The sequence below is a fragment of the Arsenicicoccus sp. UBA6765 genome, assembly GCF_002453335.1.
Lineage (GTDB): Bacteria > Actinomycetota > Actinomycetes > Actinomycetales > Dermatophilaceae > Arsenicicoccus > Arsenicicoccus bolidensis.
Genome location: NZ_DKGR01000057.1, coordinates 55,525 through 169,598, shown reverse-complemented (window position 1 = coordinate 169,598; position 114,074 = coordinate 55,525). Strand labels below are relative to the sequence as shown.

The following is a 114,074-nucleotide window of genomic DNA, read 5'->3' as shown; positions in this document are numbered from 1 at the left end:
CTCCTGGCAGCTCTACACCCTGATCATCGCCGGCGGGCTGGCCCTGGTGCTCAACCAGATGGCCTTCCAGGCCGGGCCGTTGTCGTCGAGCCTGCCGGTCATCGCGAGCCTGGACCCGCTGTTCAGCCTGATCATCGGCGGCGCGGTCTACGGCGAGCGCCTTCACTCCGCCCCCAAGGACCTGCTGCTGGAGGGCATCGGGCTCGCGGTCCTGCTCGCCTCGGTCTTCGCCCTCAGCCGGCTGTCCGCCCGGCACCAGCAGGACGATGCCGTGGCAGACGGGCCGGCCGAGGGGCCGGCCGACGAGCGACCCGTCCTGACCTGAGTGCGCGGCCTGAGTGCGCCGGCCTGAGTGCGCGGCCTGAGCACCTTGGCCTGAGCGGCCCGACCCGCGCGGCTCACCCCACCCGCAACCGCGCCCACACCGCCCGGTGGTCCGTGTCCGGGATCGCGACGACCCCACTGTCGACCACCCCGACGTTGCGCACCAGCACGTGGTCGATCTGCGCGAAGGGTGGGTACCACCGGCCCTGGGGCCACGTGGGCTCCCAGCCCTTTCCCGCCGACCGCGCGGCGTCGGTCAGCGGCGCCACGGCCTGGCGGAAGGGCGGGTGGCTGTAGGTCGCGTTGAGGTCCCCCGCGACGACGACCGGCTGCTCCGGGTCGAGCCGGGCCACCCGAGAGATCCAGGACTCGAGGTCCGCGAGGTCGCTGCGCCAGCGGTCGGGGCTGGTCGGGGCGGCCGGGTGCACCCCCCTGATCATGACCTCTCCCCTGCTCGTGCGGAGCAGGCCGTATGGCGTCCCGGTGCGCGGGTCGTAGGACGGGGACACGACGCGCAGGGGGTCACGGGTGCGCACCACGAGGCCGCTCGCCCGCGGCCCGGGCTGACCCATCGAGTGCGCGTAGCGCCCGGACAGCCCCGCCGCGTCCAGCCGCTCGAGGGCGCCCGGCGTGACCTCGACCAGCACGACCACGTCGGCGTCGAGGCGGTCGATGGCGGCGATAAGCCGACGCGGGTCGGCCCGGCCGTACTGCAGGTTGGTCGAGAGCACCACCAGGTCGTCCGGGCGGGGCGGGACCGTGTCGGGCAAGACCGTGGGGGCGGCCAGAACGGCATACGCCAGGGCCGGGACGAGGGCCACCGCCAGCGGGCCCCAGGCCCGCGCCAGCAGCAGGGCCGCGACCCCGAGCCCCACGAGGACCCCGCCCAGCGGCGACACGGCCTGCAGGGCGAGGAAGCCGGTGCGCTCGGGGACCACGGCCCAGCGCAGCGCGAGCAGCCCGGTGCCCGCCAGCGTCAGCACGGCCCCCGCGACGAGGAGCACCCGCGAGGAGGGTGACCAGATCGTCGTCGAGGGCCTCGTGCGGGTCGACCCCGCCGTCATGCGTCGATGACGACCGGGATGATCATCGGGCGGCGCCGGAGCTTGGTGCCAACCCAGGAGCCGAGCGTGCGTCGCACGACCTGCTGCAGGGCGTAGGTGTCCGTGGTGCCCTTGGCCATGGCCTCGACCACGGCCTTCTCGACCTGCGGGCGCACCCGGTCGAAGACCTCCTGGTCCTCGGCCACGCCGCGCGAGGTGATCTCGGGCTCGCTGACCACCTCGCCGGTCGAGGTGTCCACGACCACGATGGCGGTCACGAAGCCCTCGTCGCGCAGGATCCGCCGGTCGCGCAGGAGCTCGTCGCTGGTCTCTCCCCCGAGGGCGGAGCCGTCGACGTAGACGTAGCCGCACGGAACCTCGCCCACGATGCTCGCGACCCCGTCGACGAGGTCGACGACGGTGCCGTCCTGGCAGAGCAGGACCCGCTCGGCCGGCACGCCGGTCGCCTCGGCCAGGCGTCCGTTGGCCACCAGGTGGCGCCACTCGCCGTGCACGGGCATGACGTTGCGGGGCTTGACGATGTTGTAGCAGTAGAGCAGCTCGCCGGCGCTCGCGTGCCCGCTGACGTGGACCTTGGCGTTGCCCTTGTGGACGACGTCGGCGCCGAGCCGCATCAGGCCGTTGATCACGCGGTAGACGGCGTTCTCGTTGCCGGGGATCAGCGACGAGGCCAGCAGCACCGTGTCGCCGGGACCGACCTCGATGCGGTGGTCGCGGTTCGCCATACGGCTCAGGGCAGCCATCGGCTCGCCCTGCGAGCCGGTGCACACGAGGACCAGCTGGTCGTCGCGCAGGGACCCGACCTTCTTGATGTCGATGAGCACGCCGGGCGGGACGTGGAGGTAGCCCAGCTCGGCGGCGATGGTCATGTTGCGGACCATCGACCGGCCCACCATGGCCACCCGTCGCCCGGCCTTGTGCGCCGCGTCGAGCACCTGCTGGACCCGGTGCACGTGCGAGGAGAAGCAGGCCACGATGATGCGACCGGTGGTGTGGCGGAAGACCTTGTCGATGGCCGGGGCGATCTCGCGCTCGGGCGTGGTGAAGCCGGGGACCTCAGCATTGGTGGAGTCGGTCAGGAAGAGGTCGACCCCCTCCTCGCCCAGACGCGCGAAGGCCCGCAGGTCGGTGAGGCGGCGGTCCAGCGGCAGCTGGTCCATCTTGAAGTCACCGGTGTGCAGCAGCGTGCCCGCGGCGGTGCGCACGCACACCGCGAGGGCGTCGGGGATGGAGTGGTTGACCGCGACGAACTCCAGGTCGAAGACGCCGGCCTGCTCGCGCTGCCCCTCGCGCACGCCCAGCGTGTAGGGCGTGATCCGGTGCTCCTTGAGCTTGGCCTCGACCAGCGCCAGGGTCAGCTGGGAGCCGATGAGCGGGATGTCCGGTTTGCGCTTGAGCAGGTAGGGCAGAGCCCCGATGTGGTCCTCGTGCCCGTGCGTGAGGACCACGGCGTCGACGTCGTCCAGGCGGTCCTCGACGTAGTCGAAGTCCGGGAGGATCAGGTCGATGCCCGGGTGGTGCTCCTCGGGGAAGAGGACCCCGCAGTCGATGATCAGCAGCCGGCCGCGGTGCTCGAGCACCGTCATGTTGCGGCCGACCTCCCCGAGACCGCCGAGGGCGACGACCCGCAGGCCGCCCTTGGGCAGCGCGGGCGGGGTGGTGGGGACCTCGGTCACGAGGTCGGGTGCAGCGGAAGCAGAAGTCACATCAGTCCTGAGCTACGGAGGCCGGATCGGACGATCTCGGCCTGGTCGTCGGTGGCCGGGACCAGCGGCAGGCGCACGTCGGCGTGGGCGATGACGCCCAGCTCGACGAGTGCCGCCTTGGTCATGATGGCCCCCTGGGTCACGTTCATGACGGCGTCGACGACGGGCACGAGGCGGCGATGGATCTCGCGCCCCCGCTCGACGTCGCCGCCCTGGATGGCCCCCACCATCTCGGCATACGCGTCGCCGGCCACGTGGGCCACGACGCTGACGATGCCGACGGCGCCGAGCGCCAGGTGGGAGAAGTTGGCGACGTCGTCGCCGGAGTACCACTGCAGGTCCGTGGCGCGCTGGACCTTGGTCGCGGCCCACAGGTCGCCCTTGGCGTCCTTGACCGCCACGATGCGCGGGTGGTCCGCGAGCCGGACCAGCAGGTCGGTGGGGATCGGGACGCCCGCCCGACCGGGGATGTCGTAGAGCATGACGGGCAGCTCGGTGGCGTCGGCCACGGCGCGGAAGTGCGCCTCCAGCCCGGCCACCGAGGGCTTGTTGTAGTAGGGCGTCACGACGAGCAGCCCGTCGGCGCCCGCGTCGGCGGCCTGGCCGGCCAGCTCGATCGTGTGCCTGGTGTCGTTGGTGCCGACGCCCGCGACGACGTGCACGCCATCGCCGACGGTCTCACGCACCAGGCGGACCAGCTCGGCCTTCTCGTCGTCCGTGGTGGTCGGCGACTCGCCCGTGGTGCCGTTGACGACGATGCCGTCGTGGCCGTGGTCGACGAGGTGGCGCGCGACCTGACGCACGCCGTCACGGTCGATCGAGCCGTCGGGGAGCATCGGGGTCACCATGGCCGACAGGACTCGGCCGAACGCGGGTGAGGTCGTCATGAGGTCAATGTATCCCGGGGTGCGCGCGAGGGGCGGTGACCGCCACGGGCATGGGTCGGCGCCGGACATGTGAATCGCGTAGCCACCCGCTCGGGGGTCCGGGTGGCTACGCGATTCACGGACTACATCGGCAAGGGGGGCGATCTCGTTACAGCCGGGTCGCGGGAACTCGTGTGACCTGGCTCACATCGGCTGGCCGCTCCCTCGCGCCCCGTCGATGACCGTATGACGGACCTGCCCGGCTACCGTGGTCGCCATGCAGCAGTACCTCGACCTCCTCGACCACGTCCTCACGACCGGGGTGGACAAGGCGGACCGCACGGGCACCGGCACGCGCAGCGTCTTCGGGCACCAGATGCGCTTCGACCTCGCCCAGGGCTTCCCGGTCCTCACGACCAAGAAGCTCCACCTGCGGTCGATCATCGGCGAGCTGCTGTGGTTCCTGCGGGGCGACACCAACGTGCGCTGGCTGCAGGAGCGCGGGATCTCCATCTGGGACGAGTGGGCGGATGCGGACGGCGAGCTCGGACCCGTCTACGGCCACCAGTGGCGGTCCTGGCCCACCCCGGACGGCCGCCAGGTCGACCAGATCGGTCAGGTGATCGCGTCGCTGCGCAGCAACCCCGACTCGCGGCGCCACATCGTCTCCGCCTGGAACGTCGCGGACGTCGACCGCATGGCCCTGCCGCCCTGCCACACGATGTTCCAGTTCTACGTCGCCGAGGGGCGGCTGTCCTGCCAGCTCTACCAGCGCAGCGCCGACATCTTCCTCGGTGTGCCGTTCAACATCGCGTCCTACGCCCTGCTCACGATGATGGTCGCGCAGCAGACGGACCTCGAGCCGGGCGACCTCGTCCACACGCTCGGCGACGCGCACCTCTACTCCAACCACCTCGACCAGGCGCGCCTGCAGCTCACGCGCACGCCGCACCCGCTCCCCACGATGCACGTCGCGCGGCGCCCGTCGATCGACGCCTACGAGCTCGAGGACTTCACCCTCGAGGGCTACGTCGCCGACCCGAGCATCAAGGCACCGATCGCCGTATGACGTCGCGGACGCTCACCCTCGTCGCGGCCGTCGGTCGCAACGGCGCCCTCGGGCGGGACGGGCACCTGCTGTGGCAGCTGCCGGGCGATCTCCCCCGCTTCAAGGCCCTGACGCAGGGGCGTCCGCTCGTCATGGGGCGCAAGACCTACGAGTCGATCGGTCGCGCCCTGCCGGGCCGACGGACGATCGTGGTGACCCGGGACGCCAGGTGGGTCGTCCCGGATGCGGAGACCGCGTCCTCCCTCGAGGAGGCGTTGGCGCTGGCCGGCGACGACGAGGTGCGCTGCGGCGGAGGCGGCGAGATCTATGCCCTCGCCCTGCCCCTGGCGGACCGGCTCGAGCTGACCGAGGTGGACGACGCCCCGGACGCCGACACGTGGTTCCCCGAGATCGATCGCGCGCAGTGGCGCGAGGTCCGGCGCGAAGAGGTCGCGGCGACCCAGGCCCACCCGGGCTTCGCGTTCGTGACCTACGACCGGGTGCGGGGCTGACGCTCGTGCGCAACCGCGCCGTCCTGCTGCTGATGCTCCCGGCGATCGTCGCCGCCGTCGGGGTCGCGGTCGCCTGGACGCGGTCCCGAGAGCTGGCCGCCCGGGCTGCGGGTCGGGGTCGGGGTCGCGCGCTCGTCTGGCCGCTCACCCTCGGCGGTGCGCTGACCGGGCTGCTCCTGGGGGTGGCCGTGGGCGTCCTGACCGGGCTCGCCGGCGGACGCGCGGACCTGGGCCGGGACGCCATGGACGGGACCTTCCTGCTCGTCCCGGGGATGCTGGCGGGCCTCGGCGCCGGCCTCGCCCGCTGGGCGACGATCAGGGCCGTGTGGCGCCGCCAGAACCGCTTGCGGCGACCACGTCGACCGCGCCGGGGCTGAACGAGGCGCCCAGCGCGGGTCACCAGCGGCCGACGCTCACCACAGGCCGAGCAGCTGCCCGCCGATGCGGACGACGAACGCCCCCACCACCACGATGAACACGATGCGGACGAAGCCCGTGCCTCGCGACACCGCCGTCCGCGCCCCGATGTAGCCGCCCGCGATGTTGGCCAGCCCCATGACGACCCCGATCGGCCACATGACGGCCCCGTGCGGGATGAAGACCACGAGGGCCGCGAGGTTGGTCGCGAAGTTGGCGATCTTGGCCTTGGCGCTGGCCTCGAGGAAGGCGTAGCCGGTCAGCCCGACCAGGGCGAAGACGAAGAACGACCCGGTGCCGGGTCCCAGCGCCCCGTCGTAGAAGCCGATGACCACCCCGATGACCAGTGCCGCCGCGAGGTGGTGCCGGCCGGAGAACCGCAGCTGGGTCGAGGCGCCGAGGCTGGGCTTGACCACGGTGTAGGCGCCCACGACGACCAGCGCCACCAGGATGATCGGGTTGAACGCCTCCTTGGGGATCCTGGTCGCCACGACCGCACCCAGCGACGATCCGGCGAACGCCGCCACCGCGAGCGGGATCGCGGTGCGCAGGTCGGGACGCACCCGGCGGTAGTAGGTCACGGCGCTCGTGGAGGTGCCGCAGATCGAGGCCAGCTTGTTGGTGGCGAGGATCTGCGCGGGCGAGGCGCCGGGCAGACCGACGAGCAGCGCGGGCAGCTGGATCAGCCCTCCCCCGCCGACGACGGCGTCGACCCAGCCCGCGCAGAACGCGGACGCCACCAGGAAGAGCACGACCTGGAGGGACAGCTCACCCACGCCCGCACCATCGGTCGACGATCGTGAGGACGTCGAGCAGCTCGTGGGCCACGGCGTCGGGCTCCGCCTCGTGCGAGACCTGCTGCGCGACGGGGATCCGCGAGTGGGGCACCCACACCGCTCGCATGCCCACCTGCTGGGGGCCGTGGACGTCCTCGAAGGACCGGTCCCCGACGTAGACGCACCGCTCCGGCTCGACGCCGACGGCGCGTGCAGCAGCGAGGAAGGCCTCGGGATGCGGCTTGGCCCAAGGGATCTCGCTGGAGTAGACGTCGGCGTCGATGAGGTGGGCGACCCCGTCCCGCTCGAAGACGCCACGGTGGTAGTCGCGGGTCCAGATCGTGTTGGACAGCACGCCGACGCGGATCCCCCGCTCGCGCAGGCCGGTCCACAACGGCTCGACCTGCGGGTCGGTGAGCGTGTGCGGCTCCCAGAAGGTCTCGTAGGCCGCCAGCCCGGCCAGCGTCGCCTCGTGCTCGGGGTCGAGTCCCACCTGCGTCAGCAGGTCCGCGAGGCGCCCAGACTCGTGGCTGGTGTGGGCGCGCTGCCAGAGCTCGTCCTCGGCGAGCAGGATGCGCGCCGTGAGCTCGTGGAGCGAGCAGGCCATCGTGCCGTAGCCGCGGGAGAACTCGACCCACTGCTGGCGCAGGTCGACGTCGTGCCAGGGGGTCAGGGTGCCGCCCCAGTCGAAGACGACGGCACCCACCGGCGAGGTCGCCGGGTCCGGAGCGCGTGCGGGGCCGGTCAGGACCGCACCTCCCGGGCGATCTCGGCGACGACGTCGGCCACGGCGACCTCGCGGCGGTCGCCCGTGCGCCGGTCCTTGATCTCGACGGTGCCGTCGGCCAGGCCCTTGCCCACGACCACGATGGCCGGGACCCCGATGAGCTCGGCGTCCTTGAACTTCACACCGGGGCTGACCTTGGCGCGGTCGTCCACGATCGACGTGATCCCCTGCGCGGCGAGCTCGGTCACGATCCGGTCGGCCTCGACGAAGACCGCCTCGTCCTTGCCGGTCGCGACGACGTGCACGTCGGCGGGGGCGACGTTGCGCGGCCACACCAGGCCGATCTCGTCGTGGTTGGCCTCGGCGATGGCGGCGACCGCGCGCGAGACGCCGATGCCGTAGGAGCCCATCGTGACGGTGACGAGCCGGCCGTTCTCGTCCAGCACCTTGAGACCCAGGGCCTCGGCATACTTGCGGCCGAGCTGGAAGATGTGGCCCATCTCGATGCCCCGGGCGGTGCGCAGGGTGCCGGCGCCGTCGGGCGCGACGTCGCCGTCGCGGACCTCGGCGGCCTGGACGGTCCCGTCGGCGGTGAAGTCGCGGCCGTAGACGAGGTTGACGACGTGCACGCCGGGCTTGTTGGCCCCGGTGGCCCAGGACGAGCCGTCGGCGATGCGCGGGTCGAGCAGGTAGCGGATCCCGGTGCGGGACACCACCTCTCCCTGCTCGTCGCGCTCGACGGTCTCCCCCAGCGCGCCCGGCCCGATGTAGCCGCGGACGAGCTGCGGGTAGGCCGTGAAGTCCGCCTCGGTGAACTCCTCCACCTCGGCAGGCGCGACCTGGGCCTCGAGGCGCTTGAGGTCGACCTGACGGTCTCCGGGAAGGCCCACGACGAGGGGCTCGCGGGTGCCGTCGGGCTGCACGAGCATGACGACGACGTTCTTGAGCGTGTCGGCGGCCGTCCACGCGCGGCCGTCGTGGCGCGGGTGCTCCGCGTTGAGCATGTCGACGAGGGTCTCGATGGTCGGCGTGTCGGGGGTGTCCACCTCCTGCGCCGCCGGCACGCCCGAAGCGTCGACGGGCTCGGCCTGCGGCACGACGACGGCCTCCACGTTGGCGGCATACCCGCTGTCGTCCCGCACGAAGGTGTCCTCGCCGACCTCGCTGATCGCGAGGAACTCCTCGCTCGCCGACCCGCCCATCGCGCCCGAGGTCGCCTGGACGATGACGTAGTCGAAGCCGAGCCGGTCGAAGATCTTGACGTAGGCGTCGCGGTGGGCGTCGTAGGACTTCTGCAGCCCCTCGTCGGAGACGTCGAAGGAGTAGGAGTCCTTCATGATGAACTCGCGGCCGCGCAGCAGACCGGCGCGGGGGCGCGCCTCGTCGCGGTACTTCGTCTGGATCTGGTAGAGCGACAGGGGCAGGTCCTTGTAGGAGCTGTAGAGGTCCTTGACCGCGAGGGTGAACATCTCCTCGTGCGTCGGACCGAGCAGCATGTCGGCGCCCTTGCGGTCGGTGAGGCGGAAGAGGTTGTCGCCGTACTCCGTCCACCGGTTCGTCGACTCGTAGGGCTCGCGCGGCAGCAGCGCGGGGAAGCTCAGCTCCTGCGAGATCTGGTCCATCTCCTCGCGGACGATGCCCTCGACCCGGCGAAGCACCTTGAGCCCCAGGGGGAGCCAGCTGTAGACACCGGGCGCCGCGCGACGGACGTAGCCGGCGCGCACCAGCAGCCGGTGACCGGGCAGCTCCGCGTCGGCCGGGTCCTCGCGCAGGGTCCGCAGGAACAGGGACGACATGCGCATGATCTCACCGGACACGGTGGTGCTCCTCGGATGGGCGAAGGTGGGACCACGGCAGGATATCGGCCCTGGCTCCTGGCCTCGACCACGTTCGGGCGTAGCCTCGGAGACGGAGGTGAGTGGTCGTGGAGGAGGGCGTCGAGACGCCGGGCGAGGGCGTGCGACCTGGAGGGGACGCCGGCACCGGACCCCTCACGCTGGAGGCGGGGCTGCTGGCCGCGGCGCAGTCCCTGGAGCAGGCCGTGGCGGCGGCGACGAGCGCCCACCTGCACCTCACCGAGGCGCTGGCGGCCGAGCGGACGTGGGCCCGGCCCGGCGACGCCGTCCTCGACGAGATCCTGACGCGGCGCACCGACGTCGGGCTGTATGCCGCAGGCCTGCTCGTCGACCAGCTCCGCACCGAGGCCCGGACCGCCGCCTCGCGCTACCCCCGCCTCGGGCTGGCTGGCGAGGACGTGCTGCCGATCCCCCGCGACGAGGCGCCCGACGTGGTCGCCGCCTGGTGGCGTGACCTGGACGCCGGCGACCGTGAGGAGGTCCTGCGGCGCCACGCCCCCTGGGTGGGGCGGGCGGACGGGCTCCCCACCGCCGTGCGGCACACGGCCAACCTGCAGGTGCTCGAGGCCGAGATCGCCCGCCGCAGCCGCGAGCTCGACGTCGACACCGGCGCACCCGCCGACGAGGCCACCGTCGAGGAGGAGCGGGACCTGCGCGGCCTGCTCAAGCTCCGGGCGCTGTTCTCCGACCCCGAGCTGCTGGCCGAGGTCCCCGAGGGGCTCGCCCAGGTCTCGACCCCGCCCTCGCGTCGTTTCCTCTATCTCCTGGACGCCCGCAGCTATCCCCTGCGGACGGCCATCGCGCTCGGCGACCCCGACACCGCGACCCACCTGGTGGTGCACGTGCCCGGCACGACCACCACCGTGGACCTGCGCCTCTATCGCGAAGCCACCTGGATGTCCTGGCTGCGCGACGAGACGGTCCGCCTGCTCGGCCCCGACGCACGCGTGGCGGTGATCGACTGGATCGGCTACCAGGCGCCATACGACATCGCCACGCGAAAGGCCCTGGGAGACACGGGGATGCGCGTCCTCGTGCCCGGTGAGGCGTCCGACCCTCGATATGCGCGGGAGGCAGCCGACCACCTGGCGCGCACCCTGGAGGGGGTGCGGGAGATCGCTCCGGCGGGGGCACGCATCGTGGCGAGCGGCCACTCCTACGGCGCGTCCGCCATGGGGCTCGCCCTCGCCCAGCTCGCCGCCCGGCACCACCACGTGGTGGACGCCGCGATGACGGCCGGCGCACCGGGCATCTTCGCCTCCCGCCTCTCCGACCTCGGGCTGGCGCCCGGCACGTTGTATGCCTGCGTCGCTCCCGGCGACCTCATCGGCATCCTGGGCATCTTCGGCGGCGAGGTGCTGCGGATCCCCGGCGTGCACCAGCTGTCCCCGCTGGCCCGACGCGTTGTCTACCCCGACGGCACCTGGACGGTGCTGCGGCCGCCGGTCGGGCACGAGCAGTACTACCACCGCGGCACCGCGAGCCTGCTCCACCTGGCGGCCGTGGTCGCGGACGACCAGCCCCGCATCAAGCTGACGAGCCGCCCGTGGGCGATGCTCACGGGCGGCTCGTCGAGCGCCTCGGACCCCGGCGACGCGGGCGAGGCGGTGCAGTAGCGGTTCGATCAATCGAGCTGGACTTGACTGACCTCCTCGGCCCTCCGGTCCGCGCTCGTCCCTCGCTGCGATCCTCAGGCCGTCGTCGATCAGTCGAGCTGAACTTGACTGACCTCCTCGGCCCTCCGGTCCGCGCTCGTCCCTCGCTGCGATCCTCAGGCCGTCGTCGATCAGTCGAGCTTCTTGCCGCGCGTCTCCGGCATCGTCAGGATGATCAGCGTCGCCACCGCGGCGACTGCCGAGACGACCCAGAAGAAGCGGTCGCCCATCTGGTTCTGGTTGAGCCAGGTGATCAGGTAGGGCGCTCCCCCGCCGAAGACCGCCACCGTGATGTTGTACCAGGCGCCGATGCCGGTGGACCGGACCTCGGTCGGGAACAGCTCGGCCATGATCGCCGGCAGGATGCACGACGCGAAGGCGAACGCGGACATGCCGAGGACGTAGAGGATGGTCAGGCTCAGCAGGTCCGGCTTGATCAGCGAGGATAAGGGCACCATCGCCACGGCATAGAACACCGTGAAGATCAGCATCATCGGCTTGCGCCCGATCTTGTCGGACAGTGCTCCCAACGGGTACTGCAGGGCGATGAAGATGACGATCGAGATCGTGAGCGCCATGAACACGTTCTGACCCACGTCCGGGTTGGTCTTGGCGAACTTCTTGACGACGCTGGAGTTGATGGAGCCGATCAGCGTGTAGTAGGCGACGGCGAACAGCATGGTGGTGCCGACGACGTGCAGCACGGACTTGGGGTAGAGCCGCAGGGTGGTCATCAGGGGGTTCTTGACCTTGTCGACCGCCTTGGCCTTGTGCTCCTCGAAGTGCGCCGACTCCTTGAGGTCCTTGCGCATGAACAGACCGACGAGGGCGAAGATGCCGCCGAGGATGAACGGGATGCGCCAGCCGAACTCCGCCATCTTGGCGGGTCCCAGCGTGCGGGTGAGCCAGAAGCCGAGCGTCGTCGCCAGCAGCAGGGCGACGCCCGTGCCGATGTACATGAACGAGACGTAGCGGCCACGCCGACCTGCGGGGGCGACCTCGGACAGGTAGGCCGAGGTGTTGGACAGCTCGCCGCCGGCCGCGATCCCCTGGGCGATGCGCGCGAGGACGAGGACGAGCGGCGACCAGATCCCGATCTGGTCGTAGGTCGGCAGTGCGCCGATGACGAACGAGCCTCCGGCCATGAGCGCGACGCACACGAGCATCGCGCCGCGACGCCCCGTCAGGTCCGCGACCCGGCCCATCATCCAGCCACCCAGGGGGCGGAAGAAGAACGCGGCGCCGAAGGTCGCGAAGGTCAGCAGGAGTGCGAGGTCCTCGTTCTCCTTCGGAAAGATCTGGGTCGCGAAGTAGGTCGCGAACAGGCCGTAGATGGTCCAGTCGAACCACTCGACCGCGTGGCCCACGGTCGCCGCGGCGATGGGCTTGACCGGGAAGGCCCCGGGTGTCGGCGTCGCCGGCGGGGGGAGGGTGGACTCGGGGGTGGGTGCAACGGTGCTCATGCAGGCTCCTCGGGCGGGTGAGCCGTGCTCCGTCGGACGGCTCCTGGACGGAGGGTGTTGCTTGACGCCACGTCAACGGAATGCGTCTCGCCGGTGCCCTGCGACGAACGGTCGCCCCTTCCTGACGGGCGGTCGGTGACCGCATGTCCACCCACCGACGAACGGCGCGCTCACAGCAGGACGGTGGCGAACTCCCCGACCTCCCGCATACCGATGCGGGCGTAGGTGGCCCGCGCGGGGACGTTGAAGTCATTCACGTACAGCGAGGCGCGAGCGGCGTGCTCCGCCAGCACTGCCTCGACGACGGCTGCCATGGCCGGCCCCGCACGCCGTCGGCCGCGCAGGTGCGGCGCCAGCCAGACCCCCTGGATCTGGGCGGTCCCGAGAGCGACCGAACCCACGTCGGCCTTGAACACCACGTCGGGCCCCTCGGTGACGACATAGGTCCGCCGCTGCTCGATCAGCGAGGCCACGGATCGGCGGTATGACGCCACCGAGCCGACGTACGGCGGGTAGCCGATCTCCTCGGTGAACATGGCCGCCGCAGCCGGCACGACGGCGTCCAGCTCGTCGGGCCCGGCCAGCCGCACGCAAGGGTCCAGAGCGAGGCCGAGCTCGCTGGGCGGGACGGTCGTCGCCATGAGCGGCTGCGACCCGCGGACGGCCCGTGGCATCCCCCACGACGGCGAGAGCAACGCCCAGAGCCCGAGCACCTCGTCGGACGGGCCGAACAGCGAGGAGGCCCAGCGGCTGCGCCGGCGTAGTCGCTGGGCGAAGGCCGGGGCCGTGTCCGGTCCGACCTCGACCGGAACGACGTTGGCTCCGGTCCACACCAGAGATCGCCAGCCGAGGGGGTCGCCCCGGTCGGCGTAGCCGAGCACGCAGCCGGGGGTGGTCCGCAGCGCACCCTCACGGATGCGCGCCGCCACGAAGACGTGGGCGTCAGGCCGACGTGCACAGACAGCGATCGCCGCGTCCTCGTCGGCCGGCGTCAGGGCCTGGATCGGCGATCGGGAGCGGAGCACCCCCCAAGGGTGGACTGCGGTGGGTCGCTTGTCACGCCACCACGCGACGCGCCGGGACGAGTTCGCGCAGCAGAAAAAGGCCCCGCCACGGCAGCTGCCGGACGAGGCCCTTTCTGGCTGCGGGGCTGCTCAGGCCCCGCGGTTGCGAACGGCGCCGGGGGCGGCGCCCATCTCGCCGTGCTCCCCCGAGGTGGCCCCCATCCGGCCGCGCCTCGCAACACCCTCACCATATCAAAGACTTCGATGTCGAAGTGACCTTCGGGGCGCCACGGCCTTGAATCGTCATACAACACATAGAGTGATTTTTTTTCCCCGAATAGGCCTACCCTCGAGTGCTTTGAACTATCACACTGGCTGATGGACAGCCATTCGTGCAGAAACGGTTGCACAGAGTGGTTGTCGCGGCCGTAGCGCCATCATCCGGCCCGGCTGCAGTTCTCCCCTCACCCTCTCGAGGTCTCATGCACACCCCCCTGTCCGCACGCCGGCGACGCCGGCTGACGGGAGGCGTCATCGGCGCCGCCCTGCTCACGTCAACCGCCCTGGGGTCAGCCCAGCTCGCCGCCGCCTCCGCGGCGCCCGTGACGGCGGCGCCCGCTGCGGCGACCGCAGATCGCGACCGGCTGCCCGAGCGCATCTTCGCCCCCGACGCGTTCTGGTATCGCAGGCTGCCGGCGAACACCCCGAAAGACCCGCGCTCGGCGGACATCTCCAAGCACATCTACGACCAGGGCGTCTCGTACTACGGCCGCCCCGGTGCCCCGTCCATCGCGGTCAACACGGTGCGCTACTCCGCGCCGATGTACATGGCCAAGGCTGGCGACCCCACCACGTCGTTCAGGTTCGAGAACTGCCAGGGCAAGTCGTACGGCGACACCGGCCTGATCGCCAACCACCTCAGCAACCTGAGGATCCCGGCCTACGCCCGTCCGGCAGAGGGGACGGACCTCGAGATGCTGGTGTACGACGCGAGCTCCCGCCGCCTCACGGAGACCTGGGTCACCCGCAAGAACAACGGTACCTGGTCGGCGTGCTGGGGCGGCAGCATCCCGGACGCCTCCAAGAGCAACGGCGTCTTCCCGCACCCCTTCGGCACCACTGCCAGCGGGCTCTCCCTCGCCGGGGGCACCATCCGCCCCGAGGAGCTGCGCCGCGGTCGTATCGACCACGTCATCGGCATCGCGCTGCCCCACAACGCCCCCTGGCCCAACGTCTCCCGTCCGGCCAACCGCACCGACGGCTGGAACCCGTCGAGACGACCGGCCGCCGCCGAGGGGCAGATGCTGCGCATCCCGGCCTCCGTCAACCTCGACGCCCTGCGCCTGTCGCCGACGGCGCGGACCATCGCCAAGGCCGCCCAGGAGTACGGCGTGGTCGTCTGGGACACGGCGGGATCGATCAGCTTCCGCGCGGAGAACCCGATCGGCATGACCAGCGACCCCTATCCCGAGCTGTTCCGCGGGCGGGCCGACTGGCAGGAGATGCTGGGCGACCCCGGACGCGGCGAGCGTGGCTTCCCGCTCGAGCTCCTCGAGGTCCTGCCGATGAACTACGAGGCGCCCGTCTCGTCGGCGCCCGCACCCACCCCGACGCCCACTCCCACTCCGACGCCCACTCCCACCAAGTCGACCCCGGCCCCGACCCCGACCCCCACGCCCACCCCGACGCCGACCATTCCGGTGCCGGGACCGGGCGTCGCCACCGTTCGGCAGACCGCGGCCTGGCTCGACCAGACCGATGCCCAGGGCCGGCGATGGGCCGGGCGCGGTGACGCGTTCGACTCGTACAAGACGGGTACGGCCATGGTGGGCCGTGACGTGGCCGGCACCGGTGACGACCAGCTGTACCGCTCCACGGTCTACGGGATGACCTCCTACCGGACCAAGGTCGCCAACGGGACCTACCGGGTCAAGCTCTACACCGCCGAGGACTACTTCACGGCTCCCGGGCGCCGGGTCTACTCCGTCCGGGCGGAGGGCTCAACGGTCCTCAAGGACGTGGACGTCTTCGCCCGCACCGGCGGCGCCTTCCGGGCCTACGAGCCGACCTTCACCGTGACGGTCACCGACGGGCGGCTCGACCTGGGCTTCCACGCCGTCAAGGACACCCCGAGCCTGGCCGCCGTCGAGGTCACCAAGCTCTGACAGCGTCCGCCGACGGGCTCGACGAGAGCGGGCCACCCCTCGTGTGGGGTGGCCCGCTCTCGTCGGTCGTCATCGCGCGTCACGTCATACGGACGCCGCGGACTCAGCCGACGGTGATGGTGGGGCTGCCGGCGGACTCCTCGTCCGCAGGCTCGCCCATCTCCTCGGCGAGGCGCATGGCCTCCTCGATGAGGGTCTCCACGATCGCGGCCTCGGGGACGGTCTTGATGACCTCGCCCTTGACGAAGATCTGTCCCTTGCCGTTGCCGGACGCGACCCCCAGGTCGGCCTCGCGAGCCTCGCCCGGGCCGTTGACGACGCAGCCCATGACGGCGACGCGCAGCGGCACGGTCATGCCCTCGAGCCCGGCGGTCACGGCGTCCGCCAGCTTGTAGACGTCCACCTGGGCGCGCCCGCAGGACGGGCAGGAGACGATCTCGAGCTTGCGGGGCCGCAGGTTGAGGCTCTGCAGGATCTGGATGCCGACCTTGACCTCCTCGACGGGAGGGGCGGACAGGGAGACCCGGATGGTGTCACCGATGCCCTTGGACAGCAGCGCACCGAAGGCGGTGGCGGACTTGATGGTGCCCTGGAAGGCGGGGCCCGCCTCGGTGACGCCGAGGTGCAGCGGCCAGTCGCCGCGCTCGGACAGCAGCTCGTAGGCCCGCACCATCACGACGGGGTCGTTGTGCTTGACCGAGATCTTGAAGTCGTGGAAGCCGTGCTCCTCGAACAGGCTGGCCTCCCACACCGCCGACTCGACGAGGGCCTCGGGGGTGGCCTTGCCGTACTTCTCGAGGAGGCGCTTGTCGAGGGATCCGGCGTTGACGCCGATGCGGATCGAGGTGCCGTGGTCGCGGGCGGCCGCGGCGATCTCCTTGACCTGGTCGTCGAACTTGCGGATGTTGCCCGGATTGACGCGGACCGCGGCGCAGCCGGCCTCGATGGCGGCGAAGACGTACTTGGGCTGGAAGTGGATGTCCGCGATGACGGGGAGCTGGCTGTGCTGGGCGATCTGCGCCAGGGCGTCGGCGTCGTCCTGGCTGGGGCAGGCCACGCGCACGATGTCGCAGCCAGCCGCCGTGAGCTGGGCGATCTGCTGCAGGGTGGTGTTGACGTCCGAGGTCAGGGTCGTCGTCATGGACTGCACCGAGACGGGCGCGTCACCACCGACATCGACCTTGCCGACCTTGATCTTGCGGGTCTTGCGACGCGGTGCGAGCACCGGCGCCGGAGCAGCAGGCATCCCTAGCGAAACGGTCATGGTGTCAGTATCCCTCACTCATCCGAGCTTGACGGGCCGCACGATGTCGGCATAGATCAGCAGGCCACCCATGACGACCAGGACGACCGACATGGCATAGGCGATGGGCAACCCCTTGGCGACATCTATGTAGCCCGGGTCGGGGCGCCGGGCCACGCGGGCGAACCCGCGACGGATGGCCTCCCACACGGCACCGACGACGTGACCACCGTCCAGCGGCAGCAGCGGGATGAGGTTGAAGACGAAGAGCGCCACGTTGAGCGACGCGATGAGCATGATCAGCGTGATGAGCTTGGAGGTGGTGCCCTCGAGCCCCTGGACCTGGCCGGCGGCGACCTCGCCGCCGATGCGCCCGACGCCCACGACCGAGATCGGGCCGTTGGGGTCGCGCTCCCCCGAGCCGAAGGCCGCCTTGGCGATCCCCACCATCTTCTCGGGGATCTTGACGATGACGCCCGCGGTCTGCGCGACGGCGTTGCCCACCGCCCCCGGCACCGCGGTGATCGGCTGCTTCTCGATCGCACCGACGGGCGCCGACTGCATCCCGATGTAGCCCGTCTGCACGGTCAGCGGCTTGCCGTCCGCCCCGGTCACGGGCACGCCCTCGGCGTCGAGCCGAGGGAGCGCGTTGGTGATGGGGGTGATGGTGAGGGTCTGCTGCTGCCCCGCGCGCTCGACCACGACGGGCAGGGCCTTGCCGGCACTGGGACGCACGACCCGTCCCACGGCGGCGGTGCCGTCGACCGTCGTGCCACCGATGGAGACGATGCGGTCGCCGGGCAGGAGCCCGGCCACCGCGGCCGGGGTGCGCTGGTCGTTCTCGGTGCAGGCGTTCGTGGCGTCGGCGCCGGCCGGGCGCACGCACTCGACGACGGAGGCGACCTTGGCCCCGTGCTCGACGAAGACCCCGTGCCCCATGAGGACGCCACCGATGAGGACCGTCGCGATGACGAGGTTCATGGTGGGGCCGCCGAGCATGACGACGACCTTCTGCCAGCTCTTGCGCTTGTAGAACACGCGGTCCTCGTCGCCGGGCTGGATCTCCTCCATCGACTGGGTGCGGGCGTCGTCGACCATGGCGGCCCAGCGGCCGGTGCTCGAGGCCCGGAGGTGGTGCTCGTCCTCACCCCTGCCCTTGGGCGGGAACATCCCGATCATGCGGACGTAGCCGCCGAGCGGGATCGCCTTGAGGCCGTACTCCGTCTCGCCGAACCGGCGCGACCAGAGCGTGGGGCCGAAGCCGATCATGTACTGCGGCGCCTTGACCCCGAACAGCTTGGCCGGGACCAGGTGGCCGATCTCGTGCAGCGCGATGGAGACACCCACGCCGACGACGACGAACAGGATGCCGAGGATCGTCAGGACCACGGTCATGCGGACTCCTCGGTCATGCGGGCTCCTCGGTCGGGGTGGAGGCGGGACTCAGGCCGAGCACCTCGCGGGCCCGGGCACGCGCCCAGGACTCGGCACGCAGCACAGCGGCAACGTCCAGGTCCGAGGCGTTGTTCCCGACGTTGGCGGCCTGCTCGCCGCCGGCGTGGTGCTCGTCGACGACCCGCTCGACGGTGTCGACGATGTCGAGGAAGCCGATCCGGCCGGCGTGGAAGGCCTCGACGCACTCCTCGTTGGCGGCGTTGTAGACGGCGGGGTAGGTCCCGCCCGCCTCGCCGACCCGGTAGGCCAGCGGGACGGAGCGGAAGGCCTCACGGTCCAGCGGGAGGAACTCCCACGTCGACGCGCGGGTCCAGTCGACCGGCGTCTCCACGTCGCGCAGGCGATCGGGCCAGGCGAGCCCGAGCGCGATGGGCACCAGCATGGTGGGCAGCCCGATCTGGGCGACCACCGCGCCGTCGCACCACTCGACCATGGAGTGGATGTACTGCTGCGGGTGCACCACGACCTCGATGTCGGCGAAGGGCACGTCGAACAGGTGGTGCGCCTCGATCACCTCGAGCCCCTTGTTGACCAGGGTCGCGGAGTTGGTGGTGATGACCTTGCCCATGGCGAAGTTGGGGTGAGCCAGCGCCTGCTCCGGCGTCACCTCGCGCAGCTCGTCGCGGGCGCGACCGCGGAAGGGCCCGCCGCTGGCGGTGATCACCAGCCGCCGCACCTCGTCCCGGCGACCCGCCAGCAGGCTCTGGGCGATGGCGCTGTGCTCGGAGTCGACCGGCACGATCTGGCCCGGCCGGGCCGCACGTGTGACGATCGGGCCGCCGACGATCAGGCTCTCCTTGTTGGCGAGCGCGAGCGTGCTGCCCGCTCGGAGCGCCGCCAGGGTCGGCCGCAGGCCGATCGACCCGGTGATGCCGTTGAGCACGACGTCCGCTCCGTGCGCCGCCACCTCCTCGGAGGCACCCTCCCCCACGACCACCCGCGGGGCGTATGACGCCAGCCCGGCCTCACGGGCGGCCGCCGTGATCGCGCCCCGCACCGCCGCCTCGTCGCCGTCCGCGACGCCGACGAGCTCGACCTGGAGCCGGACGGCCTGCTCCGCGAGGAGGGCGAGGTTGCGGCCGCCGGCGCTGAGCGCGGTCGCCGTGAACCGGTCGGGGTTGCGGGTGATCACGTCGATCGCCTGGGTTCCGATGGAGCCGGTGGAGCCGAGGAGCGCGACCGTGCGGTGGCCGGCGCGATAGGTGTGCGCGGGGGGCGGCGGGCTGTCGGCATACGGGCTCTGGCTCACCCGACCATCCTCGCACCGATCGACCCGTGTCTCGGCCGTCCCCGGGGCGTGCCCGTTCAGTCGGTGGGCCCGCCGCCGGACTGCAGCACCCGCCAGGTGTCGGGACCGACGATGCCGTCGACCGTCATGCCCAGCCGGTCTGCAGCGTGCGGACGGCGCGCTCGGTGTCGGCGCCGAAGCGTCCGTCCGCGGTGACCGGGATGTCCTGTGCCGCGAGCGATCGCTGCACCCGCGAGACCGCCTCGCCGGTGCTGCCCCGGCGCAGCCTGGGCGTGGGGCCCTGCGAGAGGAGCAGGGTCCACACGTGCGCCTCGACGTGGGGGACCCAGGCCTGCCAGCCGAGCCGGCGGGCGACCTGGTCGTAGGCCTGCCTGGTCACCGGGCCGTAGACGCCGTCGACCGTCAGGCTCGCTCCCTGCTGGCGGAGCAGGCACTGGAAGGCCTCGACCGCCGGACCGCGCGCCCCGGGATCGAGGTCGGGATAGCGCCGCAGGGTCGGGGAGCACGCCCGGGCGGCGGGGGCTGCGCCTGCGACGACCACGCTGGTCGGGCTCACGGTAGCGCCCGTCCTCACGGCCTGCGTCGAAGCCGGTCCGGCGGCCGGCGGCCCAGCGGGTTCGGTCGCCGGCGCCGAGACCGGCTCGCCCGCCGCCGATCCCGTAGCCGTCGCGGTCACGGTCCGGGTCACCTGCACGACCTCGGTCCCCTCGACCCCCGAGGCGCAGCCCGCGAGCGCCGCGCACAGGGCCATCGCCGTAGCAGTAGCAGTAGCACTCTTCCGGTTGTTCATCGGTGCCTCCTGGTGCCGCGTGGTTCGCTGTCGCTGCCGATGGTCCCTCGCCCCCGCCTCCAACGGGAGGGGGTGGATCTGAGGATCAGTCCCCGTCGGAGTCATCCTCCCCCTCGACGAAGCCCCCGGCGCGGCGACCGCGACCCGGTCACCCGGACGGCGTCTCCACGCACCCTCCACGGCGAGGGGGAGGTCACAGCACGAGGGCGGTCGCGGGGTCACCTCCGGGACTAGGGTGGTCGAGGGCGGCGACCGCCACCGACATCCACGGGGAGGACCATCATGGCCAAGGACCGCACCGGGCTCAGCCTCGGCTACCGCATCATGTGGCGGATCCGCTACGTCGGGGTGAGCGTGTTCGGGCCGGCCCAGCTGGACCCCGACAACGACCCCAAGGACAACCTGCTGCGCGAGCGGCGGCGCAAGGTCGCCGCCGCCCACGCCGCGGCCGGGACGACTCCCCCGGCCTGAGCCCCTCCGGGGCGAGCGGGCCGTATGCCGGGCCCGTCGGCTCAGTGCACCAGGACCGCCACCACGGCGATCACGGGCAGCGACACGAGGGTCGTCAGCAGCACGGCGTCCCGGGCCAGCAGCACGCTGCGGTCGTAGCGCACGGCGTGGGTGAAGACGTTCTGCGCGCACGGCAGCGCGGCGGTCACCACCGCCGCGAGCCGGTGGACGCCGGTCAGGCCGAGCGCGCTCGCCAGGGCCAGGGCGGCCAGCGGCTGCACCCCCAGCTTGCACACGACGATGGTGACGATCTGCCCCGTGGACCCGGAGGCGCCCGGGCGAGGACCCAGCCGCAGCGACACCCCGAAGGCCAGGAGCATCGCGGGCACGGCCATGCCACCGACGATCTCGACCGGCCGCATCACCAGGTCGGGCGGCCGCCAGCCGACCAGGGACATCACGACGCCCGCGAGCGCGCACACCGTCATCGGGTTGCGCCCGACCGCGAGCAGCGTCTCGAGCGGGCGCGGGCGACGGCCGAGGGCATCGACGTCCATCAACGCCATGGCGAGCGGGGTGAGGCAGACGAGCTGCAGCAGCAGGGTGGGTGCCATCAGGGCGACGTCGCCGAGGACGTAGGCCGCGATGGGGATCCCGAGGTTGCCGGCGTTGACGTAGGCCGCGGCCAGCGAGCCGATCACCGCCTCGCCCAGGTCCGGGTGCCAGCGCGGCACCACGACGGCGAGGTAGACCGCCACGGTGATCACGACGGACGAGGCGGACACGAGCAGGTTGTGCCCCACCACCTGGGCGAAGGGGGTGCGGGACAGCACGTCGACCAGCAGCGCGGGCGAGGCCACGAAGAAGGCCAGGCGGGACAGCACGCGTTGCGCGCTCGCGTCGAGGACCCCGAGGTGCGCGAGCAGGAAGCCCAGCCCCGCGAGGGCGCCGATGATCCAGAACCCCGCGGCGACACCGGACATGGCGTGCTCCTCTCAGCGCTCGGTGGACGGGAGGCGTCCACCGAGCAGACGGGCCGCCACCGCGCAGGCGACGGCGGCCAGCAGCATGAGCACGCCGATGACGTTGGCCTCCGCCGGGATCCCCCGCAGGTAGGCCGTGTAGACATAGGTCGGGAAGGTGGCGACCTCGCCCGACACGAAGGTCGTGATGATGACGTCGTCGATGCTGAGGGCGAAGGACAGCAGGGCTGCGGCGACCACGCCGGGCAGCACCCCCGGCACCGTGACCCGCCAGAAGGTCGCGGCGGGCCCGGCATACAGGTCGGCGGCCGCCTCCTCCAGGCCGGGATCGAGCGACTCGAGCCGCGCCCGCACGGTCACGACGACGAAGGACAGGCAGAACATCACGTGCGAGAGGACCACGGTCCACCACCCCAGCTCGAGCCCCACGCGGGTGAAGCCCTGCACGAAGATCGTCAGCAGGGACGCGCCGAGGACGACCTCGGGGGTGGCCATGGGCAGCAGCACCAGTGCCTCGACCGCCCGTCGGCCGCGGAACCGGCCCCGCGCCAGCGCGAGCGCCATCATGGTCCCCAGCGTGGTGACCAGCACCGTCGAGGCGAGCCCCACCTCCAGCGAGGTGCCGAGCGCCTCGCAGACCCCCGGGGCGCCGCACGGGTCGCGCCAGTGGTCCAGGGTGGGGCGGCCGCTCCAGGCGATGTTGGACCTCGTGTAGCCGTTGAACGAGAACACCACGACGTAGGCCACCGGCAGGAGCAGGTAGGCCAGCACCAGCACGGACACCAGGACGACGACGTGGTCGGCGACCCACCGCCGGGCCGACGACGAGCGCGACGAGCCCCCGCTCACACCAGCTCCCGGGTGCCGTAGCGCCGGAGGTACAGCAGGACGAGCACGAGGATGGCCAGCATCAGCGTGAACGACAGCGCCGCGGCCACCGGGTAGCCACCGATCACGCGGAAGAACTGGGCGTCGATGGCGTTGCCGACCATCGACGTGCCGCGGTCCGAGCCGAGCAGGTCGGCGTTGACGTAGTCTCCGGCTGCGGGGATGAAGGTCAGCAGCGTCCCGGCGACGATGCCCGGCATCGCCAGCGGCACGGTGACCAGCCGGAAGGTCTGCCACGGGCCGGCGTAGAGGTCTGCGCCGGCGGCCAGCACCGACCGGTCCACCCGCTCCAGGGAGGCGAGGACGGGCAGGAGCATGAAGGGCAGGAAGGTGTAGGTCAGGCCCATGACCACGGCGAACGGCGTCTCGGTCAGGTGCCCGCCGGGCAGCAGGTGCAGCGCCCGCAGGGTGGACGCGACCGGCGCGTCGTCGGCGAGGATCTGGCGCCACGCGACCGTGCGCAGGATGAACGGCGTGAAGAACGGCGCGACGACCAGCACCATGAGCACGCCACGCCACCGCCCCGCGCGGAAGGCCATGGTCCAGGCCAGCGGGAACGCCAGCACCAGGCACAGCAGCGTCGCGAGGCCAGCATACAGGAAGGACCGACCCAGCTGCCCGCCGAAGCCGGTCAGGGCCACGAGGTAGTTGCCGACGTTGACGTCGCGGTAGTAGTAGCCGGGGAAGCCCGGGTAGCCCGACTGCAGGCTCACGCTCGCGAGCTGCACCAGCGGCGCGACGAACAGAACGCCGAGCCAGAGCAGCCCGGGGAGGAGCAGCAGGTATGCCGCGCGCCTGCTCACGGAGAGGTCACCCGCACGGGCGCGGACCCCGCTGCCGAGGCGTCGGCGCCGAGATCGGCGTCGCTGCCCTCGCCGACCTCGCCGACCGTGTCGACCTCGTCGCCCTCGTCGCTGGGGAGCGTGAACGTGTGCCGCAGGTCCCAGGCGACGGTGACGAGGTCCCCCGGGCGAGCCGTGGCGTCGACGTCGAGGTTCTGCTCGTAGGCCGTCCAGGTGCCGACGCCGGGGACGTCCAGGACGTACTGCGTCGCCACGCCCGTGAACGCGACGTCGAGCACCCGCGCCCCCGCGAGGACGTTCGCGACGGACCGCCGGCGGACCTCGGCCCCGTCAGCGACGATCCGGACCTTCTCCGGTCGCACCCCGACCAGCGAGCGCCTGGCGTCCGGCGCGGCGGCCCGTGACCGCAGCACCCGCACCCGCTGGCCGCCGAGCTCCACGACGAGCAGGTCGCCCTCCGCCCCGACCACCGTGACCGGAGCGAGGTTGGACTGCCCGAGGAAGGTGGCGACGAACCGGGTCCGGGGCAGGTCGTAGAGCTCGGCCGGGGGCCCGAGCTGCTCGATCCGGCCCTGGCGCATCACCGCGACGGTGTCGGCCATGCTCATGGCCTCCTCCTGGTCGTGCGTGACGTGCACGAAGGTCAGGCCCGTCTCGGCCTGGACCCGCTTGAGCTGCAGCTGCATCTGCCGACGCAGCCGCAGGTCGAGGGCGCCCAGCGGCTCGTCCAGCAGGAGCACCTCGGGCCGGTTGACCAGGGCCCGCGCCAGCGCCACGCGCTGCTGCTGGCCACCGCTGAGCCGGGAGGGGCGGCGGCTCGCCATACCGTCGAGCTCGACGAGGGCGAGCGCCTCGCGGGCCTGCTCGGCGGCCGCCGCGCGCGGGACCCCACGACGGCGCGGCCCGAAGGCCACGTTGTCGCCGACGCTGAGGTGCGGAAAGAGCGCGTAGGACTGGAACACCGTGTTGACCGGGCGCTCGTGGGCCCGCAGGTCGGTGACGTCCCGCTCCCCCAGCAGCACCCGCCCCGCGTCGGGGCGCTCGAGCCCCGCCACCATCCGCAGGGTCGTCGTCTTGCCGCACCCCGAGGGCCCCACGAGCGCGAAGAAGCTGCCCGCCGCCACGTGCAGGGACAGGTCGTCCACGACCACGTCCCGCCCGAAGCTCTTGGTGAGGCCGTCGAGCCTCAGGTCACCGGCAGTCACTGGCCCACCACCTGCGTCCACATCGCGGCGTACTCCTGCTCCTCGCGCGGGTCCAGGGCCCGGAACACGCTCGTCCGGCGCGCCAGGAATTCCGCCGTGGGAAAGATCAGCGGGTCCTCGACGCGCTCGGGGTCGACCTTTTCCATGGCCTTCTGAGCGCCGGCCACCGGGCAGATGTAGCCCACCCACGCAGCGACCTGCGCGGCGATCTCGGGCTGGTAGTACCAGTCGAGCAGCCGCTGGGCGTTGCGCCGGCGCGGCGAGGTGACCGGAACGACGGCGTTGTCGCTCCACAGCATCCCGCCGGACTCGGGGACGACGAAGGTCCACCGCTCGTTGCCGGTCTCGGCGCGCAGCGTCGCGATGTCGCCGCTCCACACCAGGCCGGCCAGCGCGTTGCCGCTCTGCAGGTCCTGGACGTAGGAGTTGCCGCGGATCCGCCGGATCTGGCCGTCGCGCAGCCGGCGGTCGACGACCTCGACGGCCGCGGCCAGCTCGTCGCGGGTGAAGGGCCTCGCCGGGTCGACGCCCTGGCTGCGCAGGATCACGCCGAGCGTGTCGCGCCATTCGCTCAGCCCGACGACCCGGCCCTTGAGGTCGGGACGCCACAGGTCCTCGACGGAACGGATCTCCTTGACCTTGCTCGCGTCGTAGCCGATCCCCGTCAGGCCGGACTGCCACGGCAACGAGTGCTGGCGCCCCGGGTCGAACGACGCGTCCATCAGCTCCGGCAGCACGTTGCCGGCGTGCGGCATCCGGATCAGCTCGAGCGGCTGGACCAGCTCCTGGTCGATGACGCGGTTGACCATCCAGTCCGACAGCACGACCAGGTCACGCCCGATGTCCTGACCGGCGCGCAGCTGCGGGGCGATCTTGTTGACGTAGAGGTCGTTGTCGTCGATCTCCTCGGCGTAGCTCGCCTGGATCCCGGTGGCCCGGACGAAGGCGTCGAGGGTCGGGAACCGCTTGGTGGACTCGTCCTGGTCGAGGTACTGCGTCCAGCTCGCGAACGCGACCCGGCGGTCGGTGGCCGAACGGTCCACCGGCAGCGCCCTGGTCGTCCGCGCGGCCGCGGGGGGCTCCGGCGGGGCGCAGGCCGCGAGCAGGCCGGCAGCCGCAGCCGAGCCGAGCAGGCTGCGGCGCGACAGCGCGCGGTCGGGCATCAGGCACGGACCTCCGGGGGCGGCCCAGGTGGGCGGAGACAAACCTGGGCAACGCTACCAGCGGTATGCCGGGGCCCGGCGCGCGGACGACGGACGTGAGAGGGCCGGTCGCCCTGCGGCGACCGGCCCTCACGACATACGGCGGGCGTGGTGCAGGCTCAGCCCTGGGGCCGGAGCACGGCCGTCAGGCTGTCGAGCACGCTGCGGTCCTCGATCGTCGACGGCACCTGCGCCTCCTGCCCGTCCGCGATCTGGCGCATGGTCTTGCGCAGGATCTTGCCGGAGCGCGTTTTGGGCAGACCGTCGACGATGTCGACCTGGTTGAGGGCGGCGACGGCGCCGACCTCCTCGCGGACGCGCTGGACCAGCTCCTTGCGGAGCGTCTCCTGGGCCTGCGGGGTCGACGCGTCGATGCCGGACTTGAGCATGACCAGCGCGCGGGGCACCTGGCCCTTGAACGAGTCGGCCACCCCGATGACCGCGCACTCCGCCACGGCGGGGTGACCGGCGAGCGCGGCCTCGATCGACCCGGTCGACAGGCGGTGGCCGGCGACGTTGAGCACGTCGTCGGTGCGGCCCATGACATAGAGGTAGCCGTCCTCGTCGATGTAGCCACCGTCGCCGGTCAGGTAGTAGCCGTGGTAGGCCGACAGGTAGCTCGAGACATAGCGGTCGTCGTCCTGCCACAGCGTCGGCAGGGTGCCGGGGGGCATGGGCAGCTTGATGACGATGGCGCCCTCGGTGCTGGCGGGGACCTCGTTGCCCTGGTCGTCGAGGACGCGCACGTCATACCCGCAGACCGCGGTCGACGGCGAGCCGGGCTTGATCGGCAGCTCCTCGATCCCCCGCGGGTTGGACGCGATCGGCCAGCCGGTCTCGGTCTGCCACCAGTTGTCGACGACGGGCTTGCCGGTGCGCTCGGTCGCCCAGTGGTAGGTGTCGGGGTCGAGCCGCTCGCCCGCGAGATAGATCGTGCGCAGGCTGGACGTGTCGTAGTCGGCGAAGAGCTTCGCCTCCGGGTCCTCCTTCTTGATCGCCCGGAAGGCCGTGGGCGCCGTGAACAGCGAGGCGACGCCGTAGTCCTGCACGACCCGCCAGAAGGCGCCGGCGTCGGGGGTGCCGATCGGCTTGCCCTCGTAGACGATCGTGGTCGCGCCCACCAGGAGCGGGGCGTAGACGATGTAGGAGTGCCCGACCACCCAGCCGACGTCGGAGGCGGTGAACATCGTGTCGCCCGCCTCGATGCCGTAGAGGTTGGGCATCGACCAGCGCAGGGCCACGGCGTAGCCGCCGCTGTCGCGCACGATCCCCTTGGGCTTCCCCGTCGTGCCGGAGGTGTAGAGGATGTAGAGCGGGTGGGACGACTCGACCGGCACGCACTCGGCGGGCTGCACGACCCCGGGGCGCATGACCTCGGCCCAGTCCAGGTCACGCTCCCCCATCTCGGCGGGCTGCTGCTCGCGCTGCAGGATGACGCAGCGGTCGGGCTTGTGCTCCGCGCGGCGGATCGCCTCGTCGAGGTAGGGCTTGTAGGCCACGACCCGCTTGGGCTCGATGCCGCAGCTCGCGCTGACGACGACCTTGGGGGCTGCGTCGTCGATGCGGGCGGCCAGCTCCTGGGGGGCGAAGCCACCGAACACGACCGAGTGGATGGCGCCGATGCGGGCGCACGCCAGCATCGCGACGACGGCCTCGGGGACCATCGGCATGTAGATGACGACCCGGTCGCCCTTGGTCACGCCGAGGTCGCGCAGCACGCCGGCGAAGCGGGACACCAGCTCGAGCAGCTCGGCGTAGGTGTAGCTCGCGCGGGCACCGGTGACCGGGCTGTCGTAGTGCAGGGCGGCCTGGTCGGCGCGGCCGTGGACCACGTGGCGGTCCAGCGCGTTGTAGCAGACGTTGAGCCAGCCGTCGGGGAACCACGTGTAGAACGGGGCCCGGCTCTCGTCGAGGACCTGCCTCGGCTTCGTGATCCAGTCGATGTCCTTGGCCGCCTCGGCCCAGAAGGCCTCGGGGTCCTGCCTGCTCGTCTCGTACGCCCTGGCGTAAGCACCCTTGCTCATGCCTCCATCCAACCCGCCGGGCCGGGCGACGGCCAGCGGGACACGGTGTGGCCTGGACGACAGGTAGGTCGAGCGCGGCGAGTGGTCGGTCCCGGTCGCGAGGCGAGGGACCGACCACTCGGGCCGTATGACGGGGCGGCCGGGCTAGGCCGGGCTGGCCGGGCTAGGCCGGACGAGCGGGACTCGGCCGGCGGGTCAGCAGCCGCCGAGGCGCAGGCCGCGCAGGACCTTGACCGGGGCGACGCCGCACCCGACCTGCGCGGTGCCGAGGTCAGCGACGCGCCAGCGGCCGGCCACCTTGCGCAGCAGCACGGTGGCGTCGTCGGTCTGGCCGCGCGTGGGGTGGACCGTCGCCCGCGCCCAGGTCGGGGCGCCGGGGGCGAGGCTGATGCGCTGGACGCGCCAGTCGGCGCGCTTCCAGCCCCGCAGCTGCTTGTCGTTGGCGATGGCGACGTAGATCTGGTGCACGGTGGCCCGCGTGACGACCGCCGAGCGGGCCCGGGTCGCCGAGACCTGGTGCGTCGCCGCGACCGGCTTGGCCGCCGGGGCAGAGGTGGGCGCAGCCAGGGCGGGTGCCGACAGGCTGAGCGTCAGGGTGAGGGCGGCGGTGGCGGTGGTGGCGATGAGGGAACGGCGGGACATGGCTGCGGGGGTCCTTCTGACGAGAGTGCTCTGGCGCGGTGCGCCAACGACATCATGCAGACGCCGCAGGAGGCTGGATGGTTGGCCCGTGTCCCCGAGAGTTCATCGCAGACGCGTCACGCATGATGACGGCATGGAGATCGAGGACCTGCCCACCCTCACGGCCCTGCTCGACGACGGCCACAGCCTGCACGGCGTGCGCGTCCAGGGCGTCGACCTCGACGCGTGCGCCGAGCGGCTCCTGGCCCGCTCGGACCTGCACGGGCTCGTCGTCCTCGGCGGCGCGATGGCACCGCCGCTCGTGCGTCACCTGGTCGGTGCCGGCGCGGTCGTGTTCCCCACCGTCCACGACTCCCCCGTCGACGTCTACCGCTCGCGTCTCTACTCCCCGGAGGAGCTGTATGCCGGGATCGCCCGGGGCTACGACGACACCCCGGACGCGCTGGCCTACGCCTGGTCGCAGGACGCGAGCCTCGTCGGTGACCCTTATGTCGCCGTGCTGCGCTCCCTGCACGACGACTCGATGGAGGACGCCCTCGACGACCTGCTGGCGGACCGGCGCGTCGTCGGGATCATGGGCGGGCACGGCGTCGACCGCGGGACCGCGCGCTATGCCGAGGCCGCGCACCTGGGGCGGGCGCTGGCGGCATACGGCCTGGTCGTCGCCACCGGCGGCGGGCCCGGCGCGATGGAGGCCGCCAACCTCGGCGCCGCGTGCCCGGACGACGCGACGCTGGAGGCTGCGCTGCGGCGGCTGGCCACGGTGCCGTCCTTCCGGCCGGAGGTGAGCCCCTGGGCCCGGGTGGCCCTGGAGGTACGCGACGGGTTCGGCGCCCCCGATGCGGTGACGAGCATCGGCATCCCGACGTGGTTCTACGGCCACGAGCCGCCCAACGCGTTCGCGCAGGCCATCGCCAAGTTCTTCTCCAACGCCCTGCGCGAGGACCTGCTGCTCGCCCGCTGCACGGCGGGGGTCGTCGTCCTCCCCGGCGCCGCGGGCACGGTGCAGGAGGTGTTCCAGCTGACGACGCGGCTCTACTACGCCGCCGAGGGCGAGACCGTGCCGCTGGTGCTGGTCGGGCGCGAGCACTGGACCCAGACCCTGCCGGTGTGGCCGTTGCTCCAGGCCCTCGGCCACGGCCGCGAGATGGGCGACCGGATCCACCTGGTCGACGACATCGCCGACGTCCCCGAGCTGCTCCGCGAGTCCAGCACCACGCCCCTGCGCTGAGGACCCCGCCCGTCGACAGAGTGGTCACATCCTCGACGTCTGCGCGTCGCTGGTGCGGGATCTGTGACCACTCTGCGCGGCGACCCATCGCCCGCTCGGGAGGGCTGGGACGGAACTCCTCGGGGTACGAACGACGTTGGACGACCTGGACCTGACCGCCGCCCCCTGCAAAGGACACCGCCCTGACCCCCCTCGCGCTCCTCGCCCAGCTCCCCTCGGCGGCCCCCGACAGTAGCGGGATCACCGGGTGGGCCGTCAGCCTCATGGAGACCCTCGGCGGACCCGGCGCCATGGTGGCGACGATCCTCGACAGCGTCTTCCCGCCGATCCCCAGCGAGCTCATCCTGCCGCTGGCGGGCTTCACCGCCTACCGCGGCGGCATGACGCTGGCGGGCGCGATCATCTGGAGCACCGTCGGATCCCTGATCGGCGCGCTCATCCTCTACTGGGCCGGCGCCGTCCTCGGCCGCGAGCGCGTCAACTCCATCGCCCGCAAGGTCCCCCTGGTCGACGTGCACGACATCGACAAGGGCTTCGAGTGGTTCGAGCGGCACGGGCGCACCGTCACGTTCTTCGGCCGGATGGTGCCGATGGTGCGCTCGATGGTGTCGATCCCGGCGGGCGTCGAGCGGATGCCGCTCGCGATCTTCTGCCTGCTCACGACGCTCGGCTCGCTCTGCTGGAACGCCGCGCTCATCCTCGGCGGCTACGCCCTGGGGTCGCAGTGGGCGCGCATCGAGGAGTGGGCCGGCTGGTTCCAGTACGCCGTGATCGCGTTCTTCGTCATCCTGATCGCGCGGTGGGTGCGGCAGAAGCTCAAGGGGCGCCGGACCCCCTGACCGTCAGGCCGTGGCCGCCGCCAGCTGGCCGCACGCCCCGTCGATGTCCTGCCCCCGCGTGTCACGCACGGTCGTGGAGATGCCGCGCCCGCGCAGCCGCTCCACGAACTGCTGCTCGACGCCCTTGCGGCTGGCCGTCCACCGGCTGCCCGGCGTGGGGTTGAGCGGGATGGGGTTGACGTGCACCCACCCGTTCCCTCGCGCGTTGAGCTTGTCGGCGAGCAGCTCGGCGCGCCAGGCCTGGTCGTTGATGTCCTTGATCAGGGCGTACTCGATCGACACGCGTCGCCCGGTGGTGTCGAAGTAGCGGCGCGCGGCGTCCAGCGCCTCGTCGACCTTCCACCGGGTGTTGATGGGGACCAGCTCGTCCCGCAGCTCGTCGTCGGGGGCGTGCAGCGACAATGCCAGGGTGACCGGGATGCCCTCGCCCGCGAGCTTGTCGATGCCGGGCACCAGCCCGACGGTGCTCATCGTGATCCCGCGCGCGCTCATCCCGAGACCTGCCGGGGCGGGCTCCACGAGACGCCGGATCGCGCCGATCGAGGCCTTGTAGTTGGCCAGTGCCTCGCCCATCCCCATGAACACCACGTTGGACACGCGCAGCGGCCCCTGGTCGCCCTCGGGCATCGGGCCGAGCTCGCCGGCCCGCAGCGCACGGGCAGCGCTCACGACCTGCTCCACGATCTCGGCGGTGCTCATGTTGCGCTGCAGCCCACCCTGGCCGGTGGCGCAGAACGGGCAGTTCATGCCGCAGCCGGCCTGGCTCGAGATGCAGATCGTCGCCCGGCCGGGATAGCGCATGACGACGGACTCGACGAGGGCCCCGTCGTGCAGCCGCCACACCTTCTTGTGCGTCGCTCCCCCGTCGGCGACCCGCGTCGTGATGGGGGTGAGCAGCTGCGGCAGCGCCTGCGCGACCAGCTCGGCGCGCTGGGCCTTGGGCAGGTCCGGCATGTCCTCGGGGTCCGTCACCAGCCGGTCGAAGTAGTGCACGCTCAGCTGCTTGGCCCGGAAGCCCTGCTGCCCAAGCTCGGTCACGAACGCCTTGCGCTCGTCGAGCGCGAAGTCGGCCAGGTGGGCCGGCGGCTTGCCGCGGCGCGGCGCGGAGAAGGTCAGCTGGCCCGGCACCGGACGGGTCGTCGGCGTGGGCAGGTCCTGCGGCTGGGAGTCACTCATCGCTCACCATTGTCTCAGGTATGACGCCCCGCCCGCCCCCACGCGTGGTGACGCCCTTCGCGCGGCCGTGCCGGCAGCTCAGACCGCCGCGGGCACGAGATAGGTGATGACCAGCCAGGCCATCGGCGCGGTGAGCAGCAACGAGTCCAGCCGGTCCATGATGCCGCCGTGCCCCGGGAGGATGTGGCCCATGTCCTTGATGCCGAGGTCACGCTTGATGACCGACTCGCACAGGTCCCCGACCGTCGCGGTGACGCAGGCCGCCGCGCCCAGCAGCACACCGGTCCACCAGGGGGCGTGGAGCAGCCAGGACGTGCAGATGGCCCCCACCAGCATGCAGGTGACCATCGAGCCGGCGAACCCCTCCCAGGACTTCTTGGGCGAGATGGACGGCGCCATGGGGTGCTTGCCCTTGAGCACGCCGACCGCGTAGCCGCCGATGTCGGAGAACACCGTGACCGCGATGAAGGTCACCACCCGCAGCTCCCCGTCGGGCTGGGCGAGCAGCATGATGCAGAAGCTGGCGAGCAGCGGCACGTAGGCCAGGGTCAGCACGCCTCCGGAGACGTCCCGCATCGCGTCGGCCACGCCCTGCAGGGAACGCCATACGAGCAGGGCCAGGACCGCCAGCGTGAAGGCGAGGGTGAGCGGCCGGGGTCCACCCCAGTAGGCGCTGGCGAGCATCGCGACGCCACCCACCATCGTCGGCACCAGCGGCACCTGCACCCGGCCGTGGCGGACCGCCTGCACGACCTCCCACATCCCGATGACGATCGCCGCCGTCACGAGCGCCAGGAAGGCCTCCGGCCGCCACGCCAACGACCCGATGATGAGGGCACCCAGACCCACGCCGACCCCGATGGCGGCGGGGAGGTTGCGCCCGGCCTTGCCGGGGCTCTTGGACCGACGGGCCACGTCGAGGGCCCGCTGGATCCGTCGGTGGACCCGCGAGCCCTCGAGGGCCGGCGGCATGTCAGGTGTGGGCACGGTGTCCTTCGCGTCGGTCGCTCAGACGTCGAGCAGCTCGGCTTCCTTGCCCTTGAGCAGGGTGTCGATCTGGTCGGTCAGCTTCTTGGTCAGGGTGTCCAGCTCCTTCTCGGCGCGGGTGCCCTCGTCCTCGCCGACGTCGCCGTCCTTGACGAGCTTGTCGATCTGGTCCTTGGCGCTGCGTCGGACGTTGCGGATCGAGACCTTGCCGTGCTCGCCCTTCTCCCGGGCCAGCTTGATGTACTCCTTGCGGCGCTCCTGCGTCAGCTCCGGCAGGTTGATGCGCAGCACGCCGCCGTCGTTGTTGGGGTTGACGCCCAGGTTGGAGGAGCGCAGCGCCTTCTCGATCTCGTGGGTCGCGCCCTTGTCGAACGGCGTGATCAGGATCATCCGCGCCTCGGGCACCTGGAAGGACGCGAGCTGCTGCAGCGGCGTCGCGGCGCCGTAGTAGTCGACCATGATCTTGTGGAACAGCGCGGGGTTGGCCCGCCCGGTGCGGATGGACGCGAAGTCCTCCTTGGCCACCTCGACGGCCTTGTCCATCTTGTCCTCGGCCTCGAGCAGGATGTCGTCGATCATGGGGTGCCTCCATCGTCCGTATGGCGAAAATCGTCGGGGTCTGACGCTACGAGCCCGGTGCTGCAGGGCACGACCGGGGCTCGCGGCGGTCGGCAGGCGAGCTGCTCAGGCGGTGACCACCGTCCCGATCTTCTCACCACGCACGGCGGCGGCGACGTTGCCGTCGCCCTCCATGCCGAAGACGATCATCGGGAGCTTGTTGTCCATGCATAGGCTGAACGCGGCGGCGTCGACGACCTTGAGCCCCCGCGCGAGGGCCTCGGCGTAGGTCAGGCTGTCGTAGCGCTTGGCGGCCGGGTTGGTCTTGGGGTCGGCGTCGTAGACCCCGTCGACGCCGTTCTTGGCGATCAGCACGGCGTCGCACTTGGTCTCGAGGGCACGCTGGGCGCTGACGGTGTCCGTCGAGAAGTAGGGCATGCCGGCGCCGGCGCCGAAGATGACCACGCGACCCTTGTCCATGTGGCGCATGGCGCGGCGCGGGATGTAGGGCTCGGCCACCTGGGTCATCTCGATCGCGGACTGCACGCGCGTCTCAACCCCTTCCTTCTCCAGGAAGTCCTGCAGCGCCAGGCAGTTCATCACGGTGCCGAGCATGCCGATGTAGTCGGCGCGGGCCCGGTCCATGCCCTTGTCCTGCAGCTGGGCCCCGCGGAAGAAGTTGCCGCCGCCGATGACCACGCAGACCTGGACCTGGCTCTTCACGGCCTCGGCGATCTGCCGGGCGATCCCCCGCACGACCTCCGGGTCCAGCCCCACCTTGCCCCCTCCGAAGACCTCGCCGGACAGCTTGAGCAGCACCCGCTGGTAGCCACGGTTGTCGGGGGTCTCGGTCATCGTGCGGCTCCTTGCCAGGTGGGCGGGTGATCGGTCGGCCGACCGCCGCACAGTCTGTCACACGGCGGCACCCTCCTGGCGACCCGGCAGCCGTCGGTCGGCCACGTCGTCCGGAGGCTGGGACACGACCGAGCCCAGGCCACCGTGAGGTGGGCGGGACGCGACCGGGCCCGGTCCACCGTGAGGTGGACCGGGCCCGGTGCGGTGCGCCCAGGGGCGCGGGGATCAGCTGCCGACGCGGAAGCGGGCGAAGGCGGTGGCCTTGGCGCCGCCCTCCTCCAGGACCTTGCCGACGGTCTTCTTGGCGTCCTTCGCGAACGGCTGCTCGAGCAGGACCTGCTCCTTGAAGAAGCCGTTGACGCGACCCTCGACGATCCGGGGGAGCGCAGCCTCGGGCTTGCCCTCCTCCTTGGCCGTCTCCTCGGCGATGCGACGCTCGTTGGCGACCGTCTGCTCGTCGATGTCGTCACGGGTGAGGACGCTCGGCGCGAACGCCGCGATGTGCAGCGCGACGTCGTGCGCGACCTGCTCGTCGCCGCCCTCGGTGGCGATCAGGACACCGATCTGCGCGGGCAGGTCGGGGCTGGTCTTGTGCAGGTAGGACGTGACCTTGTCGCCCTCGAGGCGGGCCACGCGCTTGACCTCGATCTTCTCGCCGATGGTGGCGTTGGCCTCGTCGAGCAGCTCCTTGACGGACTTGCCGTCGACCTCGTGGGCGAGGAGCGTCTCGGCGTCGCCGGCCTGGGAGTCGACCGCGGCTTGGAGCACGGTGTCGGCCAGCTGACCGAACTTGTCCCCCTTGGCGACGAAGTCGGTCTCGCACAGGACCTCGACCAGGGTGCCGACGCCACCGTCGACCTTGGCGCGGACCAGACCGTTGGAGGTGGAGCGGCCCTCGCGCTTGGTGACGCCCTTGAGACCCTTGACGCGCAGGATCTCGGTGGCCTTGGCCTGGTCGCCGTCGGCCTCGTCGAGTGCCTTCTTGACGTCGAGCATGCCGGCGCCGGTCTTCTCGCGGAGCGCCTTGATGTCGGATGCGGTGTAGTTAGCCATGTGTCGTAGCTACTTTCTACGCGGGTTCGAAGTGGTGGTTGACGCGATCGCTGAGGAGGCTCAGGCCTGCTCGGCGGCGGGCGTGGCCGGCTCGGTCGCCTCGACGGCAGGGGCAGCCTGCTCGACCCCCTCCGGCGCGGAGGCGACCTGCTCGGTGACGTCGGCGGGCTGGGTGCCCTCGGCGGCGGGGGTCTCGGCCTGCTCGGTCGCCTCGGCAGGAGCGTCGGACTTGGCGGCCTCGGCGTAGAGCTCGCGCTCCCACTCGGCCAGCGGCTCGGCCTCGGTGGCGCCCTCGGTGGAGCGACCGGACGAGCGGGACACGAGGCCCTCGGCCACGGCGTCGGCGATCACGCGGGTCAGCAGGGTGACCGAGCGGATGGCGTCGTCGTTGCCCGGGATCTTGTAGTCGACCTCGTCGGGGTCGCAGTTGGTGTCGAGGATCGCGATGACGGGCAGACCCAGCTTGCGGGCCTCGTCCACCGCGAGGTGCTCCTTCTTGGTGTCGACGATCCACACGGCCGAGGGGACCTTGGCCATGTTGCGGATGCCGCCGAGGGTCTTCTCGAGCTTGTCCTTCTCGCGCTTGAGGACGAGGAGCTCCTTCTTGGTGCGACCGGAGCCGGCCACGTCGTCGAAGTCGATCTCCTCGAGCTCCTTGAGGCGCGAGAGGCGCTTGGAGACGGTGTTGAAGTTGGTGAGCATGCCACCGAGCCAGCGGTGGTTGACGTAGGGCATGCCCACGCGGGTCGCCTGCTCGGCGACGGGCTCCTGCGCCTGCTTCTTGGTGCCGACGAACAGCACGCTGCCGCCGTGGGCGACGGTGGCCTTGACGAACTCGAAGGCGTCGTTGATGTAGGTCAGCGACTGCTGCAGGTCGATGATGTAGATGCCGTTGCGCTCGGTGAGGATGAAGCGCTTCATCTTGGGGTTCCAGCGACGGGTCTGGTGCCCGAAGTGGACGCCGCTCTCGAGGAGCTGGCGCATGGTGACGACGGCCATGCCGAGGTCCTTCTCTCTGTCGTTGTCAGTTACCCACGGTCGCGCGGCGGGTGCCACGGCCGTGCCTGGCGCCTGCGTACGCACCCCGCCGACCAGGGGGTCGGACTGCCGTGGTGCGCCCCGGACTGCATCGAGATCGACTCGTCCGGCGAGAAGGCGCGCGAATTCGGGATCGGTGCTCCCGGCCGAGGCCAGGCACACGTCACCCGTCCTGCCATCCTACGTGGAGGGGTTCACCGCGGCCTAATCCCCACCGGCACGCCCCGCCGGGGCGCCAGCACGGCGTCACGGCGGCACGGGGGGTCGGCTACCGTCGCCCCATGCCTCGCACCCCCGGCCACCCCGCGCTGACGCCGTTCGGCACCACCGTCTTCGCCGAGATGACCGCGCTCGCCCAGCAGCACGACGCGGTCAACCTCGGGCAGGGCTTCCCGGACTCGGACGGTCCGCCCGAGATGCTCGAGGCCGCCTGCCGCGCGATCCACGACGGCCTCAACCAGTACCCCCCGGGTCCCGGCATGCCGGTGCTTCGCGAGGCGATCGCCGAGCACCAGTCCCGCTTCTACGGGCTGACGGTCGACCCGGGCTCCGAGGTGCAGGTCACGGTCGGTGCCACCGAGGCCATCGCGTCGACCATCCTGGCCCTGGTGCGTCCCTGCGACGAGGTGGTCGTGCTGGAGCCCTACTACGACAGCTATGCCGCCACGATCGCGCTGGCGGGCGGGGTCCGTCGCACGAGCATCCTGCGCTTCCCCGACTTCGCCGTCGACGAGGCCTCCCTGCGGGCCGCGTTCTCCGAGCGCACCAGCGTGGTCCTCCTCAACAGCCCCCACAACCCCACCGGCCGGGTCCTCTCGCGGGCCGACCTGGAGCTCGTGGCCGAGCTCGCCCGGGAGCACGACGCGTGGGTCGTGTGCGACGAGGTCTACGAGCACCTGACCTTCGACGGGGTCGAGCACGTGCCCATGGCCACCCTCCCGGGGATGCGCGATCGCACCGTCACGATCTCGTCGGCCGGCAAGACCTTCTCCGCCACCGGGTGGAAGGTGGGCTGGCTCACCGGCCCCGCGCACGTCGTCGCCGCCGTGCGGCAGATCAAGCAGTTCACGACCTTCGCCCACTCCGGACCGTTCCAGGTCGGTGTGGCGACCGCCCTGGCCCTGCCCACCGAGCGGTATGCCGAGCTGGCGTCCACCCTGCAGACCCGGCGCGACCTGCTCGTCGACGGGCTGTGCTCGGCCGGGCTGGACGTGAGCGTCCCGGCGGGCACCTACTTCGCGGTGGCGGACGTCGCTCCGCTCGGGGGGACCGACGCCATGGCGTTCTGCCGCCGGATGCCCGAGGAGCTGGGCGTCGCCGGTGTGCCCGTCGCCGCGTTCCACGACGACACCGAGGCCGCGCGGTCCCTCGTGCGCTTCGCGTTCTGCAAGCAGGAGGGCGTGCTGCGCGAGGCCGCCCGACGCCTGACCAGGCGAGTCCCCGTCGACCGTCCCTGACTGGTCGGCCTCCCCCGTCGTCCACAGCCACGCGCGACGGCGCGAGGATCCGCGTGCTCGTCCACAGGTGCACGGCCGGTCCTTGCCCGCGCCGGACCAGCACCCCAGTCTCGGCCGTATGCCGATCGCCCGCCCCCTCCCGACCGCCCTGGTCGCGCTGTCCGCCGCCTCGGTGGCCGCCGCGATCCTCGTCGCCGCTCCCGCCCCTGAGGTCCCCGCCACCGGACGTGCCCAGGTCTCGGCTGCGGCGCGGACCCACACCCGAGCCGCACCCGTGGCATCAGCGGCGCACCTCTCCGCAAGGACGTCGACGCCCTCGGCGGCACCTCCACCCGCGCCGTCACGGGGTCAGGCCCTCCCCCGGTCCGCGGCGCCGCGCGCGCCAGGACGGTGGACCGCACCCGTGCGGCCGCTGCGCGTGGTGGCGAGGTTCACCGCTCCCCCGCAACCGTGGGCCCGGGGTCATCGCGGGGTCGACCTGGCGGCCGGACCCGGCGCCGTGATCGTCGCCCCGGCCGACGGGGTGGTCGCGTTCGCCGGGATGGTGGCGGGCAGGCCTGTGCTGTCCGTCGACCATGCCGGCGGGCTGCGCAGCACCTACGAACCCGTCGTGACGCGCGTGGCGGTCGGCGACCGGGTCACGCAGGGACAGATGATCGGGGTGCTCGCCGACGGGCCCGGCCACTGCTCGTCATCGTGCCTGCACTGGGGAGCCCGGCGCGGCGACGTCTACGTCGACCCGCTCTCGCTGATCGACCGTCCCCCGCTCGTCCTGCTGCCGCTGCGCTGATCCGTCCACGAGAGCCATCAGTCCCGCGCCACAGGGCGAGGCGACCTGCGTCAGGCGCGCGGGTGGGCCTGACGGTAGGCCGTGCGCAGCCGGTCCACCGACACGTGCGTGTAGATCTGGGTCGTCGCCAGGCTGGAGTGCCCCAGCAGCTCCTGCACCACGCGCAGGTCAGCACCGCCGTCGAGCAGGTGCGTCGCGGCGCTGTGCCGCAGGCCGTGGGGCCCGAGGTCGGGGGCGTCGGGCACCTGTGCCAGCAGGCGGTGGACGACCTCCCGCACCTGGCGGGGGTCGACCCGCCCACCTCGTCGACCCAGCAGGAGGGCCGGGCCGCTCGCCGGCGTGACGAGCCGCGGTCGTCCGCGCGCCAGCCAGGTGTCGACGGCGCGCTGTGCCGGCACGCCGTACGGCACCGTCCGCTCCTTGTCACCCTTGCCCAGCACCCGCAGCGTCCTCGTGGAAGCGTCGACGTCGTCGAGGTCGAGACCCACCAGCTCGCTCACGCGGATGCCGCTGGCATAGAGCAGCTCCACCATGGCGGCGTCCCGCAACGACAGCGGATCGACCTCGCCCCGAGCCTCGTCGTCGGCGGCGCTCGTGGCCCGTCCGGCGCTCGTGGGCCGTCCTCCGCTCGTCCGGTGGGTCCCGTCGGCCGCGGCCCGGAGGAGCGCGTCCGCCTGAGCGTGGTCGAGGACTCCTGGCAGCGTCCGGGAGCGCCGCGGAGACGCGAGCCTGGCCGCCGGGTCGCGGGGCAGGTGACCGCGTCGGGTGGCCCAGGCATAGAACGAGCGCACCGCCGCGGACCTGCGGGCCACGGTCGCGCGGGCCGCACCCTGGGTGCCCTGCCTGGCCAGCCAGGAGCGCAGGTCCGTCAGCTCGAGGTCGGTCAGGTCCTCGGCGCCCTGCTCGCGCGCGTACGAACGCAGCGCGCACAGGTCGCCGACATAGGCCCGGACCGTGTGCTCGGACCGTCCGCGCTCCACCCGCAGGTGCTGCGCGAACTGCTCGATCGGGTCCTCGGCCACCCGGTCACGGTCCCAAACGCTGAGGTCAGGGGCAAGGACCGCCGGACGGACGCGCCGGGCGCCGGCGCGCCTCAGCGCCGAGGCGGTAGCCGCCGTCACGCGTCTCGGCCAGCCCCAGCGTGACGAGCCGGCCCAGCGAGGCTCGGGTCTCGGGCACCGTCAGCGACGCGGCCAGCGCGATCGACTCCAACCTGGCCAGGTTGCGGACCGGCAGGGCAGATCGGACCTTGGCGTCCGCATCGCCCAGGAGGTCGAGCTCCTGGACCTGTGCACGACGTTCTGGTGCCAGGTCGGTCCCCATGCGACCGCAGAGCTCGGCCACCTCGGCCGCGTCCGTGACGAGCTCGGCCACGCCGTCGCGCACCGCCTGGTGGCACCCGGCACTGGTCATGCTCGTCACGGGTCCGGGCACCACCGCGACCGGCCGGACGAGCTCGGCTGCGGCCCGCATGGTGCTCAGCGCTCCGCTGCGGTAGCCGGCCTCGACGACCACGGTCCCCTGGCTCAGGGCGGCGATGAGACGGTTGCGCAGCAGGAACCGGGAGCGCGTCGGGGCGCATCCCGGAGCCACCTCGCTCACCACGGCTCCCGTCTCGGCGACGCGGGCGATGAGGCGCTCGTGCGCCGCGGGATAGGGGCGTTCGACGCCCCCGGCGAGCACGGCCACGGTCTCCCCGTCCTCGGCCAGGGCACCTCGGTGAGCCGCCGCGTCGATCCCGAACGCCGCTCCCGACACGACGGCGAACCCGCGCTGGGCCAGACCGGCCCCGAGGTCGGCGGCCACCCGCTGGCCGTACTCCGTCGCCGCGCGGGAACCCACGACCGACACGCTGCGCTCCATGGCCTCGGCCAGCTGGACGGGTCCGCGCACCCACAGGCAGTAGGGGCGCTTGGGGGGCTCGAGGTCGTCGAGGCCGGGCGGCCACTCCTCGTCCGCCGGGACGAGGAGGCGCGCGCCGCAGCGCTGGGCCAGCGCCAGGTCGCGCCCCGGCTCCGCCGCCACCAGTCGGTCGCGCAAGGCGTCGTGGCGGGCGATGCCGTCCCCAGGCAGCAGGTGCAGGGCCGTCACGGGATCGTGCTTCTGGAGCAGCGCCGCCACGCGCGCGTCGGCGGGTTCCGCGATGCGGCTCCACAGGGCGCGGGCCGATCGTTCGTCGCGGGGCAGCTCGTCGGGCCTCATGCCGCCACCTCCGCAGCACCGCGCAGCGTCAGCGCCTGGTCGATGTCGTCCTTGGTCGGGCTCGCGTGCCCCGCCAGATCCGCCAGCGTCCACGCCACCCGGGTCACCCGGTCGTAGCCGCGCAGCGTGACCCCGCCCCGGTCCAGGGTCCGGTCGAGCAGCTGCGTCGCTCGGCGGGAGGGGCGCAGCGGGCCGCGTCGCAACCGCCCGGGCGGCACCTCGCCGTTGAGCGACCAGCGCTCTCCCGCATAGCGTTCCACCGCCACGGCCCGGGCCGTCGCGACACGTGAGGCCACGACGGCGCTCGTCTCCGGGTCGGCCTCGACGAGCTCGAGCCGCGAGACCGCCGGCACCGAGAGCTGCAGGTCGATGCGGTCCAGCAGCGGCCCGGCCAGCCGACCCAGGTAGCCACGGCGCTGGTTGACGGTGCAGGTGCAGCCGAGGCCCTTGCCGACGGCGCGTCCGCACGGGCACGGGTTGGCCGCGAGCACCAGCTGGAAGCGGGCGGGAAAGGTCAGCATCCGGTCGGTGCGACCGATCGTCACCGTCCCGGACTCCAGCGGCTGGCGCAGCGAGTTGAGGACGTGGGAGGCGAACTCCGGCGCCTCGTCCAGGAAGAGGACACCGCGATGGGCAGCGGTGACCGCACCCGGCGAGGGACGGCCGGAGCCGCCTCCCACCATCGCCGACATGGTCACGCCGTGATGCATGGCGACATAGGGCGGCCGTCGCACCAGTCCGAGCGGGGCCGCCTCGTTGCTCATGACCGACGCGATCGACGTGACCTCGAGAGCCTGGTCGTCCGGCAGGGGTGGCAGCAGCCCCGGCAGCCGCTCGGCGAGCATCGTCTTGCCCGCCCCGGGCGGACCGCTGAGGAAGAGGTGGTGACCGCCGGCCGCGGCCACCTCCAGCGCGAACCGCCCCTCGGCCTGCCCCGCCACGTCGACGAGGTCGAGCTCGTCCGACGGCGGCTGGTCCGTCGGCCCCTCGAGCTCGTGCTGCAGGAGCAGCTCGCCACGGTGGAAGGCCACGACCTCGGCCAGGTGGTGGACGCCGAGCACCTGGGCGCCGTCGACCAGTCGCGCCTCGCGGACGTTGACGGCGGGCACGATGATCCGGCGGTGCCCCGCCTCGACCGCTGCGCGCACGCAGGGCAGCACGCCGCGCACTCCCTTGACCGCCCCGTCCAGCGACAGCTCGCCGAGGTGGACCACGCCTCGGACGCTCGGCGGGACCTCCTGCGCCGCGGCGAGAAGCGCCACGACCATGGGCAGGTCGAAGGCGCTGCCGGCCTTGGGCATCCATGCCGGTGACAGGTTGACCGTCAAGCGCCGTGACGGCAGGGGTACGCCGGCGTTGCTCGCGGCCGCCCGGATGCGGTCGCGGGCCTCGCCTACCGTGGTGTCCGCCAGGCCGGTGACCGTGAAGGCGGGCAGCCCCAGGCTGACGTCGGCCTCGACGTCGACGACGGCTCCCTCGAGCCCCGACAGCGTGACGCCCCTGGTCAGTCCCGTGCTCATGACAGCACCCCCACGACGTGCTCGACCTCCGGCGCACCCGCGCGGGGCACCAGCACCCCGACGACGTCCACCCGCACGTGCGGGGACGTCACGTCGGGGTGCTCCTGGAGCCAGCGCACGGCGAGCCGGCGCAGCCGCATCGCCTTGCGGTGGGTCACCTGCTCGAGCGGGCTGCCGAAGGTCACGCTGGTGCGCGTCTTGACCTCGCACACCACGAGGGTGGGAGGCACCGTCGGCGCCACCGCCACGACGTCGATCTCACCCTGGTCGCACCGCCAGTTGCGGTCGACGATCGTCAGCCCCGCCGCCTCCAGGTGGCGCGCGGCCACCCGCTCGCCGTAGTCCCCGACGGCCCGATGCCTCGCCGGGCCAGATCCACATGCCATGGCCACACCTCACGCTCCCGCGCGGTCACCCTGACCGCACGGGACCCAGACTGCTCCCGTCGAGCAGGCCGAGACCTGGCCGACGAACGCCCTGTGGACGAGGGCGACGGGAACGCGGCGACCTGTGGACAGACCCCGACGAACGCGAGGTCCGGGACCGTCAGGACGGGAAGCCGGGATCCTTGGCGAGGTCGAGGTCGGACTTGGCGAGCTCCTCGACGTTGACGTCCTTGAAGGTCACGACCCGGACGTTCTTGACGAACCGGGCGGGCCGGTAGACGTCCCACACCCAGGCGTCGGACATCGTCACGTCGAAGTACACCTCGCCGCCGTCGCTGCGCACCCGCACGTCGACGGAGTTGCACAGGTAGAACCGTCGCTCGGTCTCCACGACGTGGGAGAACAGCCCCACGACGTCGCGGTACTCCCGGTAGAGCGCGAGCTCCATCTCGGTCTCGTACCGCTCGAGGTCCTCTGCGCTCATCGCTCCTGCACTCCCTGCTCAGCTGCTGCGACGCCGACGGCGTCCGCGGTCGTCCCATCATCACCCAACACCCGCTGCAGGGGCAGCCGCCACGACCGGCGGTGGTGGACGCAGGGCCCCAGGCGGGACAGGGCGTCGAGGTGCCCCGGGGCGGCATACCCCTTGTTGATCGCGAAGCCGTAGGCGTCGTCGACGTCGTCCTGCTCGGCCAGCCGGACCATGAGGCCGTCGCGCTCGACCTTGGCGAGCACGCTCGCCGCCGCCACCGAGGAGCAGCGCAGGTCGGCCTTGATCATCGTGTGGACGGGGATCAGGTCATCGTCGAGCGCGCCGAGCAGACCCACGCGGTCCGGCTCGGTGAACCAGTCGTGGTTGCCGTCGAGCAGCACCAAGGAGGGCACGAGCCCATCGGCGCAGGCCGCCTCCATCGCGCGCCGTCCTGCGAGGCGCAGCGCCCCCATGATCCCGACCTCGTCGATCTCCTGCGGGGTGGCGTGCCCCACGCCGTATGCCGGCGCCCACCGCCTCAGCCGGGGCACCAGCCTCTCGCGGGCCGCGGGCGTCAGCAGCTTGGAGTCCCGCACCCCCGTGGGTGCGGAGCCGACGGACAGATCGATCAGCACGACCCCCACGGACACGGGTCCGGCCAGGGCTCCCCGGCCCACCTCGTCCATCGACGCGATGACCTGCCGCCCCTCCGGCAGTCCCCGCTGCAGGGCCCGCTCGACGCGCAGGCTGGGCCGCCGCGAGGTCGCCGTGGCGGGGGGTGTCACGGCGAGTCGGGCACGGCCGAGTACACGCTCGTCGGCTGGCCGAGCCAGGTCATCTCGGAGAACGGCCACACCACGGCGACGGCCCGCCCGACGACGTCGTCGATCGGCACGGATCCGGTGCTGCCGTCCCGGCTGGGGTCGTGGTAGCGGGAGTCGCCCGAGTCGCTGCGGTGGTCGCCCATCACCCAGAGCCGGCCCTCCGGGACGGTGATGTCGAAGGGATCGACGCTGGGGGCGTCGCCGGGCTTGAGATAGCTCTCGGAGATCGCGGCGCCGTTGACCGTGAGCTTGCCGTCCTCGGTGCAGCACCTCACCTTGTCCCCTGGCAGGCCGATCACGCGCTTGATCAGGTGGCTGTCGGAGTCGTTGGGGAGCAGCCCCACGAAGACGAAGGTCTCGTGCAGCACGTTGGCGACGCCGGACCGCTGGGCCGTCGGTGCCTGCACCAGCCAGCGGCCGGTGTCCTCGAACACGACGATGTCGCCCCGCTCCAGCTCGAACGGCCTGGGCGTCAGCTTGGACACGACCACCCGGTCGCCTTCGACCAGGGTGTCCTCCATCGAGCCGGACGGGATGAAGAACGCCTGCATCAGCCAGGTCTTGACGGCCAGGGACAGGATGAGGGCCAGACCGACCACGATCACGAACTCGCGCACCGCGTGCATGAGGTGGGAGCCGGCGCTGGGGCTCCTCGTCGCACCTGCGCCGCGGGACTCGCCGGGCTCTCCCGACTCGCGCCCCTCGGCGCCGTCGCGTGGCTCCCCCGGGTCGCCTCCCGGCGTCGGGTCCTCGTGCACGTCACGCGCGTCGGTCATCGGGTTCCTCCAGGGTCATCAGGTCGGGTCGGGCGGCCACGGCTCGCCACTGGCCGGGCGGCCACAGCACGCGGGTCACCCGACCGGTGACGTCACGCTCGGGAACGAGCCCGCCGCCGGGTGAGCCCAGCCTCGACCGTGAGTCGGCCGAACGGCTGCGGTGGTCACCCAGCACCCACAGTCTGCCTGGCGGCACCACCACGTCGAAGCTCACCTCGCTGGGTGTGTCGCCGGGGTGCAGGTAGGGCTCCTCCACGGGGCGGCCGTCGACGGTGACCCGCCCCTGGTCGTCGCAGCAGCGCACGTGGTCGCCGCCCACGCCCACCACCCGCTTGACCACGTGGTGGCCGGGCGAGGCGCCGAGCGCGCGGCCGAGCACCTGGATCGCGAGCGGTCGGTCGTCCACGGTGCCGAAGGTGCGGGTGCCGTCGAAGACGATCACGTCCCCGCGGTCCACCGCACCTGCTCGCTTGTCCACGAGGATCCGCTCGCCGGGGCGCAGCAGCGGCTCCATCGAGTCGCTCGGCACGACGAACCAGTCGACGACCCAGGTCCGGGCGGCGACGAGCGCCACCCAGGCGAGCAGCACGGCGACGAGGAGGCGCCGGGCCCGACGAGAGATGCCGACCGCGACCGAGGTGTCGGTCGTGGTCGGCATCGTCGTCCGGGGGTGCACCCGCGGCAGCCTAGTGGCCGCGGCTGTGCGCTCTCGCCCGGCCTGCGGCGACAAGGGTCAGCGCTTGCCCGTGGTGTCGCGCTTCTCCTTGATCTTGGCGGCCTTGCCGCGCAGGTCGCGCAGGTAGTACAGCTTGGCGCGACGCACGTCGCCGCGGGTCATGACCTCGATCCGGTCGATGACCGGGGTGTGCAGCGGGAAGGTGCGCTCCACGCCGACGCCGAAGGAGATCTTGCGGACGGTGAAGGTCTCACCGATGCCGCCGCCGGAGCGACGGATCACGACGCCCTGGAAGACCTGGACACGGGAGCGGGTGCCCTCGATGACCTTGACGTGGACCTTGAGGGTGTCTCCGGCGCGGAACGCGGGGACGTCGTCGCGCAGGCTCGCGGCGTCGAACTCAGCCAGCTTCTTCATGCGATGTCGCTTTCTCGTGGGGCCGCCACAGGTCGTCCCACCGTCGGCTGCACCCTGGGTCGGGTGCAGACAGGTGTCGTATGACGTCCCCGGCTGCCGCGTCCCTGTCATCAGACAGGTCCTCCCCCTGTGGCAGGGGCATGGTTGATCGCCGCGAGACGCAAGGCACGATTCTGCCAGACCAGGGTCCCTGACCCCAACTCGGGCGGTCGACGGCGTCCCGAGGCGTCCCCGAGGCGGCGCCGGCCCGGTGCGCGCGAGCGCGGGTGGAGCGCGGCGGACCCAGGAGCACGATGCGGTCAGGAGCGCCGCAGGCGCTTCTCGAGCTCCACGGTGCCTGGGACCCCCTGCCGGGCCTCGCGCACCGGGCGGTACCCCGCCTTGCGGTAGAGGCGCTGGTTGCGCTCGCTGCGCGCCCCCGTGAGCAGCCACGCCCGGGTGGCCTCGGGCGGCGCCTGGCGCTCGACGTGGGCGAGCAGCTGCCGGCCCATCCCCTGCCCCACGAGGTCCGGGGCGACCATGAGCCGACCGACCTCCCAGGTGTCGCCGTCGACGAGCCGGCCGCGCACCGACGCCACCAGCCGGCCCTCGCCGCGAGCGCCGTCGCGGACCACCCAGGTGCGCCACCCGTCGATCCCGCTCCGGGCCTGCGCCAGCGTCTCCACGAGCGGGGGGATGTCGGGCGCCTCGTTGACCCGGCCCTCGTCCACCCAGCAGGCCCGGGTGAGGGTCCACAGCTCGGGGACGTCGGCCGGGGTCGCCAGGCGGATCGGCAGCTCCTCGCCACCGGCGAGGGTGGCCGATGACGGCAGCAGGTCGGGGCGCCGCGCGGCGGTCCGCTCGAGGCGCTGCCGGTGGCGCCAGGTCGCGATCGCGCCGTGGTCGCCCGACAGGAGCACCGGCGGCACCTCGCGCCCCCGCCAGGAGGCGGGCTTGGTGTAGACGGGGTACTCGAGCAGGCCGTCCTCGTGGGACTCCTCGACGAGCGACGCGGCGTTGCCCACGACCCCGGGCAGCAGCCGGGCCACCGCCTCGGTGATGGTGAGGACGGCGACCTCGCCACCGTTGAGCACGTAGTCGCCAAGGGACACGACGCGGACCCGGCCGTCGAGCGCCTCCTGCGCGTGCTCGTAGACGCGCTCGTCGATCCCCTCGTAGCGTCCGCAGGCGAAGGCCAGCCACGGCTCGCCCGCCAGCTCGTGGGCCATCGCCTGGTCGAAGCGCCGACCGCCGGGACCCGGCACCACGAGCAGGGGGCGGGCGCCGGCATACGACTCGTCACCGACCGAGCGCAGGTGGTCGATCGCCTGGGCCCACGGCTCGGGCTTCATCACCATGCCGGCGCCCCCGCCGTAGGGGGTGTCGTCGACGGTGCGGTGCCGATCGGTCGTCCACGAGCGCAGGTCGTGGACGTGCAGGTCCAGCAACCCCTCGCGGCGGGCCTTGCCGATGAGGGAGAGGTCCAGCGGCGAGAGGTACTCGGGAAAGATCGAGACGACGTCGATGCGCACGGTCACTCCCCGTCGAGGTCGAACAGCCCGTCGGGCGCGTCGACGACGACCCGGCCCGCCGCCACGTCCACCGTGGGCACCAGCGCCTCGACGAAGGGGACGAGCCCGGTCCGGCCGTCCGTGAGCCGCACCTCGAGCAGGTCCTGGACGGGGCGGGTGTGCAGGGCCACGACCTCGCCGACGACCTCCCCGGCGGGGTCCTCGGCCCGGAGCCCGACCAGGTCGGACTCGTACCAGCCCTCGTCGTCGCGCTCGGAGGTCCCGACGGTCCCGTCGGCCACGTCGAGGGTCAGGAGGGTGTTGCGCAGGGACTCCGCACCCGTGCGGTCCGGGATCTCCTCGAAGGCCAGCAGCCAGGTCCCGTTGTGGACGCGTGCGGTCCGCACGGTCAGCTCGCGGGGCACGCCGGACCCGCGGCGCGCCTCGGTGGTCAGACGCGTACCAGGGGCGAGCCGCGCCTGCGGCTCGTCGGTGCGCAGCTCCACCGTGACCTCACCGCGCAGCGCGTGCGCCTTGCCGATCCTGGCGACGACGACGTCCATGCTGAATCTCCTCGTTTGGTCGTGCGGGTCTGCCCCGAGAGACGACGAGAGGCGTGCGACGGGATGGTCCCGTGCACGCCTCTCGTGGTTCGAGCGTGATGCCGTGGGGCGCTCAGCGCACCCGGTCCGTGTCGACGATGTCGACGCGCACCTGCTTGCCACCGGCCAGGGCACCCATGACGGTGCGCAGGGCGCTGGCCGTGCGGCCCGAGCGGCCGATGACGCGACCGAGGTCGTCCGGGTGGACACGGACCTCGAGCACCTCACCGCGGCGGAGCTCCTTGTGGCGCACCACCACGTCCTCGTCGTGGTCCACGATCCCCTTGACGAGGTGCTCGAGCGCCTCCTCGAGCACGATCAGGCCTCGGCCTTCTCGTCGGACTCCGGAGCGGCGGCCTCGACGGACTCGGTCGCGGGGACCTCCTCGGCCTCGGCGGAGCCGGCGGACTCGGCAGCCTCGGCCGGGTCGGTCGTGGCGGGGGCCTCGGGGGCGGGCTCGGCCGGAGCCTCGTCCTTGGGGGCGGACTTCTTCTTCGGCGTCTCCTTGGGCTCGAGCTCGGCCTTCTGGAGGGCCTCGTTGTAGAGGTCCTGCTTGGAGCGCTTGGGCTCCTTGACCTGCAGGGTGCCCTCGGCGCCCGGGAGGCCCTTGTGCTTCTGCCAGTCACCAGTGATCTTGAGCAGAGCCATGACCTGCTCGGTCGGCTGAGCGCCGACGCCCAGCCAGTACTGCGCGCGCTCGGAGGTGATCTCGATGCGCGACGGCTGCTCCGTCGGGTGGTAGATGCCGATCTCCTCGATCGCACGACCATCGCGCTTGGTGCGCGAGTCCATCACGACGACGCGGTAGTACGGTGCACGGATCTTGCCCATGCGCTTCAGACGAATCTTGACGGCCACGAGTGTGGTGTCTCCTTGGATGTGGTGTGGGTGAGCCCGCGTCACGACACCGTGGGGACAGGCGCGGGCGGACTCGATGGACGCGTCGAGACCGGTGAGAGGGTCCGCTCACGGCGCATACGAGAGTCCATGATGCCAGATGGGCGGGGGTGCTGACGACATCCGGCGTGTCCGGACCGTGCCGGTGCGGACCCAGCAGCCTCAGTCCTCGGCGAGGAGCCGGTCGAGGTCGAAGGTCCGCGGGATCTCGTCGATGCGGGCGTACTCGTCGAACAGGTGGCCCTGGGCCAGGTCGCAGCCGAGGTCGCGCAGCACCCGCGCCGCCTCCGCGGTCTCGATGCCCTCCGCCACGACCGTCAGACCGAGGGTCTGGGCCATCGAGATGACCGCGTCCACGAGCGTGCGGTCGGAGGCGCTGCGGGCCGCACGCACGACCAAGGAACGGTCGATCTTGAGGAGCTGCACCGGCATCCAGGACAGGTGGACCATCGAGCTGTGCCCGGTGCTGAAGTCGTCGATGGCGAGGCGCACCCCGGCCTCGGACAGTTCGCGCAGCACCTGCGCCTCCTGGGAGGCGACGTCGACGAAGGACCGCTCGGTGACCTCGACCACCAGCCGCTCCAGGCCGAGGCCCGCCGCCTCCGTGCGTCGACGCAGGTCCTCCAGCAGCCCGGGACGCCGCAGCTCTCGGGGCCCGAGGTTGATGGCGACGAAGCTCGGGGTCCCGGACGCGGCCAGGTCACGGATCGACTCGGCGAGCACGACGCGACCCAGCGCGTCGATGAGCCCGGACTCCTCGGCGATCTCGATGAACTCGGCGGCGCGGACGAGTCGTCCGTTCTCCTCCATGCGGCACAGCGCCTCCACCCCGACGACCTCGCCGGTGCGCAGGTCGACGATCGGGTCGTATGCCGCAAGGATGCGCCCCTCCTCGATCGCCCGGCGCACGCGGTGCTCCACCTCGAAGCGGCGCACCGCCTGCTCCCGGTCGGCATGGCCGAAGACGTAGATGCCGCCCCCGCCCTGCGACTTGGAGCGGTTGAGGGCCACGTCCGCGTCGCGGAGGAGGTCGAGGTCGGTGTCCCCGACGGGTCGCTCCACCCCCGGGGCGGCCTGGGCCACGCCGATGCTCACCTGCGGTCGCACCGGGCCGAGGCTCGGCAGGTCGACGGGGGTGCAGAGCTCGTCGACGAGCTGCTGGGCGGTGGCGACCCCGTCGAGGGGCCCCTCCGTGTCGATGAGCACGCAGAACTCGTCCGCCCCCAGACGGGCGACGCACGTGCGTCCGGCCAGACCGAGGACGGCCGTCTCGAGCCGGCGCCCGACGACCGAGAGCAGGGCGTCGCCCACCTCGTGGCCGTGGGCGTCGTTGACCACCTTGAACCGGTCCAGGTCGAGGTAGAGCACGGTCCGCCAGGTCCTGGGACCGGCCGGCTCGCGCAGCCTGCTCAGCACCGCGTCCCGGCTGTAGAGCCCGGTCAGCTCGTCGTGCGCCGCCCGCCAGGTGAGCTCGGCCGTGCGCTGCCGCACGAGCAGCGTGAGCTGCTGCTCGCGCCGGCGGGACTCCTTGAGGTCGGCCTGCAGGAGGTCCATGCGCAGCCGCTCGGCGAGGTCGCGCACCCGTGACGAGGATCCGGCCCGCGCGTCGCCACGCGCCGCCTCGCGCTGCTCCTTCAGCAGAGCCAGGGCGCCGGCCTCGTCGCCCGTGCGCTCGGCGGCCTCGGTCAGCACGTCATACACCGCGTCGCGCTGCGACCGGGGAAGGGTGCTGGCGTGGTGGTAGGGCGCGAGGGCCCGGACCGCCGACTCGGCGTCCCCCGAGCGCAGGTGGGCCGTGGCGAGCGCGAGCAGCGTCGCGAGGCTCGGCGCTCCGGTCGTCCGTGTCTCGTCGTCGGCGAGCCGTCGCAGGGCGTCGGGGGCGTCGGGGTCGCCGAGCCTGGCGCGGACGGCGGCGACGCGGCGGACGTGGTCCGCGGGGTTCAGCCCCGCATGGACGACGAGCTCGGCCCCCCGCTCGCTCTCAGCCAGGGCGCCGTCGAGGTCGCCGGCGTCGAGCAGCAGCTCGGCCCGGATGCCGTGCAGGCGGGCCATGGCGGCGTCGGACTGCGGGACGGCCGTGCTGGCGAGTGCCCGGTCGACGTAGGTGAGACCCAGGTCGGTGTCCCCGAGCGCCTGCATGACCTGCGCGAGCCGGGCGAGGACGAGGGGCTGCAGTCCGAGCGCACCGTCCGCGTCCGCCTCCAGCGACGCTCGGAAGTGGGTCACGGCCAGCTCGAGGTCGCCGGCCGCAGCGGCCACCTGCCCCTCCAGGGCCAGCAGCCCGGCGCGGACGCGCAGGCCGAGGTCGTCCTCGGGCAGGGGCAGCGTCGCCGAGCGTCGAGCCGAGGCAGCGAACGCGGCCGCACCGTCGAGGTCGCCGAGCGCGAGGAGCGCCTCGCCGCGGGTCAGCTCGGCCTGGATCTCCACGACGAGGCTCCACGGGCCCGGCGGCAGGTCGGTGATCACCTGCAGCGCACCGCCGGCGACCTGCAGCGCGGCGCCCGGGTCGTTCTCGCCGAGGTAGCCCAGCTCGCTGGCCAGGTCCGCCGCGCACTGCACGGTGGTGTCGAGAGTGATGTCAGGGTCGGTCTCGGCGAGGCGAGCCAGGCGCTGGGAGGCACGAGCGGCGCGCTTGATGCGCAGGGCGGCCTCGCTGGCGGCCAGGCCCACGCGCAGCAGCGCCGTGTCGTCGCGGACACGGCCGACGCTGGGTCCTCGAAGGCTCACGCGTCTTATCTTGCCCAAAACATCTACGCAGAGTCACGACAACACTACAAATTGCTACCGGTAAGTTGAGATCCCCGGGACAGCGCGGGGGCGCCGCCCGACCGTTCGGTCGCGCGGCGCCCCGCTGGTGCCTGGGCACGAGCCCCCAGCCCGGATGACGGCGGCCCGCCGTCATACGGGCCCTGTCGACGCTGGGTCACTTGACCAGAGCCGACAGGGTGGGGTCGTTGGCGTAGGCCTCCTTGGCGTTGGCCTTGGTCACGATGACCGGCTCGAGCAGGTTGGCCGGCACGACCTTGACGCCGTTGTTGTAGGACTTCTCGTCGTTGACCGTGACCTTCTCGCCCTTCTGGAGCTGCTTGGTCATGTCGATCGCCGCGGCGACCAGCTTGCGGGTGTCCTTGTTGATGGTGGAGTACTGCTCCCCCGCCATGATCGACTTGACCGACTCCACCTCGGAGTCCTGACCGGTCACGACCGGGGTCGGCTTGCCGGCCTGCTTGACCGAGGTCATCGCGGCGCGGGCCAGGGTGTCGTTGGGCGACAGGACGCCGTCGAGCGGGACGGAGGCGTAGTGGGCGGCGAGCACGTTGTCCATGCGCTTCTGGACGTTCTCCGCCTTCCAGTCCTGGGTCACGACCTGCTGGAAGGAGGTCTGCCCGGAGACGACCTTGAGGGTCCCGTCCTTGATCTTGGGCTGCAGGACGCTCATCGCGCCGTCGAAGAACACCTTGGAGTTGGCGTCGTCGGGCGAGCCGGCGATGAGCTCGACGTTGTAGGGGCCGTTGGGCTTCTTGGCCTTGAGGCCCTCGAGAAGCGCGTTGCCCTGCAGCACACCCACCTTGAAGTTGTCGAAGGCGACGTAGTAGTCCACGGCCTGGGTGTTGGTGAGCAGGCGGTCGTAGGCGATGACGGTGACGCCCTGCTGCTTGGCGGCCTGCAGCTGGGTGCCGAGCTGGGAGCCGTCCAGCGCACCGACGATCAGGACCTTGGCACCCTTGGTGACCATCGTCTGGATCTGGTTCTGCTGCTCCGCGACGCCGTTGTTGGCGAACTGCACGTCGACCTTGAAGCCGGCGTCCGTCATGTCCTTCTTGAAGATGTTCTCCGCGAGAACCCAGTTCTCCGAGGTCTTCTTGGGCAGCGCCACCCCGATCAGGGCGCCCTGGTCGAAGCCCTTGGCCGCGGCGGACCCGCCGCTGCTCTGGGTCGAGGTGGAGGTCTGCTCGGCGCGCCCGCAGGCGGACAGGGTGAGGGCGACCGCGGAGACGGCCACGACGGTGGTGGTGAGCTTGCGCATGTGACTTCCTTGTCGTTCGTACTGGTGTGGTGAGGGTGGGGCTCAGGCCTTGGGCCGGGCCGTGGCGCCGGTTTGCGCGGTGCTCGTCGGCGTGCGCGACCCGGCGTTCTTGGTGAGGTGGCCGATGATCGACGGCCGCCCCTGCATCTTGTTGAAGACGTCGAAGGCCACGGCCGCGAGCAGCACGAGGCCCTTGATGATCTGGGTGACGTCGGCGCTCACGCCGAGCAGCGAGAGCCCGTTGTTGAGCACGGCCATGACCAGGCCGCCGATGATCGAGCCGACGACGGTGCCCACGCCGCCGGAGACGGCCGCCCCGCCGATGAAGACGGCGGCGATGGCGTCGAGCTCCCAGCCGACGCCGTCGCTCGGCCCGGACGCGGTGGAGCGGGCGACGAACATCATGCCCGCGAGGGCCGCGAGGACGGACATGTTCATCATGACCAGGAAGTTGACCTTCTTGGCCTTGACGCCCGACAGCTCGGCGGCGTGCTTGTTGCCACCCACGGCATACACGTGGCGACCGACCACGGTGCGGCTGGAGATGAAGCCGTAGAGCATGACGAGGAACGCCAGGATCAGGCCCGAGACGGGGAAGGAGGTCCCGGGGCGACCGGACGCCATCAGCAGGGTCACCGCGATGATCGCCCCGCAGATGAGCAGCAGGCGGATGCCGAGGGCGACGCCGTCCTCGAGCGGGAGGCCGATCTTGCGCTGGTTGGCGCGGTTGCGCAGCGCTCCCCCGACGATCGCGAGGCAGGCCAGCACGCCGAGCAGCACGGTGAGGTTGTTGTAGCCGGTGTTGGGCCCGACCTCGGGCAGGTAGCCGGACCCGATGGTCTGGAAGCCCTCGGGCACCGGCACGGTGAGCGACTTGCCGACCCACTGGTTGACCCCGCGGAAGATGAGCATCCCCGCGAGCGTCGTGATGAAGGCCGGGATGCCGACGTAGGCGACCCAGAATCCCTGCCAGGCCCCGATCAGCGCGCCGAGCGCGAGGCCCAGCAGGATGGCCAGGGGCCAGGCGAGGTTCCAGTCCCGCATCGCCATCGCGACCATGATGCCCACGGCCGCGGCCACCGACCCGACCGACAGGTCGATGTGCCCGGCGATGATGACGAGGACCATCCCGATGGCCAGCACGAGGACGTAGGCGTTGCCCTGGAGGATGTTGATGACATTGGTGGGGTCGAGGGTCAGGCCGTTGGTCAGGACCTGGAAGAGCGCGATCAACGCCACGAGGGCGATGATCATGCCGAACTGGCGGATGTCACCGCCGAAGACCTGCTTGAGCTTGTTCATCGGGCGTCTTTCGGTCAGGCGGAGGGCGCGTGGGTGGAGGACGTGAGGGTCATGAGGCGCATGAGGTTCTCCTGCGTGGCCTCGGACTTGTCGAGGCAGCCGGTGATGGCCCCCTCGCAGATCGTGTAGATGCGGTCGGACAGGCCGAGGAGCTCCGGCAGCTCGGAGGAGACGACGATGACGCCCTTCCCCTGCAGCGCGAGCTGCTGGATGATCCCGTAGATCTCGAACTTGGCCCCCACGTCGATGCCGCGGGTGGGCTCGTCCAGGATGAGGACCTCGGGGTCGGTGAACAACCACTTCGCCAGCACGACCTTCTGCTGGTTGCCGCCGGACAGCTTGCCGACACCCTCGTTGACGGAGGGGGCCTTGGTGCGCAGCGAGGTGCGGTAGCGCTCGGCGAAGTCGAACTCCTTGTGCCGGTCGACCACACCGCCCGGCGAGATCTTGCCGAGCTTGGCGGAGACCGTGGTCGTCTTGATGTCGTCCAGGAGGTTCAGCCCCAGCACCTTGCGGTCCTCGGTGACGTAGCCGAGGCCCTCCTTGATCGCGGTGGAGACGCTGGTCAGCTTGAGCCGGCGGCCCCGCAGGAAGGCCTCGCCGCCGAGGAGCTGGCCGTAGGAGTGGCCGAACAACGAGCGCATGAGCTCGGTCCGGCCGGCACCCATCAGTCCCGCGAAGCCCACTATCTCGCCCGCCCGCACCGTGAAGGACGAGCCCTTGCACACCAGCCGGCCGGGGATCTGCGGGTGCTCGACCGTCCAGTCGCGCACCTCGAGCAGGGTCTCGCCGATCTGCGGCGTGTAGTCGGGGAAGCGGGAGTCCAGGGGGCGACCGACCATGCCGCGGATGATGCGGTCCTCGTCCACGCCGCCGCCGTGGACGTCGAGGGTCTCGATGGACCGCCCGTCACGGATGATGGTGATGGAGTCCGCGATGGCGGCGATCTCGCCCAGCTTGTGGCTGATCATGATGCAGGTGATGCCCCGGTCGCGCAGACCGCGCAGCAGGTCGAGCAGGTGGGCCGAGTCCTCCTCGTTGAGGGCCGCGGTGGGCTCGTCGAGGATGAGCAGCCGGACGTTCTTGTTGAGCGCCTTGGCGATCTCGACGAGCTGCTGCTTACCGACACCGATGTTCTTGACCGGTGTCTCCGGGTCGTCGCGCAGGCCCACCGTCGACAGCAGCTCGCGGGCCCGCCTGTTGGTCTCCACCCAGCTGATGATGCCGCCCCTGGCCGCCTCGTTGCCGAGGAAGATGTTCTCCGCAATCGACAGCTCGGGGATGAGGGCGAGCTCTTGGTGGATGATCACGATGCCGGCGCTCTCGCTGGCCCGGATGTCCTTGAACTCCACCTCACGACCGTCGTAGAGGATGCGGCCGGCATACGTGCCGTGGGGATAGATCCCCGACAGCACCTTCATCAGGGTGGACTTTCCCGCGCCGTTCTCGCCGCAGATCGCGTGCACCTCGCCGGTGCTGACGGCGAGGTTGACGTGGTCCAGCGCCTTGACGCCGGGGAATTCCTTGGTGATGTCGACCATCTCCAGGATGACGGGCGCACCGGGTCGTGCCATCAGGGGGTCCCTTCTTCGCGACCTGACGACAACCGCGTCGTCACTCGTTCACAAAGTGAACTCGCTGGCGTGCCCGGCGTCAACCGCAGCGGCCCCTGCGTTGCGGGTTCGTGACGAAGGCCTCACTCAGTCGGCCGAGTGCGCGAGCGCCGCGGCGCCGAGGGCCTCGGTCCGGTCGCCCAGGGTCGTCAGGGTCAGCACCGTGGCCTCGGCGACGGCCGGGGTGGTGGCTCGCGAGAGCCCGTGCCGGATCGAGGGGAGCAGGGCCTCCCCCACGGCCGTCAACGGCCCCCCGACGGCGATCACGGCCGGGTTGATCACGTTGCACAGCCCCCCGCACACCTGCCCGAGGGCGGCACCGGCGTCCTCGAGGACGCGCAAGGCGGCCGGGTCCCCCGCCTGGACGAGGGAGATGAGCTCGGACGTGCGGGGCAGACGACCCGCCGACACCCCCAGCGCCGCCAGCATCGAGGGCACCGACGCGACGGTCTCCAGGCACCCGCGGTTGCCGCAGCGGCAGACCTGGCCGTACGCCGCGACCGGCAGGTGCCCGATCTCGCCGGTCATGCCGAGGTGGCCACGATGCACCCGGCCGCCGAGGACCAGCCCCGAGCCCACACCTGAGGCCACCTTGACGTAGACGAGGTCCTGCACTCCCTTGTAGGCGCCCCAGCGCGCCTCGGCGAGCGCGCCGAGCGTCGCGTCGTTGTCGACGTGGACGGGCATGCCGAGCCGCTCGGCGAAGGTCTCGGCAATCGGCAGGCCGACCCACTCGGGGAGGATCGCCCCGTGGCCCACCAGTCCGGTCCGGACGTCGACCGGACCGGGTATGCCGAGGCCCGCCCCGACGAGGCGGTGCCCCGCGTGATCCGCCGCCACCCGCACCTCGGAGACCAGGTCCGCCACCACCTGCAGGCACTCGGAGGCCCGGTGGCCCGCCGGGAGCTCGTGCGCGGACTCGCCGACGACCTCCCCGGACTCCGTCGCCACGACGACGCGCACGTGGCGACGGCCGACGTCGATCCCGAGGGCCACCTGTCGCCCCGCCTGGGGCACCAGCGTCACCTGGGTGGCCCGGCGTCCGGACGCGGTGGTCGTGCCCGTCGCGACCCGGCCGTCGTCCACCAGGGAGCGCACCAGGTTGGACACGGTCGCCGGGGAGAGACCCGTGGCCCGCGCCAGGTCCGCCTGCGTGGACGCGCCGCTCGAGCGCAGGTGCCGCAGGACTCGCTCGGTGTTGGCCCGCCGCAGGGCGCTGGGCGACCCGGATCCCCGTGGGGCGGTGCGGGATCGGGTGCGTCGGTCCTGGGGCATGGCTACACCATGAACCCGGTGACCTTTGCCGTCAAGAAGTGAACGCAACCTGTGACGAAGGTTATGACCTCAGCCGCGGACGACACCGCGCAGGACGACGGCCGTCGGGAACGCCAGCACGTCGAGGTCCTCACGGGGATCGGTGGCGTAGACGCAGAGGTCCGCCTGAGCCCCCTCCTCGATCCCGGGCCGCCCCAGCCAGTGGCGCGCGCCCCAGCTGACGGCGTCGAGCACCGCACGTGGCGGCAGCCCGGCCGCCCGCAGCTCGCGGGCCTCGGACCCCACCAGACCGTGCGGCAGCGACCCACCGGCGTCGGTGCCGCAGTAGATCGGGACGCCGGCCTCGAAGGCCTTGCGCACGGTCTCGTGGCGTCGGCGGTGCAGGTCGAGCATGTGGCGGTGGTAGTCCGGGAACTTGGCCCGGGCCGGCTCGGCGATCTGGGGGAAGGTCGCGATGTTGACCAGCGTCGGGACGATGGCGATGCCCTGCCGGGCGAAGGTGTCGACCACCTCGCCGCGCAGCCCGGTCGCGTGCTCGATGCAGTCGATCCCGGCGGCCGCCAGCTGCGGCAGCACCTCCTCGCCGAAGCAGTGGGCGGTGACCCGGGCCCCCTCCTCGTGCGCGACGGTGATCGCCTCGCGCGCCACGTCCTGCGGCCAGCACGGCGCCAGGTCGCCCGTCGCGCGATCGATCCAGTCACCGACCAGCTTGACCCAGCCGTCCCCGCGCCGTGCCTGCGCACGGACCGTCTCGACGAGCTGGTCCGGCTCGATCTCGTCCGCGTAGTCGCGGATGTATCGCCGGGTCCGGGCGATGTGACGCCCCGCGCGGATCACGACCGGCAGGTCCTCGCGGTCGTCGATCCAGCGGGTGTCGGACGGCGAGCCCGCGTCCCGGATCAGCAGCGTCCCCGCTGCCCGGTCGCCCCTGATCTGGGCCTCGGCGGTCTCCGCGTCCACGGGCCCGTGCGCATCCAGCCCCACGTGGCAGTGGGCGTCGACCAGGCCGGGGAGCACCCAGCCGCGGATCGTCTCGCAGTCCCCGGACGGCTCGGTGAAGGTCACCCGGCCGTCCACCACCCACAGCTCGTCACGGACGTCGTCGGGGCCGACCAGGACCGGGCCGGCGAGGTGCAGCGGTGCAGCGCTCATGGTCGTGACCCTATCGGCGCGAACGTGTCGTCGCACCGCCAGGGAAGCACCTCGACCTAGGCCTGAATGCAGCAGTCACCACTACTGCTGGTCGCCGCGCGGTCGCCGGCCAGATCACGCACCGCACCAGGTCCATGACCGTCCGAAGTAGTTGCAACCCGTGAAGGTACAGCCGTATGCGATGACCCAACCGGCCAGTAGGTCGGGCCGGAACCTGGTGGAGCCCCACCACCCAGGTGGGATCCCGCCCCTCCTGAGGAAGCGGTCACCATGTCCCCCACGCTCGCCCCCACGAGCCCCGAGGCCACCGCCCCTGCCGGCGCGCAGCGCGCCCAGGCATCGGTCGGCGAGCGCCGCCTCGGTCGCGTCCACGTCCTCGTCCCGGCCCACAACGAGGAGGCCGGGATCGCCAACACGCTCCTGGCCCTGCGCGACCAGACCTACCAGCCGCACACGGTGACGGTCATCGCTGACAACTGCACGGACGCGACCGTCGACATCGCCCGCGGCATGGGGGTCACGGTCGTCGAGACCGTCGGCAACACGGACAAGAAGGCCGGCGCCCTCAACCAGGTGCTCGACACGCTGCTGCCGACCCTGGGGGCGGACGACCTGGTGTTCGTGCAGGACGCCGACTCGGCCCTCGACGCCCACTTCCTCGAGAACGCCGCCGGCTATCTCACGAGGCACGACCACCTCGGCGCCGTCGGCGGGACCTTCCGGGCGCAGCCGGCCGTGCAGCGCGAGCGCACCCGCCGCGCCGAGGCTCCGGCGGAGCGGTGGAGCCGCCTGACGTGGAACGCCAACTCCCGCTTCCTCCAGCACCTCCAGGACAACGAGTACGCCCGCTACGCCCGCGACGTCCGGCGCCTCGACGGCAAGTGCCTCGTGGTCACGGGCACGGCCGCGATGTTCCGGGCCACCATGCTGCAGGACCTCAGCCTGGCCCGCCTGGACGGGCGGCTCCCCGGGGGTGACGGCCGCGGCGGCATCTACGACCCGCGCGTCCTCACGGAGGACAACGAGCTGTCCTTCGCGATCATGCACCTGGGCTACGAGCTGCTCGCACCCCCCAGCTGCACGCTCACCACCGAGGCGATGTCGACCTGGCGCGAGCTGTGGCAGCAGCGCCTGCGGTGGAAGCGCGGGGCCGTCGAGAACTGCGTGCAGTACGGCATCACCCGGGTGACCCGTCCCTACTGGGGCCGCCAGCTGCTCACGATGCTGGGCGTCGTCATCACCGCGTTGTACCTCGCGGACGTCGCCCTGACGATCACGCTCGGGCACTTCATGCTCCAGCCGATCTGGCTGGGCATCACTGCGATCTTCTGCGTCGAGCGCTTCGTCACGGTGCGCGACAAGGGAATTCGCCAGCAGCTGCTCTCCGCCACGATGTACGAGCTGCCCTTCGACTTCTTCCTCCAGGCGACCCACGCCAAAGCCTATGCAGATGCCATCGCACGAACCGAAAGGACATGGTGACCCATGTACAACAACCCAGCCACCCCCGTCTTCGCCGCCGGAGTCGGCGGAGGCCTGACCTACGCAGGCTTCGAGAGCCTGTACCTCGCCATGGGCGCGTTCGCCCTCGTGGCGGCGGTCTCGGCCGTGAAGCGGATGGCCCCGGTCTACCGCGGCAAGGCTGCCCGGGCCCGGGCAGCGATGCTGAACGAGTCCGCCTGACCTGGGGGACCCGATCACACGCGACATACAGTGCGTAGTGGGCGGTGACTGTGCGTAATATTTGCGCATGGTCACCGCCCGTCGCCGTCGCTCCCTGCTCGCCGTTGCCGCCCTCGCGACGGCGTCCCTCGTGACCGCGCCCGCCGCCCTGCCTGGTGCGGGCGACCCCACCGCCGCCGCGGCTCAGCCGACGGCCCTCACCTCCACCATCCCCCTGGCCCTCGGCGCCTACAGCCAGGGCATGGACCGCGATCCCCGCGTGCTCGACCGCACGGCCTCGGCCGTCGGGCGTCCGATGGCGATCGCCTCGGTCTTCCGCGGGCGCGGTGACGACCCCTACTGGCCCTACCCGAGCGACCGGGCCATGGGTGCCACGCGCACCCTGCTCGTCGCCTGGTCGCTGGAGGACTACGGCAACTACGCCTACTGGTCGAGCGGCCGCGGCGACGCGGTGCTCCGCGCCAAGGCGCGCACGCTGCGTGCCTACGGTCGTCCCGTGGTCCTGCGTCCCTGGGCCGAGATGAACGCCGACTGGGTCGCGCACCAGCCGACCGCCGGCGCGGCCAAGAGCCGCGGCGGCAGCCCGGCGCAGTTCAAGGCCGCGTGGCGCCGGGCCGTCACGATCTTCCGGCAGGAGCGCGCCACCAACGTCCGCTGGGCCTTCAACCCCACCACCGACACGTATGCCGGGACCACCGACGTCCGCACGATCTATCCCGGCAACGACGTCGTCGACATCCTCGGGCTCGACGGCTACAACTGGGGCACGACGCGGACCCGCAACCTGGGCTGGCGCAGCTTCGACAACGTCTACGCGACGCAGTACCAGCGCCTCGTCGCGCTCGCACCGCGCAAGCCCGTGTGGATCTGCGAGATCTCCTCGGCCGACCCGGCCTCGGCCGGGGTGTCGCGGGTGCCGGTCAGCGCTCCGAGCGGTCAGAGCAAGGCGACGTGGTGGCGCGACGCCTTCGCCCGGATGAGGACGGGCTACCGCAACGTCCAGGCCGTCGTGATCTTCGACGTGGACAAGGAGCGCAACTGGCGGGTCGCCAGCTCGTCGGGCTCCGCGTCGGGTCTGCGCTCGGCCGTCGCGACGCCGATCCTCAAACCGCGCCAGCCCTGACCCGCGGGGTCAGCGACCCAGGAACGAGTCGAACCCCTTGGGCAGCTGGGAGGCGTCCAGACCAGCGCCGTCGGCGCCGTCCGCGCCCCCGAAGGCCGACCCGAGCGAGTTGCCCTTGGCGGCCTTGGCCTTGTCCGCGGCGGCGCGCTCCTGCTCGGCGCGCTTGGCCGGGTTGCCCGACTTCCCCTTCTTGCGCTGGGGGGCCTGCTTGCCCTTCTTGCCGCCACCGGGCATGCCGGGCATGCCCGGCATGCCGCCCCCGCGACGCATCTGCCGCATCATCTTCTGCGCCTCGCCGAAGCGCTCGAGCAGGGCGTTGACCTCGGACACCTGCACGCCGGAGCCGCGGGCGATGCGGGCGCGCCGCGACCCGTTGATCTGCTTGGGGTGGGTGCGCTCGAACGGCGTCATCGACCGGACCATCGCCTCGACCCGGTCGAACTCCCGCTCGTCCAGGGAGTTGATGGCGTCCCGCATCTGGTTCATCCCCGGCATCATGCCGAGCATCGACTTCAGGTTGCCCATCTTCTTGATGGCGGCCATCTGCTGGAGGAAGTCGTCGAAGGTGAAGTCCTCCTCCGCCATGAACTTGCGGGCCATCTCGTCGGCCTCGCGGCGGTCGAACGCCCGCTCGGCCTGCTCGATCAGGGTGAGGACGTCACCCATGTCGAGGATGCGGCTCGCCATGCGGTCCGGGTGGAAGACCTCGAACTCCTTGACGCCCTCACCCGTCGAGGCGAACATGATCGGTCGCCCGGTGGTCTGGGCGACCGAGAGGGCCGCACCACCGCGGGCGTCGCCGTCGAGCTTGGTGAGCACGACACCGGTGAAGTCCACGCCGCGCTGGAAGGCGTCGGCGGTCTCCACCGCGGCCTGGCCGATCATGGCGTCGATGACGAAGAGGACCTCGTCGGGCTCTATCGCCGAGCGGATGTCGGAGGCCTGCTGCATGAGGGCCTCGTCGATCGCGAGGCGGCCGGCGGTGTCGACGATGACGACGTCGCGCTGCTGGCGGCGCGCCTCCTCGACGCCCTGGCGGGCGACGGCGATGGGGTCCCCGAAGCCCTGCGTGCCGGAGCGGCTCTCGATGGCGGCGTCGTAGCCCGAGACGTTGCCCCGCTCGGGGGCGTAGACCGGCACCCCGGCGCGCTCGCCGACGACCTGCAGCTGGGTCACGGCGTTGGGACGCTGGAGGTCGGCCGCGACCAGCATGGGGGTGTGTCCCTGGTCCTTGAGCCAGTAGGCCAGCTTGCCCGCGAGGGTCGTCTTGCCGGAGCCCTGCAGGCCGGCCAGCATGATCACGGTCGGCGGCTGCTTGGCGAAGGCGATGCGCCGCGTCTCACCGCCGAGGATCGTGACGAGCTCGTCGTTGACGATCTTGACGACCTGCTGGGCGGGGTTGAGCGCCTCGTGCACCTCGGCCCCGAGCGCCCGGTCCCGCACCGCGGCGGTGAAGTGCCGGACCACCGGCAGCGCCACGTCGGCGTCGAGCAGGGCGACGCGGATGTCCCGGATCGTCGAGTTGACGTCGGACTCCGTGATCCGGCCCTTGCTGCGCAGGTGGCGGAAGGTGTCTGTCAGGCGGTCGGAGAGGCTCGTGAACACCAGACAAGGCTAACGGGTGACGGGTCGGCTGCCGACCAGGCGCTGCGGGCCGATCCTCGGCCCCGGGCCGTATGCCGCCCGCCCGGCGCCTCTCACGAGGCACCGTCGCAGGCGTCGATGAGGGCGGAGACCGTACGTGCCACGAGGCCCGGCGACAGCGGCTCGCCGGCGGCGTCGGTGAGGTAGAAGGTGTCGAGCGTCTGCCCGGCGTAGGTCGCGACGTGGGCGCTGCGCACCGACACCCCCTCCGCGGTGAGTGCCCGCCCCAGGTCGTGCAGCAGTCCGAAGGCGTCCCCGGCCCGGACCTCGAGCACCGTCGCGTCCGTGCCACCGGCAGGCACGACGAGCACCCGCGTCTGGCCCGGCGCGGCCGAGGCGGACCGGGAGCTGGCGGTGAGGGCGCGTCGGGGTGCGCGTCGGTCCAGCGCGGCGAGGGGTGCCCGGTCGCCGGCACCGAGCCGGGCCAGGCCGCGCCGCAGCGCGTCCAGGTCGACCGGGTCCTCGGCGGGCGACACGACGTGCCAGTCGTCGACGGCCAGCCCGTCGACGGTGCGGATGCTGGCGCTGCGGACCTCGAGCCCGTGCACGGCCATGAGGCCCGCCATGTCGGCGAACAGGCCGGGGCGGTCCGGGCAGACGACGCTGACCCGGTCGACCGAGCCGTCGCGCTCCACGCCCACCCAGGGGTGTCCGGCGGCGAGCTCACCCCGGGCCACCGCAGGGATCATGACCTGCGTGGGCTCGGCCTCCGGGATCGGTCGGACGGACCCCTGCGCGTCCGCGAGGCGGGCCCGGGTGCCGGCGACGAGGCGCGCGAGCAGCGACTCACGCCAGCTCGACCAGGCCTGCTCCCCCGCGGCGCGGGCGTCGGCCTCGGTCAGCGCCCGCAGCAGCGCTAGGCGCTCGGGGTCCTCGGCGACGGCTTCGACGGCGGCGGTGACGGTGGCTGGGTCCTCCGGGTCGCGCCGGGTCGCCAGCTCGATGAGGGTGAGGTGCCGACGCACGAGGGCCACGACGGTCTCGACCTCCTCGGGCGGGTAGCCCCAGCGCTCGAGCACCGGACGCGCTCGCGTCGCGCCCTCCTCGCTATGATCGCCCGCGCCGGCCACCTTGCCGAGGTCGTGCAGGAGCGCGGCGACGCCCAGCAGGTCGGGGCGGGCCACCTCGCGCGCGAGCCGGGACGCCTCGACGGCGGTCTCGACGCAGTGCCGGTCGACGGTGTGGCGGTGGATCCCGTTGCGCTGCGGGCGGCTCCGCACGTCGTCCCACTCCGGGAGCCAGCGGCTGACCAGGCCCGCCTGGTCGAGGTCCTCCCAGGTGTCGACGAGCCCGGGGCCGGCCGCCAGCAGGTCGCCGAGCAGGTCTCGGGCGTCCTGCGGCCACGGCACCGGCAGGTCGGGGCACCGGCTCGCGAGGTTCGCCGCGGTGGCGGGGGCGAGCGGCATACCGGCTCTCGCGGAGGCGACCGCCGCCCGCAGCGGCAGGAGGGCGTCGCGGGCCGGGTCCACCCGCGGGCCGAGGACGACCTCGCCGTCGTGGGCGTGCAGGCCGTGGCCGAGGGGGGTGAGGACGGGGCGCCGGGTGCGCACCCGCAGGGTCCGGGCGCGTTGCGCCTGCCCGGCGCTGCGCAGGGCGGCGTCGAGGTCGTGGGCGACGGCCCGCGCGGCCGTCGCCACGCCGGCGAGCATCGTGTCGCTGTCGGGCTCCGAGGTCAGCGCGGCCACGGCGTCCTGGTCGGGCAGGTTGAGGCGCGTCCGCCCGCGACCGGTGACCACGTGCAGCGCGTCGCGCACGTCGAGGAGCCGGTCGTATGCCGCGAGCACCTCCCCGCGCGGCCGCTCCGCGAGCCAGGCCACCGCGAGGGCGCGCAGGATCGTCATGTCGCGCAGCCCTCCCCGGGCCTCCTTGAGGTCGGGGGCGAGGCTCTGCGGCAGGTCCCCGAAGCGCGCGTGCCTCGCCTGCGCCGACTCGACCAGCTCGGGCAGACGCTTGCGGGCGTTCGCGCGCCAGTCGTGGGCGAGGGCCGCCCGCACGGCGGTCACGACCTCCTCATCACCCGCGAGCAGGCGCAGGTCGAGCAGGCCGACCGCCGCGGTGAGGTCATCGGTGGCGGCCTTGCGGCACTGGGACAGCGACCGCACGGAGTGGTCGAGGCCGAGCCCGCTGTCCCAGAGGGGATACCAGAGGCGGTCGGCGAGGGCGGAGAGCTCGCCCTCGGGGACCCGGCCCTCGTGCAGGAGGACCAGGTCGAGGTCCGACAGGGGCCCGCCGTCGCCACGAGCCAGGCTGCCCGTGGCGGCGAGGGCGACGCCGGGCAGCAGACGTCCGGACGTCGCCTCGGCCCACAGCTCGCGCAGGGACGTGTCGGTCAGGGCCGTCACGGCCCCTCGACGGGCCTGGCCGGCCCCGCGAGCGGTGTGCTCGCGGGTGCCGGCCAGGCTGAGGCGTCGGTCGCGCAGGGTGGAGGGGGTGGCCGGGGTGGCGGCGGCGCGGGAGGCGGTGGCGGTCGCCATACCGACCCCTGTCCCTCCGGCCGTGCCGGCAGCGCCTGCTCCTGCGCCTGCCGCGCCAGCAGCGGCCCCACCGGTTGCTCCCTGTCCCGGACCGACGCTCGAGGTCACAGCGCGTCGACCCCGCGCTCGCCGGTGCGGACCCGCACGACCTCCTCGACGGGGATGGACCAGACCTTGCCGTCCCCGATGCGTCCCGTGGAGGCCTGGCGCACGACCAGGTCCATGACGTCCCGGGCGTCGCGGTCGTCGACGAGCAGCTCGAGGCGGAGCTTGGGGACGAAGTCCACGGTGTACTCCGCGCCGCGGTAGACCTCGCTGTGGCCGCGCTGGCGACCGTAGCCCGAGGCCTCGCTGACCGTCATGCCGGCCAGGCCGAAGGCCTCCAGTGCCTCCTTGACCGGGTCGAGCATGTGGGGCTTGATGATGGCGGTGATCAGCTTCATGAGTTCACGTCCTCCGTGGTGCGGGTGCCCTGGCCCCAGTGCGAGGTGGCGCCGATGGCGTCCCCGAGGGGTCCGGTCGCGCCGGGGCGGCGACCGATGGCGATGGGGGTCAGGTCGTAGCCCGTCTCGGCGTGCTGCGTCTGGTCGACGCCCTGCAGCTCGTCCTCGTCGCTGGCCCGGAAGCCCATCGTGGCATCGATGGCCTTGGCGATCACCCAGGTGACCACGAAGGAGTAGACGAGCACCGCGACCGCGCCGAGCGCCTGGCGCCACAGCTGGTCGAGCCCGCCGCCGTAGAACAGGCCGTTGACGGTGTTGACCGGGGCGGCGTCGGTGGCGAGGAAGCCGACCGCGAGCGTGCCGACCAGGCCACCCACGAGGTGGACGCCGACGACGTCGAGCGAGTCGTCGTAGCCGAGGCGGAACTTCAGGCCCACCGCGAAGGCGCAGGCCACGCCGGCGAGGGCGCCGATGATGATGCCCCCGACCGGGCTGACGGTGGAGCAGGCCGGGGTGATGGCCACCAGGCCCGCGACGACGCCCGAAGCGGCACCGAGCGAGGTCGCGTGACCGTCACGCAGACGCTCGGTGAGCAGCCAGCCGCACATGCCCGCGGCGGTGGCACCGAGGGTGTTGATCCAGGCGATGCCGGCAAGGGGGCCGGCGCCAAGGGCCGAGCCCGCGTTGAAGCCGAACCAGCCGAACCACAGCAGACCCGCGCCGAGCATGACCAGCGTCAGGTTGTGCGGGCGCATCGGGTCCTTGCCGAAGCCGCGACGCTTGCCGAGCACGAGGGCCAGGGCCAGGGCCGCCGCGCCGGCGTTGATGTGGATCGCCGTGCCGCCGGCGAAGTCGATCGCCTTGACCGTGTTGGCGATCCACCCACCCTTGTCGGACACGACGCCGTCGAAGGAGAACACCCAGTGGGCGGCCGGGAAGTAGACGAGCAGCGCCCAGATCGCCGCGAAGACGCACCACGCCGAGAACTTGGCGCGGTCCGCGATGGCTCCGGAGATCAGCGCGACCGCGATGATCGCGAACGCCGCCTGGAAGCCGGCGAAGACGGTCGAGGGCACGGTGCCGACGACCGAGTCGGGGTTGAGCATCGTGTTGAGCCCGGCGAAGTCCAGGGGGTTGCCGATCAGCCCGCCCAGGGAGTTGCCGAAGGCCATCGAGTAGCCGACGAGCACCCAGAGCACGCCGACGATCCCCATCGCCGCAAAGCTCATCATCATCATGTTGAGCACGCTCTTAGAGCGCACCATTCCGCCGTAGAAGAGGGCAAGACCGGGGGTCATGAGCAGCACCAGCGCGGCACTGACGAGGACCCAGGCGGTGTCGCCGGTGTTGATCGCGTCCATGGGCTCAACCCTGTCGGGGCCGCGTTTCACGACCCGACGCGATCGTGTTTCCGCGACGTTAACCGCGACCGCGCCGCGTAAACACCGCGTGTCCCGCGGCTAGCGACCCCAGTGGCCGCCCATGGGCGGGACCAGCCCCGCGTCCGCCCCCGCCGCCCGCATCGCCAGGGCTATCGAGTCCACGGTGTCGTGCGCGTTGAGCCCGCTCGGGTTGGGGACGACGTGGACGATCGCGCCGTGCCAGGGCTCCGGCTGCCGACCACGCTCGACCTGCTTGATCTGCTTGACCTGCTTGACCTGCTTGACCCCGAACGCGATCCGGTAGGTCGTGATCCCCGCGAACGCCACCACGGTCGGACGCCGATCCTGCACCACCGAGGCCAGCCGGTCCAGGCCCTCGCGCAGCTCCTCGGGGCTCACCTCGTCGGCGCGCGCCGTCGCACGGGCGACCAGGTTCGTCATACCGATCCCCCTGTCGCACAAGGCGACCCGATCGCTGTCGGCCAGCCCGGCGCTCGGGTCCATGACCCGGGGCACGAGGCCGGCCCGGTGCAAGGCCGGCCAGAACCTGTTGCCCGGCCGCGCGTAGTGCGCGTCCACGGCCCCGGACCACAACGAGGGGTTGATGCCGACGAGGAGGAGGCGCAGGGGATCCGGCAGCAGGTCCGCGATGACCCTCCCCCGGGCCTGCTGGAGCTCGTCGGCCGTGGGCCGCCGACCCCGCACGTATGCCGGGGAGCCCGCCGCCTCACGAGGCGACGGGCTCCCGCTCGGGTGCTGCGAGACCACTACTCGACGATGGCGTCGACGAACGCGACCGCGTCGAACGGCGCGAGGTCGTCCGGGCCCTCGCCCAGCCCGACGAGCTTGACCGGGACGCCGAGGGTGCGCTGGATGGCGACGACGATGCCGCCCTTGGCGGTGCCGTCGAGCTTGGTGAGCGCGATGCCGGTGATGGCGACCTCCTTGGCGAAGGCCTCGGCCTGCTTGAGGCCGTTCTGCCCCGTGGTGGCGTCGAGGACGAGGATGACCTCGTCGACCTCGGAGGTCTTCTCGACGACGCGCTTGATCTTGCCGAGCTCGTCCATCAGGCCCACCTTGTTGTGCAGGCGGCCGGCCGTGTCGAGGATGACGACGTCGACCTCCTGCTCGATGCCGGCCTTGACCGCGTCGAAGGCCACGGACGCGGGGTCGGCGCCGTCGCGGTGGGAGCGGACGGTCGGGACACCCACGCGCTCGCCCCAGGTCTCGAGCTGGTCGGCGGCCGCGGCGCGGAAGGTGTCGGCCGCGCCGAGGATCACGTCGCGGTCCTCGGCGACGAGCACGCGCGCGAGCTTGCCGACGGTGGTGGTCTTGCCGGTGCCGTTGACGCCGACGACCATGATCACGGCCGGGCGGTCACCGCGGCGGGTGGAGGCGATGCGGCGGTCCATGGTGGGGTCGACCAGGGTCAGCAGGTCCTCGCGCAGCCACTCGCGGGCCTCGGCCTCGTCCGTGGTGCCGTCGACGCGCACGTGGGTGCGCAGCGAGTCGACGAGCTCGGAGGTGGCCTGGACGCCGAGGTCGGAGGCCAGCAGGGTGTCCTCGACCTCCTCCCACGCAGCCTCGTCGAGCCGGCCGCTGGACAGCAGGGTGAGCAGGGCACGCCCGAAGGCCGTGTTGGAGCGGGCCAGGCGCGAGCGCAGCTTGTGCATGCGGCCCCGGGCGGACTCGGGCCGCTCGGTTGCGACCTCGGCCTCGGGGGCGGTGGGGGTCGCGCCCGACGGTGCTCCGTCGCGATCGCCGGGCTCGAGGGTCGTCGTGCGGGAGGTCAGGCCCTCGGGGTCCTGGTCGGGCGCGGGCGTGCCGACCGGCGATGACGACCGCGCGGTCTCGTCGTCGAGCTCGGCACCGTCAGCAGATCCGCTGCTGGTGCTGGTGGCGCCGCCAGGCTGTCCGGGCTCACCGGGCGTGCCGGCGTCGCGACGGGGAGCCTTGGGCTCGAGGACGTCTCCCCAGGTCGGGGCGGGCGCGTCACGGCGAGGCTCGGGTCGGGTCGAGGGCGGCTTGGGGGCGTCCTTGGTCCGGCCGCCACGGCTGCGCACGAGGCCGACGAGCGCGACGACGGCGAAGACGAGGATGCCGACGATGAGGAGCAGGTAGTCCTGGAGGGTGTCCACGCCGCCATCCTCGCAAAGGTCGACGCCCGACACACAACGCGCCGCCCGGCCGGCGCGACGCCGGACGGGCGGTGAGGGGTGTCCTGCGGGGTCGCGAGGACCCGCATGGCGACGGCCGGGGTCAGCGGCTGCTGCTGACCTTGTCCCGGGCGGCGGTGACGGTGTCGGCGACCCGCTCCTGCCCTTCGACGGTCAGGAGGGTGTCGCCCTCACGGGCGGCGGGGATGGCCACGAGGGCCACCACGACGAGGGCGAGAGCGAGAGCGAGCAGCATGCCAAGGATGACGACGACCATGACACCCAGTGTGTCCTGCCCGCCTGGGTGCCCGTCCAGGAATCGCCGCATCGCGTCCGGACTGTGATCAGGCTGGGCCATCCGAGTGAGCGGCGGCGACGGCCTCAGCGGGGAGGCCGTCGGCGGCGCCCTCGGTGACGCCAGCGCCCTCGGTGACGTCGGCGTCGTCGAGGTCGCGGATCCGCTGCGACACCACCGTCGTGACCCCGTCGCCCCGCATGGTGACGCCATACAGGGCGTCGGCGACCTCCATCGTGCGCTTCTGGTGCGTGATGACGATGAGCTGGCTCGAGTCGCGCAGCTCCTCGAAGAGCCCGATGAGCCGCCCGAGGTTGGCGTCGTCCAGCGCCGCCTCGACCTCGTCCATGATGTAGAAGGGGCTCGGCCGCGCCTTGAAGATCGCGACGAGCAGCGCCACGGCGACCAGCGAGCGCTCGCCGCCGGACAGGAGCGACAGCCGCTTGATCTTCTTGCCGGGGGGACGAGCCTCGACCTCGATGCCCGTCGTGAGCATGTTGTCCGGGTCGGTGAGCAACAGCCGCCCCTCGCCGCCGGGAAAGAGCCGCGAGAACACTCCGACGAACTCCCGCGCCGTGTCCTCGAAGGCCTCGGCGAAGACCCGCTGGACCCGGTCGTCCACCTCCTTGACGATGTCGAGCAGGTCGCGCCGCGACCGCTTGAGGTCGTCGAGCTGCTCGGTCAGGAAGGTGTGGCGCTCCTCCAGCGCGGCGAATTCTTCCAGCGCCAAGGGGTTGACGCGACCGAGGGCGGCCAGGCCGCGCTCGGCCTTGCGGAGGCGCTTCTCCTGCTCGTCCCGGACGAAGGCGACGGTGCGGGGCTCGCGGGCCTGGGCGTCGGGCTGGTCGCGGGATCCCTGCCGGCCCTCGGGGGTCTCGTGGTCGTGAGGCTCCTCATTGCCCTGGGAGTGCTGAGTGACCTTGGTCCCCTGGGAGCCCGCGCGCTCGCCCCGCGCCGGCTCCTCGATGACCGGGACCGGCTGGTGCGGGCCGTACTCCTCGACCAGGACGTCCGGCTCGATCCCGAGCTCCTCGATGGAGCGGGTCTGCAGCTGCTCGATCCGCAGCCGCTGCTGGGCGCGGGCCACCTCGTCCTTGTGCACCGAGTCGGTGAGCTCGCGCAGCTCGTCGGCGAGGGCCGTGACCCGGCGTCGTATGTCGACCAGCCCCGCCTCGCGGGTCGCCCGCTCGGCCTCGGCCCGGCCACGTCGCTCGGCGGCCTGCTCCACAAGCGAGCCCACCACGGTGACGGCCCGCTCGGCGCCGGCCTGGACCGCGCGGGCGACCTGGGCCTCGCGGCGACGACGCGCCAGGCGCTGGGCGGCCTGCTGCCGGGCCAGCTCCTCCTGCTGGGCCGCGCGCTCGAGCCCCGCCGCGCGACCGCCCAGCCCGCGCACCCGCTCCTCGCGGGTGCGCAGCGTCAGGCGCAGCTCGGTCTCCTGGTGCCGGGCGTCGGACGCCGATCCGGCGAGCTCGTCCCGGTGCTCGGTCGACGGCTCCGCCTCGTCCGGGTCGACCTCGGCCTGGGCGTCCTCCAGCCGCTGCTCGAGCTCGGCCAGCTCGCCCCGGTCGCGGTCGAGGCCCGCCGTGATCTCGGCGCCTCGGCGCTCGGTGCGCTCGGCCTCGGCGCGGGCCGAGCGGGCGGTGGCGGCCAGGGACCCGAGCTTCTCGGCGACGGCCGAGAGCTGGGCGTCGTTGTCGTTGAGGCGGTCCAGCGCGGCGTCGAGCGCGGCTCCCGCCTGCTCGAGCCGGCTCGCGGCCCCCTGCAGCTCGAAGGTCGCCCGCTCCCCCGCCGCCGTGGCCGCGTCGACGGCGACCCGCGCCTCGTCGACGGCGGCCTGCACCTCGAGCAGGCTGGGCGCCGAGCCGGAGCCGCCCCTGGCGAACCCCGGCGCGTGGACGTCACCGTCGGGCGTGACCGCGGTCGCCCCGAGGCCGACGACCGACTCCACGGAGCCGGCGTCGTCGACCAGGGCCACCCGCTCGAGGATCCGCACCAGGGCGGGCCGCACGTCGGCGGGCACCTGCTCGATCGCGTCGATGGCCCACACGGCCCCCGACGGCAGGGCCGGCCACGCCGGCCCGTCCGGGTCGGACTCCCCCGCCACGACCAGCGAGACCTGTCCGGCGTCCTGCTCGCGCAGCAGCGCCAGGGCCGACACCGCGTCGTCTCGCCCGGCCACGGCGACCGCGGCCGACGCCCACCCGAGAGCAGCCGCCAGCCGGGCCTCGTAGCCGCCGCGCACCTGCACCAACGACGCCAACGACCCGAGCACCCCGGACGCAGCCGCGCCGCCGGGACCCTCCAGGAGCACCGCCGCTCCGTCCTTGCGTCGCAGGCCGAGCTGCAGCGCCTCCAGGCGGGCCGTCGACGAGGAGCGGTCGCGGTCGGCGGCACGCACCGCGTCCTGCAGCCGGGTCACCTCGGCCTGGGCGGCCTCACGCTCGGCCTCCGCGCGCTCGTAGGCGCCGTCGAGATCCTCCTCGCCCTGCTCGTGGTCGGCGATGGACATCTCGAGGGCGTGGAACTCCTTGTCCGCCAACGCTGCTCGTTCCCGGGAGGCGGCGATGGTCTCGTCGAGCCGGCCGAGCTCGGCCTCGGCCGCCTCGATCCGCGAGCGTCGGGCCGCCACCTGCCCGGCCAGCCGCGCCAGCCCCTCGCGGCGGTCGGCCGCGGCCCGGGCGAGGCGGGCGAGCCGCTCCACCTCGTCCTGGTGCGCCCGCTCCAGCTCGCCGCGCCGCGTCACGGTCTCGGCGAGCCGATCCTTGACCTGCTCGACCTCCTCGGCGAGCGCCTGCTCCTGGGCCCGCACCTGCCCGGCCTCGGCCCGCAGCGCCTCGGGATCGCGACCGGCCTGCACCGGCTGGTGGGCCTCGTCGTCCGCGAGCAGGCGGGCGCGCTCGGCGGCCAGGTTGCCGGTGCCCGAGATGCGGTCGCGCAGGGACGAGAGGGCGAACCACTGCTCCTGGGCCCTGGCCACCTGCGGGGTGACCTCGGCGACCGCGGCCTCCAGCTGCTGCAGCTCGTCCTGGGCGGCACGCAGCGAGGCCTCGACCTCGGAGCGGCGGGCCAGCAGCGCCGTCTCGTCGGCGACCTCCTGCTCGAGCGTGCTCGTCAGCTGGACGAGGTCGTCGGCCAGCAGTCGCAGCCGGGCGTCACGGGCGTCGGCCTGGATGGTGGCGGCGCGCCGAGCCGTCTCGGCCTGCCGTCCGAGCGGCCCCAGCTGACGGCGGATCTCACCGGTGAGGTCCTGGACGCGCTGGAGGTTGCCCTCCATCTGCTCGAGCTTGCGCAGCGCGCGCTCCTTGCGCTTGCGGTGCTTGAGGACGCCCGCCGCCTCCTCGATGAACCCACGCCGCTCCTCGGGGGTCGCCCGCAGCACGGTGTCGAGCTGGCCCTGGCCGACGATGACGTGCATCTCGCGCCCGATGCCGGAGTCGGACAGCAGCTCCTGGATGTCCAGCAGGCGGCAGGCGGTGCCGTTGATGGCGTAGTCCGACCCGCCGTTGCGGAACATGGTCCGCCGGATCGTCACCTCGGTGTAGTCGATGGGCAGCGCGCCGTCGGTGTTGTCGATCGTCAGCGCGACCTCGGCCCGCCCCAGCGGCGGCCGCCCGGCCGTGCCGGCGAAGATGACGTCCTCCATCTTGCCGCCGCGCAGGCTCTTGGCCCCCTGCTCGCCCATGACCCAGGCGAGGGCGTCCACGACGTTGGACTTGCCCGAGCCGTTGGGACCGACCACGCAGGTGATCCCGGGCTCGAGCTTGAAGGTCGTCGCGGACGCGAAGGACTTGAAGCCCTTCATCGTCAGCTGCTTGACATACACGGTCGGCGGCGACTTCCTCGGCGGGGGACGCGGTCAGGTCGTCACTCTAGCGGCCGGGCCGTCCTGCGCCGGTTCACGGACGGTGATGTCGTATGACGAACCGCTACTTCTCGACGAGCGGCTATCTGTCGACGAACCTATTTCTCGACGAACCCAGAGGCGTCTCCACGCGGCTCCCCGGGGACGGCCACGCAGGACTCGACGTGCCCTGGCCGGCGCCGCCCCGCCCCGGGAGGCGCGGCCGGCGACAGGCGCTGGCCCAGCTCCTCCACCGTGTCGGCCGGGCCCTCTGCCACCACCTCGACCCGCCCGTCGCTCATGTTGCGGGCGTGCCCGGCAAGGCCGAGCTCCAGCGCCTGGGCCCGGGTCCACCATCGAAAACCCACGCCCTGCACCATGCCTCGCACGAAGTAGGTCGTCCTGGCGGTGCCCTCGGTCATGACTCCCAGCCTAGGCCACCCGGACGGGTCCGGCCGGGCTCCCCAGACCCACGACCCGCCGCGGGCGAAGGCATCAGCCGGGCTTCGTTCCCCAGGCTGATGATCCCGCCGGGGGTAGGTCCGTGGACCCCACGGGTCGGCCGGCCCCGGCCCCGGCCTCGGCCGTATGCCGGACCGCCCGCCGTCACCCGTGGTCGGCGCAGCAGGGCGTCGGCGTCGCCGTCTCGTAGGGCACGACCGTGCCCCCCGCAGCCGGTTGCACGACGAGCACGAGCCGGCCGGCGCGCCATACGGGCCGCACGTGCCCCCGGGTCACCAGGAGGGTCTCCGGACCGACCACCACGTCGGCGAGCCCCACCACCTCGTCGATCGCCGACCAGGCCAGCGCGTCGGCCACCGTCACGGTGCCCGTCAGGCGCGGCCTGCCCGGATAGACCACGGCGCGACCGTCGCGACCCGCCTCCGCGTCGGCAGCGGCACGCGCGGCCGAGTCGGCGAGCCGCGGATAGCCACCACGCGCCCCTGGGGCGGCGAGCCCGATCTCGTCCGGGCTCGCCGCGGCGGTCTGCGGCACCAGGGCCGGACGCAGCGCGGCGAGGATGCGAGCCAGGTCAGCGCTCGTGGGCGGTGCCACCGTCCACCGGACCGACAGGGCCACGTGCGAGGAGGCGCCCACCTCCCCCGGCACCAGGTGGGTGGACACGACGGCGGCGTCGCGCCCCAGCCTGGACAGCACGTCACCGAGGATCTCGGCCAGGTGGTCGGCGTCCCGCACCGTCGGGGCCACCGGGTCGAGCCCGACGACCACCGTCGTGGTGTCGCCGGGCTCGACCGTCGCCGTGGTGCTCACGTGCGGGGGAGGACCCAGATGGGGTTGGTGTAGAACCACAGGTCGTCCCAGGGGTTTGCCCGCACCGACGACGTCGATGGCCGGCCCGGCCTTGTCCACGGCCGCGCCCCGCAGCCCGACCGCGGTGCGCTTGCCGTCGGATCCGCGCAGGCGGACGTAGACGCCGCGGTCACCGATGGTGACGGGACCGAACCTCAGCTCGACCCACTGCCCCGCTCCCACCGTGCTGACGTCCCAGCTGCGGACGACCTGCGTCTCCGGAGCCACGAAGGTGTCGCGGTCGGAGGCCGGACCGGTCACGAAGCCCGCGACGGCGTCGACCTTGGCGAGCCTGGGCACGAACTGCGCCCAGTTGGGCAGCGGCTGCGTACGGATCCGCACCACCAGCTCGGCCTGGGTGCCGCGGCGGACGGTGAGGACGCCACCGAGGCCGACCTCGCGACCGCCGGCGCGCATCCGCACGTCGAGGTCCTGCACGAGGCGCCCGTGGTCCACCCAGACGCGTCCGTCGCGCAGGCCGGACATGACGGCGGCGTAGTCGCGGCGGTCGGCGCCGACGAGCGTGCGGCTGTAGTAGCCGGGCCAGTAGTCACCGTTGCCGGTGTCGGGGACCGGCCCGTTGACCGGGTCGGCGTAGTGCCCCTGCTTGGCGAAGTCGCTGTCCGGGCCACCGCGCACGGCGGTGTCGAGGTAGACGCTGTGGCTGTCGGAGTTGGCGGTGATCCACCACGGCTTGCCCTCCGACAGGAGGCTGTCCCACAGCCCGCCCACGGTGGCCGTCATCCAGTCGAAGCCGCCGAAGGTCCGGTAGCTCTCCAGCGGGTAGCCCGCGAACGAGTCCTTGCTCGGCGAGCCGTCGTAGTAGCCGCGGCCCGAGCCGGGGCCGTGCGGCTTGGGGAGGCCCGCCGCCTGGTGGCCCGGGGCGCCCTCCATGCCGACCGCGATGCGTCCTGGCACGTCGCGCCAGCCGCGGATCTCGTGCGGGGAGTCGATCCCCTTGCGCGCCGGGTGGTTGGCCAGCATCAGCGCGTCCTTGATTTCGCGCGACCCGACCGCCGAGGCGAGGTAGGCCAGGCCCTTGAGCGCCAGCGACTCGTTCTGCGGGGTGGCGGCGGAGGCCTTCTTGACCGACCCGTCGTAGGTGTTCTCGAAGGCCTTGAGGACGGCGACCTCGTTGGCCCCGGGGTGGACGAAGACGGTGCCGTGCTCGGCGGCCGGGATGTTCCACTCCAGCCCCTGGAAGACGAGCATGTCGTCGAACTCCGCGCGAGCCGCCCGGATGTGCGGGTTGACCTTGTCGACGCCGATCTTGGCGTGCGTCTCCGAGCCGTGGTCCGTGATGACCATCCAGTCCAGGCCGTAGGCGCTCGCGTGCTGCACGTGGTCGACGACCCGGTACATCGCGTCGGACGAGAACTGCGTGTGGATGTGGTGGTCACCGGCGAGCCAGCGCTGGCCCCGTCCGTGACGCTTGCCTGAGTGGAGCATCTCCTGCTCGGCCGCGGCGGCGGTGCCGGTGCCCTGCTCGGTGACGAAGCCGGCGGCCGCCACCCCTGCGCCCAGCACACCGGCGGCGCGCAGGAAGTTGCGCCGGCCGAGGTCGCTCGGGGCCAGCTCCGTGTCGGGGACGTGCAGGTCCTCGGCCGGGCCGACGGGCGCGTCGTGGTCGTGGGAGTGGGTGTGCGGGTGCTCGTGAGGGTGGTGGTGGTGACCCATCGGGCGTCCTTCGCGTGCTCGTCAGGACCATCTCGCCGCCCCGGCGAGGTGGGTCGTCCGGGCATGAGTGCCCGGGCAGGCACCGTCAGCGTCCTCCCGCCGGGCAACGGTCCGGCGCGGCATCGCTGAACGCTCAGTGAACGTCTGGTGAGGTCGGAGGGGCTAGCTGCGAACGGTGGGATCGCCGCCGGCGCGCCGATCCCGCGGCCTCGGCTGGCACCGAGGGCAGTAGTGGCTGGAGCGGTTCATGAACGGCTCCCGACGGATGGGTGTCCCGCACCGCCCGCACGAACGACCTTGCTGCCCATAGGCGTTCAGCGACCGGTCGAAGTAGCCGCTCGCCCCGTTGACGTTGACGTACAGCGCGTCGAAGCTGGTCCCGCCCTGCTCCAGGGCCTCGCGCATGACCTCGGCCGCGTGGTCCAGGACCCGAGCCAGCGTCGGTTTCGTGAGCGATGCCGTGTCCCGCAGCCCGTTGACCTGCGCGCGCCACAGCGCCTCGTCCGCATAGATGTTGCCGATTCCGCTCACCAGCCCCTGGTCGAGCAGCGCCCGCTTGACCGCCACCTGCCGCGCCTTAGCCCGGCGCACCACGGCAGCCTGGTCATAGGCCGGCTCGAGCGGGTCGGGGGCGATGTGGGCGATGGACTCCGGTATGCCGGACGCCCGCCCTCCAGCGACGAGCTCGGACCAGGCGAGCCCGCCGAACGTGCGCTGGTCGACGAAGCGCAGCTGACGCGCCGGCTCACCCGACGGCCCGACGAGGTCGAAGGTCGCGTGCAGGTGCTTCTCCGGCGGCGCGTCGGGTTCCTCGACGAGCAGCTGACCGCTCATCCCGAGGTGGAGGATCAGCGCGTCCGCGTCCCCGCCCTCGTCCTCGACCACGAGCCAGAGGTACTTGCCGCGCCGCTCGGCGGACCGCACCAGCCGACCGCGCAGCCGGTCCTCCAGGTCGCGTGGACCCGGCGTGTGCCGGCGGGCGACGCGGGTTCCGCGCAGGCTGACGTCGGCGAGCCGTCGCCCGACCACGTGCTCGGCGAGGCCCCGGCGGACCACCTCGACCTCGGGGAGCTCCGGCATACGGCCTCGTCAGCCGCGCTCGAGGATCTCCCCGGAGGGGGTCCCGTCCGCGTCCGTGGCGACCGAGTCGTCGGCCGTCGGCGAGGTGGCTCGCGAGCTGAGCGCCGTCCACGCCACCTCGGCGGCCTTCTGCTCGGCCTCCTTCTTGGACCGTCCGACGCCCTCTCCAAGGACCTCGGTGCCCACGACCGCCTGGGCCGTGAACACCTTGAGGTGGTCGGGGCCCTCGTCGGTGAGGGAGTACTCCGGGACGCCGATCCCGAGTGTCGACGTCAGCTCCTGCAGGGAGGTCTTCCAGTCGAGGGCCGCCCCCATCCGCGCCGAGGACGCCATGAGCGGGTCGAGCAGGTGGTGGACCAGCGTCGACGCGGCGTCCGAGCCGCAGGACAGGTAGACCGCGCCGATCACGGCCTCGGTCGTGTCCGCGAGGATCGAGGTCTTGTCACGACCCCCGGTGCTCTCCTCGCCGCGTCCGAGCAGCAGGTAGGCCCCGAGGTCGAGACCGCGCGCGACGTCGGCGAGGGCTCGCATGTTGACGACGGCGGCGCGCAGCTTGGCCAGCTGGCCCTCGGCCTCGTCGGGGTGGGTGCGATAGAGGGTGTCGGTGACGACGAGCCCCAGCACCGAGTCGCCCAGGAACTCCAGGCGCTCGTTGTGGGGCAGGCCGCCGTGCTCGTAGGCGTACGACCGGTGCGTCAGGGCACGCGACAGCAGCGACTCGTCGACGCGCTCTCCGACCACCTGCGCGAGGTGGTCGACGAGGGCGCCGACGGGCCGCTGCTGCGAACCCTCCGGACCGGTCGCGGCGCGTGATGTGGTGCTCATGCGCTCGGCGACCCCGATCAGCCCTGGAGCTCGGTGCGCTCCGCGGCCGCGTAGTGACGACCGTTGTAGGAACCGCAGGACGGGCAGGCCATGTGCGGCTGCTTCATCGAGCGGCACTGCGGGCACGCCGTGAGGGCGGTCGCCGTGGTGCGCCAGTTCGCGCGACGCGAACGGGTGTTGGAGCGCGACATCTTCCGCTTCGGGACAGCCACGTCAGTTCCTCTTCTCTTCGTTGCTGGTCAGAGCTTGCAGGGCCGACCACCGGGGGTCGAGCACCTCGTGGTGGTGGTCCGGATCCTCCGCCAGGTGGGCTCCGCACTCGGAGCACAGCCCTGGGCAGTCGGCCCGGCACACCGGCTGGAACGGCAGGGTGGGCACCACTGCGTCCCGCAGCACCGGCTCGAGGTCGAGCAGGTCGCCCTCGAGCTCACGCACGTCGTCGTCCTCGTCGTCCGCCGCCACCTGCTCGTGTCGAGCAGCACGCTCGGCGTAGGCGAACAACTCCTGGAAGGTGGCCTCCACGGGGAGGGTCACCGGGTCCAGGCACCGCACGCAGGCGCCGGTCGCCGTGGTGGTGATGGTGCCGGTCACGAGGACGCCCTCGAGCACGGACTCGTAGCGCAGGTCGAGGTCCACGGGGGTGCCGGGCGCGACGGCGATGACGTCGGTCCCGAGATCCTCCGGAGCCTCCACGACGCGCTGCTCAGGGTGCATGGACCCGGGGCGACGACCGAGCTCCCGGGTGTCGAACACCAGGGGCGAGCGGGGGTCGAGTCGGGGCATGGCTCCAGTCCGAGCGGTCGAGGATGGTGACGGCACGTCCCGTCCGGGCCGCGCACATCGGTGCTGCCGGTCCGTCGCAGGCATCGAGATACCAGCACACAGACCGACGCACCAGACTACCGGACGTGGCGGGCTGCCCCAAATGCGACGACCCGTCCAGCCTCACTGCACCCCGCACCGCGCCGGCGGCTCAGGCTCCGCGCGCCCGCAACGCCCTCGCCACCGGCTCCGGGACGAGGTCCAGGCCGTAGCCGCCGAGGCGCCATACCTCCTTGACCAGCGAGCTCGACACGTGCTCGAAGGCGGGGTTCCCTGGCAGGAATACCGTCTCGATGCCGGTGAGGTGCTTGTTCATGAGGGCCATGGGCAGCTCGTAGGCGAAGTCCGTGCCGGACCGCAGGCCCTTGACGACGGCCCCGATCTCGAGCCTCGTGCACAGGTCGACGAGCAGCCCGTCGGAGTAGGCCCCGACGGTCACGCCGGGCAGGTGGGCGACGGACTCCTCGACCAGACGCACCCGCTCGTCGATCGAGAACATCCCCGAGTCGGCCTTGGCGGGGTTGTAGAGCACGCCCACCACCACCTCGTCGTAGAGGCCGGTGGCCCGCTCCACGATGTCCAGGTGCCCGAGGGTCACCGGGTCGTAGGAGCCGGGGCAGATGCAGCGGCGCACCGCGCTCATGGCGTCCTCCCGTCCTCGACCGTCGGCCTCGGGGACTCGTCGTCCGTCGTCATCGGGGTGGTCATGCGGTGAAACCTACCCCCGCTCGGCGTACCACACGACGGTCTCGCCGTACCGCTTCTCGTCGAGCGCGACCAGCCCCTGCGGCCAGGTGGGCTCGGGCGAGCGGGAGGACCGCTCGACCACGACGATCGCGTCCGCGGCGAGCCAGTCGCCCTCGACCAGACGGGCCAGGACGGCCGCGAGGGCCTCCTCGGACAGGTCGTATGGCGGATCGACCAGCGTGACGTCGAAGGGCTGCCCTGCTCGAGGCCCGGCGAGGACGCGCTCCACGGTGTCCCGGCGGACGGTGACGTCGCGAAGCCCGAGCTCCGCGGCGTTGCGGGTCACCACCTGCGCCGCCGACCGGTCGTGCTCGACCAGCAGGACGCTCGCGGCACCGCGCGAGGCCGCCTCGAGCCCGAGCGCCCCGGACCCGGCATACAGGTCGGCGACGTGGGCATCGGTGAGGACGTCGAGGTGGTCGAGACGGGAGAACACCGCCTCGCGCACCCGGTCGCTCGTGGGGCGGGTGCCGCGGCCGGTGGGGGTGCTGATGCGCCTGCCCCCGACGCTGCCGGCGATGATCCTGGTCACGCGGGCAGCCTACGGTCAGCCACGCTCGAGGTAGGCCGCGCTCTCGTCGTCGAGCGTGTCGGCGAGCCAGGCCGCCAGCCGGGGGTGGGCCGTGAGGGCGACGTCGTCGCGCAGCAGGGCCTGGGCGTCGTCACGAGCCTCGGCGATCAGCTCGACGTCGCGGGGGTTGGCGAGGCGGAGCATGCGGATGCGGCGCCGGCGCCCGCTCTGGCTGGCCCCGAGCACGTCGCCCTCGCCGCGCAGCTCGAGGTCCTGCTCGGCCAGGGCGAAGCCGTCCGTCGTGCCGGCGACGGCCTGCAGCCGCTGCCACGCCACGGGCCGGCCCTCGGGGTCACCGCTCGGGTCGACCGGGGTGGCGAGGAAGCAGGTGCCGGCGTGCTGTCCACGTCCGACCCGGCCGCGCAGCTGGTGCAGCTGGCTGATCCCGAACCGGTCGGCGTCCAGCACCACCATCACCGTCGCGTTGGGGACGTCGACCCCCACCTCGATGACCGTCGTGGCGACCAGCACGTCGATCTCGCCGGCGGCGAAGCGGCGCATGACGGCGTCCTTCTCCTCGCCCGAGAGACGCCCGTGCAGCAGCGCGAACCGCACGCCCTGGAGCTGCGGGGTGGCGTGCAGGAGCAGGTCGTAGGCCTGCAGGAGGCTCACCGCGGGCGGCCGTGCCGTGGCCTCGTCGGTGCCGCCGGGATCGATGCCGTCAGCGCCGTCGATGCCGTCAGCGCCGTCGGCGCCATCTGGACCGCCGGCCCCGGCGCCCGCCGAGGGCCCCACCTCGACGAAGCCGTCCTCGGTCTCGTCGCCGCTCGGGCTGTCGCTGTCACCGATCCGTCCGCACACGACATAGGCCTGACGGCCTGCGGCCACGGCGTCGGCCACGACCTGCCACATGCGGGCCATCCACGTGCCGTCCCCCTGCCGCACCACGTGCGTGGTGATGGGCGAGCGTCCGGCCGGCAGCTCGCGCAGGACCGCCGTCTCCATGTCGCCGAAGACCGTCATGGCCACCGAGCGAGGGATCGGGGTCGCTGTCATGACGAGGACGTGCGGCGGACGAGCAGCCTTGGCGCGCAACGCATCTCGCTGCTCGACGCCGAACCGGTGCTGCTCGTCCACGACGACGAGCCCGAGGTCGGCCAGCTGCACGGCCTCCTGGATCAGCGCGTGCGTGCCGATGACGATGCCGGCCTGGCCGGAGGCCGCCTCGGACAGGGCCCGGCGCCGGGCGTCGGTGCTCATCGACCCGGTGAGCAGCACCACCCTGGTGGCGTCGTCCGCCCCGCCCAGCAGGCCCGCCTCGGCCAGCGGGCCCATGATGGCGCGGATGGAGCGGTCGTGCTGGGCGGCGAGCACCTCGGTCGGGGCGAGCAGGGCGGCCTGCCCCCCGGAGTCGACGACCTGCAGCATAGCGCGCAGCGCCACGACGGTCTTGCCGGAGCCCACGTCGCCCTGCAGGAGCCGGTGCATGGGGACCGGGGAGGCCAGGTCGTGGGCCAGCTCCTCGCCGACGATCCGCTGCCCCTCCGTGAGCGGGAACGGCAGGGCCGCGTCGAACGCGTCGAGCAGACCCCCGGGCCGTCCGGGCCGGGCCGTTCCCTCGTCCGCGGCCGCCGTCAGCCGTCGCTGGACCAGCGCGGTCTGCAGCACCAGCGCCTCGTCGTAGCGCAGCCGAGCACGAGCGGTCTCGAGGTCGCCCCAGGTGCGGGGCTGGTGGATCAGCCGGATCGCGGTGGCCCGGTCGCACAGCCCGTGGCGGCGGAGCAGCTCGTCCGGCACGGGATCCTCCAGGTCGCCGACGGCGTCGAGCACGATGCCCATGGCGGTGCCGATCTGCCACGAGGTCAGCTTGTCCACGGCTCGGTAGACCGGGAGGATCTGCTGGTGCCGGACGGAGTCCTGGATGACCTGGTAGTCCGGGTGCGACAGCTGCCAGCGCCCGTTGAAGGTGCCGGCCTTGCCCGAGAACACCGCCAGCGTGCCGGGGGTGAGGTCCTTGGCCGGCCCCCAGTGGCTGAAGAAGGTGAGGTCGATCTCGGTCGTGCCGTCGGTCACGGTGGCGCGCAGCAGCTTCTTGCGGGGGTTGGAGCGGATCGGCGCGACGGCGGCGCGGAGCACCTCCGCGACCACGACCAGGTGCTCCCCCTCGTGCAGCTGGGTGGTGGACAGCTTGGCCTCGAGATAGGTCCGGGGGTACCACCCCAGCAGGTCAGCCGCCGTGACCAGGCCGACCTTGTCCAGCGGGTCGGCGGTGCGCTTGCCGAGCAGCGAGCGCAGGCTGCTGCCCGGTCCGGCGCGGTCCGCGCCCTCCCGGTCGACCCAGGTCGTCTCCCCCGCCACCTACTCGACCCCCACCAGCAACAGGTATGCCGCCTGCCCGCCCGCGTGGACGCCCACCTCCACGTCGGGCCACCGGGTGGCGAGGTGCTTGCGCACGACCGCGACATCGGCGTCGGACAGCCCCGCCGTCACGAGGGTGACCAGCTCGCCGCCCTGCTGCAGCAGGTGGTCGACGAGGTCGACGGCGACCTCGTCCATGGCGTCGCCGACCAGGACGATGTCGCCCTCGACGATGCCGAGCAGGTCACCCGCCCGGCAGGGACCCGCAGCCGTCGCCGCGTCACGCGTGGCCCGGGCGACCGCACCGCTGCGCACCTCGTCGACGACGGCCCGCATCGCCTCGGCCGCCTCGGCCGCCGGGGCCCCGCGATCGAGGACAGCGAGGCAGGCGAGCCCGGCGACGTCGGACCGGGACGGCACGACGTGCACCTCGCGGCGGGCGGCGGCCAGCTCGTCGGCCGCGCTCGTGACGGTGAGCAGCACGTCGGGGTCGTTGGGGAGCAGGACCACGGGGCGCCCGGGGTGCGCCTGGACCTCGTCGACGATGGCGCCGACGCTGGCCCGGGCTCCCGGGCTGCTCGGCACCACCAGGGCGCCCTCGGCGACGAAGAGCTCGCGCAGCCCCCGCCCGTCGGTGCAGGCCACGACCAGAGGCCCGTCCTGGTCGGCGACGGCGCCGGCGGTGCCGCGGCTCTCCCGGAGAGCAGCCGCCTGGGCGTGCAGGTCGGTGACCGTGACGGCCGACACGGCGCCGGCGTCGTCGGCGACCCGGAGCACGGCGTCGGGATCGTCGGCGTGCACGTGCACACGGGCCAGGTCGCCGTCGACCGCCACCACGACGCTGTCGCCGAGCGCGGCGAGCGACGACCTCAGGGCGACCACGCCGTCGGGCGAGGCCAGGTGGAGCACCAGCATCACCTCGTGCTGGGGACCGGAGTAGTCCTCCCCCACGTCCGGCCCGTCGTCGTGGGCCTCCCGGGCGAGCGCTGACAGGCGGTCCGCCTCCATGGCGGCGGCGCCGGGGTCGCCGGGGCCGGACTCACCGCCGTCGACCACCCGCTTGAGCGCGTCGAGGACCGTGACGAGGCCGGACGCTCCGGCGTCGACGACCCCGGCCGTCCGCAGCGCGGCGAGCTGGGTGGGCGTGCGGTCCAGGGCCGCGCGGGCCGCGGTGACGGCGGCGTCCACCACGGCGCTGAGGGTCGCCTGCGCCTGCCGGGCGCGCGCCTCGGCCGCCTCGGCGGCGCTGCGGGCGACGGTGAGGATCGTGCCCTCGGTGGGGTCACCGACGCAGTCGTAGGCCAGGTCCGAGGCCCGCCGGAAGGCCTGCGCCACCACACCGGCGTCCGCCCCGCCGTGGTGCGCCGGACGCTCGACGACGTCGAGCAGCCCCCGCACCAGCTGGCTGACGATGACCCCGGAGTTGCCGCGGGCCCCGAGCACGGCGGCACGGGCGAAGGTGGTGAGCTCCTCCTCGGGCTCCGCGGCGACCGAGCGCTCCACGGCGGAGTCGAGCGTGAGGAACATGTTGGTGCCGGTGTCGCCGTCCGGGACGGGAAAGACGTTGAGGGCATCGATCTCCTCGCGCCGCTCCGCGAGCGCCGCCCGGGACCGGACCGCCCACAGACGCAGGGCGTGGCGGTCGAGCACCCGCAGTGGATCGCGAGGCTCGCGGCGCTGCTCCTCACCCACGTGCGGCTCCCTCGGTATCGGTCGTCACTCGGCCCTCGGCCCTCGGCTCGCGCTGAGCCTACGCGAGCGCACCGACAGGCCCTCGCCGCCCCGGGCTGACCTTCGCCGCCCAGCGCAGACCATCGACGAACACCGCTCACCGTCGCGTGCTGCCGGACCCCGAGGCCCAGGTTTGGTGCCTGCCCCTCGGGTCGGCTACGCTAGAGCGGTTGCCCCACCACTTCCGCGCCGTCGGCGTGCTCGTCGGGGCGCACCCCGACTGTCAACGAATGTAGGAGATCACCGTGGCTGCCAACTGCGATGTCTGCGGCAAGGGACCGTCCTTCGGTCACAGCATCTCGCACTCGCACCGTCGCACCAAGCGCACCTGGACCCCCAACATCCAGCGTGTCAAGGCTCTGGTCGGCGACGCGGGTGTGACCCCCAAGCGTCTCAACGTCTGCACCTCCTGCCTCAAGGCGGGCAAGGTCAAGCGCTGACACCAGCACCGCACGACCGCCGAGGGCGGCTCTCCACCGGGAGAGCCGCCCTCGGCGTCATACCTGAGCGACCCGCAGGAGACCGTATGCCGAGCGCCACGACCCGCGTGGTCGCCGTGGACGTCGCGCGCTGCCTGGCCCTGCTCGGCATCCTCGTCAACCACCTCGTCGGCGGCCTGGCGAGCGCGATCCTGTGGGACGTCCACGCGGTGCTGTTCGCGGTGCTCGTCGGCGTCGGCGCGCAGCTCGGCTCGACCGCCCACCGTCGTGGGTCCACCGTCGCCGCCGGCGCCGTCCGGGCCACCGCCCTCGCCGTCGTCGGGCTCAGCCTCGCCGAGCTCGAGACCCGGGCCGCCATCGTGCTCGTGAACCTCGCCGTGGTGACCCTGGCGGTCACCTGGGCGGCCCGTCGCAGCACCGTCGTCGTGGGTGCGGTGGCTGTGGGCATCGCCCTCGTCGCACCCGTGCTCGCCCACCTCGCGCGGGGCGAGATGCAGGGCCCCTGGCACCCCGACGTGGCGTGGAGCGACCTGGAGGACCCGACCCACGCGCTGGCCACCCTGCTGGTCGCCACGTCCTACCCTGCGCTGCTGTGGACGGTGCTCGGGCTGCTCGGCGTCCTCGCGGCGCGGGCCTACCTGCCCGGCGACGGTCGGCCGGCCCGGCCCGCCGCCCTCGCCCTGACCGGGCTCGGGCTGGTGCTCGTGGGGCGGGTCGGGAGCATCCTCGCGCTCGTCCTGACCGGCCGGACCGCCCTGCTCGAGGCGGAGCAGCAGGCGGCGCTGGAGGAGTCCGCCCTGCCGGACGACCTCGATCGGCTCTCGCTCGTGGGGGCCTACCTGCCCTCGACGCCCAGCCTGCTCGTCAGCGGCGGCCTGGCGCTGCTGGTGCTCGCCGGGGTGCTGGGCCTGTGCCGCTCGGACCGGGTGCGGGGATCCCTGGTCGTGCGGGCCGCCGCGGACGTGGGGTCGATGACCCTGTCCGCCTACGCCCTGCACGTCCTGATGCTGCCCGGCACGGAGGTCGCCCTCGACGCCTGGCCGGGCCTGGACCCCTGGTGGCTCTACCTCGCGCACGTCACGGTCATCGCCGTCGCTCTGCTGACCTGGCGTCGCACCCTGCGCCGTCCGGCGTCGGTCGGTCCGCTGGAGTGGCCGACCCGAGCAGCGATCTCGGCGGTCACCCGGCGAAGTGGTCCCACCCCTGCCCCTGGATCGCCTCGCCGTCCAGCGTGACCCGCGGCCGCGCGTCGTCCGCCTCCACGACCCGGCCGACGACCCACCAGTGCCCGTCCGGGTCGCTCTGGTCCCGCAGCAGCGGGCTGTCGGCAGGGAAGGTTGCGAGGAGCGAGTGCTCCTCGCCCCCGGTCAGCACCTGCGACCACGCCACGTCGAGCGGCAGCACGTCCGTCAGCGGCGGGTCCACGAAGTCCCGCTCGAGGTTCGTGCGGTCGAGGTCGATGCGGACCCCGGACGCCCGGGCGATCCGGCCGGCGTCACGCACCAGGCCGTCGGACACGTCCATCATCGCGGTGGCGCCCGCGAGCGAGGCGACGACCCCCGAGGAGACGGAGGTCACCGGCGTGCGGTGGAACCACATGAGGACGCTCCGGGCGCTCTGCTCGTGCCATCCCGGAGGGGGCTCCTCGCCCGTGGGGTATGGCCGGGGGCTGCCGGGATCCGTCTCCCCCTGGTCGTAGAGCCACCAGCCGGCCCCCGACCAGCCGAGGGACCCGTGGACGGCCAGGACGTCGCCGACCCGCGCCCCTGACCGCAGCACCGGGTCGCGGCCCTCCAGGTCGCCGAGCGCCGTGATCGAGACCATCACCACGCCGTCGGGCGCCCCTGAGAGGTCCCCGCCCACGACGCTCACGTCATACCGCTCGGCCTGGGACGCGACCCCCTGCGAGAACTCCTCGGCCCACCGGGCCGGCAGGTCACCGTGCGCGGCCAGGGTGACCAGGAGCCCGGTCGGGCGGGCGCCCATCGCGGCGATGTCGGCGACGTTCTGCGTGACGAGCTTGGACCCGACCTCGGCCGGCGTCGACCACTCGTCGCGCCAGTCGTGCCCCAGCACCATCGTGTCGGTGGTCGCGACCACGGAGCCGGTCGGCGCCCGCAGGACGGCGGCGTCGTCACCGGGCGGCACCAGGACATCCTCGGACTGGACGAAGTAGGGGAAGATCCGGTCGAGCAGGTCCTCCTCGGAGAGGTCCCGAAGGCGCGGTCCGTCCTCGGCGTGGGCTTCTGACATGCGACCTCCAGTGCGGGCCTTCGGGAGCGACACGCTACCGTGGTCGCGAAGCGGCACCACCCTTGGTCCCGCACCCGCCGCAGCGACGCGGCGGTCACCTAGAACGAGTGGAGGATTCGATGGTCCAGGCCTACATCCTGATCCAGTCCGAGGTCGGCAAGTCGTCCCAGGTCTCCGAGTCCGTCGGCGCCATCGACGGCGTGGTCAAGGCCGAGGAGGTCACCGGACCCTACGACGTCATCGCCCGGGTCGAGGCGGAGAACGTCAACGAGCTCGGCCAGCTCGTCATCGCCAAGATCCAGGACATCCAGGGCATCACCCGCACCCTGACCTGCACCGTCGTCCACGGCTGAGCAGGAGACCGTGCAGGGTCTGCTCGACCGACGCATCCTCGTCACGGCCACCGTCTGCGCTCTCGCAGCGGTGGCCGTGACGCTGCTCCTGCTGCGTCCGCGGCCGGTCGAGGTGGTCGCCGGCCCCGCCGACACGTCGGCAGCCTGCGTGGCGGCCCGGGAGCACTGGCCCGTCACGGTGGCCGGTCAGGAGCGCCGAGACGACGTCGTGGGCGCCCGGAGCGCGACGGCCTGGGGATCGCCCGCGATCATCGCCCGCTGCGGCCTGGCTCCGCAGCCGCCCAGCGCCGGCCAGTGCATCGACGTCAGCGGGACGGACTGGGTCGTGCAGCCGCTGACGGACGGGACGCGGCTGACGTCATACGGCACGGACCCCGCGATCGAGGTGCTCGTCCCCGAGCGCTACGCACCCGCTCCCCTGCGGGTCGGGGTCTTCGCGGACGCCGTCCGGTCTCTGCCCTCGACCGGTCGCCGCTGCACCTGACTCCCCGGTGCAGACTGGGCCCATGAGCGCCTCCGACAACGCCGCCCCCACCGAGCACCAGGGCGGGGACAGCCTGGTCACCGTCCTCGTCGCCCTCGGCGCCAACGCCCTGATCGCGGTCGCCAAGACGGTGGTGGCGGTCATCACCGGATCCGCGTCGATGGTCGCCGAGGCGGCACACTCGTGGGCGGACGCCGGCAACGAGATCTTCCTGCTGCTGGCCGAGCGCAAGTCGGGGCGCCCTCGCGACCGCTCGCACCCCCTCGGCTACGGCCGCGAGGCGTACGTCTGGTCCATGTTCGCGGCGTTCGGCCTGTTCACGGCCGGCTCGATCGTCTCCATCTGGCACGGCATCACCTCCCTGACCACCGAGGAGGCCGAGACCGACTACCTGCTGGCGTACGTCGTGCTGGCCGTCGCCTTCGTCCTCGAGGGCATCTCCTGGCTGCAGGCCATGCGGCAGACGCGACGCGAGGCCCGGGCCCGCGGCCTGTCGGCGGCCCGCTACATCTGGGGCACGCCCAACCCCACCCTGCGCGCCGTCGTCGCCGAGGACAGCGCGGCGCTCATCGGCATCGTGCTCGCCGCGCTGGGCATCCTGCTGCACGAGCTGACCGGCAACCCGGTGTGGGACGCCGTCGGCTCGATCCTCGTGGGCGTCCTTCTCGGGATCGTCGCGATCTTCCTCATCGACCGCAACCGCGACTTCCTCACGGGGCAGGCGGTGTCGCCCGACGTCCGACGCAAGGCCCTCACCGCCCTGCTCGGGCACCCCGAGATCGAGCGCGTGACCTACCTGCACCTCGAGTGGGTCGGCCCGCAGAAGGTCTTCCTGGTGGCCGCCGTCGACCTGACGGGCGACGCCCCCGAGCACGACCTCGCCGTGACCCTGGACCGGCTGGGCGACGAGCTGCGGACGCACGAGATGGTCGAGGAGGCCGTCCTGACCCTCGCCACGCCGGACCGTCCGTCGCTCGAGCTGGGCTGATCCCACCCCACGGCTGACCGGCGCCTCCCCCTGTTGGCCTGCCCGTCGCCCACCCGACGGCGGCCCGTCACCTCGCCGAGGCAGGCTGCGGGGATCCGACCAGACTCCCCCGGAGGTCCGCCATGCGCACCCGTCACGCCCTCGCCGGTCTCGGCGCCCTCACCCTCTGCCTGTCCCTCGGCGCGCCCGCGGTCGCCGGGCAGGACGGCGCCGGACAGGACGGCACCGGCAGGGACCAGGTCAAGGAGCAGGCCAAGGACCAGCGACAGGTCCAGGCACAGGGGCGTGGCAAGGGCCACCAGCGGCTCTACACGTTCGCCGTCATCGGGGACACGCCCTACGGCGCCGAGATGATCGCCCGCTTCCCGCAGGACGTGGACCGCATCAACGCCGACAAGGACGTCCAGCTGGTCATGCACGTCGGCGACATCAAGAACGGCTCGTCGCCGTGCTCCGACGCGTACCTCACCTGGATGCGAGGGCAGCTCGACCGGCTCGAGGACCCGGTGGTCCTCACCCCCGGGGACAACGAGTGGACCGACTGCCACCGTCCCGCCGCCGGTGGCTTCGACCCGCTGGAGCGGCTCGCCAAGGTCCGCTCGGTCTTCTACCCGCAGCCAGGCACGACCCTCGGCAAGCACCCGATGTACGTCAACGCCCAGACCTCTCTCGGTTTCCCCGAGAACGTCATGTGGTCCCGCGCCGAGGTGCAGTTCGCCACGGCCCACGTCGTCGGCTCCAACAACGGCTTCCTGCCATGGACCGGCAGGACGACCACCAAGCCGCAGCAGCTCGCGGAGGCGGTCGACCGCACCGCCGCGGCCGTCACGCACATCCGGGCGACCTACGCCGAGGCGCGCCGCACCAAGGCCAAGGCGGTCGTCATCGGGATGCAGGCCGACATGTTCGACGTGACCCAGAAGGCCTGGAGCCTCGACACCAACAGCGCCTTCGTCCCCGTCATCAAGGCCCTGACCGAGGAGTCCAACCGCTTCGGCGGGGCGACCTACCTCCTGGACGGCGACTCGCACGTGTTCAACGACGACTACCCGCTGACCGCCGGGTCGGTCTGGCTGCAGCGCTACGGGCTCACCACGCCGGCACCGAGGATCCACCGCATCACCGTCGACGGCGAGGCCGCCGCGGACGAGTACCTCTCGATGACCGTCGACCCCAAGGCCAAGAAGGGCTCCCGCGACGTCCTCGTCTACCGCCGCGTGCCCCTGACCTGACCGACGCTCGTGGGAGAGTGGCGGCATGCCTCTCCCCCACGTGCTCCCCGGGCGGCGGTATGCCGTCCGCGTGGCCACCGCCCACCCCGTCGCCGACGGCGGGGCCACCGGCACCGCGGCCCGCGACGTGGTGGGTGTCCTCGTCGGTGCGGACGCGGGCACGTGGACGCTGCTGCCCGAGGACCGTGGCCCCGAGACCGTGGCGGTGGCGGACGTGCGGGCGGCCCGCGAGGTGCCGCCCCGCGTCGTCCGCCCGACCTCCTCGATCGACGACGTCCAGCGGCTCGCCGCTCGCGGCTGGCCAGGTCTCGAGCAGCACCGCCTCGGCGGGTGGCTGCTGCGGGCGGGTGCGGGCTACACGGGGCGCGCCAACTCCGCCCTGGTCGCCGGGGATCCTGGCCTGCCGATCGAGGAGGCGGTGACGCGGGTCGAGGCGTTCTACGCCGAGCGCCAGACCTCGGCCCGCTTCCAGCTCGCCTATCCCCTCACGGGACCTCAGGACCCGGCCGGTGACGTCGACGCCGTGCTCGCGCGCCGCGGCTACGCCGTGGTGACGCCGACCTACACCTACGTCTCCGACCTGCGCACGCTGGACCCCGCACCGCTGGGCGACCTGACCGCCTCCTGGGCCGACGACCCCGACGAGGAGTGGCTCGCCCCCGAGAGCCCGCTGCACGGTCGTCACCCGCGCGCCGTCGACGTCATCACGGCGTGCCCGGCGCGCTACCTGACGCTGCGGTCCGGCGGGGGCTTCGTGGCCCGGGCGCGGCTCGTCGTCACCGAGGACTGGTGCGGCATCACCGAGCTCGTCGTCGACGAGTCGGTGCGCGGGCGGGGGATCGGACGTCGCGCCATGGGCGAGCTGACCCGTGCGGGGCGCGAGTCGGGGGCCCGCTTCGGATACCTGCAGGTGCTCCAGACCAACGCCGCGGCCACCAGCCTCTACGACGCCCTCGGCTGGCATCGGCACCACCGCTACCACTACCGCGCCCTCCCCTCCTGAGGCCCTGGCGCCCCCGAGGCTCCTGACGGCGGTGCGGTCGGTCTTCTCGGCATACGGTGTGGGCATGCACGAGGACTGGACCCTGGCCACCCGCTCCGTCGCCCTCGGACGCCCGGCGCACGAGCCCGGCGCGCCGGTCAACCCGCCGCTCGAGCTGTCGAGCACCTATGTCGCGGGCGCGGATCCGGGCTACGGACGCGTCGGCAACCGCACGTGGGACGCCTTGGAGCAGACCCTGGGTGGGCTGGAGGGCGGCCGGTGCCTCGCCTTCGCCAGCGGTATGGCGGCCGTGGCCGCCGCCCTCTCCCTCGTCCCCCGAGGCGGGGTCGTCGTGGCGCCGGACGGGGCCTACAACACGGCGCTGTCGCTGCTCGCGTCGCTGGCTGCGGACGGCTCCGTGCGCGAGCTGCGTCGCGTGGACCCGGCCGACACGGACGCGGTGGTCGCGGCGCTGCCGGGGGCCGACCTGGTGTGGCTCGAGTCCCCCACCAATCCCCTGCTCGAGGTGGCCGACCTGTCCGCGATCGCCGCGGCCGCCCACGACGCCGGTGCGATCGTGGTGTGCGACAACACCTTTGCGACTCCGATCGTGCAGCGGCCGTTGGAGCTCGGGGTCGACGTCGTCGTCCACTCGGTGACGAAGTACCTCGCGGGACACTCCGACGTCGTCCTCGGTGCCGTCGTCACGGACCGACGTGAGCTCGGCGAACGGCTGCACGCGCACCGGACCCTGCACGGCGCGATCCCGGGACCGCACGAGACGTGGCTGGCGCTGCGCGGCATGCGCACCCTGGCGCTGCGGGTCGAGCGGGCGACGGCGAGCGCCGCCGAGCTGGCCAGGCGGCTGGGCGAGCACCCGTCGGTGAGCCGGGTGCGCTACCCGGGGCTGGGCGCGATCGTGTCCATCGAGATCGTCGCCGGCGCAGAGGCCGCCGACCGCGTGTGCCGCGCCACCCGGCTGTGGACGCACGCGACGAGCCTCGGCGGGGTGGAGTCACTGCTCGAGCGCCGTCGCCGTCACGCCAACGAGCCCGTCGTCGTGCCCGAGGATCTCGTCCGCCTGTCGGTCGGGATCGAGGACGTCGAGGACCTGTGGCGCGACCTCGACCAGGCACTGCGCAGCGTGTGACACCTGGCCCCGCGTCGTCGAGCCGGGCACCCGCGCCGCTGACTCGGGTCGCCGCACCCGTCTCACCCTGCAACCCGAGACCACCTCGTCAGCGCGACGCCGAACCGGGCACCCGCGCCGCTGACTCGGGTCGCCGCACCCGTCTCACCCTGCAACCCGAGACCACCTCGCCAGCGCGAGACCGGCCCCTCGAACCTAGCGGCGCTCCTCCTTGCGGGCCCGCGACATCAGCTGCGTGACGACCTCGCTGGGGTCGCGCCCGTCGTGGACCACGGCAGCGACCTGCTCGACGATCGGCATGTCCACCTCGACGCTGCGCGCCAGCGCCAGGATCGACTCGGCGGACTTGACGCCCTCGGCGACCTGGCGGGTCTCGGCGACGACCTCGTCGACGGTCATGCCCTGACCGAGCTTGACCCCGAAGGAGTGGTTGCGCGACAGGGGCGACATGCACGTGGCGATGAGGTCGCCGACGCCCGCGAGCCCCGAGAAGGTCAGCGGCTTGGCCCCCAGCCGCACGCCGAGCCGCGTGGTCTCGGCGAGGCCGCGGGTGATGATCGAGGCCTTGGAGTTGTCGCCCATGCCCAGGCCCTCGGCCATGCCGACGGCGAGGGCGACGACGTTCTTGGTCGCGCCGCCGAGCTCGCACCCCACGACGTCGGTCTCGGTGTAGGGACGGAAGTAGGGGGTCGCGCAGGCGTGCGCCACCGCCTCGGCCGTGGCCTTGGAGGTGGACGCCACGACGCTGGCGGCGGGGTCCCGGCGGACGATCTCGCGCGCCAGGTTGGGGCCGGTCACGACCGACACGCGGTCGGGGTCGACGTCACCGACCTCGCAGATCACCTCGGACATGCGTCGACCGGTGCCCAGCTCGATCCCCTTCATGAGGGACACGTGCAGGGCGTCGGCCGGCAGGTGCGGACGCCACCCGTCGAGGTTGGCCCGCAGGCTCTGCGACGGCACTGCCAGCACCACGACCTGGGCACCGTCGAGCGCCGCGGCCACGTCGTCCGTCGCGGTGATGCGGCGGGACAGGGTCAGGCCGGGGAGGTACTGGCCGTTGGTGTGGTGCCGGCGGATCTCGTCGGTCACCTCGGCGCGGCGACCCCACATGGTGACGTCGTTGCCGGCGTCCGCCAGGATCATCGAGAAGGCCGTCCCCCAGCTGCCCGTCCCGAGCACCGCGACCCGCCGGGCGGGAGAGGTGGTGCTCACTCGGACTCCCCGTGACGGCGCATGTCATAGCGGGTCGGCGGGGCGGTCTCGCCGCGCAGCTGCTCCAGGAGGCCGATGACGTCACGCATGATGCGGTCGGTCGCCTCGCGGACGACCTCGCCGGTGACGGGACGACCCTGCAGGTCGGAGAGGTCCACCGGCGGGCCGGCGAGCACCCGCATCGTCTTGCGGGGGAACGGCCGCAGCTTGCCGGAGTAGGGCGCCAGCAGCTCCTGGACGCCCCACTGCGCCACCGGGATCACCGGGCACCCCGTCTCCAGCGCGATGCGGGCGGCGCCGGTCTTGCCGGTCATCGGCCACATCCGCGGGTCGCGGGTGATGGTGCCCTCGGGATAGATCGGCACGGTCTTGCCCTGCTGGATGGCGGTGATGGCCGCCCGGTAGGCCTCGATCGCGCGACCGGTGTTGCGGTAGACGGGGATCTGCCCGGCCTGCCCGATCAGCCGGCCGAAGAACGGGACCCGGAACGCGGCGTCCTTGGCCAGGAAGAACGGCGGGCGCCCGTTGTCGTAGAGGAAGTGCGCCAGCATGATGAAGTCCAGGTGGGACACGTGGTTGCAGCAGACCACCACACCACCTGGCCGGTCCAGGTGCTCAGCGCCCCGCCAGTCCCGCCTCGTCAGCGGCACCACGCCGGACTTGGCGATCGCGACGCACACGCGATAGGCCCACGGCAGCCGCACCCTCGGCGATCGACCCACGTCAGTCCCTTCGACAGGCGGGCGGCCGGGAGCTCCCGGCCAGGTGGCCCGCCGACACATCTTCGCGGAGCGTCCCGCGTGCTGTCGACCTCAGCGCACCGCGCGCCGCGCCTGCCAGACTGCAGGTGATGTCCGCTCACACCTCTCCCGCGCCCGCCGTCCCCTGGCGAGTCGTCGTCCCCGTCAAGGACACCCGCCTGGGCAAGTCCCGCCTCCAGCCGCCCGACGGCGTCCCGCGCAACCTGCTCGCCATGAGCCTGGCCCTCGACACGATCAACGCCGTCCGGCACTGCCTGGGTGCCGCGGCGGTGGTCGTGGTCACCTCGGACGCCGCGCTCGAGTCCCATGCGCAAGCGTGGGAGATCCCCGTGGTGCCGGACCCCGGTGACGGCCTGGACGCGGCCCTGCGGGCCGGTGCCTCGTATGCCGAGGAGCGCGCCGCCGCCTCGGGCCTGCCCGCTCCCGGGGTCGCCGCCCTGCTCGGGGACGTGCCCGGCATGCACCCGGACGACCTGGCCGCCGCCCTGCGACTGGCCGAGGGGGTCGACCGCGGCTACGTCCCCGACCACGAGGGCACCGGGACGGTGCTGCTGACGGCGAGGCCCGGGATCGCGCTGGACCCGGCCTTCGGCGCCGGCTCGGCGGCCCGGCACGGCGCCGGTGCGGTGGACCTCACGACGCTCGGCCCGGTGCCGGAGCGCTTCCGCCTGGACGTCGACGACCGGGCGTCGCTGGCCCGCGTGGCGGCGATCGGGGTGGGTCGGCATACGGCCATGGTCCTCTCGCTGGGGACCCCCGAGCCCTCAGCCGCCCAGCAGGCCCAGGGCCAGCGCTGAGGCCGTCACGGCGAGGACCGCGCAGGCGGCGCCCGCCAGCGCCAGGCGCCACAGCCGCCAGCGCACCCCGGCCGTGCGGCAGCGCTGCAGCCACAGGAGGGTCGCCAGGGAGGCCCAGGGGGTGACGAGAGGACCGACGTTCGCACCGACGAGCACCGCCATTAGGCGGGTGGGTTCGCCCACCCCCGCCGGCTCGAGCGCCAGGTAGGCCGGCAGGTTGTTGACGACGTTGGCAGCGACCGCCGTCACCCCGGCCACGCGCAGCAGGTCCCCGGTGCTGGATCCCGTGCCGGCCAGGGCCACCAGTCCGTCGAGGTGCCCGGCCCCGTGGGCCCAGGCCACCACCGTCGTGAGGACCGCGAACCCGGCGACCGTCCCGAGGGGCGGTCGTGGGTGGTTGCCTGCCTGGGGCAGGCAGAGGGGGCAGGACGCCGACGCACGACGAGGGGGCGCCACCGATCGTGGCGCCCCCTCGTCGGGCTGTGCGGTGCCGGAGGTCGCTACTTCTTCGGGGCGGCCTTCTTGGCGGCGGAGCGGGCCGCGGGGCGCGGGGTGGCGACCTTGGCGGCGGAGGTCTTCTTGGCCGTGCCCTTGGCAGCCGTGCTGGTGACCTTCTTGGCAGTCGTGCTGGCGGCCTTCTTGGCCGTCGTGCCCTTGCTCGTCGTGCCCGCGCTGGCGCGCTTGGCGGGTGCCGCCTTGGTGGTGGCCTTCTTCGCGGTGGCCTTCGTGGCCGGGGCGGCGGTCGTGGTGGCGCCGAGCGCCGAGGCGGAGTTGGCGCGAGCGCCGGCGACGCCGGCCTTCGGCAGCTTCTTGGGGTCGGAGACGACGTCCTTGAACTGCGTGCCCGGACGGAACTTCGGGACGTTGGTCTTCTTGATGCGCACGGACTCACCGGTGCGCGGGTTGCGTCCCGTGCGGGCCGCACGTGCGGCGCGCTCGAAGGTGCCGAAGCCGGTGATCCCGACCTTGCCGCCCTTGGCCACCTCACGGATGACGACGTCGACGAGGGCCTCGACCGCGTCGGACGCGGCCTTGCGGCTACCCAGACGGTCCTCGAGGGCGTCGAGCAGATCTGCCTTGTTCACGATTCCTCCACGAATCCCGGTGCACGCCCGGTGGTTACCGGTCGTCGCAGGTCAGCTCGCCGCAACAGCCCTGCACGGCAACGGCGTTCGACCTGGCATCGACGGTAGGGGCAACCGGACGCGGCGTCCACGGTTTGTCAAACTTGGCGTCGTTGCAGGGCAACGACATTGACCCCAGCAGACCGGCCTGCGCCGACGGCCGGGTGAGGGCAGGACCTCCGGTCACCGGCCTTCCCGACGGGGTCGACCCGCTGACCCGGTCAGCGTGGAAGTTGTTGATCGACAAACGACTTCGCGGTATACCGAGGTGGCGACGCGCACCTCGACGTCCCCGATCCGAGACCCCGAGGAGCGCTGCCGGGGGCACGTCGACACTGTCGTGGACGCGCCTCCCGACCCTCGAAATCCGTTGTCCGCCACCGGGCGTGGCGTTACGCCGTCCGGGTGAGCGGTCCCGTCGGCTAGACCGTCGTGCGGGGCTTGTAGGCCGGCCGGTCTGCCTCGTAGGCCTCGATCGCGTCCTCGTGCCGCAGCGTCAGGCCGATGTCGTCGAGCCCCTCCAGCAGCCGCCAGCGCGTGTAGTCGTCGACCTCGAACGGCGCGACGATGTCGCCGCAGGTGATGGTCTTGTCCCGCAGGTCGACCGTGATCTCGGTGCCGGGGTCGTTGTCCAGCGCCTTCCACAGCAGGTCGACGTCGCCCTGGGACACGACGGCCGTGAGCAGCCCCGCCTTGCCGGAGTTGCCGCGGAAGATGTCGGCGAATCGGCTCGAGATCACCACGCGGAAGCCGTAGTTCATCAGCGCCCAGACCGCGTGCTCGCGCGACGAGCCGGTGCCGAAGTCGGGTCCGGCGACCAGGACCGAGCCCTCGGCATACGGCGCCTGGTTGAGGACGAAGGTGGGGTCGCTGCGCCAGGCCGCGAAGAGGCCGTCCTCGAAGCCCGACCGGGTGACCCGCTTGAGGTACTCCGCCGGGATGATCTGGTCGGTGTCGACGTTGCTGCGTCGCAACGGGACTCCGACCCCGGTGTGCGTGGTGAAGGCATCCATGGCGGGCTCCTCAGTGGCTGGCCGGCTCGCGGGCCGGCTCCAGGTCGGCGGGGCTGGACAGGGTGCCGCGGACGGCGGTGGCGGCGGCGACGGCCGGCGAGACCAGGTGCGTGCGACCGCCCTTGCCCTGGCGCCCCTCGAAGTTGCGGTTGGAGGTGGAGGCGCTGCGCTCCCCCGGGGCCAGCTTGTCGGGGTTCATCGCCAGGCACATCGAGCAGCCGGGCAGGCGCCACTCGGCCCCGGCCGCGGTGAACACCGCGTCCAGGCCCTCGGCCTCGGCCTGCAGCTGCACCCGGGCCGAGCCGGGCACCACGAGCATGCGCACGGACTCGGCGACCTGACGGCCGGCCAGGACCCCGGCGACCTCGCGCAGGTCCTCGATCCGGCCGTTGGTGCAGGACCCGACGAAGACCGTGTCGACCGCGATCTCCTTGAGCGGCTGCCCCGCTCGCAGACCCATGTACTCCAGCGCGCGCTGGGCGTTGGCCTTGTCGTTGTCGTCACCGAGCTGCTCGGGGTCGGGGACGGACGCCGACAGCGGCAGGCCCTGACCGGGGTTGGTGCCCCAGGTGACGAACGGCGACAGCTGGGTCGCGTCGATCGTGACCTCGTGGTCGAAGGTCGCGTCGTCGTCGGTGCGCAGCGAGGTCCACGCCTCGACGGCGGCGTCCCAGTCGGCGCCCTGCGGCGCGTGCGGCTTGTCCTTGAGGAAGTCGAAGGTCACCTCGTCGGGGGCGATCATGCCGGCGCGCGCGCCCGCCTCGATCGACATGTTGCAGATGGTCATCCGCGCCTCCATCGACAGGCTGCGGATGGCGGAGCCGCGGTACTCCAGCACGTAGCCCTGACCGCCACCGGTGCCGATCTCCGCGATGACGGCGAGGATCACGTCCTTGGCCGTGACGCCGTCGGGCAGCTCGCCCTCGATGTTGATCGCCATGGTCCGGAAGGGCTTGAGGGGCAGCGTCTGGGTGGCCAGGACGTGCTCGACCTCGGAGGTGCCGATGCCGAAGGCCAGCGCCCCGAAGGCGCCGTGCGTCGAGGTGTGCGAGTCGCCGCACACGACCGTCATCCCGGGCTGGGTCAGGCCGAGCTGCGGGCCCACGACGTGGACGATCCCCTGCTCGGCGTCGCCCATGGGATAGAGGCGGATGCCGAACTCCTCGCAGTTGCGGCGTAGAGTGTTGACCTGGGTCAGGCTCACCGGATCGGTGATCGGGCCCGGTGTGGTGGGGACGTTGTGGTCCTCGGTCGCGAGCGTCAGCTCCGGGCGGCGCACCGCGCGCCCCTCGAGCCGCAGCCCGTCGAAGGCCTGCGGGCTGGTCACCTCGTGCAGCAGGTGCAGGTCGATGTAGAGCAGGTCGGGCTCGCCGTCAGCACGGCGGACGACGTGGGCGTCCCACACTTTCTCGGCAAGGGTGCCGCTCATGAGATTCCTCCGGCTTTGCTGGCTGTGACGGCGCGAATGGGCTTGCGTGGACGGGCTGACCGCCCCTCTCCCTGGCAGGCTGTCTCATCTCGACCCGCTCCGGATTTGCGTCTCAGGCTGCGAGACGGCAGTATCACCCTATGGACAACTCTTCTGGAGTCGGCGTTCTGGACAAGGCCGCCGTCGTGCTCGGAGCGCTGGAGGCCGGACCGGCCACGCTGGCCCAGCTGGTCGCCGCCACCGGCCTGGCCCGCCCCACCGCCCACCGTCTCGCGGTCGCCCTCGAGCACCACCGCCTCGTCGCCCGCGACATGCAGGGCCGCTTCGTCCTCGGCCCCCGCCTCGCAGAGCTGTCCAGCGCCGCCGGCGAGGACCGCCTCCTCGCCGCCGCCGGCCCGGTCCTCGGGGCGCTGCGCGACCACACCTCCGAGAGCGCCCAGCTCTTCCGCCGTCAGGGCGAGCACCGCATCTGCGTCGCCGCCGCCGAGCGCCCGATGGGCCTGCGCGACTCCATCCCCGTCGGCGCCTCCCTATCCATGCTCGCCGGGTCCGCCGCGCAGGTCCTGCTCGCGTGGGAGGAGCCCGACCGGCTGCACCGCGGCCTGCAGGGCGCCAAGTTCACCGCCACCACCCTGTCGGGCGTCCGCCGCCGTGGCTGGGCCCAGAGCGTCAGCGAGCGCGAGCTCGGCGTCGCCTCGGTCTCCGCGCCCGTCCGGGGCCCCTCGGGGCGCGTCGTTGCGGCCGTCTCCATCTCGGGGGCCATCGAGCGCATCTCGCGCCAGCCCGGCCGCCTGCACGCCGCCACGGTCGTCGCCGGCGCCAACAAGCTCACCGAGATCCTGCGCCGCACCTCCTCCGTCTGACCTCCCTCAGGTAAGCACGTCCGCCCGGGTCAGCCCGCCGGGCGGACGTGACGACCTGAGGTAGGCACGTCCGCCTGGGTTCGCACGCCATGTCGCCGTGACGACCTCGGGTCGGTCCATGACGCGAGCCGCCCGGCGGGTCACGGCGACCGCTCAACGATTCGGCGGCCCCACCTCGCGCTCTCCCGTCCTACGTTGGTCGCAGGCTTCCGCCATACATCCGACTCGACGAGGAGAGACGATGACCGCTGCGACCGAGACCTTCCGCGAGGCCCGGGACCTGCTCCTGGACCTGCGCACCGACTACGCCGCCGCCAAGGAGCGTTTCACCTGGCCGCAGATCGACGAGTTCAACTGGGCGCTCGACTGGTTCGACCAGATCGCCGAGGGCAACGACAAGCCCTGCCTGTGGATCGTCGAGCAGGACGGGTCGGAGGCCAAGGTCTCGTTCGCGCAGATGTCACGTCGCTCGGCGCAGGTCGCGAGCTGGCTGCGGGACCAGGGCGTCCGGCGCGGCGAGCGCGTGATCATCATGCTCGGCAACCAGGTCGAGCTGTGGGAGTCGATGCTCGCCTGCATCAAGCTCGGCGCCGTCATCATCCCCACGACCACCCTCCTCGGTCCCGCGGACGTCCGCGACCGGATCGAGCGTGGCGGCGCGCAGCACGCGATCGCCCGCTCGCAGGACGTGGGGACCTTCGACGGGGTCTCCGGCGACTACACCCGCATCGCCGTGGGCGAGCCGGTCGACGGTTGGTCGTCGTATGCCGACTCCGCCGCGTCCCCCGACACGTACACGCCGGAGGTGCCGACCCGCGGCGACGAGTCGATGCTGCTCTACTTCACGTCGGGGACGACCTCCAAGCCCAAGCTGGTGGAGCACACGCAGGCGTCCTACCCCATCGGGCACCTCACGACGATGTACTGGGTCGGCCTGGAGCCCGGCGACATCCACCTCAACATCTCCTCGCCGGGGTGGGCCAAGCACGCCTGGTCCAACGTCTTCGCCCCCTGGAACGCCGAGGCGTGCGTGTTCATCTACAACTACACGCGGTTCGACCCCGCGGCGCTCATGCACCACATGGACCGGTGCGGCGTGACCAGCTTCTGCGCCCCGCCGACCGTGTGGCGCATGCTGATCCAGTCCGACCTGGGTGGTCTGCAGAACCCTCCCACCAAGGTGGTCGGGGCTGGCGAGCCGCTCAACCCCGAGGTCATCGAGCAGGTCGAGAAGGGCTGGGGCGCAACGGTTCGCGACGGCTTCGGCCAGACCGAGACGACGCTCGCCGTGTCCAACTCCCCCGGCCAGCCGGTCAAGCCCGGCGCCATGGGACGGCCCTCCCCCGGCTACGTCGTGCGGCTCGTCGACCCCGCGACCGGCGAGGTCGGCGTGCAGGAGGGCGAGATCTGCCTCGACCTGGCTCACCGCCCCCTCGGCCTGATGGTGGGCTACAACGGCGACCCGGACAAGATCGCCGAGGTCATGCGGGACGGCTACTACCACACGGGTGACGTGGCGAGCATCGACGAGGACGGCTACCTGACCTACGTCGGCCGCGCGGACGACGTCTTCAAGGCCTCTGACTACCGCATCTCGCCGTTCGAGCTCGAGTCCGTCCTGCTGGAGCACGACTTCGTGGCCGAGGCGGCCGTCGTGCCGTCGCCGGACCCGTTGCGTCTCGCGGTGCCCAAGGCCGTCGTGGTCCTCACCCCGGGCGTCGAGCCGACCGCCGACACCGCGCGGGAGATCTTCCGGCACTCCCGCGAGAACCTCGCGCCCTACAAGCGGATCCGGCGCCTGTCCTTCTCGGAGCTGCCCAAGACGATCTCCGGCAAGATCCGCCGCGTCGAGCTGCGGCAGGCCGAGGACGCGGGCTACGCCACCGCCGACGCGCGTCCGACCGGGGATTTCCACGAGGACGACTTCCCCGAGCTGCGCGGCTGAGCGTGGACCCTGACCGTATGACGAACGCGCACCGCGTCCGACGGGTCGCCGTGGTCGGCGCCGGACCCGCCGGGCTCTTCGCCGCCCAGGCGCTGGCCGGTCAGGACGAGCTGCCGGTCCACGTGGACCTGCTCGACCGGATGCCGACGCCCTTCGGCCTGCTGCGCTACGGCGTCGCCCCGGACCACGAGAGCATCCGCTCGGTGGCGACGGCGCTCGCCCGCACCCTCGACCTGGAGGCCGTCACCTTCTGGGGGCTCGTGGAGGTGGGTCGTGACGTGTCCCGGGCCGAGCTGCTCGAGGCCTACGACGCGGTGATCTACGCGGTCGGGGCGAGCGAGGACGTGCGCCTCGGCATACCCGGGGAGGACCTGAGCGGCAGCCGCTCCGCGCGCGAGTTCGTCGCCTGGTATGGCGGGCACCCCGACGCGCGACCTCAACCGCTCGACGGGGTGCGGGCGGTCGCGACGGTCGGCGTCGGCAACGTCGCCGTCGACCTGGCCCGGATCCTGCTCAAGGAGGCCCGTTCGCTCAGGGTGACCGACATGGCCGAACCCGTCCTGGAGGAGCTCGCCCGCAGCGAGGTGCGCGACGTGTGGATCGTCGGGCGGCGGGGTCCCCAGCACGCGAGCTACACGACCAAGGAGCTGCGCGAGCTGGTCGCCACCCCGGGGATCGACGTGACCGTCTCCGAGGGGGCGTTCGACGGGCTGGACGAGGCGGCGCTCGACCGGCGCACGCGCGCCAACGTCCAGCTGCTGCGTGGTCTGCCCACCGAGGGCGACGGCGCCCCCGCATCGGACGGGGGCCGGCGACGGCTGCACTTCGCGTTCTACGCCCGGCCGGTGGAGATGACCGAGCGTGACGGGCGGGTGGACGGTCTGACGGTCGAGCGCACCCGGCTGCTTCCCGACGGATCGGTCGAGGGGACGGGCTCGCTCGAGACCCTCGACGTGCAGCTCGTGCTGCGCGCGGTGGGCTACCGCGGGAGCCCGCTGGCCGACGTGCCGTTCGACCGGACGCGCGCGATCATCCCCAACGTCGAGGGCCGCGTCGTCGACGAGGCGGGCGTGAGGCAGCCGCGGGAGTACTGCACGGGCTGGGTCAAGCGCGGACCGATCGGCGTCATCGGCACCAACAAGTCCGACGCCGCGCAGACCGTGGCGCACGTGCTCGCCGACCTGCAGGCAGCCGAGGACGCTCCACGGGACCCGCAGGGTGGGCGGGTCGAGGAGCCTGGCGCCGTCGCGGACCCTGGGACCGGCGAGGGTCATCGACCCGGCGCGTCTCGAGACGGTGTCGGCCCTGTCCTCCGCGCCCGCGGCCACCACCCGAGCACCCTGGCCGACTGGCGCGCCATCGACGCGGCGGAGATCGAGCTCGGCCGCGGCGAGGGTCGCGAGCGCGTCAAGGTGTCGACCTGGGACGAGCTCCTCCGCCTCGTCACGGACCACTGACAGACGGGCCCCTGGCCCTCGCCCTTCCCCACCCCCTCGCAGGCCGGCCACCCCCTCGCAGGCCGGCCACCCCCTCGCAGGCTGGCCACGCTTCGCAGGATCGTGAGTGTTTCGTCCAACATTCTTGGACCAAGCACTCACGATCCCGGGTGGGGGCGCTGGCGGTCGATCGCGCATCGGGGCCGCGCATGACGGCGCCCCGCCGCCCGAGCTCAGCCGGACAGGAGGCGGGGCGCTGCGTCATACGGCCTCAGCGGTCGACCGGGCGATCGCCCGGCATCGTGGCCCACCGGGTGTTGGGGGTGCGGCGCAGGTCGATCCGCACGACGCCGCCGTCGTTGACGACCCCCTCGGTCAGCCAGGACCGGGTCCACGGCCTGCCGTTGACGCGCACCCGGTCGATGTAGACGTGGTCGGGGGAGGCCGCCGGCGCGTCGATCCGGATCGTCGCCCCGCCGTCGCGCCGGATCCAGGCCCGGGGGAAGACCGGGCTCGACAGGAGCATCTCCGCACGGGCGGGGTTCTGGGGATAGATCCCCAGCGCCGCGAAGACGTACCACGAGGACATGGTCCCCAGGTCGTCGTTGCCCGGCAGCCCCTTGGGTCCGGTCGTGTAGGCCAGACGCTCCATCGCCCGCACGGCCTCCTGCGTCTTCCACGGAGCACCGAGCGCGTTGTAGAGCCAGGGGGTGTGGATGCCCGGCTCGTTGGTCGCGTCGTAGCGGAGCGGGTCACCGCCCGTCACCCACGACCCGTCGGGCTTGCGGAAGAAGGCGTCCAGTCGGCTGATGGCCCTGGCGTCGCCACCCATGGCCCGCGACAGGCCGGAGACGTCGTGCGGCACCATCCAGGTGTAGGTCGCCGAGCTGCCCTGTGCGAAGCCCTTGTCGGAGGCGGGCGTGAAGGGCTGCACCCACGAGCCGTCCGCGTTGCGCGCCTGCTGGTAGCCGCCGTCGGGCGTCGCCACGGGGTTGAAGGTGTTCTTCCAGCTGGACGCCCGGCGGCGCATGGCGTCGGCCTCCGACGTACGGCCGAGACGTGCAGCCCAGTCCGCCAGGGCGTAGTCCGCCACCGAGTCCTCCAGGGTCTCGGCGGCGCCGCCCCAGCTGTGGCCACCGTCCTGCGGCACGTAGCCGAGCGCCAGGTACTGCGCCAGGTCCGGGCGGATGCCGGCGCACTGGCCCGGGCACCCGTAGGTCGACAGGCCGTCCGCGTGCGGCACGGTCGCCTGGCGGTAGAGGGACGCGAACGCCGCCCGGGTCTCGAAGTTGCGGACCCCGAGGGAGTAGAAGCCCGCCAGCGTCGGCGCGCTCGGGTCCCCCGTCATGACGTGGGTCCAGGCCGTCAGGTGCACCCACCGGTCCCAGACCCCGCCGTGGTGCCGGCTGTTGTTGAGCAGCGACTGGGCGAAGTCGCCGGCGAGCCGGGGCTCGAGGAGCGCGAGCAGCTGCGTGTGGGCGCGGTACTCGTCCCAGCCGGAGAAGTTGCCGAGCTGGGCGCGTTGGCCGGGAGACAGCCGGTGGACGCGCTGGTCGGCCCCCCAGTAGGTCCCGGCCACGTCGTTGACCACGTTGGGCTCGAGGAAGGCGTGGTAGAGCGCGGTGTAGAGCTTGGTGCGGGACTCCGTGCTCCCCCCGGCGACCTGCACCCGGGTCAGCTGCTCGTCCCACTGCTGGTCGGCCGCCCTGGCCACGCTGGCGACCGTGTCGCGCGGCGCGACCTCGGCGGCGAGGTTGGCCCTGGCCGCGCCGAGGCTGGTGTAGGAGATGCCGACCTTCATGCCGACCGTGGTGCCCGGTGCGAACGAGACCCAGCCGCCCGAGCCCTTCCCGGCGCGAGCCGCCCCGGTCTCGTAGCCCTCACCTCCGATGGCTCTCCTCGTCCCGGGACGGATCCGGTCGTTCACCCACGTACCCGTCCCGGTGAAGGCCCGGTCGAAGCTCGCCACGAAGTGCAGGCGGTAGTAGCTGCGCTTGTTGCTGCCGTTGCCCGTCGCGCGGCGACCGCAGAAGGCGCCCGTGAGGACCGACCCGGTCACGGTGCGGGTGGCCGGGTCGATGGAGATCTCGGCCGACTCGCTCCCGTTGAGCGAGTTCGAGGTCCGGAACAACAGGTTGGCGGGCTTGCCCGCAGGGAAGCCCAGCGACGTGACGGCGGCCCGGGTGGTGGCGGCCGCGTCGATGCGGACGCCGTTGTCCAGGGCCAGGGTGTAGCGACCGGGCACCGCGCGCTCGCCCGCGTGAGAGAAGGTGCTGGCGTAGACCTCGTCCTTGGTGTCCGCCGAGGGCGAGATCCCCATCGCGGCCGGGTGGGGAAAGATCGGGACGTCACCCATGGCGCCCGGGTGACAGCCGGCGCCGTTGACGTGCGTCAGCGAGAAGCCGCGCAGCTTGGTGGTGTCATGGCTGTAGCCGTTGGAGGCAGCGGTGCTGGTCTGGTCGCCCGCGGTGCTGGTGGGGCTCCACGACAGCATGCCGAAGGGTCGGACAGCGCCGGGATAGGTGTTGCCACCGTTGCTCGTGCCGACGAGGGGGTCGACGTAGCGCGACAGGTCCTTGGCGACCTGGGGCCGCGAGACCAGCGGCGTGGCCGGATCGACCGGAGCGCCTGCTGCGGAGGTGGCCGACGACGTGACGGCGAGGACGAGCGTGCTGGCAGCAGCGAGGGGGACGAGTCTGCGCACGGGGGCTCCTGGGGCTCGAGAAGGGTGGTGCCGCAAGCAGATTCTGCATCCAGGGCGACCCGGTGTCGCGCCCGTGAACACCGGCCGCCATCCAGGCCAAGACTTGGCTCACCGCCGTGCCCTCCCGTCGCCCCTGCCTACCCGTCTCCCCTACCCGCACTGGTGGTCAATCGCGGATCGGGCGGCGCCGGAAGTACGCCGCGAGCATGGCTCCGGAGAGGTTGTGCCAGATCGAGAACACGGCGCCCGGCAGGGCGGCCGTCGGCGAGAAGTACTGCGACGCAAGGCCGGCGGCCAGACCGGAGTTCTGCATCCCGACCTCGATGGCGACGGTGCGCCGGGCCCGCTCACGCTGTCCGGTGAGGGCGGCAAGGCCATAGCCCACCAGGTAGCCGAGACCGTTGTGCAGGACGACGGCGAGCAGGACGATCCCGCCGGCAGCGACGACCTTGGACGCCGAGCCCGAGACGACGGCGGCCACGACCAGCGAGATGGCGACGACGGACACCCAGGGCAGGGCGGGAAGCACCCGCTCGACGACCCGGCCGAGGAAGGTGCGCACCAGCAGGCCCAGCACGACGGGGACGAGCACGATCCACAGGATGCTGGAGGCCATGCTGCGCGCGTCGACGGGGAGGTAGGTCCCCGCGAGCCACAGCGTCAGCAGCGGGGTGAGGATCGGGGCCAGCAGGGTCGACACCGAGGTCATCGCCACCGACAGCGCGGTGTCCGCCTTGGCGAGATAGCTCACCACGTTGGAGGCGGTGCCGCCGGGCGCGCAACCCACGAGGATGACGCCGGCTGCCAGCTCCGGGGACAGCCCCAGCGCCTTGGCCACCGCCCAGCCGAGCAGGGGCATCACGAGGTACTGGGCGACGACACCGATGAGGACGGGAAGCGGCCGGCGGGCCACGAGCGCGAAGTCCTGCCCGCGCAGGCTGAGCCCCATCCCGAACATGATGATCCCTAGCAGCGTGTTGACGTGGGGCAGAAGGGGTTTCGCCGACGACGGGGCCAGATAGCCGAACGATGCGGCCGCCAGGATCAGGATCGGGAAGAGGGTGACGGCCATCCGGGCCGAGCGGTCCTCGGCTGCGGTGGACGGGTCGCGCTGCTCGGTGGGCGCGGGGCTGGACATGGGGACCTCCTAGGACGGACCACACACTGTGACCCGCCGTTCCACATCTCGGGACGATCGTCTCGTCATACGTGCGCTTGAAACGCGTCGTCCTCCCCAAAGATCGTGAGTGTTTGGTCCAAGGATGTTGGACCGAACACTCACGATCTCGGGGGAACGAAGGGCGTAGGGCCCGGGTCAGGGGCGTGACGCATCCTCGAGCGGGGGCGGAGGCGTGGGAGCGCCTTCCGGCGGTGCGATGCGCGGGTAGCGAGGCGCCCCACCGGATCCGTGCGTGGACATCGCCGCGCTGCTGGGTCCTGCTGTCCCGGAGCCTGAGCCGACCCCAGCACCCGTGACGGTGGCCGGGGCAGCCCGACCGGCGGCCGGTGCCGGGTCCCACCTCCGGTCGACCACGCGCTTCTGCACGAGGATGGCCGCCGAGAGCAGCGCCAGGCCGATGAGCGACAGGATCACCGTGCCGGCCACCACGCCTGCGCGGGCGCCGTAGCCGATCAGGATGCCGAACCAGCCGAAGTCGGCGTCGCCGAAGGTGGTGTTCTCCGAGCCGAAGGAGCCGAGCACCTTGAGCAGCAGGGCGGGGAGGAAGGTCACCAGCAGGCCGTTGACCAGGCCGCCGGCCACCGCGCCCCGGCGACCGCCCGTGGCGTTGCCGTAGACACCCGCCGCGCCACCCGTGAAGAAGTGGGGCACGAGCCCCGGCAGGATGAGGGCGAGCCCGAACATCGGACCGAAGACGACGCCGAGCAGGAGCAGGCCGATCAGGCCACCGAGGAAGCTGGACAGGAAGCCGATGAGCACGGCGTTCTGGGCGTAGGGGAACACGATGGGGGCGTCCAGCGCCGGGATCGCCCCGGGCACGACCTTGGCCGCGATGCCCTGGAAGGCGGGCACGAGCTCACCGAGGATCGTGCGGACGCCGAAGAGGATGACCGCGACCGCGATCCCGAACTGCAGACCCTGGGTGACCGCCTGCATCACGTAGTTGCCCACGTTGGTCGCGCCGCCCTCGAACGCCGTGAAGGCGGTCGTCGCCCCTGCGCGCACGAGGTAGAGGACGGCGACGACGACATACATCAGCACCATGGACAGCGCCGTCGCCACCATCGAGTCCCGCAGGAAGCGTAGGGACTCGGGGACCTTGAGGTCCTCGGTAGAACGGCTGGTCCCCCGCGGGTCGACGAGGCGTCCGACGGTGCCCGCGGCGACGTAGCCCGCGGTTCCGAAGTGCCCGATCGCGATGGAGTCGTCGCCGGTGATCTTGCGGGTCCACGGTTGGGAGAGCGCGGGCAGCGACACCATGAGGATCCCCAGGAGGATCGCCCCCAGGACGACCACCACGACCGGGGGCATGCCTGCTGAGGCCATGACGATCGTGATCAGCGTCGCCATGAAGAGCAGGTGGTGCCCGGTGAGGAAGACGTAGCGCAGCGGCGTGAAGCGGGCGAGCAGGATCGCGACGACAAAGCCGAGGATCATGAGCCACGACACCTGCGCGCCGTACCGCGCCTGCGCGATGCCGGCGATGGCCTCGTTGGTGGGGACGACACCCTGCGCGCCGAGCGCGCCCTGGATCATCTTGCCCAGGGGGGTGAGCGAGGCCGCCACGAGACCGGCGCCGGCACCGATCAGGAGGAAGCCGAGGACGGCCTTGAGCGCGCCTCCCGCCACCTGGCCGGCGCTGCGCCGCATGGCGATCAGGCCGATGGCGGTGATGATGCCGATGAGGTAGGCCGGGACGCTCAGGATCTCGTTGACGAGGAACTGGGCGATGGCCAGCAGGACGTCCATGGGTCGCTCCGATGCGCGCAGGGGTGGGTGAGCCGGTGACTAAGGCCGGTCAGATGGCGTAGAGACGCCGCAGAGTGGCGTCGATCTCGCTCTGGGACGTGAAGTTGTCGATGACCTCCACGGGAACCCCGACGTCACCGAGGGTCTGGGCGATCGCCCCGGAGGTGAGCAGGAAGTCGGCTTCCTTGGCTCGGCCCTTGGCCGAGATCGTGTCGGTGGCCTCGACGGAGAGGTATGGCGTCCAGCCCCATCGGTCGAGCACCTGCTCCGTGGTGTTCTTGAGGAACAGGCTCGTCCCGAGGCCGTTGCCGCACACCGTGAGGATGAGCCGCTTGGACGGCACGGCATCGCCTGTGACGGCTGTGTCGGCCATCGCGGGACGGAGGTCGTGCTGCTCGTCGGTGGAGCGCGTGGTGGTGGCTGCCGGGGGCGCGTCAGCAGGGGCCGAGGATGCAGCAGCCGCCGGAGCCGCTGCGGGACGAGCGGTGAGGGCGTCGCGCACCTCGTCCGGCGTCTGCGCTCGCTCCAACGCCTCGCGGCACTCCGGGGCGGCGAGCACGCCGGCCAGCGCCGCGAGGGCGTCCTGGTGGGCCGACGAGTCGACCGATGCGAGGGCCATGACGAGGGTGACCGGGTCGTTCGTGTCGTGCCCGAAGCGCACGGGCTCGGCCAGACGCACAAGGCTCATGCCGGTCCGCGTGACGGAGTCGTCCGGCCTCGAATGGGCCAGGGCGAAGCCCGGCGCGAGGACGATGTAGGGACCGTGCTCCTCCACGACGCGGATCATGGCGTCCGTGTAGGAGTCCCCGGCGACCCCGGTCTCGCCGAGCAGCTCGCCGGCCGCACGGATCGCCGCCCGCCAGTCGGACGCGTCGACGTCGAGGCGAATCGCGTTGACGGGCAACAGATCACGGAGTTCAGACACGGGGACACCTTCATCGGGGCTCGATGGTTCAGGGTGCGGGCGACCGCGTGCTGAGGAGCAGGCGGGCCCAGAGGGCGATCCATCGATCGCGTCGTTCGAGCCTAGCGGGGCCCCCGCGTGACGCGCGTCGAGGGTGGTGACGCCGGGACGTCATACGCGCCAGCAAGACCCTCCCCGGCCCCGCCGCCCGCGCCTCGAACCCCACCAACATCGTGAGTGTCTGGTCCACGAATGGTGGACCGAACACTCACGATCGCCGGATGGAAGGGGTTGGACGGGCATGGGGGGTCAGAGGAGGTGCATCTCCTGGGCCTGCTCCCCCAGCTGCTCGCGGAACGCCGGGTCGGCGATCGCGATGAGCGCCTCGGCCCGCTCGGCGTTGGTCTTGCCGCGCAGGTGCGCCACGCCGTGCTCGGTCACGACATGGCTCACGTCGTTGCGCGAGGTCGACACGTGGGCGCCGGGCTTCAGGGTCGGGACGATCCGCGACACGGTGCCGCCCTTGGCCGTGGACGGGGTGACGATGAAGGACTTGCCGCCGCGGGACCGGTTGGCCGCGCGCACGAAGTCGGACTGGCCGCCGGTGCCGGAGTAGGGCACGTAGCCCATCGACTCCGAGCAGCACTGACCGGCCAGGTCGACCTCGATGGTGGCGTTGATGGTGTGGAGCAGGTCGTTGGAGCCGGCGAGGTAGGGGTCGTTGGTGACGTCGACGGGGTGCATCTCGAGCCCCCGGTTGCGGTGCATCCAGCGATAGAGACGCTCCGAGCCGAGGGCGAAGGTCGCGACGCTCTTGCCCGGGAAGGCCGTCTTGAGCCGGTTGGTGACGACGCCCGCCTCGACCAGCGTGAGGATGCCGTCACCGATCATCTCCGTGTGGACGCCGAGGTCCTTGCGGTCGGTGAGCTGCATGACGACGGCGTCGGGGATGGCGCCGAACCCGATCTGGATGGTCGCCCCGTCGGGGATGAGCTCGGCGACGTGCGTGCCGATCGCCTGCTGGACCGGCCCGATCTCGGGCAGTCCCACGGCGGTCAGCGGGCGCTCGTCCTCGACGATCGCGGTGACCTGGTCGATGTGCACGTGGCAGTCGCCGAAGGCGTAGGGCACCTGCGGGTTGACCTCGAGCACCACGGCGCGCGCCCGCGACACCGCGGCCATGGTGTAGTCCGGCGCCAGGGCGAGCGAGAAATAGCCGTTCTCGTCCATCTCGGAGGCCATGGCGAAGACGACGTCGGTCGGGAACAGGCCCTCGCGGATCAGCGCCGGCATCTCGGAGAAGTAGCTCGGGCGCGTCCTGATCCACCCCTCCTGAGCGCCCTTGCGCGTCGGCCCGCCCAAGAAGTACGCGTTGTGCCGCACGTGCCGGCGGGTCTCGGGGTCGAGGTAGCCGAAGGGCCGCAGCGGCAGGATCTGCTCGACCCGCACGTCGGTGAACTCGGTGCGCCGGTCCGAGAGGGCCTCGAGGAGGGTCGGCGGCTCCCCCACGCCGGTCGGGACGACGATCGTGTCGCCGTCCTCGACGATCGTGACGGCGTCGTGCGGGCTGGCGAGCTTGCGCCGGTAGGCGTCCTCGAAGGTCATACCTCATCCAATCGCCGGGGCGCCGGTGCCGCAATCGTGCGGCACCGGCGCCCGGTGTGATCTGTCGGACAGCGGTCAGACGACGGCGTCGCCGGCACGCTTGGCGTGCCGCAGGCCGAGGAGGCCGAGCAGCAGCAGGAGCGCGCCGCCGACGTAGGCCACGACCGAGGCGATCTTGGCGATGAGGCCGATGGTGCCGAAGGCGTAGGCGGTGAGCAGCATGCTCCGCAGCGCGTTGCCCATGAACAGGCTCTGCCGCAGCTCGCCGAGCTTGGCGACCTCGGCCTTGTCGGCGGCGGGGTCCTTGGACAGCTTCATGAACTCGCCCGAGACCTCCTCGTAGGTCTTGCCGGCGGAAGACTTGTTCATGTGGACCAGGATGTAGTGGTCGGCGAAGGCCTTGGCCTGGTCGCCGGTGGTCATCTCCTGGCCGGCGTACTTCTCGAGGTAGGGCTTGATCTGGGGGTCCTCGAGGGCCTTGCCGGACGGCATCGTGATCTTCTGCGCGGCGAGCTGGTCGTGGACCTGGCCCTGCGCGAAGGTCGAGGCCCAGGTGAGCAGCCCGCCCGCGACGAGCAGGACGAGGGCCAGCAGCAGGCCGGTGGCGGACAGGAGGGTGTCGAGGGTCTTGCGACGCATGGTGCTTCCTAGCTGAGTGCTTCCACCGGTCGGATGGCCGGTTGATGACTCAACTCTTCCCTGTCCGATTTATGCTTCAATCACCGGGGTGCGTGTTCCAGGTCACACCGGGCCGTATGCCGCCCGCGCGGTCTCACCATGGGCCACCGCTATCCGGCCCGACCGGCCTCACGGACCGCCCGCAGCCAGGTGAGGACCGCCTCGGCGCCGGGGTCCGGGTGCCCCTGACCGCGCGCACCGACATAGCTGGCCCGGCCCTTGCGGGACACGCCCTCGACCGTGCTCCGCACCCCCTGCTCGGTCGCAGCCAGGACGGCCTCCCAGCCGTCGGGGGCGGCGTCGGCCGCAGGGCGCAGCGCGTCGACCATCGTCCCGTCGCCGGGCTCGGCACCGCCCAGCTCCTGGATCCCGTCGACCCCCGCAGCGAGGGCGCCGGGCCAGTCGGCACCGTCCTCGAGCGCCTGGGCGGCCGCGACGAGGCCCGCGGCATACAGCGGGCCGCTCGTCCCCCCGATGGCCCGCCGGCAGCGGGCCGACAGGACCCGCAGGAGGTATGCCGCGGACCCGTCGGCCGGGTCCTCCTGCCAGGCTCGCGCCCCGCGCGCCAGCGCCTCCCCCAGGTCGCCGTCCCCCACGACCTGGTCCAGCTCGGTGAGCCGGGACTCGTCGTCGAGGACCGCCTGGCAGGCGGCGTCCACCGCGGCGCGCACCTGCGGGTCGGGCTCGCCGGGATCGGCCGCGTCGGCGGTGGCCTCGGGGACCGGGACGTCGTCGTGCCTCTCGACCGGACCGCCGCCACCTGGCCAGGCCAGCGAGGTGGTGGGCGCGTCGAGCAGCTCCGCCTCGCCCTCCTCCAGCGGCAGGACCGTGACGGAGGCCCCCGCCATCTCGAGGCTGGTCATGACAGAGCCCTGGTAGGTCCGCTCGACCCGCAGCCCGCGCTCCCCCAGCAGCCGGTGCGCCGCCCTGGTCAGGACGGACAGCTCGGCAGGAGGCGTGCCCCCGAGCCCGTTGACCAGCAGGGCGACTCGCGCCCCGTCGTCGAGCGGGCGGGCAGCCAGGACCCGGTCCACCAGCTCGGCCGCGAGCTCGTCGGCCGGGCGGTGCGGGACCTGCTCGACGCCGGACTCGCCATGGATCCCCAGCCCCAGCTCGATCCGGTCCTCGTCGATCTCGAAGGTCGCCTCGCCCGACCCCGGCATGGTGCCGGGCCGCAGGGCGACCCCCATCGTGGCCAGCCGACCGGCGACCGAGCGGGCGCGCTCGGTCACCTCGGCGAGGTCGGCCCCGGAGGCGGCGAGGGCGCCCGCGATCTTGTGCACCAGCACCGTGCCGGCGAGGCCGCGCGCCCCGGCGTGCGTGTCGGCGTCACCCAGGGCGATGTCGTCACCCACGACGACGGTCTCCACGGCATACCCCTCGTCCTGGGCCAGCTGCGCGGCGAGCCCGAAGTTGAGCCGGTCCCCGGTGTAGCTCTTGACGATCAGCAGCGCCCCGGCCGACCCGGTGACGGCGCGGATCCCGTCGAGGACCGCGTCGACGCTCGGCGACGCGAAGACCCCACCGCTGACGGCCGCGGTCAGCATGCCCTCGCCGACGAATCCGGCGTGCGCAGGCTCGTGCCCCGCTCCACCGCCGGAGATCAGCGCCACCGGGACGGCCTCTCGGTCAGCCCCGCTGCTGCCCCGGGTGTCGCCGCCGCTGCCGTGGCCGACGTCATGTCCGCTCACGACCCGGTCGGCCTGCACGGCGATGGTGCGCCCCTCGAGGAGCGCGAGTCCGGGCTGGGTCAGGACGAGGCCCTCGAGGCTCTCGCGGACGAAGGCGTCGGCGTCGTTGACGAACTTCTTCATGAGGACCACACCACCACACCGGGCGAGGGCGCGCCAGCGCCGCCCCTGGGCAGGCGCTGGGGGAGGTCAGCCACGAACCGGGCAACGCGAAAGGTCCCCCTCCCGAGTGGGAGAGGGACCTTCTCGACGTACCCCCGACCGGATTCGAACCGGCGCTACCGCCGTGAGAGGGCGGCGTGCTAGGCCACTACACAACGGGGGCAATCAGCTGCTCCGAGCCCTTGCGGGGCGGCGAGCAACGAGGAGAAACTCTAGCCGAAACTTCGGGTTTCTCCCAATCGGGCCGGGCCTCTGAAGGCCGACCGGCGATTGGCTGGGGTACCAGGACTCGAACCTAGACTAACTGAACCAGAATCAGTCGTGCTGCCAATTACACCATACCCCAAGAGAAGTCACCCCTTCATCAGGACCCCTGCGGGGCCGGTGACGCGCGGGCGAACCAAGAGAGAACTCTACCGGAGGGCGACGCCGCTGCCCAAATCGGCCGTATGCCGCCTCATGCTTGCCAGGACACGTCGTCCAAGGACGTCACGACGGGCACGCCGACGTCACCATCATCACGGCCGGCCCACTCCCCGCGTCGGTCGAGCCACACGCCGTGCAGCCCCGCCGCGACCGCCGCCTGCGCGTCGACGGCGAGGTCGTCCCCGACATACATCGTCTGCTCCGGCGACGAGCCGAGCAGCTCGCAGGCCCGCCAGAACGCGCGGGCGTCGGGCTTGCCGTAGCCGAGGGTG

The 114,074-nt window shown here is 72.4% G+C and carries 103 protein-coding genes and 2 tRNA genes (2 of these 105 only partly in view); 26 read left to right on the top strand and 79 right to left on the bottom strand.

Features of this window, described 5'->3' with window-relative positions; translation table 11 throughout:
* On the top strand, nt 1-325 hold the 3' portion of the coding sequence (locus B4K29_RS15775; RefSeq protein WP_286960768.1) for a DMT family transporter. The gene continues 605 nt to the left of window position 1, outside the view; 325 of the gene's 930 nt are visible here — the last part of the coding sequence; the start codon falls outside the window, past its left edge; its stop codon occupies nt 323-325.
* 73 nt (nt 326-398) lie between these two features.
* Here B4K29_RS15775 and B4K29_RS15770 read toward each other — a convergent pair whose 3' ends face one another.
* The 3 genes from B4K29_RS15770 to dapA are packed head-to-tail and all read right to left on the bottom strand — an operon-like array spanning nt 399 to nt 3,981.
* Nucleotides 399-1,388, bottom strand: coding sequence for an endonuclease/exonuclease/phosphatase family protein (locus tag B4K29_RS15770; protein WP_286960770.1), 990 nt, complete (start codon nt 1,386-1,388; stop codon nt 399-401).
* Nucleotides 1,385-3,094, bottom strand: coding sequence for a ribonuclease J (locus B4K29_RS15765; protein ID WP_376783710.1), 1,710 nt, complete (start codon nt 3,092-3,094; stop codon nt 1,385-1,387). Before B4K29_RS15765 ends, B4K29_RS15770 begins: the two co-directional genes overlap by 4 nt.
* Nucleotides 3,091-3,981, bottom strand: coding sequence for a 4-hydroxy-tetrahydrodipicolinate synthase (gene dapA / locus B4K29_RS15760; protein ID WP_019284545.1), 891 nt, complete (start codon nt 3,979-3,981; stop codon nt 3,091-3,093). Before dapA ends, B4K29_RS15765 begins: the two co-directional genes overlap by 4 nt.
* 256 nt (nt 3,982-4,237) lie before the next feature.
* Here dapA and B4K29_RS15755 point away from each other — a divergent pair, with 256 nt between their 5' ends.
* Genes B4K29_RS15755 through B4K29_RS15745 form a run of 3 tightly spaced genes read left to right on the top strand, consistent with a single transcriptional unit; the run spans nt 4,238 to nt 5,897 of the window.
* A complete protein-coding gene (locus tag B4K29_RS15755; RefSeq protein WP_037211322.1) occupies nt 4,238-5,029 on the top strand; it encodes a thymidylate synthase in 792 nt (263 codons plus the stop codon).
* Complete coding sequence (locus B4K29_RS15750) at nt 5,026-5,520, top strand: dihydrofolate reductase (RefSeq protein ID WP_286961302.1); 495 nt, start codon at nt 5,026-5,028, stop codon at nt 5,518-5,520. Before B4K29_RS15755 ends, B4K29_RS15750 begins: the two co-directional genes overlap by 4 nt.
* Before the next feature lie 5 nt (nt 5,521-5,525).
* Entirely contained in the window at nt 5,526-5,897 is a 372-nt protein-coding gene (locus B4K29_RS15745; RefSeq protein ID WP_286961300.1) for a hypothetical protein, read from the top strand.
* A 36-nt stretch (nt 5,898-5,933) separates the two neighbouring features.
* On the opposite strand, the gene B4K29_RS15740 is transcribed toward B4K29_RS15745, so the two are convergent.
* Genes B4K29_RS15740 through B4K29_RS15730 form a run of 3 tightly spaced genes read right to left on the bottom strand, consistent with a single transcriptional unit; the run spans nt 5,934 to nt 9,242 of the window.
* Entirely contained in the window at nt 5,934-6,713 is a 780-nt protein-coding gene (locus tag B4K29_RS15740; protein ID WP_286961298.1) for a TSUP family transporter, read from the bottom strand.
* Nucleotides 6,706-7,419, bottom strand: a complete 714-nt coding sequence (locus B4K29_RS15735) for an HAD family hydrolase (RefSeq protein ID WP_286961295.1) — start codon at nt 7,417-7,419, stop codon at nt 6,706-6,708. Before B4K29_RS15735 ends, B4K29_RS15740 begins: the two co-directional genes overlap by 8 nt.
* Before the next feature lie 38 nt (nt 7,420-7,457).
* Entirely contained in the window at nt 7,458-9,242 is a 1,785-nt protein-coding gene (locus tag B4K29_RS15730) for a proline--tRNA ligase (RefSeq protein ID WP_286961338.1), read from the bottom strand.
* A 122-nt stretch (nt 9,243-9,364) separates the two neighbouring features.
* On the opposite strand from B4K29_RS15730, the gene B4K29_RS15725 reads away from it, so the two are divergent.
* Nucleotides 9,365-10,912 carry an alpha/beta hydrolase gene (locus B4K29_RS15725; RefSeq protein WP_239264688.1) on the top strand — a complete coding sequence of 516 codons (1,548 nt, stop codon included), beginning with the start codon at nt 9,365-9,367 and terminating at the stop codon, nt 10,910-10,912.
* 170 nt (nt 10,913-11,082) lie between these two features.
* On the opposite strand, the gene B4K29_RS15720 is transcribed toward B4K29_RS15725, so the two are convergent.
* Both B4K29_RS15720 and B4K29_RS15715 read right to left on the bottom strand, forming a co-directional pair.
* Entirely contained in the window at nt 11,083-12,414 is a 1,332-nt protein-coding gene (locus B4K29_RS15720) for an MFS transporter (protein ID WP_286960778.1), read from the bottom strand.
* 170 nt (nt 12,415-12,584) lie between these two features.
* Nucleotides 12,585-13,439, bottom strand: a complete 855-nt coding sequence (locus tag B4K29_RS15715; RefSeq protein ID WP_286968083.1) for a DUF4081 domain-containing GNAT family N-acetyltransferase — start codon at nt 13,437-13,439, stop codon at nt 12,585-12,587.
* Nucleotides 13,440-13,900: 461 nt separating this feature from the next.
* On the opposite strand from B4K29_RS15715, the gene B4K29_RS15710 reads away from it, so the two are divergent.
* Nucleotides 13,901-15,583 carry a malectin domain-containing carbohydrate-binding protein gene (locus B4K29_RS15710; protein WP_029211802.1) on the top strand — a complete coding sequence of 561 codons (1,683 nt, stop codon included), beginning with the start codon at nt 13,901-13,903 and terminating at the stop codon, nt 15,581-15,583.
* Nucleotides 15,584-15,686: 103 nt separating this feature from the next.
* On the opposite strand, the gene ispG is transcribed toward B4K29_RS15710, so the two are convergent.
* The 4 genes from ispG to B4K29_RS15690 form a co-directional block, all read right to left on the bottom strand.
* Entirely contained in the window at nt 15,687-16,847 is a 1,161-nt protein-coding gene (gene ispG / locus B4K29_RS15705) for a flavodoxin-dependent (E)-4-hydroxy-3-methylbut-2-enyl-diphosphate synthase (protein WP_029211803.1), read from the bottom strand.
* Between the two features lie 18 nt (nt 16,848-16,865).
* Nucleotides 16,866-18,221, bottom strand: coding sequence for a M50 family metallopeptidase (locus B4K29_RS15700; protein WP_029211804.1), 1,356 nt, complete (start codon nt 18,219-18,221; stop codon nt 16,866-16,868).
* A gap of 13 nt (nt 18,222-18,234) precedes the next feature.
* Nucleotides 18,235-19,434 (bottom strand): 1-deoxy-D-xylulose-5-phosphate reductoisomerase, encoded by a 1,200-nt coding sequence (gene dxr / locus B4K29_RS15695; protein WP_051274123.1) that lies wholly within the window; start codon nt 19,432-19,434, stop codon nt 18,235-18,237.
* Between the two features lie 220 nt (nt 19,435-19,654).
* Entirely contained in the window at nt 19,655-20,086 is a 432-nt protein-coding gene (locus B4K29_RS15690) for a peptidoglycan-binding domain-containing protein (protein WP_034253002.1), read from the bottom strand.
* 516 nt (nt 20,087-20,602) lie between these two features.
* Between B4K29_RS15690 and B4K29_RS15685 the strand changes: the two genes are divergently transcribed.
* The gene (locus B4K29_RS15685) at nt 20,603-20,791 is read left to right on the top strand and encodes a hypothetical protein (RefSeq protein WP_019284528.1); all 189 of its coding nucleotides are present in this window, start codon (nt 20,603-20,605) and stop codon (nt 20,789-20,791) included.
* Between the two features lie 41 nt (nt 20,792-20,832).
* On the opposite strand, the gene B4K29_RS15680 is transcribed toward B4K29_RS15685, so the two are convergent.
* From B4K29_RS15680 to B4K29_RS15650, 7 genes are all read right to left on the bottom strand, one after another.
* Complete coding sequence (locus B4K29_RS15680) at nt 20,833-21,753, bottom strand: AEC family transporter (protein WP_286955611.1); 921 nt, start codon at nt 21,751-21,753, stop codon at nt 20,833-20,835.
* 12 nt (nt 21,754-21,765) lie between these two features.
* Nucleotides 21,766-22,602: an ABC transporter permease gene (locus B4K29_RS15675; protein WP_286955610.1), complete on the bottom strand. Its 837-nt coding sequence runs from the start codon at nt 22,600-22,602 to the stop codon at nt 21,766-21,768.
* Nucleotides 22,599-23,444, bottom strand: coding sequence for an ABC transporter permease (locus tag B4K29_RS15670; RefSeq protein WP_019284525.1), 846 nt, complete (start codon nt 23,442-23,444; stop codon nt 22,599-22,601). Before B4K29_RS15670 ends, B4K29_RS15675 begins: the two co-directional genes overlap by 4 nt.
* Entirely contained in the window at nt 23,441-24,649 is a 1,209-nt protein-coding gene (locus tag B4K29_RS15665) for an ABC transporter ATP-binding protein (RefSeq protein ID WP_286968081.1), read from the bottom strand. Before B4K29_RS15665 ends, B4K29_RS15670 begins: the two co-directional genes overlap by 4 nt.
* Nucleotides 24,646-25,812, bottom strand: a complete 1,167-nt coding sequence (locus B4K29_RS15660; protein ID WP_286955607.1) for a polyamine ABC transporter substrate-binding protein — start codon at nt 25,810-25,812, stop codon at nt 24,646-24,648. Before B4K29_RS15660 ends, B4K29_RS15665 begins: the two co-directional genes overlap by 4 nt.
* A gap of 158 nt (nt 25,813-25,970) precedes the next feature.
* Nucleotides 25,971-27,875: a propionyl-CoA synthetase gene (locus B4K29_RS15655; RefSeq protein ID WP_286960787.1), complete on the bottom strand. Its 1,905-nt coding sequence runs from the start codon at nt 27,873-27,875 to the stop codon at nt 25,971-25,973.
* A gap of 195 nt (nt 27,876-28,070) precedes the next feature.
* Entirely contained in the window at nt 28,071-28,517 is a 447-nt protein-coding gene (locus B4K29_RS15650) for a hypothetical protein (RefSeq protein ID WP_286960788.1), read from the bottom strand.
* Between the two features lie 133 nt (nt 28,518-28,650).
* Here B4K29_RS15650 and B4K29_RS15645 point away from each other — a divergent pair, with 133 nt between their 5' ends.
* Nucleotides 28,651-29,748, top strand: coding sequence for an LOG family protein (locus B4K29_RS15645; protein ID WP_286968078.1), 1,098 nt, complete (start codon nt 28,651-28,653; stop codon nt 29,746-29,748).
* A 263-nt stretch (nt 29,749-30,011) separates the two neighbouring features.
* Nucleotides 30,012-30,587 (top strand): DedA family protein, encoded by a 576-nt coding sequence (locus B4K29_RS15640; protein WP_286968077.1) that lies wholly within the window; start codon nt 30,012-30,014, stop codon nt 30,585-30,587.
* A gap of 3 nt (nt 30,588-30,590) precedes the next feature.
* Here B4K29_RS15640 and rlmN read toward each other — a convergent pair whose 3' ends face one another.
* The 6 genes from rlmN to rpsB form a co-directional block, all read right to left on the bottom strand.
* Nucleotides 30,591-31,763: a 23S rRNA (adenine(2503)-C(2))-methyltransferase RlmN gene (gene rlmN, locus B4K29_RS15635; RefSeq protein WP_239262646.1), complete on the bottom strand. Its 1,173-nt coding sequence runs from the start codon at nt 31,761-31,763 to the stop codon at nt 30,591-30,593.
* A 78-nt stretch (nt 31,764-31,841) separates the two neighbouring features.
* Nucleotides 31,842-32,750 (bottom strand): phosphatidate cytidylyltransferase, encoded by a 909-nt coding sequence (locus B4K29_RS15630; protein ID WP_286968074.1) that lies wholly within the window; start codon nt 32,748-32,750, stop codon nt 31,842-31,844.
* A gap of 21 nt (nt 32,751-32,771) precedes the next feature.
* Complete coding sequence (frr, locus tag B4K29_RS15625; protein ID WP_239262649.1) at nt 32,772-33,329, bottom strand: ribosome recycling factor; 558 nt, start codon at nt 33,327-33,329, stop codon at nt 32,772-32,774.
* Between the two features lie 105 nt (nt 33,330-33,434).
* Complete coding sequence (gene pyrH / locus B4K29_RS15620) at nt 33,435-34,163, bottom strand: UMP kinase (protein ID WP_239262651.1); 729 nt, start codon at nt 34,161-34,163, stop codon at nt 33,435-33,437.
* Between the two features lie 225 nt (nt 34,164-34,388).
* Nucleotides 34,389-35,216: a translation elongation factor Ts gene (gene tsf, locus B4K29_RS15615; protein ID WP_286968072.1), complete on the bottom strand. Its 828-nt coding sequence runs from the start codon at nt 35,214-35,216 to the stop codon at nt 34,389-34,391.
* A 60-nt stretch (nt 35,217-35,276) separates the two neighbouring features.
* Nucleotides 35,277-36,215, bottom strand: a complete 939-nt coding sequence (rpsB, locus tag B4K29_RS15610) for a 30S ribosomal protein S2 (RefSeq protein ID WP_029211813.1) — start codon at nt 36,213-36,215, stop codon at nt 35,277-35,279.
* 320 nt (nt 36,216-36,535) lie between these two features.
* Between rpsB and B4K29_RS15605 the strand changes: the two genes are divergently transcribed.
* Both B4K29_RS15605 and B4K29_RS15600 read left to right on the top strand, forming a co-directional pair.
* Nucleotides 36,536-37,711: a pyridoxal phosphate-dependent aminotransferase gene (locus tag B4K29_RS15605; protein ID WP_239262658.1), complete on the top strand. Its 1,176-nt coding sequence runs from the start codon at nt 36,536-36,538 to the stop codon at nt 37,709-37,711.
* A gap of 118 nt (nt 37,712-37,829) precedes the next feature.
* A complete protein-coding gene (locus B4K29_RS15600; RefSeq protein ID WP_239262660.1) occupies nt 37,830-38,501 on the top strand; it encodes a murein hydrolase activator EnvC family protein in 672 nt (223 codons plus the stop codon).
* 50 nt (nt 38,502-38,551) lie between these two features.
* On the opposite strand, the gene B4K29_RS15595 is transcribed toward B4K29_RS15600, so the two are convergent.
* The 19 genes from B4K29_RS15595 to B4K29_RS15505 all read right to left on the bottom strand — a co-directional run bounded on the left by B4K29_RS15595 (nt 38,552) and on the right by B4K29_RS15505 (nt 58,132).
* Nucleotides 38,552-39,523, bottom strand: coding sequence for a tyrosine recombinase XerC (locus B4K29_RS15595; protein ID WP_286968069.1), 972 nt, complete (start codon nt 39,521-39,523; stop codon nt 38,552-38,554).
* A 25-nt stretch (nt 39,524-39,548) separates the two neighbouring features.
* Complete coding sequence (dprA, locus tag B4K29_RS15590) at nt 39,549-40,703, bottom strand: DNA-processing protein DprA (RefSeq protein ID WP_286968067.1); 1,155 nt, start codon at nt 40,701-40,703, stop codon at nt 39,549-39,551.
* Nucleotides 40,700-42,223, bottom strand: a complete 1,524-nt coding sequence (locus tag B4K29_RS15585) for a YifB family Mg chelatase-like AAA ATPase (RefSeq protein WP_286968065.1) — start codon at nt 42,221-42,223, stop codon at nt 40,700-40,702. The genes dprA and B4K29_RS15585 overlap by 4 nt, the downstream gene beginning before the upstream one ends.
* Nucleotides 42,220-42,609, bottom strand: coding sequence for a YraN family protein (locus tag B4K29_RS15580; protein WP_286968064.1), 390 nt, complete (start codon nt 42,607-42,609; stop codon nt 42,220-42,222). The genes B4K29_RS15585 and B4K29_RS15580 overlap by 4 nt, the downstream gene beginning before the upstream one ends.
* Nucleotides 42,610-42,769: 160 nt before the next feature.
* Nucleotides 42,770-43,093, bottom strand: coding sequence for a DUF2469 domain-containing protein (locus B4K29_RS15575; protein WP_019287901.1), 324 nt, complete (start codon nt 43,091-43,093; stop codon nt 42,770-42,772).
* The gene (locus tag B4K29_RS15570; RefSeq protein ID WP_286968062.1) at nt 43,090-43,866 is read right to left on the bottom strand and encodes a ribonuclease HII; all 777 of its coding nucleotides are present in this window, start codon (nt 43,864-43,866) and stop codon (nt 43,090-43,092) included. The genes B4K29_RS15575 and B4K29_RS15570 overlap by 4 nt, the downstream gene beginning before the upstream one ends.
* Nucleotides 43,863-44,681: a signal peptidase I gene (gene lepB / locus B4K29_RS15565; protein ID WP_286968059.1), complete on the bottom strand. Its 819-nt coding sequence runs from the start codon at nt 44,679-44,681 to the stop codon at nt 43,863-43,865. The genes B4K29_RS15570 and lepB (B4K29_RS15565) overlap by 4 nt, the downstream gene beginning before the upstream one ends.
* Complete coding sequence (gene lepB, locus B4K29_RS15560; protein ID WP_286968058.1) at nt 44,665-45,357, bottom strand: signal peptidase I; 693 nt, start codon at nt 45,355-45,357, stop codon at nt 44,665-44,667. Before lepB (B4K29_RS15560) ends, lepB (B4K29_RS15565) begins: the two co-directional genes overlap by 17 nt.
* Before the next feature lie 57 nt (nt 45,358-45,414).
* Nucleotides 45,415-45,774 (bottom strand): 50S ribosomal protein L19, encoded by a 360-nt coding sequence (gene rplS / locus B4K29_RS15555; RefSeq protein ID WP_019287905.1) that lies wholly within the window; start codon nt 45,772-45,774, stop codon nt 45,415-45,417.
* A 299-nt stretch (nt 45,775-46,073) separates the two neighbouring features.
* Nucleotides 46,074-47,285, bottom strand: coding sequence for a tRNA (guanosine(37)-N1)-methyltransferase TrmD (trmD, locus tag B4K29_RS15550; RefSeq protein WP_286968056.1), 1,212 nt, complete (start codon nt 47,283-47,285; stop codon nt 46,074-46,076).
* A 2-nt stretch (nt 47,286-47,287) separates the two neighbouring features.
* Nucleotides 47,288-47,827, bottom strand: a complete 540-nt coding sequence (gene rimM / locus B4K29_RS15545; RefSeq protein WP_286968054.1) for a ribosome maturation factor RimM — start codon at nt 47,825-47,827, stop codon at nt 47,288-47,290.
* A 112-nt stretch (nt 47,828-47,939) separates the two neighbouring features.
* Nucleotides 47,940-48,182, bottom strand: a complete 243-nt coding sequence (locus B4K29_RS15540) for an RNA-binding protein (protein WP_019287908.1) — start codon at nt 48,180-48,182, stop codon at nt 47,940-47,942.
* A gap of 2 nt (nt 48,183-48,184) precedes the next feature.
* Nucleotides 48,185-48,724: a 30S ribosomal protein S16 gene (gene rpsP / locus B4K29_RS15535; RefSeq protein WP_029211923.1), complete on the bottom strand. Its 540-nt coding sequence runs from the start codon at nt 48,722-48,724 to the stop codon at nt 48,185-48,187.
* Between the two features lie 201 nt (nt 48,725-48,925).
* Nucleotides 48,926-51,490, bottom strand: a complete 2,565-nt coding sequence (locus B4K29_RS15530; protein WP_286968052.1) for an EAL domain-containing protein — start codon at nt 51,488-51,490, stop codon at nt 48,926-48,928.
* A gap of 196 nt (nt 51,491-51,686) precedes the next feature.
* The gene (locus B4K29_RS15525; RefSeq protein ID WP_029211925.1) at nt 51,687-52,790 is read right to left on the bottom strand and encodes a sugar-binding protein; all 1,104 of its coding nucleotides are present in this window, start codon (nt 52,788-52,790) and stop codon (nt 51,687-51,689) included.
* Nucleotides 52,791-52,832: 42 nt separating this feature from the next.
* Nucleotides 52,833-54,092: a multiple monosaccharide ABC transporter permease gene (gene mmsB, locus B4K29_RS15520; protein ID WP_029211926.1), complete on the bottom strand. Its 1,260-nt coding sequence runs from the start codon at nt 54,090-54,092 to the stop codon at nt 52,833-52,835.
* A 14-nt stretch (nt 54,093-54,106) separates the two neighbouring features.
* On the bottom strand, nt 54,107-55,666 hold the full coding sequence (gene mmsA / locus B4K29_RS15515; protein WP_286968051.1) for a multiple monosaccharide ABC transporter ATP-binding protein: 1,560 nt from the start codon (nt 55,664-55,666) through the stop codon (nt 54,107-54,109).
* A gap of 126 nt (nt 55,667-55,792) precedes the next feature.
* Nucleotides 55,793-56,980 carry an ROK family transcriptional regulator gene (locus tag B4K29_RS15510; RefSeq protein WP_286956571.1) on the bottom strand — a complete coding sequence of 396 codons (1,188 nt, stop codon included), beginning with the start codon at nt 56,978-56,980 and terminating at the stop codon, nt 55,793-55,795.
* Between the two features lie 69 nt (nt 56,981-57,049).
* Complete coding sequence (locus B4K29_RS15505; protein WP_286968050.1) at nt 57,050-58,132, bottom strand: amidohydrolase family protein; 1,083 nt, start codon at nt 58,130-58,132, stop codon at nt 57,050-57,052.
* Between the two features lie 270 nt (nt 58,133-58,402).
* On the opposite strand from B4K29_RS15505, the gene B4K29_RS15500 reads away from it, so the two are divergent.
* The 3 genes from B4K29_RS15500 (at nt 58,403) to B4K29_RS15490 (ending at nt 60,938) form a co-directional block, all read left to right on the top strand.
* Nucleotides 58,403-59,614, top strand: a complete 1,212-nt coding sequence (locus B4K29_RS15500) for a glycosyltransferase family 2 protein (protein ID WP_286956569.1) — start codon at nt 58,403-58,405, stop codon at nt 59,612-59,614.
* A gap of 3 nt (nt 59,615-59,617) precedes the next feature.
* Nucleotides 59,618-59,815 (top strand): hypothetical protein, encoded by a 198-nt coding sequence (locus B4K29_RS15495; RefSeq protein ID WP_239262693.1) that lies wholly within the window; start codon nt 59,618-59,620, stop codon nt 59,813-59,815.
* A gap of 67 nt (nt 59,816-59,882) precedes the next feature.
* On the top strand, nt 59,883-60,938 hold the full coding sequence (locus tag B4K29_RS15490) for a glycoside hydrolase family 26 protein (RefSeq protein ID WP_286961086.1): 1,056 nt from the start codon (nt 59,883-59,885) through the stop codon (nt 60,936-60,938).
* A gap of 9 nt (nt 60,939-60,947) precedes the next feature.
* Here B4K29_RS15490 and ffh read toward each other — a convergent pair whose 3' ends face one another.
* The 18 genes from ffh to B4K29_RS15400 all read right to left on the bottom strand — a co-directional run bounded on the left by ffh (nt 60,948) and on the right by B4K29_RS15400 (nt 84,199).
* A complete protein-coding gene (gene ffh / locus B4K29_RS15485) occupies nt 60,948-62,543 on the bottom strand; it encodes a signal recognition particle protein (RefSeq protein WP_286961088.1) in 1,596 nt (531 codons plus the stop codon).
* A gap of 92 nt (nt 62,544-62,635) precedes the next feature.
* Nucleotides 62,636-65,056, bottom strand: a complete 2,421-nt coding sequence (locus B4K29_RS15480; RefSeq protein ID WP_286968048.1) for a [protein-PII] uridylyltransferase — start codon at nt 65,054-65,056, stop codon at nt 62,636-62,638.
* A 104-nt stretch (nt 65,057-65,160) separates the two neighbouring features.
* On the bottom strand, nt 65,161-65,499 hold the full coding sequence (locus B4K29_RS15475) for a P-II family nitrogen regulator (RefSeq protein ID WP_019287923.1): 339 nt from the start codon (nt 65,497-65,499) through the stop codon (nt 65,161-65,163).
* The gene (locus tag B4K29_RS15470) at nt 65,496-66,860 is read right to left on the bottom strand and encodes an ammonium transporter (RefSeq protein ID WP_239262703.1); all 1,365 of its coding nucleotides are present in this window, start codon (nt 66,858-66,860) and stop codon (nt 65,496-65,498) included. Before B4K29_RS15470 ends, B4K29_RS15475 begins: the two co-directional genes overlap by 4 nt.
* A gap of 99 nt (nt 66,861-66,959) precedes the next feature.
* Nucleotides 66,960-67,586, bottom strand: coding sequence for a mismatch-specific DNA-glycosylase (locus B4K29_RS15465; protein ID WP_286968105.1), 627 nt, complete (start codon nt 67,584-67,586; stop codon nt 66,960-66,962).
* A gap of 62 nt (nt 67,587-67,648) precedes the next feature.
* Complete coding sequence (gene ftsY / locus B4K29_RS15460; protein ID WP_286956561.1) at nt 67,649-69,019, bottom strand: signal recognition particle-docking protein FtsY; 1,371 nt, start codon at nt 69,017-69,019, stop codon at nt 67,649-67,651.
* Nucleotides 69,020-69,140: 121 nt separating this feature from the next.
* Entirely contained in the window at nt 69,141-69,314 is a 174-nt protein-coding gene (locus B4K29_RS15455) for a hypothetical protein (RefSeq protein ID WP_239262707.1), read from the bottom strand.
* 67 nt (nt 69,315-69,381) lie between these two features.
* Nucleotides 69,382-73,158 (bottom strand): chromosome segregation protein SMC, encoded by a 3,777-nt coding sequence (smc, locus tag B4K29_RS15450; RefSeq protein ID WP_286968047.1) that lies wholly within the window; start codon nt 73,156-73,158, stop codon nt 69,382-69,384.
* A gap of 137 nt (nt 73,159-73,295) precedes the next feature.
* The gene (locus B4K29_RS15445) at nt 73,296-73,598 is read right to left on the bottom strand and encodes an acylphosphatase (protein WP_286968046.1); all 303 of its coding nucleotides are present in this window, start codon (nt 73,596-73,598) and stop codon (nt 73,296-73,298) included.
* A gap of 184 nt (nt 73,599-73,782) precedes the next feature.
* Nucleotides 73,783-76,164 (bottom strand): PHP domain-containing protein, encoded by a 2,382-nt coding sequence (locus B4K29_RS15440; protein ID WP_286968045.1) that lies wholly within the window; start codon nt 76,162-76,164, stop codon nt 73,783-73,785.
* 162 nt (nt 76,165-76,326) lie between these two features.
* Nucleotides 76,327-77,244, bottom strand: coding sequence for a bifunctional DNA-formamidopyrimidine glycosylase/DNA-(apurinic or apyrimidinic site) lyase (gene mutM / locus B4K29_RS15435; RefSeq protein WP_239262717.1), 918 nt, complete (start codon nt 77,242-77,244; stop codon nt 76,327-76,329).
* Nucleotides 77,245-77,253: 9 nt separating this feature from the next.
* A complete protein-coding gene (gene rnc / locus B4K29_RS15430; protein ID WP_019287935.1) occupies nt 77,254-78,069 on the bottom strand; it encodes a ribonuclease III in 816 nt (271 codons plus the stop codon).
* A 17-nt stretch (nt 78,070-78,086) separates the two neighbouring features.
* Nucleotides 78,087-78,281 carry a 50S ribosomal protein L32 gene (rpmF, locus tag B4K29_RS15425; protein ID WP_019287936.1) on the bottom strand — a complete coding sequence of 65 codons (195 nt, stop codon included), beginning with the start codon at nt 78,279-78,281 and terminating at the stop codon, nt 78,087-78,089.
* A 1-nt stretch (nt 78,282) separates the two neighbouring features.
* Nucleotides 78,283-78,852 carry a YceD family protein gene (locus B4K29_RS15420; RefSeq protein ID WP_029211940.1) on the bottom strand — a complete coding sequence of 190 codons (570 nt, stop codon included), beginning with the start codon at nt 78,850-78,852 and terminating at the stop codon, nt 78,283-78,285.
* Between the two features lie 190 nt (nt 78,853-79,042).
* Nucleotides 79,043-79,534 (bottom strand): pantetheine-phosphate adenylyltransferase, encoded by a 492-nt coding sequence (coaD, locus tag B4K29_RS15415; RefSeq protein WP_019287938.1) that lies wholly within the window; start codon nt 79,532-79,534, stop codon nt 79,043-79,045.
* A gap of 75 nt (nt 79,535-79,609) precedes the next feature.
* Nucleotides 79,610-80,170 (bottom strand): 16S rRNA (guanine(966)-N(2))-methyltransferase RsmD, encoded by a 561-nt coding sequence (rsmD, locus tag B4K29_RS15410; protein WP_286956540.1) that lies wholly within the window; start codon nt 80,168-80,170, stop codon nt 79,610-79,612.
* A 15-nt stretch (nt 80,171-80,185) separates the two neighbouring features.
* On the bottom strand, nt 80,186-82,507 hold the full coding sequence (locus B4K29_RS15405; protein WP_239262722.1) for an ATP-dependent DNA helicase RecG: 2,322 nt from the start codon (nt 82,505-82,507) through the stop codon (nt 80,186-80,188).
* Nucleotides 82,508-84,199, bottom strand: a complete 1,692-nt coding sequence (locus tag B4K29_RS15400) for a DAK2 domain-containing protein (RefSeq protein ID WP_239262725.1) — start codon at nt 84,197-84,199, stop codon at nt 82,508-82,510.
* A 284-nt stretch (nt 84,200-84,483) separates the two neighbouring features.
* Between B4K29_RS15400 and rpmB the strand changes: the two genes are divergently transcribed.
* On the top strand, nt 84,484-84,678 hold the full coding sequence (gene rpmB, locus B4K29_RS15395) for a 50S ribosomal protein L28 (RefSeq protein ID WP_019287942.1): 195 nt from the start codon (nt 84,484-84,486) through the stop codon (nt 84,676-84,678).
* Between the two features lie 86 nt (nt 84,679-84,764).
* A complete protein-coding gene (locus B4K29_RS15390) occupies nt 84,765-85,913 on the top strand; it encodes a DUF418 domain-containing protein (protein WP_286968044.1) in 1,149 nt (382 codons plus the stop codon).
* Here the strand turns inward: B4K29_RS15390 and thiL are convergent.
* A complete protein-coding gene (gene thiL / locus B4K29_RS15385) occupies nt 85,858-86,931 on the bottom strand; it encodes a thiamine-phosphate kinase (RefSeq protein WP_286956519.1) in 1,074 nt (357 codons plus the stop codon). The two genes, B4K29_RS15390 and thiL, sit on opposite strands and share 56 nt — an antisense overlap.
* 119 nt (nt 86,932-87,050) lie before the next feature.
* On the opposite strand from thiL, the gene B4K29_RS15380 reads away from it, so the two are divergent.
* The 6 genes from B4K29_RS15380 to B4K29_RS15355 all read left to right on the top strand — a co-directional run bounded on the left by B4K29_RS15380 (nt 87,051) and on the right by B4K29_RS15355 (nt 92,120).
* Nucleotides 87,051-87,284, top strand: coding sequence for an Lrp/AsnC family transcriptional regulator (locus B4K29_RS15380; protein ID WP_019287944.1), 234 nt, complete (start codon nt 87,051-87,053; stop codon nt 87,282-87,284).
* Nucleotides 87,285-87,294: 10 nt separating this feature from the next.
* Nucleotides 87,295-87,768, top strand: a complete 474-nt coding sequence (locus tag B4K29_RS15375) for a DUF3515 family protein (protein ID WP_286968043.1) — start codon at nt 87,295-87,297, stop codon at nt 87,766-87,768.
* Between the two features lie 22 nt (nt 87,769-87,790).
* Nucleotides 87,791-88,756, top strand: a complete 966-nt coding sequence (locus B4K29_RS15370; protein WP_034253124.1) for a cation diffusion facilitator family transporter — start codon at nt 87,791-87,793, stop codon at nt 88,754-88,756.
* A 122-nt stretch (nt 88,757-88,878) separates the two neighbouring features.
* Entirely contained in the window at nt 88,879-89,988 is a 1,110-nt protein-coding gene (locus tag B4K29_RS15365) for a metallophosphoesterase family protein (RefSeq protein ID WP_286968042.1), read from the top strand.
* A 25-nt stretch (nt 89,989-90,013) separates the two neighbouring features.
* Complete coding sequence (locus B4K29_RS15360) at nt 90,014-90,991, top strand: GNAT family N-acetyltransferase (protein WP_286956500.1); 978 nt, start codon at nt 90,014-90,016, stop codon at nt 90,989-90,991.
* A 64-nt stretch (nt 90,992-91,055) separates the two neighbouring features.
* Nucleotides 91,056-92,120, top strand: a complete 1,065-nt coding sequence (locus B4K29_RS15355; protein ID WP_286968041.1) for a trans-sulfuration enzyme family protein — start codon at nt 91,056-91,058, stop codon at nt 92,118-92,120.
* 195 nt (nt 92,121-92,315) lie between these two features.
* Here the strand turns inward: B4K29_RS15355 and B4K29_RS15350 are convergent, their stop codons facing one another.
* Together B4K29_RS15350 and B4K29_RS15345 are read right to left on the bottom strand one after the other, a co-directional pair.
* Nucleotides 92,316-93,266 carry an NAD(P)H-dependent glycerol-3-phosphate dehydrogenase gene (locus B4K29_RS15350; protein WP_239262766.1) on the bottom strand — a complete coding sequence of 317 codons (951 nt, stop codon included), beginning with the start codon at nt 93,264-93,266 and terminating at the stop codon, nt 92,316-92,318.
* Between the two features lie 65 nt (nt 93,267-93,331).
* Nucleotides 93,332-94,057, bottom strand: coding sequence for a lysophospholipid acyltransferase family protein (locus B4K29_RS15345; protein ID WP_037215760.1), 726 nt, complete (start codon nt 94,055-94,057; stop codon nt 93,332-93,334).
* Nucleotides 94,058-94,185: 128 nt separating this feature from the next.
* Between B4K29_RS15345 and cofC the strand changes: the two genes are divergently transcribed.
* Entirely contained in the window at nt 94,186-94,893 is a 708-nt protein-coding gene (gene cofC / locus B4K29_RS15340) for a 2-phospho-L-lactate guanylyltransferase (protein WP_286956481.1), read from the top strand.
* Here the strand turns inward: cofC and B4K29_RS15335 are convergent.
* The 4 genes from B4K29_RS15335 to leuC form a co-directional block, all read right to left on the bottom strand.
* Nucleotides 94,861-95,238: an ArsB/NhaD family transporter gene (locus B4K29_RS15335; RefSeq protein WP_286968040.1), complete on the bottom strand. Its 378-nt coding sequence runs from the start codon at nt 95,236-95,238 to the stop codon at nt 94,861-94,863. The genes cofC and B4K29_RS15335 overlap by 33 nt on opposite strands.
* A 155-nt stretch (nt 95,239-95,393) precedes the next feature.
* On the bottom strand, nt 95,394-95,978 hold the full coding sequence (locus B4K29_RS15330) for an HU family DNA-binding protein (RefSeq protein ID WP_286968038.1): 585 nt from the start codon (nt 95,976-95,978) through the stop codon (nt 95,394-95,396).
* A gap of 461 nt (nt 95,979-96,439) precedes the next feature.
* A complete protein-coding gene (gene leuD, locus B4K29_RS15325; RefSeq protein ID WP_019287956.1) occupies nt 96,440-97,030 on the bottom strand; it encodes a 3-isopropylmalate dehydratase small subunit in 591 nt (196 codons plus the stop codon).
* Between the two features lie 10 nt (nt 97,031-97,040).
* Nucleotides 97,041-98,459, bottom strand: coding sequence for a 3-isopropylmalate dehydratase large subunit (gene leuC / locus B4K29_RS15320; protein WP_286956461.1), 1,419 nt, complete (start codon nt 98,457-98,459; stop codon nt 97,041-97,043).
* 140 nt (nt 98,460-98,599) lie between these two features.
* On the opposite strand from leuC, the gene B4K29_RS15315 reads away from it, so the two are divergent.
* The 3 genes from B4K29_RS15315 to B4K29_RS15305 all read left to right on the top strand — a co-directional run bounded on the left by B4K29_RS15315 (nt 98,600) and on the right by B4K29_RS15305 (nt 102,724).
* A complete protein-coding gene (locus B4K29_RS15315; RefSeq protein ID WP_019287958.1) occupies nt 98,600-99,322 on the top strand; it encodes an IclR family transcriptional regulator in 723 nt (240 codons plus the stop codon).
* Between the two features lie 241 nt (nt 99,323-99,563).
* On the top strand, nt 99,564-101,267 hold the full coding sequence (locus B4K29_RS15310; RefSeq protein ID WP_239262754.1) for an AMP-binding protein: 1,704 nt from the start codon (nt 99,564-99,566) through the stop codon (nt 101,265-101,267).
* A gap of 17 nt (nt 101,268-101,284) precedes the next feature.
* Nucleotides 101,285-102,724 (top strand): FAD-dependent oxidoreductase, encoded by a 1,440-nt coding sequence (locus tag B4K29_RS15305; RefSeq protein ID WP_239262757.1) that lies wholly within the window; start codon nt 101,285-101,287, stop codon nt 102,722-102,724.
* A 250-nt stretch (nt 102,725-102,974) separates the two neighbouring features.
* Here the strand turns inward: B4K29_RS15305 and B4K29_RS15300 are convergent, their stop codons facing one another.
* From B4K29_RS15300 to B4K29_RS15255, 10 genes are all read right to left on the bottom strand, one after another.
* Complete coding sequence (locus B4K29_RS15300) at nt 102,975-105,407, bottom strand: GH92 family glycosyl hydrolase (protein WP_286959698.1); 2,433 nt, start codon at nt 105,405-105,407, stop codon at nt 102,975-102,977.
* A gap of 166 nt (nt 105,408-105,573) precedes the next feature.
* The gene (locus B4K29_RS15295) at nt 105,574-106,545 is read right to left on the bottom strand and encodes a bile acid:sodium symporter family protein (protein WP_286956450.1); all 972 of its coding nucleotides are present in this window, start codon (nt 106,543-106,545) and stop codon (nt 105,574-105,576) included.
* Between the two features lie 177 nt (nt 106,546-106,722).
* Nucleotides 106,723-108,336, bottom strand: a complete 1,614-nt coding sequence (locus B4K29_RS15290; RefSeq protein WP_286956448.1) for a PTS ascorbate transporter subunit IIC — start codon at nt 108,334-108,336, stop codon at nt 106,723-106,725.
* 49 nt (nt 108,337-108,385) lie between these two features.
* Nucleotides 108,386-109,261 (bottom strand): PTS sugar transporter subunit IIA, encoded by an 876-nt coding sequence (locus B4K29_RS15285; protein WP_286968036.1) that lies wholly within the window; start codon nt 109,259-109,261, stop codon nt 108,386-108,388.
* Nucleotides 109,262-109,549: 288 nt separating this feature from the next.
* A complete protein-coding gene (locus B4K29_RS15280) occupies nt 109,550-110,845 on the bottom strand; it encodes an acetyl-CoA hydrolase/transferase family protein (RefSeq protein ID WP_286959644.1) in 1,296 nt (431 codons plus the stop codon).
* A gap of 75 nt (nt 110,846-110,920) precedes the next feature.
* Entirely contained in the window at nt 110,921-111,484 is a 564-nt protein-coding gene (locus tag B4K29_RS15275) for a hypothetical protein (RefSeq protein WP_019287804.1), read from the bottom strand.
* 149 nt (nt 111,485-111,633) lie between these two features.
* A complete protein-coding gene (locus B4K29_RS15270) occupies nt 111,634-113,337 on the bottom strand; it encodes a dihydroxyacetone kinase family protein (protein WP_286968034.1) in 1,704 nt (567 codons plus the stop codon).
* 129 nt (nt 113,338-113,466) lie between these two features.
* Nucleotides 113,467-113,539: transfer RNA gene (locus B4K29_RS15265), tRNA-Glu, on the bottom strand.
* A 108-nt stretch (nt 113,540-113,647) separates the two neighbouring features.
* Nucleotides 113,648-113,722 (bottom strand) — tRNA-Gln (locus tag B4K29_RS15260).
* Between the two features lie 111 nt (nt 113,723-113,833).
* Nucleotides 113,834-114,074 carry the final stretch of an HAD family hydrolase gene (locus B4K29_RS15255; protein ID WP_286968032.1) on the bottom strand. It continues 446 nt past the right edge of the window, so only the last 241 of its 687 coding nucleotides appear in the window; its start codon lies beyond the right edge, outside the window; the stop codon is at nt 113,834-113,836.

Excerpts from the sequence above, each read along its gene's own strand:
- B4K29_RS15770 (WP_286960770.1), bottom strand. The coding sequence starts at position 1,388 with ATGACGGCGGGGTCGACCCGCACGAGGCCCTCGACGACGATCTGGTCA.
- dapA (WP_019284545.1), bottom strand. The coding sequence starts at position 3,981 with ATGACGACCTCACCCGCGTTCGGCCGAGTCCTGTCGGCCATGGTGACC.
- B4K29_RS15755 (WP_037211322.1), top strand. The coding sequence starts at position 4,238 with ATGCAGCAGTACCTCGACCTCCTCGACCACGTCCTCACGACCGGGGTG.
- B4K29_RS15750 (WP_286961302.1), top strand. The coding sequence starts at position 5,026 with ATGACGTCGCGGACGCTCACCCTCGTCGCGGCCGTCGGTCGCAACGGC.
- B4K29_RS15730 (WP_286961338.1), bottom strand. The coding sequence starts at position 9,242 with ATGCGCATGTCGTCCCTGTTCCTGCGGACCCTGCGCGAGGACCCGGCC.
- B4K29_RS15720 (WP_286960778.1), bottom strand. The coding sequence starts at position 12,414 with ATGAGCACCGTTGCACCCACCCCCGAGTCCACCCTCCCCCCGCCGGCG.
- B4K29_RS15710 (WP_029211802.1), top strand. The coding sequence starts at position 13,901 with ATGCACACCCCCCTGTCCGCACGCCGGCGACGCCGGCTGACGGGAGGC.
- ispG (WP_029211803.1), bottom strand. The coding sequence starts at position 16,847 with ATGACCGTTTCGCTAGGGATGCCTGCTGCTCCGGCGCCGGTGCTCGCA.
- B4K29_RS15700 (WP_029211804.1), bottom strand. The coding sequence starts at position 18,221 with ATGACCGTGGTCCTGACGATCCTCGGCATCCTGTTCGTCGTCGTCGGC.
- B4K29_RS15685 (WP_019284528.1), top strand. The coding sequence starts at position 20,603 with ATGGCCAAGGACCGCACCGGGCTCAGCCTCGGCTACCGCATCATGTGG.
- B4K29_RS15680 (WP_286955611.1), bottom strand. The coding sequence starts at position 21,753 with ATGTCCGGTGTCGCCGCGGGGTTCTGGATCATCGGCGCCCTCGCGGGG.
- B4K29_RS15660 (WP_286955607.1), bottom strand. The coding sequence starts at position 25,812 with ATGCCCGACCGCGCGCTGTCGCGCCGCAGCCTGCTCGGCTCGGCTGCG.
- B4K29_RS15655 (WP_286960787.1), bottom strand. The coding sequence starts at position 27,875 with ATGAGCAAGGGTGCTTACGCCAGGGCGTACGAGACGAGCAGGCAGGAC.
- B4K29_RS15650 (WP_286960788.1), bottom strand. The coding sequence starts at position 28,517 with ATGTCCCGCCGTTCCCTCATCGCCACCACCGCCACCGCCGCCCTCACC.
- B4K29_RS15645 (WP_286968078.1), top strand. The coding sequence starts at position 28,651 with ATGGAGATCGAGGACCTGCCCACCCTCACGGCCCTGCTCGACGACGGC.
- B4K29_RS15640 (WP_286968077.1), top strand. The coding sequence starts at position 30,012 with ATGGAGACCCTCGGCGGACCCGGCGCCATGGTGGCGACGATCCTCGAC.
- rlmN (WP_239262646.1), bottom strand. The coding sequence starts at position 31,763 with ATGAGTGACTCCCAGCCGCAGGACCTGCCCACGCCGACGACCCGTCCG.
- frr (WP_239262649.1), bottom strand. The coding sequence starts at position 33,329 with ATGATCGACGACATCCTGCTCGAGGCCGAGGACAAGATGGACAAGGCC.
- pyrH (WP_239262651.1), bottom strand. The coding sequence starts at position 34,163 with ATGACCGAGACCCCCGACAACCGTGGCTACCAGCGGGTGCTGCTCAAG.
- tsf (WP_286968072.1), bottom strand. The coding sequence starts at position 35,216 with ATGGCTAACTACACCGCATCCGACATCAAGGCGCTCCGCGAGAAGACC.
- rpsB (WP_029211813.1), bottom strand. The coding sequence starts at position 36,215 with ATGGCCGTCGTCACCATGCGCCAGCTCCTCGAGAGCGGCGTCCACTTC.
- B4K29_RS15605 (WP_239262658.1), top strand. The coding sequence starts at position 36,536 with ATGCCTCGCACCCCCGGCCACCCCGCGCTGACGCCGTTCGGCACCACC.
- B4K29_RS15600 (WP_239262660.1), top strand. The coding sequence starts at position 37,830 with ATGCCGATCGCCCGCCCCCTCCCGACCGCCCTGGTCGCGCTGTCCGCC.
- dprA (WP_286968067.1), bottom strand. The coding sequence starts at position 40,703 with ATGAGGCCCGACGAGCTGCCCCGCGACGAACGATCGGCCCGCGCCCTG.
- B4K29_RS15585 (WP_286968065.1), bottom strand. The coding sequence starts at position 42,223 with ATGAGCACGGGACTGACCAGGGGCGTCACGCTGTCGGGGCTCGAGGGA.
- B4K29_RS15580 (WP_286968064.1), bottom strand. The coding sequence starts at position 42,609 with ATGGCATGTGGATCTGGCCCGGCGAGGCATCGGGCCGTCGGGGACTAC.
- B4K29_RS15575 (WP_019287901.1), bottom strand. The coding sequence starts at position 43,093 with ATGAGCGCAGAGGACCTCGAGCGGTACGAGACCGAGATGGAGCTCGCG.
- lepB (WP_286968059.1), bottom strand. The coding sequence starts at position 44,681 with ATGACCGACGCGCGTGACGTGCACGAGGACCCGACGCCGGGAGGCGAC.
- rplS (WP_019287905.1), bottom strand. The coding sequence starts at position 45,774 with ATGAAGAAGCTGGCTGAGTTCGACGCCGCGAGCCTGCGCGACGACGTC.
- rimM (WP_286968054.1), bottom strand. The coding sequence starts at position 47,827 with ATGGACGTCGTCGTCGCCAGGATCGGCAAGGCGCACGCGCTGCGCGGT.
- B4K29_RS15525 (WP_029211925.1), bottom strand. The coding sequence starts at position 52,790 with ATGCGCAAGCTCACCACCACCGTCGTGGCCGTCTCCGCGGTCGCCCTC.
- mmsB (WP_029211926.1), bottom strand. The coding sequence starts at position 54,092 with ATGAACAAGCTCAAGCAGGTCTTCGGCGGTGACATCCGCCAGTTCGGC.
- mmsA (WP_286968051.1), bottom strand. The coding sequence starts at position 55,666 with ATGGCACGACCCGGTGCGCCCGTCATCCTGGAGATGGTCGACATCACC.
- B4K29_RS15510 (WP_286956571.1), bottom strand. The coding sequence starts at position 56,980 with ATGCCCCAGGACCGACGCACCCGATCCCGCACCGCCCCACGGGGATCC.
- B4K29_RS15505 (WP_286968050.1), bottom strand. The coding sequence starts at position 58,132 with ATGAGCGCTGCACCGCTGCACCTCGCCGGCCCGGTCCTGGTCGGCCCC.
- B4K29_RS15500 (WP_286956569.1), top strand. The coding sequence starts at position 58,403 with ATGTCCCCCACGCTCGCCCCCACGAGCCCCGAGGCCACCGCCCCTGCC.
- B4K29_RS15495 (WP_239262693.1), top strand. The coding sequence starts at position 59,618 with ATGTACAACAACCCAGCCACCCCCGTCTTCGCCGCCGGAGTCGGCGGA.
- B4K29_RS15490 (WP_286961086.1), top strand. The coding sequence starts at position 59,883 with ATGGTCACCGCCCGTCGCCGTCGCTCCCTGCTCGCCGTTGCCGCCCTC.
- B4K29_RS15480 (WP_286968048.1), bottom strand. The coding sequence starts at position 65,056 with ATGGCGACCGCCACCGCCTCCCGCGCCGCCGCCACCCCGGCCACCCCC.
- B4K29_RS15475 (WP_019287923.1), bottom strand. The coding sequence starts at position 65,499 with ATGAAGCTGATCACCGCCATCATCAAGCCCCACATGCTCGACCCGGTC.
- B4K29_RS15470 (WP_239262703.1), bottom strand. The coding sequence starts at position 66,860 with ATGGACGCGATCAACACCGGCGACACCGCCTGGGTCCTCGTCAGTGCC.
- B4K29_RS15455 (WP_239262707.1), bottom strand. The coding sequence starts at position 69,314 with ATGGTCGTCGTCATCCTTGGCATGCTGCTCGCTCTCGCTCTCGCCCTC.
- B4K29_RS15445 (WP_286968046.1), bottom strand. The coding sequence starts at position 73,598 with ATGACCGAGGGCACCGCCAGGACGACCTACTTCGTGCGAGGCATGGTG.
- B4K29_RS15440 (WP_286968045.1), bottom strand. The coding sequence starts at position 76,164 with ATGGGTCACCACCACCACCCTCACGAGCACCCGCACACCCACTCCCAC.
- mutM (WP_239262717.1), bottom strand. The coding sequence starts at position 77,244 with ATGCCGGAGCTCCCCGAGGTCGAGGTGGTCCGCCGGGGCCTCGCCGAG.
- rnc (WP_019287935.1), bottom strand. The coding sequence starts at position 78,069 with ATGAGCACCACATCACGCGCCGCGACCGGTCCGGAGGGTTCGCAGCAG.
- B4K29_RS15420 (WP_029211940.1), bottom strand. The coding sequence starts at position 78,852 with ATGCCCCGACTCGACCCCCGCTCGCCCCTGGTGTTCGACACCCGGGAG.
- coaD (WP_019287938.1), bottom strand. The coding sequence starts at position 79,534 with ATGAGCGCGGTGCGCCGCTGCATCTGCCCCGGCTCCTACGACCCGGTG.
- B4K29_RS15390 (WP_286968044.1), top strand. The coding sequence starts at position 84,765 with ATGCCGAGCGCCACGACCCGCGTGGTCGCCGTGGACGTCGCGCGCTGC.
- thiL (WP_286956519.1), bottom strand. The coding sequence starts at position 86,931 with ATGTCAGAAGCCCACGCCGAGGACGGACCGCGCCTTCGGGACCTCTCC.
- B4K29_RS15380 (WP_019287944.1), top strand. The coding sequence starts at position 87,051 with ATGGTCCAGGCCTACATCCTGATCCAGTCCGAGGTCGGCAAGTCGTCC.
- B4K29_RS15370 (WP_034253124.1), top strand. The coding sequence starts at position 87,791 with ATGAGCGCCTCCGACAACGCCGCCCCCACCGAGCACCAGGGCGGGGAC.
- B4K29_RS15365 (WP_286968042.1), top strand. The coding sequence starts at position 88,879 with ATGCGCACCCGTCACGCCCTCGCCGGTCTCGGCGCCCTCACCCTCTGC.
- B4K29_RS15360 (WP_286956500.1), top strand. The coding sequence starts at position 90,014 with ATGCCTCTCCCCCACGTGCTCCCCGGGCGGCGGTATGCCGTCCGCGTG.
- B4K29_RS15355 (WP_286968041.1), top strand. The coding sequence starts at position 91,056 with ATGCACGAGGACTGGACCCTGGCCACCCGCTCCGTCGCCCTCGGACGC.
- B4K29_RS15350 (WP_239262766.1), bottom strand. The coding sequence starts at position 93,266 with ATGATCCTGGCGGACGCCGGCAACGACGTCACCATGTGGGGTCGCCGC.
- cofC (WP_286956481.1), top strand. The coding sequence starts at position 94,186 with ATGTCCGCTCACACCTCTCCCGCGCCCGCCGTCCCCTGGCGAGTCGTC.
- leuD (WP_019287956.1), bottom strand. The coding sequence starts at position 97,030 with ATGGATGCCTTCACCACGCACACCGGGGTCGGAGTCCCGTTGCGACGC.
- leuC (WP_286956461.1), bottom strand. The coding sequence starts at position 98,459 with ATGAGCGGCACCCTTGCCGAGAAAGTGTGGGACGCCCACGTCGTCCGC.
- B4K29_RS15315 (WP_019287958.1), top strand. The coding sequence starts at position 98,600 with ATGGACAACTCTTCTGGAGTCGGCGTTCTGGACAAGGCCGCCGTCGTG.
- B4K29_RS15310 (WP_239262754.1), top strand. The coding sequence starts at position 99,564 with ATGACCGCTGCGACCGAGACCTTCCGCGAGGCCCGGGACCTGCTCCTG.
- B4K29_RS15305 (WP_239262757.1), top strand. The coding sequence starts at position 101,285 with ATGACGAACGCGCACCGCGTCCGACGGGTCGCCGTGGTCGGCGCCGGA.
- B4K29_RS15295 (WP_286956450.1), bottom strand. The coding sequence starts at position 106,545 with ATGTCCAGCCCCGCGCCCACCGAGCAGCGCGACCCGTCCACCGCAGCC.
- B4K29_RS15290 (WP_286956448.1), bottom strand. The coding sequence starts at position 108,336 with ATGGACGTCCTGCTGGCCATCGCCCAGTTCCTCGTCAACGAGATCCTG.
- B4K29_RS15280 (WP_286959644.1), bottom strand. The coding sequence starts at position 110,845 with ATGACCTTCGAGGACGCCTACCGGCGCAAGCTCGCCAGCCCGCACGAC.
- B4K29_RS15275 (WP_019287804.1), bottom strand. The coding sequence starts at position 111,484 with ATGCGTCGCAAGACCCTCGACACCCTCCTGTCCGCCACCGGCCTGCTG.
- B4K29_RS15270 (WP_286968034.1), bottom strand. The coding sequence starts at position 113,337 with ATGAAGAAGTTCGTCAACGACGCCGACGCCTTCGTCCGCGAGAGCCTC.